General features: G+C 44.9%; 103 protein-coding genes, 2 pseudogenes and 1 riboswitch (1 of these 106 running past the window's edge). Of the genes and pseudogenes, 71 read left to right on the top strand and 34 right to left on the bottom strand.

What is annotated here, in order from left to right; genetic code table 11:
- Position 1, top strand: a 1-nt sliver of a protein-coding gene (locus tag J7I83_RS11795; RefSeq protein ID WP_215100968.1) for a lipopolysaccharide biosynthesis protein. It extends 1,463 nt beyond the left edge of the window; just 1 of its 1,464 coding nucleotides falls inside the window; its start codon lies off the left edge, out of view; its stop codon straddles the left edge of the window (only 1 of its three bases is visible, at position 1).
- Between the two features lie 56 nt (positions 2–57).
- On the opposite strand, the gene J7I83_RS11790 is transcribed toward J7I83_RS11795, so the two are convergent.
- Complete coding sequence (locus tag J7I83_RS11790; protein WP_215100966.1) at positions 58–1,044, bottom strand: GNAT family N-acetyltransferase; 987 nt, start codon at positions 1,042–1,044, stop codon at positions 58–60.
- 365 nt (positions 1,045–1,409) lie between these two features.
- Between J7I83_RS11790 and J7I83_RS11785 the strand changes: the two genes are divergently transcribed.
- The 21 genes from J7I83_RS11785 (at position 1,410) to J7I83_RS11685 (ending at position 27,749) form a co-directional block, all read left to right on the top strand.
- Positions 1,410–2,534 (top strand): right-handed parallel beta-helix repeat-containing protein, encoded by a 1,125-nt coding sequence (locus J7I83_RS11785; protein WP_215100964.1) that lies wholly within the window; start codon positions 1,410–1,412, stop codon positions 2,532–2,534.
- 199 nt (positions 2,535–2,733) lie between these two features.
- Complete coding sequence (locus J7I83_RS11780) at positions 2,734–3,645, top strand: glycosyltransferase family 2 protein (RefSeq protein ID WP_215100962.1); 912 nt, start codon at positions 2,734–2,736, stop codon at positions 3,643–3,645.
- A gap of 644 nt (positions 3,646–4,289) precedes the next feature.
- On the top strand, positions 4,290–5,768 hold the full coding sequence (locus J7I83_RS11775) for a lipopolysaccharide biosynthesis protein (protein WP_215100960.1): 1,479 nt from the start codon (positions 4,290–4,292) through the stop codon (positions 5,766–5,768).
- Between the two features lie 39 nt (positions 5,769–5,807).
- A complete protein-coding gene (locus tag J7I83_RS11770) occupies positions 5,808–6,959 on the top strand; it encodes a DegT/DnrJ/EryC1/StrS family aminotransferase (protein WP_215100958.1) in 1,152 nt (383 codons plus the stop codon).
- A 17-nt stretch (positions 6,960–6,976) separates the two neighbouring features.
- A complete protein-coding gene (gene rfbA / locus J7I83_RS11765; RefSeq protein WP_215101081.1) occupies positions 6,977–7,885 on the top strand; it encodes a glucose-1-phosphate thymidylyltransferase RfbA in 909 nt (302 codons plus the stop codon).
- A gap of 13 nt (positions 7,886–7,898) precedes the next feature.
- Positions 7,899–8,915: a dTDP-glucose 4,6-dehydratase gene (gene rfbB / locus J7I83_RS11760; RefSeq protein WP_215100957.1), complete on the top strand. Its 1,017-nt coding sequence runs from the start codon at positions 7,899–7,901 to the stop codon at positions 8,913–8,915.
- 48 nt (positions 8,916–8,963) lie between these two features.
- Positions 8,964–11,078, top strand: a complete 2,115-nt coding sequence (locus J7I83_RS11755; protein ID WP_215100955.1) for a hypothetical protein — start codon at positions 8,964–8,966, stop codon at positions 11,076–11,078.
- A 21-nt stretch (positions 11,079–11,099) separates the two neighbouring features.
- Positions 11,100–12,575, top strand: coding sequence for an MOP flippase family protein (locus tag J7I83_RS11750; protein WP_215100953.1), 1,476 nt, complete (start codon positions 11,100–11,102; stop codon positions 12,573–12,575).
- Positions 12,576–12,978: 403 nt separating this feature from the next.
- Positions 12,979–13,929: a GDP-L-fucose synthase gene (fcl, locus tag J7I83_RS11745; protein ID WP_215100951.1), complete on the top strand. Its 951-nt coding sequence runs from the start codon at positions 12,979–12,981 to the stop codon at positions 13,927–13,929.
- A gap of 11 nt (positions 13,930–13,940) precedes the next feature.
- Positions 13,941–15,005 carry a GDP-mannose 4,6-dehydratase gene (gene gmd, locus J7I83_RS11740; RefSeq protein ID WP_215100948.1) on the top strand — a complete coding sequence of 355 codons (1,065 nt, stop codon included), beginning with the start codon at positions 13,941–13,943 and terminating at the stop codon, positions 15,003–15,005.
- Between the two features lie 37 nt (positions 15,006–15,042).
- Entirely contained in the window at positions 15,043–16,014 is a 972-nt protein-coding gene (locus J7I83_RS11735; RefSeq protein ID WP_215100946.1) for a glycosyltransferase family 2 protein, read from the top strand.
- Positions 16,015–16,082: 68 nt separating this feature from the next.
- Positions 16,083–17,459, top strand: coding sequence for a hypothetical protein (locus J7I83_RS11730; RefSeq protein WP_215100944.1), 1,377 nt, complete (start codon positions 16,083–16,085; stop codon positions 17,457–17,459).
- Positions 17,460–17,541: 82 nt separating this feature from the next.
- Positions 17,542–18,651 (top strand): glycosyltransferase family 4 protein, encoded by a 1,110-nt coding sequence (locus J7I83_RS11725; RefSeq protein ID WP_215100942.1) that lies wholly within the window; start codon positions 17,542–17,544, stop codon positions 18,649–18,651.
- 49 nt (positions 18,652–18,700) lie between these two features.
- Positions 18,701–20,008, top strand: a complete 1,308-nt coding sequence (locus J7I83_RS11720) for a glycosyltransferase family 4 protein (RefSeq protein WP_215100940.1) — start codon at positions 18,701–18,703, stop codon at positions 20,006–20,008.
- Positions 20,009–20,450: 442 nt separating this feature from the next.
- A complete protein-coding gene (locus J7I83_RS11715; protein ID WP_215100937.1) occupies positions 20,451–21,836 on the top strand; it encodes a sugar phosphate nucleotidyltransferase in 1,386 nt (461 codons plus the stop codon).
- Between the two features lie 65 nt (positions 21,837–21,901).
- Complete coding sequence (gene manA, locus J7I83_RS11710; RefSeq protein ID WP_215101079.1) at positions 21,902–22,855, top strand: mannose-6-phosphate isomerase, class I; 954 nt, start codon at positions 21,902–21,904, stop codon at positions 22,853–22,855.
- A 272-nt stretch (positions 22,856–23,127) separates the two neighbouring features.
- Positions 23,128–24,018: a UTP--glucose-1-phosphate uridylyltransferase GalU gene (galU, locus tag J7I83_RS11705; RefSeq protein ID WP_215100935.1), complete on the top strand. Its 891-nt coding sequence runs from the start codon at positions 23,128–23,130 to the stop codon at positions 24,016–24,018.
- A gap of 15 nt (positions 24,019–24,033) precedes the next feature.
- Positions 24,034–25,359, top strand: coding sequence for a UDP-glucose dehydrogenase family protein (locus tag J7I83_RS11700; RefSeq protein ID WP_215100933.1), 1,326 nt, complete (start codon positions 24,034–24,036; stop codon positions 25,357–25,359).
- Between the two features lie 19 nt (positions 25,360–25,378).
- A complete protein-coding gene (locus J7I83_RS11695; RefSeq protein WP_215100931.1) occupies positions 25,379–26,092 on the top strand; it encodes a sugar transferase in 714 nt (237 codons plus the stop codon).
- 222 nt (positions 26,093–26,314) lie between these two features.
- Complete coding sequence (locus tag J7I83_RS11690) at positions 26,315–27,040, top strand: YveK family protein (protein ID WP_215100929.1); 726 nt, start codon at positions 26,315–26,317, stop codon at positions 27,038–27,040.
- A 4-nt stretch (positions 27,041–27,044) separates the two neighbouring features.
- On the top strand, positions 27,045–27,749 hold the full coding sequence (locus tag J7I83_RS11685; RefSeq protein WP_215100927.1) for a CpsD/CapB family tyrosine-protein kinase: 705 nt from the start codon (positions 27,045–27,047) through the stop codon (positions 27,747–27,749).
- 54 nt (positions 27,750–27,803) lie between these two features.
- On the opposite strand, the gene J7I83_RS11680 is transcribed toward J7I83_RS11685, so the two are convergent.
- From J7I83_RS11680 to J7I83_RS11670, 3 genes are all read right to left on the bottom strand, one after another.
- Complete coding sequence (locus tag J7I83_RS11680) at positions 27,804–28,250, bottom strand: GDYXXLXY domain-containing protein (protein ID WP_215100924.1); 447 nt, start codon at positions 28,248–28,250, stop codon at positions 27,804–27,806.
- Positions 28,247–29,422: a DUF2157 domain-containing protein gene (locus J7I83_RS11675; protein WP_215100922.1), complete on the bottom strand. Its 1,176-nt coding sequence runs from the start codon at positions 29,420–29,422 to the stop codon at positions 28,247–28,249. The genes J7I83_RS11680 and J7I83_RS11675 overlap by 4 nt, the downstream gene beginning before the upstream one ends.
- Before the next feature lie 123 nt (positions 29,423–29,545).
- Entirely contained in the window at positions 29,546–31,081 is a 1,536-nt protein-coding gene (locus J7I83_RS11670) for a glucosyltransferase domain-containing protein (RefSeq protein ID WP_215100920.1), read from the bottom strand.
- A gap of 414 nt (positions 31,082–31,495) precedes the next feature.
- Here J7I83_RS11670 and J7I83_RS11665 point away from each other — a divergent pair, with 414 nt between their 5' ends.
- From J7I83_RS11665 to J7I83_RS11655, 3 genes are all read left to right on the top strand, one after another.
- Positions 31,496–32,479 carry a glycosyltransferase gene (locus J7I83_RS11665; protein WP_215100918.1) on the top strand — a complete coding sequence of 328 codons (984 nt, stop codon included), beginning with the start codon at positions 31,496–31,498 and terminating at the stop codon, positions 32,477–32,479.
- 245 nt (positions 32,480–32,724) lie between these two features.
- Positions 32,725–33,369: a flavin reductase family protein gene (locus J7I83_RS11660; RefSeq protein ID WP_215100916.1), complete on the top strand. Its 645-nt coding sequence runs from the start codon at positions 32,725–32,727 to the stop codon at positions 33,367–33,369.
- An 87-nt stretch (positions 33,370–33,456) separates the two neighbouring features.
- Positions 33,457–34,002, top strand: a complete 546-nt coding sequence (locus J7I83_RS11655; RefSeq protein WP_215100914.1) for a GNAT family N-acetyltransferase — start codon at positions 33,457–33,459, stop codon at positions 34,000–34,002.
- Between the two features lie 73 nt (positions 34,003–34,075).
- Here J7I83_RS11655 and J7I83_RS11650 read toward each other — a convergent pair whose 3' ends face one another.
- Positions 34,076–34,783: an MBL fold metallo-hydrolase gene (locus tag J7I83_RS11650; protein ID WP_215100912.1), complete on the bottom strand. Its 708-nt coding sequence runs from the start codon at positions 34,781–34,783 to the stop codon at positions 34,076–34,078.
- Positions 34,784–35,010: 227 nt separating this feature from the next.
- Between J7I83_RS11650 and J7I83_RS11645 the strand changes: the two genes are divergently transcribed.
- From J7I83_RS11645 to J7I83_RS11615, 7 genes are all read left to right on the top strand, one after another.
- A complete protein-coding gene (locus J7I83_RS11645; RefSeq protein WP_215100910.1) occupies positions 35,011–35,286 on the top strand; it encodes a YciI family protein in 276 nt (91 codons plus the stop codon).
- Positions 35,287–35,316: 30 nt separating this feature from the next.
- A complete protein-coding gene (locus tag J7I83_RS11640) occupies positions 35,317–35,862 on the top strand; it encodes a glycerol-3-phosphate responsive antiterminator (protein ID WP_215100908.1) in 546 nt (181 codons plus the stop codon).
- Positions 35,863–36,042: 180 nt separating this feature from the next.
- Positions 36,043–36,876: an MIP/aquaporin family protein gene (locus J7I83_RS11635; protein ID WP_215100906.1), complete on the top strand. Its 834-nt coding sequence runs from the start codon at positions 36,043–36,045 to the stop codon at positions 36,874–36,876.
- Between the two features lie 19 nt (positions 36,877–36,895).
- Positions 36,896–38,398: a glycerol kinase GlpK gene (gene glpK / locus J7I83_RS11630; RefSeq protein WP_215100904.1), complete on the top strand. Its 1,503-nt coding sequence runs from the start codon at positions 36,896–36,898 to the stop codon at positions 38,396–38,398.
- Positions 38,399–38,660: 262 nt separating this feature from the next.
- The gene (locus tag J7I83_RS11625; protein WP_215100902.1) at positions 38,661–40,343 is read left to right on the top strand and encodes a glycerol-3-phosphate dehydrogenase/oxidase; all 1,683 of its coding nucleotides are present in this window, start codon (positions 38,661–38,663) and stop codon (positions 40,341–40,343) included.
- 149 nt (positions 40,344–40,492) lie between these two features.
- On the top strand, positions 40,493–41,635 hold the full coding sequence (locus J7I83_RS11620; RefSeq protein WP_215100900.1) for a S8 family peptidase: 1,143 nt from the start codon (positions 40,493–40,495) through the stop codon (positions 41,633–41,635).
- A gap of 107 nt (positions 41,636–41,742) precedes the next feature.
- Complete coding sequence (locus J7I83_RS11615) at positions 41,743–42,402, top strand: DUF998 domain-containing protein (RefSeq protein WP_215100898.1); 660 nt, start codon at positions 41,743–41,745, stop codon at positions 42,400–42,402.
- Between the two features lie 80 nt (positions 42,403–42,482).
- On the opposite strand, the gene J7I83_RS11610 is transcribed toward J7I83_RS11615, so the two are convergent.
- Entirely contained in the window at positions 42,483–42,917 is a 435-nt protein-coding gene (locus J7I83_RS11610; protein ID WP_215100896.1) for a GtrA family protein, read from the bottom strand.
- A gap of 517 nt (positions 42,918–43,434) precedes the next feature.
- Between J7I83_RS11610 and J7I83_RS11605 the strand changes: the two genes are divergently transcribed.
- Positions 43,435–43,986 carry a divergent PAP2 family protein gene (locus tag J7I83_RS11605; RefSeq protein WP_215100894.1) on the top strand — a complete coding sequence of 184 codons (552 nt, stop codon included), beginning with the start codon at positions 43,435–43,437 and terminating at the stop codon, positions 43,984–43,986.
- 184 nt (positions 43,987–44,170) lie between these two features.
- Here J7I83_RS11605 and nadA read toward each other — a convergent pair whose 3' ends face one another.
- From nadA to nadB, 3 genes are read right to left on the bottom strand one after another with little or no spacing between them, the layout of a single operon-like run.
- Positions 44,171–45,265: a quinolinate synthase NadA gene (gene nadA, locus J7I83_RS11600; protein WP_215100892.1), complete on the bottom strand. Its 1,095-nt coding sequence runs from the start codon at positions 45,263–45,265 to the stop codon at positions 44,171–44,173.
- Positions 45,262–46,116, bottom strand: a complete 855-nt coding sequence (gene nadC / locus J7I83_RS11595; protein ID WP_215100890.1) for a carboxylating nicotinate-nucleotide diphosphorylase — start codon at positions 46,114–46,116, stop codon at positions 45,262–45,264. The genes nadA and nadC overlap by 4 nt, the downstream gene beginning before the upstream one ends.
- Positions 46,113–47,651: an L-aspartate oxidase gene (gene nadB / locus J7I83_RS11590; RefSeq protein ID WP_215100888.1), complete on the bottom strand. Its 1,539-nt coding sequence runs from the start codon at positions 47,649–47,651 to the stop codon at positions 46,113–46,115. The genes nadC and nadB overlap by 4 nt, the downstream gene beginning before the upstream one ends.
- Before the next feature lie 99 nt (positions 47,652–47,750).
- On the opposite strand from nadB, the gene J7I83_RS11585 reads away from it, so the two are divergent.
- Both J7I83_RS11585 and J7I83_RS11580 read left to right on the top strand, forming a co-directional pair.
- Positions 47,751–48,878, top strand: a complete 1,128-nt coding sequence (locus J7I83_RS11585; RefSeq protein WP_353048267.1) for an IscS subfamily cysteine desulfurase — start codon at positions 47,751–47,753, stop codon at positions 48,876–48,878.
- A gap of 119 nt (positions 48,879–48,997) precedes the next feature.
- Positions 48,998–49,399: a hypothetical protein gene (locus tag J7I83_RS11580; RefSeq protein WP_215100886.1), complete on the top strand. Its 402-nt coding sequence runs from the start codon at positions 48,998–49,000 to the stop codon at positions 49,397–49,399.
- A gap of 67 nt (positions 49,400–49,466) precedes the next feature.
- On the opposite strand, the gene J7I83_RS11575 is transcribed toward J7I83_RS11580, so the two are convergent.
- Entirely contained in the window at positions 49,467–49,856 is a 390-nt protein-coding gene (locus tag J7I83_RS11575; protein ID WP_215100884.1) for a DUF805 domain-containing protein, read from the bottom strand.
- 273 nt (positions 49,857–50,129) lie between these two features.
- Here J7I83_RS11575 and J7I83_RS11570 point away from each other — a divergent pair, with 273 nt between their 5' ends.
- The 3 genes and pseudogenes from J7I83_RS11570 (at position 50,130) to J7I83_RS11560 (ending at position 53,401) form a co-directional block, all read left to right on the top strand.
- Entirely contained in the window at positions 50,130–51,578 is a 1,449-nt protein-coding gene (locus J7I83_RS11570; protein ID WP_215100882.1) for a trypsin-like peptidase domain-containing protein, read from the top strand.
- 176 nt (positions 51,579–51,754) lie between these two features.
- Positions 51,755–52,757, top strand: a pseudogene (gene galE / locus J7I83_RS11565) (UDP-glucose 4-epimerase GalE).
- Positions 52,758–52,837: 80 nt separating this feature from the next.
- Positions 52,838–53,401 (top strand): CDP-glycerol glycerophosphotransferase family protein, encoded by a 564-nt coding sequence (locus tag J7I83_RS11560; protein ID WP_215100880.1) that lies wholly within the window; start codon positions 52,838–52,840, stop codon positions 53,399–53,401.
- Between the two features lie 95 nt (positions 53,402–53,496).
- Here J7I83_RS11560 and J7I83_RS11555 read toward each other — a convergent pair whose 3' ends face one another.
- Entirely contained in the window at positions 53,497–54,594 is a 1,098-nt protein-coding gene (locus J7I83_RS11555; protein ID WP_215100878.1) for an acyltransferase family protein, read from the bottom strand.
- 205 nt (positions 54,595–54,799) lie between these two features.
- Here J7I83_RS11555 and J7I83_RS11550 point away from each other — a divergent pair, with 205 nt between their 5' ends.
- A complete protein-coding gene (locus tag J7I83_RS11550; RefSeq protein ID WP_215100876.1) occupies positions 54,800–57,472 on the top strand; it encodes a CDP-glycerol glycerophosphotransferase family protein in 2,673 nt (890 codons plus the stop codon).
- 108 nt (positions 57,473–57,580) lie between these two features.
- On the opposite strand, the gene J7I83_RS11545 is transcribed toward J7I83_RS11550, so the two are convergent.
- Complete coding sequence (locus tag J7I83_RS11545; RefSeq protein ID WP_215100875.1) at positions 57,581–58,273, bottom strand: class D sortase; 693 nt, start codon at positions 58,271–58,273, stop codon at positions 57,581–57,583.
- Positions 58,273–59,469 carry a processed acidic surface protein gene (locus tag J7I83_RS11540; RefSeq protein WP_215100874.1) on the bottom strand — a complete coding sequence of 399 codons (1,197 nt, stop codon included), beginning with the start codon at positions 59,467–59,469 and terminating at the stop codon, positions 58,273–58,275. Before J7I83_RS11540 ends, J7I83_RS11545 begins: the two co-directional genes overlap by 1 nt.
- A gap of 231 nt (positions 59,470–59,700) precedes the next feature.
- Between J7I83_RS11540 and galU (J7I83_RS11535) the strand changes: the two genes are divergently transcribed.
- On the top strand, positions 59,701–60,615 hold the full coding sequence (gene galU, locus J7I83_RS11535; RefSeq protein WP_215100873.1) for a UTP--glucose-1-phosphate uridylyltransferase GalU: 915 nt from the start codon (positions 59,701–59,703) through the stop codon (positions 60,613–60,615).
- Positions 60,616–60,717: 102 nt separating this feature from the next.
- Positions 60,718–61,275, top strand: coding sequence for a DUF4126 domain-containing protein (locus tag J7I83_RS11530; protein WP_215100872.1), 558 nt, complete (start codon positions 60,718–60,720; stop codon positions 61,273–61,275).
- Between the two features lie 78 nt (positions 61,276–61,353).
- On the opposite strand, the gene J7I83_RS11525 is transcribed toward J7I83_RS11530, so the two are convergent.
- The 3 genes from J7I83_RS11525 to tagD form a co-directional block, all read right to left on the bottom strand.
- The gene (locus tag J7I83_RS11525; RefSeq protein WP_215100871.1) at positions 61,354–62,538 is read right to left on the bottom strand and encodes a LysM peptidoglycan-binding domain-containing protein; all 1,185 of its coding nucleotides are present in this window, start codon (positions 62,536–62,538) and stop codon (positions 61,354–61,356) included.
- 267 nt (positions 62,539–62,805) lie between these two features.
- Complete coding sequence (locus tag J7I83_RS11520) at positions 62,806–63,900, bottom strand: CDP-glycerol glycerophosphotransferase family protein (RefSeq protein WP_251047612.1); 1,095 nt, start codon at positions 63,898–63,900, stop codon at positions 62,806–62,808.
- A 71-nt stretch (positions 63,901–63,971) separates the two neighbouring features.
- On the bottom strand, positions 63,972–64,364 hold the full coding sequence (tagD, locus tag J7I83_RS11515; RefSeq protein ID WP_215100869.1) for a glycerol-3-phosphate cytidylyltransferase: 393 nt from the start codon (positions 64,362–64,364) through the stop codon (positions 63,972–63,974).
- Positions 64,365–64,689: 325 nt separating this feature from the next.
- Between tagD and J7I83_RS11510 the strand changes: the two genes are divergently transcribed.
- From J7I83_RS11510 to J7I83_RS11495, 4 genes are all read left to right on the top strand, one after another.
- Positions 64,690–65,817 (top strand): CDP-glycerol glycerophosphotransferase family protein, encoded by a 1,128-nt coding sequence (locus J7I83_RS11510; protein ID WP_353048266.1) that lies wholly within the window; start codon positions 64,690–64,692, stop codon positions 65,815–65,817.
- Positions 65,818–65,895: 78 nt separating this feature from the next.
- Complete coding sequence (locus tag J7I83_RS11505) at positions 65,896–66,702, top strand: ABC transporter permease (RefSeq protein ID WP_215100868.1); 807 nt, start codon at positions 65,896–65,898, stop codon at positions 66,700–66,702.
- A gap of 18 nt (positions 66,703–66,720) precedes the next feature.
- The gene (gene tagH, locus J7I83_RS11500) at positions 66,721–67,539 is read left to right on the top strand and encodes a teichoic acids export ABC transporter ATP-binding subunit TagH (RefSeq protein ID WP_215100867.1); all 819 of its coding nucleotides are present in this window, start codon (positions 66,721–66,723) and stop codon (positions 67,537–67,539) included.
- Positions 67,540–67,627: 88 nt separating this feature from the next.
- The gene (locus J7I83_RS11495; protein ID WP_215100866.1) at positions 67,628–68,503 is read left to right on the top strand and encodes a DUF1028 domain-containing protein; all 876 of its coding nucleotides are present in this window, start codon (positions 67,628–67,630) and stop codon (positions 68,501–68,503) included.
- A gap of 218 nt (positions 68,504–68,721) precedes the next feature.
- Here J7I83_RS11495 and J7I83_RS11490 read toward each other — a convergent pair whose 3' ends face one another.
- Both J7I83_RS11490 and J7I83_RS11485 read right to left on the bottom strand, forming a co-directional pair.
- Positions 68,722–71,901: an efflux RND transporter permease subunit gene (locus J7I83_RS11490; RefSeq protein ID WP_215100865.1), complete on the bottom strand. Its 3,180-nt coding sequence runs from the start codon at positions 71,899–71,901 to the stop codon at positions 68,722–68,724.
- An 18-nt stretch (positions 71,902–71,919) separates the two neighbouring features.
- Positions 71,920–72,738, bottom strand: a complete 819-nt coding sequence (locus J7I83_RS11485; RefSeq protein WP_215100864.1) for a TetR/AcrR family transcriptional regulator — start codon at positions 72,736–72,738, stop codon at positions 71,920–71,922.
- A 280-nt stretch (positions 72,739–73,018) separates the two neighbouring features.
- On the opposite strand from J7I83_RS11485, the gene J7I83_RS11480 reads away from it, so the two are divergent.
- Positions 73,019–73,540 (top strand): GyrI-like domain-containing protein, encoded by a 522-nt coding sequence (locus tag J7I83_RS11480; RefSeq protein ID WP_215100863.1) that lies wholly within the window; start codon positions 73,019–73,021, stop codon positions 73,538–73,540.
- Between the two features lie 532 nt (positions 73,541–74,072).
- Here J7I83_RS11480 and J7I83_RS11475 read toward each other — a convergent pair.
- Positions 74,073–74,543: a competence protein ComK gene (locus tag J7I83_RS11475; RefSeq protein ID WP_215100862.1), complete on the bottom strand. Its 471-nt coding sequence runs from the start codon at positions 74,541–74,543 to the stop codon at positions 74,073–74,075.
- Between the two features lie 241 nt (positions 74,544–74,784).
- Between J7I83_RS11475 and J7I83_RS11470 the strand changes: the two genes are divergently transcribed.
- Both J7I83_RS11470 and J7I83_RS11465 read left to right on the top strand, forming a co-directional pair.
- Entirely contained in the window at positions 74,785–75,264 is a 480-nt protein-coding gene (locus J7I83_RS11470; protein WP_215100860.1) for a sigma-70 family RNA polymerase sigma factor, read from the top strand.
- Positions 75,265–75,358: 94 nt separating this feature from the next.
- Positions 75,359–76,636, top strand: coding sequence for an ATP-binding protein (locus tag J7I83_RS11465; RefSeq protein ID WP_215100858.1), 1,278 nt, complete (start codon positions 75,359–75,361; stop codon positions 76,634–76,636).
- 28 nt (positions 76,637–76,664) lie between these two features.
- Here the strand turns inward: J7I83_RS11465 and uvsE are convergent, their stop codons facing one another.
- On the bottom strand, positions 76,665–77,537 hold the full coding sequence (gene uvsE, locus J7I83_RS11460) for a UV DNA damage repair endonuclease UvsE (protein WP_215100856.1): 873 nt from the start codon (positions 77,535–77,537) through the stop codon (positions 76,665–76,667).
- Between the two features lie 104 nt (positions 77,538–77,641).
- Here uvsE and J7I83_RS11455 point away from each other — a divergent pair, with 104 nt between their 5' ends.
- Positions 77,642–78,127, top strand: a complete 486-nt coding sequence (locus J7I83_RS11455) for an SRPBCC family protein (protein ID WP_215100854.1) — start codon at positions 77,642–77,644, stop codon at positions 78,125–78,127.
- 232 nt (positions 78,128–78,359) lie between these two features.
- A complete protein-coding gene (locus J7I83_RS11450) occupies positions 78,360–78,710 on the top strand; it encodes a hypothetical protein (protein WP_215100852.1) in 351 nt (116 codons plus the stop codon).
- A gap of 278 nt (positions 78,711–78,988) precedes the next feature.
- Here J7I83_RS11450 and J7I83_RS11445 read toward each other — a convergent pair whose 3' ends face one another.
- From J7I83_RS11445 to J7I83_RS11435, 3 genes are all read right to left on the bottom strand, one after another.
- A complete protein-coding gene (locus J7I83_RS11445; protein WP_251047609.1) occupies positions 78,989–79,249 on the bottom strand; it encodes a hypothetical protein in 261 nt (86 codons plus the stop codon).
- An 80-nt stretch (positions 79,250–79,329) separates the two neighbouring features.
- Positions 79,330–79,638: a hypothetical protein gene (locus tag J7I83_RS11440; RefSeq protein ID WP_215100849.1), complete on the bottom strand. Its 309-nt coding sequence runs from the start codon at positions 79,636–79,638 to the stop codon at positions 79,330–79,332.
- A 121-nt stretch (positions 79,639–79,759) separates the two neighbouring features.
- Complete coding sequence (locus J7I83_RS11435) at positions 79,760–80,518, bottom strand: NRDE family protein (RefSeq protein WP_215100848.1); 759 nt, start codon at positions 80,516–80,518, stop codon at positions 79,760–79,762.
- A 326-nt stretch (positions 80,519–80,844) separates the two neighbouring features.
- Here J7I83_RS11435 and J7I83_RS11430 point away from each other — a divergent pair, with 326 nt between their 5' ends.
- The 11 genes from J7I83_RS11430 to ystJ all read left to right on the top strand — a co-directional run bounded on the left by J7I83_RS11430 (position 80,845) and on the right by ystJ (position 94,775).
- Entirely contained in the window at positions 80,845–82,515 is a 1,671-nt protein-coding gene (locus J7I83_RS11430) for a sensor domain-containing protein (protein WP_251047608.1), read from the top strand.
- A gap of 456 nt (positions 82,516–82,971) precedes the next feature.
- Positions 82,972–86,262, top strand: coding sequence for an ATP-binding protein (locus J7I83_RS11425; protein WP_215100846.1), 3,291 nt, complete (start codon positions 82,972–82,974; stop codon positions 86,260–86,262).
- Positions 86,263–86,280: 18 nt separating this feature from the next.
- Positions 86,281–86,976 carry a response regulator gene (locus J7I83_RS11420; protein ID WP_215100844.1) on the top strand — a complete coding sequence of 232 codons (696 nt, stop codon included), beginning with the start codon at positions 86,281–86,283 and terminating at the stop codon, positions 86,974–86,976.
- Between the two features lie 224 nt (positions 86,977–87,200).
- Positions 87,201–87,989, top strand: coding sequence for a YveK family protein (locus tag J7I83_RS11415; protein ID WP_215100842.1), 789 nt, complete (start codon positions 87,201–87,203; stop codon positions 87,987–87,989).
- Complete coding sequence (locus J7I83_RS11410) at positions 87,931–88,626, top strand: CpsD/CapB family tyrosine-protein kinase (RefSeq protein WP_215100839.1); 696 nt, start codon at positions 87,931–87,933, stop codon at positions 88,624–88,626. The genes J7I83_RS11415 and J7I83_RS11410 overlap by 59 nt, the downstream gene beginning before the upstream one ends.
- Before the next feature lie 33 nt (positions 88,627–88,659).
- The gene (locus J7I83_RS11405) at positions 88,660–89,595 is read left to right on the top strand and encodes an SDR family NAD(P)-dependent oxidoreductase (RefSeq protein WP_215100837.1); all 936 of its coding nucleotides are present in this window, start codon (positions 88,660–88,662) and stop codon (positions 89,593–89,595) included.
- Positions 89,596–89,616: 21 nt separating this feature from the next.
- On the top strand, positions 89,617–90,129 hold the full coding sequence (locus J7I83_RS11400) for a sugar-transfer associated ATP-grasp domain-containing protein (protein WP_215100835.1): 513 nt from the start codon (positions 89,617–89,619) through the stop codon (positions 90,127–90,129).
- 120 nt (positions 90,130–90,249) lie between these two features.
- On the top strand, positions 90,250–91,536 hold the full coding sequence (locus tag J7I83_RS11395; RefSeq protein ID WP_215100834.1) for a nucleotide sugar dehydrogenase: 1,287 nt from the start codon (positions 90,250–90,252) through the stop codon (positions 91,534–91,536).
- 254 nt (positions 91,537–91,790) lie between these two features.
- Entirely contained in the window at positions 91,791–92,123 is a 333-nt protein-coding gene (locus J7I83_RS11390; protein WP_215100832.1) for a hypothetical protein, read from the top strand.
- A 167-nt stretch (positions 92,124–92,290) separates the two neighbouring features.
- The gene (locus J7I83_RS11385) at positions 92,291–93,238 is read left to right on the top strand and encodes a 3-hydroxyacyl-CoA dehydrogenase family protein (RefSeq protein WP_353048265.1); all 948 of its coding nucleotides are present in this window, start codon (positions 92,291–92,293) and stop codon (positions 93,236–93,238) included.
- Positions 93,239–93,536: 298 nt separating this feature from the next.
- Positions 93,537–94,775 (top strand): NADP-dependent malic enzyme, encoded by a 1,239-nt coding sequence (ystJ, locus tag J7I83_RS11380; protein WP_215100830.1) that lies wholly within the window; start codon positions 93,537–93,539, stop codon positions 94,773–94,775.
- Positions 94,776–95,128: 353 nt separating this feature from the next.
- On the opposite strand, the gene J7I83_RS11375 is transcribed toward ystJ, so the two are convergent.
- From J7I83_RS11375 to J7I83_RS11355, 5 genes are all read right to left on the bottom strand, one after another.
- The gene (locus J7I83_RS11375) at positions 95,129–95,872 is read right to left on the bottom strand and encodes an ABC transporter ATP-binding protein (protein WP_215100828.1); all 744 of its coding nucleotides are present in this window, start codon (positions 95,870–95,872) and stop codon (positions 95,129–95,131) included.
- A 1-nt stretch (position 95,873) separates the two neighbouring features.
- A complete protein-coding gene (locus tag J7I83_RS11370) occupies positions 95,874–97,505 on the bottom strand; it encodes an ABC transporter permease (protein WP_215100826.1) in 1,632 nt (543 codons plus the stop codon).
- A 72-nt stretch (positions 97,506–97,577) separates the two neighbouring features.
- Positions 97,578–98,645 carry a Fe(3+) ABC transporter substrate-binding protein gene (locus J7I83_RS11365; RefSeq protein WP_215100824.1) on the bottom strand — a complete coding sequence of 356 codons (1,068 nt, stop codon included), beginning with the start codon at positions 98,643–98,645 and terminating at the stop codon, positions 97,578–97,580.
- 458 nt (positions 98,646–99,103) lie between these two features.
- Entirely contained in the window at positions 99,104–100,276 is a 1,173-nt protein-coding gene (metC, locus tag J7I83_RS11360) for a cystathionine beta-lyase (protein ID WP_215100822.1), read from the bottom strand.
- Positions 100,269–101,393, bottom strand: a complete 1,125-nt coding sequence (locus J7I83_RS11355; protein ID WP_215100820.1) for a methionine biosynthesis PLP-dependent protein — start codon at positions 101,391–101,393, stop codon at positions 100,269–100,271. Before J7I83_RS11355 ends, metC begins: the two co-directional genes overlap by 8 nt.
- A 76-nt stretch (positions 101,394–101,469) precedes the next feature.
- Positions 101,470–101,574: riboswitch (SAM riboswitch) on the bottom strand.
- A gap of 272 nt (positions 101,575–101,846) precedes the next feature.
- On the opposite strand from J7I83_RS11355, the pseudogene J7I83_RS11350 reads away from it, so the two are divergent.
- The 5 genes and pseudogenes from J7I83_RS11350 to J7I83_RS11330 all read left to right on the top strand — a co-directional run bounded on the left by J7I83_RS11350 (position 101,847) and on the right by J7I83_RS11330 (position 105,476).
- Positions 101,847–102,151 (top strand): annotated as a pseudogene (locus J7I83_RS11350) (antibiotic biosynthesis monooxygenase family protein).
- Positions 102,148–102,501: a hypothetical protein gene (locus tag J7I83_RS11345; RefSeq protein WP_215100818.1), complete on the top strand. Its 354-nt coding sequence runs from the start codon at positions 102,148–102,150 to the stop codon at positions 102,499–102,501. Before J7I83_RS11350 ends, J7I83_RS11345 begins: the two are co-directional and overlap by 4 nt.
- A gap of 16 nt (positions 102,502–102,517) precedes the next feature.
- Positions 102,518–103,177 carry a cobalamin B12-binding domain-containing protein gene (locus tag J7I83_RS11340; protein WP_215100816.1) on the top strand — a complete coding sequence of 220 codons (660 nt, stop codon included), beginning with the start codon at positions 102,518–102,520 and terminating at the stop codon, positions 103,175–103,177.
- On the top strand, positions 103,152–103,919 hold the full coding sequence (locus tag J7I83_RS11335) for an STAS domain-containing protein (protein WP_215100814.1): 768 nt from the start codon (positions 103,152–103,154) through the stop codon (positions 103,917–103,919). Before J7I83_RS11340 ends, J7I83_RS11335 begins: the two co-directional genes overlap by 26 nt.
- Positions 103,920–104,468: 549 nt before the next feature.
- Complete coding sequence (locus J7I83_RS11330; RefSeq protein ID WP_215100812.1) at positions 104,469–105,476, top strand: LLM class flavin-dependent oxidoreductase; 1,008 nt, start codon at positions 104,469–104,471, stop codon at positions 105,474–105,476.
- A gap of 77 nt (positions 105,477–105,553) precedes the next feature.
- On the opposite strand, the gene J7I83_RS11325 is transcribed toward J7I83_RS11330, so the two are convergent.
- The 5 genes from J7I83_RS11325 to J7I83_RS11305 form a co-directional block, all read right to left on the bottom strand.
- Positions 105,554–105,724, bottom strand: a complete 171-nt coding sequence (locus J7I83_RS11325) for a hypothetical protein (RefSeq protein ID WP_215100810.1) — start codon at positions 105,722–105,724, stop codon at positions 105,554–105,556.
- Positions 105,725–105,916: 192 nt separating this feature from the next.
- The gene (locus J7I83_RS11320) at positions 105,917–106,801 is read right to left on the bottom strand and encodes a hypothetical protein (RefSeq protein ID WP_353048264.1); all 885 of its coding nucleotides are present in this window, start codon (positions 106,799–106,801) and stop codon (positions 105,917–105,919) included.
- 152 nt (positions 106,802–106,953) lie between these two features.
- On the bottom strand, positions 106,954–107,676 hold the full coding sequence (locus J7I83_RS11315) for an amino acid ABC transporter ATP-binding protein (RefSeq protein ID WP_215100808.1): 723 nt from the start codon (positions 107,674–107,676) through the stop codon (positions 106,954–106,956).
- A complete protein-coding gene (locus J7I83_RS11310) occupies positions 107,669–108,328 on the bottom strand; it encodes an amino acid ABC transporter permease (RefSeq protein ID WP_215100806.1) in 660 nt (219 codons plus the stop codon). Before J7I83_RS11310 ends, J7I83_RS11315 begins: the two co-directional genes overlap by 8 nt.
- A gap of 28 nt (positions 108,329–108,356) precedes the next feature.
- Positions 108,357–109,142, bottom strand: a complete 786-nt coding sequence (locus J7I83_RS11305; protein WP_215100805.1) for an ABC transporter substrate-binding protein — start codon at positions 109,140–109,142, stop codon at positions 108,357–108,359.
- Positions 109,143–109,314: 172 nt separating this feature from the next.
- On the opposite strand from J7I83_RS11305, the gene pcp reads away from it, so the two are divergent.
- Positions 109,315–109,923: a pyroglutamyl-peptidase I gene (gene pcp / locus J7I83_RS11300; protein WP_215100803.1), complete on the top strand. Its 609-nt coding sequence runs from the start codon at positions 109,315–109,317 to the stop codon at positions 109,921–109,923.
- A gap of 72 nt (positions 109,924–109,995) precedes the next feature.
- On the opposite strand, the gene J7I83_RS11295 is transcribed toward pcp, so the two are convergent.
- A complete protein-coding gene (locus J7I83_RS11295) occupies positions 109,996–110,700 on the bottom strand; it encodes an HAD family hydrolase (RefSeq protein WP_251047607.1) in 705 nt (234 codons plus the stop codon).
- 108 nt (positions 110,701–110,808) lie between these two features.
- Between J7I83_RS11295 and J7I83_RS11290 the strand changes: the two genes are divergently transcribed.
- From J7I83_RS11290 to J7I83_RS11275, 4 genes are all read left to right on the top strand, one after another.
- Complete coding sequence (locus J7I83_RS11290; protein ID WP_215100801.1) at positions 110,809–111,102, top strand: hypothetical protein; 294 nt, start codon at positions 110,809–110,811, stop codon at positions 111,100–111,102.
- A gap of 227 nt (positions 111,103–111,329) precedes the next feature.
- Positions 111,330–111,713 (top strand): MerR family transcriptional regulator, encoded by a 384-nt coding sequence (locus J7I83_RS11285; protein ID WP_215100800.1) that lies wholly within the window; start codon positions 111,330–111,332, stop codon positions 111,711–111,713.
- Positions 111,710–113,209, top strand: coding sequence for a class I adenylate-forming enzyme family protein (locus J7I83_RS11280; RefSeq protein WP_215100799.1), 1,500 nt, complete (start codon positions 111,710–111,712; stop codon positions 113,207–113,209). Before J7I83_RS11285 ends, J7I83_RS11280 begins: the two co-directional genes overlap by 4 nt.
- A 1-nt stretch (position 113,210) precedes the next feature.
- Positions 113,211–114,884 carry an acyl-CoA dehydrogenase family protein gene (locus tag J7I83_RS11275; protein ID WP_215100798.1) on the top strand — a complete coding sequence of 558 codons (1,674 nt, stop codon included), beginning with the start codon at positions 113,211–113,213 and terminating at the stop codon, positions 114,882–114,884.
- The last annotated feature ends 459 nt before the right edge of the window (positions 114,885–115,343 follow it).

Here is a 115,343-nt window from a genome sequence, read left to right as displayed (position 1 = left end):
AACGGTAAGCAGGATTATCTGCTTACCGTTTATTTCGTTGTTTATTCATTTTTGCTTTTATGTCCACCGATATGCTGGGAAAAGTCCACTTTCTGAATTGGAATTTGTCGCCTGAACCAATTGCTGATAGATTTTTTCGTTCCAGATTTTATTGCCAACATAATAGTCGAATTCAGTATTCTTGCCAAATCTCTTTTTGAATAAATACAGCGAGTCATCGTGACCAGGGTTAACACCGCCGCCGGAATGGATGTATTCCACTTCATGTTCTTTGGCCCATAGCACGATGGCGTAGGTCATGACATAAACAGGCGACAAGTGGTTGAAGCCATCCACGGTGCCTGATAGGTGAGTATGGATAACTGGACCAGAGTGGAAATGAAGCTCTGCGCCAATCACTTGGGAGTCTGAGAGAGCCTCGACTAATATCAGCTGATCACCCAAATTATCTAGAATTTTTGAAAAGTATACATCGTCGAATAAATAGAAGTCCTCAGCACCGACTCGTTCCATCGTTTTGATGTAGATGTCCTGAAACTGATCTAAGTCAGGTGGATTTATTGTAATCCGATAAGTTACACCGTCCTTTAACGCTTTCCGAATTCTCTTGCGGGTCGAGCCTGAAAATTCTTCCTGCACCGGATCTTCAAAGCCTTTCAAAGTGACGCCTGTAGTATGGCGCCTGAAAAGGACGTTATAGCAGGAACTGAAATCCTCGGCATTGCTGGTAAGCGGATGAAAGCGGACGAATTCACTGACGATTTTGTGCTCCTGGCAATAAGCCTGAAAAGCCTGGGAGAATTGAGTGACCAGTTCATCCTTGCGCGTCTTGTCCATTAACTCAGTAATGATGGGACCTCCGTAGCCATAAGGCGTGAGAAGGTCGAAATAAGGCCCTCCCTCCAGTAGGATAGGAATCTCTCTTTTGATAAATTGATGATAGACCGATCCAATGGGATGTTCAAATTCGAAAACCTCACAGCTTCCTCCTTCAATCTCTTCATAAAGCTTGGCATAATCTTTTGCAAAAAATAAATCTCTCAAAATAAAACCTCATTTCTTCATATTTTTTAAGCGAATATAAAAGTTCATCTTTTCTACAACAGTTCAGCTATAAAGAATTCAATTCCCTATGTAATATAACTAAATTTTCAATTAAATAGGCTGTTGTGTCGATTATAGCGAATATTATAGGTAAATGCGAGGGGGAAAGTCATTTCTTTATCCAACTATATAGGGGATATTTTAGGCTATAGGATAGAGTAACGAAGTAAATGGCTATTTTTTTAAGAAAAACAGTATTCAGAAATATGTGCATTTAAAGAAAGGTTGTCTTATACTAGAATTATTCAGTAGTTAACAATGTCATAATCTATCGATATAGCGGTTAGGTTGAAGGAGAGATGTTAATGACCAACAAGAAAACCATTCGCTGGCTCTTTTGCATACTGGGGATTTATGGATTGGCGGCTGTTTTTATCATGGGGCAAAGTTCTTTCTTTGCGGAAGAGAAGGTTGATGTAAAAACACAATTTGAAGCAGAAGGTGATGGGGTGGCGGACGACACACAAGCAATACAACGGGCTATTGATGAAACTCCGATAGGTGGGGAGTTGCACATTCCGTCTGGTATTTATAAATTGACCAAAAATCCTGATCTAAAGGCCAGTACCGGATACGGAGACAGTTATTTTGCCTTGAAAATTTCCAAGCCGATCACCATCATTATGGACCAGGCGATTTTCAAGACAGAGTCAGCGGGCGAATATGGCGTATTTTGGATTATGGCTACGGCGGATGTCCATTTGAAGGGCGGTTTTTTAATGGGGGACAAATTGCCTGAGAGCGGATCGCTGGTTTCCAATATTGCCGTTTTGCTTCAGGACAGCCAGAAAAGTTCGATTGAAAATGTTTACACGAAAAACTATTCCCAAGGCATTCACTTGCATCACGCCAATGATAATGTCATCCGAAATGTGACAAGTGAATTTAACTATGGTTCCGGCATCATCAATTTTGCGTCGGATTACAATACGATTGAATCTTGTGTTGTCAGAAATTCGGGAGACGGCCATCTTTCCCTATTCGGTGGCGGTAAACAAAATCTGGTCAAAGGCTGCGTTGTAATGGAAGATCGCAAAGGCTTTACCGATCAGCAAGGAATTACGGTCGAAAGTGAAAAAAACAGCACTATTGAAAAGAATACGGTCAGCGGCTTCTATTATGGAATCGATATTAAAAACGGTGCAGAATCCAATGTGATTAAGGGGAATCTCACCTATAATAATGAATTTAATATTGCGGTGCGCCCCGGCGATGGAGGAAAGAACTTGATGACGCCAAGCCACAATATCAGCATCCTTAATAATCTGGCTATCAGTCCCCGGGAAAACTCGGAACGGGGGATTTATATCAATGTCGGAAGCGGGCATATAGTCCGAGGGAACACTGTTGAGGAAAATAATCTGATTCTGCGCGATAAAGGGCTGAGAGTAAAATATAAGCAAGAGAATTTTATTGTCACTGATGAATAATAGATAGAATTTTGTATTATTGTAAATTTTTTATTAATTTATCTGAATAATCCGATTTTATTTATTTTCTATGCTAAGATACGAATTGTATAGGAGATTTATTGGGATTCTGTTCAGCTAAACTGGGTGGTGGAGGTTTGGGCCAATTTATTGGAGCGGCTAACGGAAATTTACTTAACTGTAGAGGAGTCTGTAATGTATGGCAAACGAGATAATGGTGAGCATTGAGTGTAACAGTTATAACCATGAAAATTTTATAGCCGAGGCATTGGACAGCATGCTGATGCAGAAAACGGATTTCGCCTATGAAATTTTAATTCATGACGATGCATCCACTGACCGAACAGCTGAAATCATCAGAAGCTATGAACGAAAGTATCCGGATATCGTCAAACCGATCTACCAGACAGAAAATCAGTATTCAAAAAATATCCCTTTTGAGTTGTTTAACGGTGAACGCGCATTAGGAAAGTACACTGCGGTTTGTGAAGGTGACGATTACTGGACTGATCCGGAAAAACTGCAAAAGCAAGTGGACTATATGGAGGCGCATCCCGAATGCAGCATGTGCGTACATGCTGCAGAAAAGGTCTCTGCAGTAACTAAGAAAACCGTCGCTGCTATTCGGCCAAGCCATAAAGACAAAATCTATTCTGTAGAAGAAGTGATCGAAGGTGGAGGGGAGCTGTTCGCCACCAATTCGATCATGTATTCCCGCCATAAAATTCCCGAGATGCCGGAGTATTACCTGAACGCCACAATCGGTGACTATCCGTTGGTCATCTGTGGGGCGTTAAACGGGACGGTCCATTACATGGATCGGAATATGGCTGCATACCGGGTGGAAGTCAAAGGCTCCTGGACGGATGTGCAGCTCTCTGACAGCTCCGCGAAGCAAAAACACCTTCAGGATGTCGCAAGCTTGCTCGATGAAGTAAATGCCTTCACTAATTTCAAATACGATAAGGTCATTAGCTGCACCAAAAAACGTGATCGCTTCTATGTTCTGTTGAAGCAGCTGGAAATTAAAGAGACTTTGAAAAAAGGTTACCGGCAGTTCTATGTGAAACCTGAATTCTTTAAGCGGATCTTCAAACGGATCACCGTCTGAAAAAAATTCTCTTCATAACCACAAAATACAGAAAAGGCAGTTTCCGAAAGCTGGCAACAACGGCTATTCGAAACTGCCTTTTCATATGTCATCCTGATATGCCAACATCCTGGGGCAAGGGGGTGTCCGAAAGTGTTTGAAAGGTGTTAAGGGTAAATTTTTGGATTTAGAATATCAATCGAATATAAGGGAGTTGGAATAAGTTGAAATCCATCTCCTCTTTTTTGTGTGTCTGTGAGTCAGCAAAATTGATCTGTAAACGCTTAAATAGTATCCCCCATATGATGCTTCCAAAAAACAGGAAGGATATAACAGTTAAGTGAAGAATCTTGCTCAGAATTGTCGCTTGATACGGGTTGGATTTTCGATTTGATGAAAAAGAGTGGAATAATTTGCATAATAAAAATAAAAAAATAATCTAAATTATCTGTTATTTATGACTTATGGTATGTTAGAATGAAATTCAAGAGATATAAATAAGCACAAAGTAGTGTATCCGGAATGGAGGTTAATAGAATCAGGATGAAACGGATGTCATTTACCTACTTTATATGATTAAATAATAATAGAATTGAAATTTCTGAACATTAAGGCACTTTGTCTAATCGATGTGCATAAAAGTTTTCTTCGTTAGGAGCCGGCAGATGAAACAGGAAAATTCATTGAAGAAAAAAACAATCAGCGGTCTGCTGTGGAGCTTCGGGGATCTGATGGGCAATCAAGGTGTTCAGTTTATTATCCAGATTATCCTGGCGCGATTATTGACGCCTGCAGATTTCGGGCTGATCGGGATGATCCTGGTGTTCGTCGCCCTTTCAAATTCGCTCGTCGACAGTGGCTTTACACAAGCACTGATCCGGGATCAAAAAGCCAATCAAACCGATTATTCGACGGTTTTCTATTTTAACCTGGCTGTATCCATTTTTATTTATGGGGTGCTGTTCTTGTCGGCACCGTTAATCAGCAATTTCTTTGAGCAAGATCAATTGACGGCTCTTGTTAGGGTATTGGCATTGGGCGTCATCATCAATGCATTCTCGATTATCCCGAGGGCGATGTTCACCAAGGAAGTGGACTTCAAAGTTCAGGCGAAAGTCAACATGGCGGCAAGTGTGGTGTCGGGGATTGTTGCAGTTGCGATGGCGCTATTAGGCTTTGGTGTATGGAGCCTGGTCGTCCGTATGCTGGCACTGAATGGGATTCAGGCGATGTTATTGGCTTTCTATAGAAGATGGCTGCCTTCACTGGTTTTCAGTATGGCATCGTTCAAGCGTTTGTTTGGATTTGGCTGGAAGCTGCTCGTCTCGGGATTGATTGATACGGCCTATGACAATATTTATTACCTGATCATTGGAAAGCAATATTCGGCGACCTCCCTGGGTTATTACACGAATGCCGCAAAATTCAGCGATGTGGCAACACAGACATTGACGGCGACAATCCAGCGGGTGACTTACCCGGTGTTGAGTGGGATCCAGGATCAGGAAGAAAGGCTGAAACAAAGCTTCAAGAAAGTCATCAAGCTCTCCGGGTTTCTGATTTTTCCAATCATGATCGGTGTAGCGGCAGTGGCAGAACCGTTGATTCTCCTGATCTTCGGTGAGAAATGGGCGACCATGATTCCTTATTTCCAGCTCCTGTGCATAGCGGGCATGCTGTATCCGATCCACGCATTGAATTTGAACATTCTACAGGTGAAGGGGCGTTCGGATCTGTTTCTTTATCTGGAAATCATCAAAACCATCGTGCCGACGATATTGATCTTCATTGTCATCTGGATGGACTGGGGAATCACCATTTTAGTGATCACGATTGTTCTTGATTCGTATATTTCCCTGTTCATCAATATTTACTTTTCAGGACGGGAAATTTCTTACGGCACCAAGGAACAGATAGGGGATCTGCTGCCGATTTATGCAATTTCACTAGGGATGGGAGCGGCCGTTTACGGCATCGGCAAACTCCTTCCGTTTTCGGATCTTTTGACGCTGGTTCTGCAGATCGGAATCGGTGTGGTGCTTTATATCGTGATTTGCAGGCTGCTGAAAATTAAGGAGTTCGATATTGTCTACGAATTGCTGGTACCGGTAATAAAAAAGATAATACCCGCTAAGACGGGCTGAATTGTGGGAATACAGATTCGTACCCTGGGAGGGAATAGAATGGCTAAAGCTTTTGAACAACCGATTTATGTTACACGTCCCTTATTGCCGGATATCACTGATGTCACGGAACGTATAAAAAAGGTATGGGACAGCAAGCAATTGACGAATTTCGGCGCGCAGCATGCCGAATTGAGCCGCCAACTCAAAGAATACCTGGGGGTTGGCCACATCTCGATGTTCTCCAATGGAACTATGGCTTTGCTGCTGGGCTTGAAAGCCTTGAAGCTGACAGGTGAAGTCATCACGACGCCGTTTACATTTCCTGCAACGGTGCAGGCGCTTGACTGGAACAACCTGACACCTGTTTTTTGCGACATCGACCCGGTGACCTTCAACATCGATGCCGATAAGATCGAAGCATTGATCACCGAAAAAACCAGCGCCATTCTGGGAGTCCATGTATTCGGCAACCCATGCGATGTGGAAAAGATCCAGGCGATAGCCGATAAGCACGGGCTGAAAGTGATTTACGATGGGGCCCATGCCTTCGGATCCAAGATAAACGGCGTACCCGTCAGCCGCTTCGGGGATATGACGATGTTCAGTTTCCATGCGACAAAGCTGTTCAATACCATTGAAGGTGGGGCTTTGACCTATAGCGATCCGGCGCTCGACAAACAGCTGGAACTGCTGAGAAACTTCGGGCTCGCCAATGCCGAGGAAGTGGTGCTGTCCGGTCTGAACGCCAAAATGAATGAAGTCCAGGCGGGAGTTGGTCTTGAAGTGCTGAAGGTACTGCCGGAAGAGCGAAGTAAGCGCCACGCCATCAAAAAAGCCTACGAAGAGAACCTGGCGGATATTGACGGCATCCGGGTTTTGACGACTCTTGAAGATGAATCCAGCAGCTACCAGTATTTTGTTATTGGAATCGATGAAGCGGCATTTGGCCAATCGAGAGATGCGGTGCACCAGGAACTCCAGAAATACAATGTATTTGCGAGAAAGTATTTTTCTCCTTTATGCAGCGACTTTGAATGGTACAGCGAACTGCCGTCTGCAAGGCCGGAAAATCTTCCGCATGCCCAACAGGCGGTTCAGCAGGTGCTGGCGATGCCCTATTATGGGGACTTGCCGATTGAATCCGTCGAGGCCATCTGCGGCATCATCCGGGAACTGCACGTAACTCAGAGGAGTTTATCTCAAATCTAAGAAATGAGGGATCTATGATGAAAGGGATAATTTTAGCTGGTGGGACGGGAACGCGCCTTTATCCGTTGACCAAATCGATTTCAAAGCAAATGCTGCCTGTATACGATAAACCGATGATTTATTACCCGCTGTCTGTTTTGATGCTTGCGGGAATCAAGGAAGTCTTGATCATTTCAACGCCACGGGACATCTCCGGATTTTTGAGCCTGCTCGGCAACGGCCAAAAATTGGGCATCAAGCTCGAATATGCGATACAGGAAGAACCGAACGGGTTGGCTGAAGCGTTTACGATCGGCGAGAGCTTTATCGGTGATTCACCTGTTGCACTGGTGCTCGGCGACAATGTCTTTTACGGATCGGATTTCGGGAGCCGGCTGCAGGAATCGGCTGAGCTGACAAAAGGCAGCATCATTTTCGGCTGCCATGTAGCAGATCCGAGAGCCTATGGTGTGGTGGAAGTGGATGATGAAATGAACGTCATCTCCATTGAAGAAAAACCAGAGCAGCCCAAATCCTCCTATGCGATTCCGGGTCTCTATTTCTTTGATAATGAAGTCGTCGAAATCGCTAAAGGTGTCGCTCCTTCGGCACGCGGGGAAAAAGAGATCACCTCTGTCGTTGATGAGTACATGAAACGGGGCGAATTGCAGGTCAATATCATGGGCCGGGGGCTGGCATGGCTGGATACAGGAACACACGAAGCTCTCTTGGAAGCTTCCAATTTCGTGGAAGCCATCCAGAAACGGCAGGGGCTGTATGTTGCCTGCCTGGAAGAAATCGCCTATCGAAAAGGGTATATCAGCCAATCGCAGTTGATTGAACTGGCACAGCCTTTGAAAAAGACGGATTATGGCCAGTATCTGCTGGATATTGCTTCTGAAAAATCGCTGTTGCCTAATAAATCGCTGTTACCTAATAAATCGTAAAAGGGGCGTCCGTATGGAAAATCTACTTGTGACTGGCGGAGCAGGTTTTATTGGAGGGAATTTTGTCCAATACATGATCGATAAATATCCGCAGTACCATATTTATAATTTGGATTTGCTGACTTATGCAGGAGATCTGACCAAGCACCAAAAAATTGAAAATGAGGAGAACTACAGCTTTGTCCATATTGACATTGCCGATCGCCAGGCGGTCAGCGAATTGTTCGAACAGGTGGATTTCAGCTATATTGTCCATTTTGCAGCAGAAAGCCACGTCGACCGGTCAATTACGGATCCGGAGATTTTTATCCGGACGAATGTTTTGGGGACACAGGTATTGCTTGATGCTGCCAAACGGTCAAACATCAAGAAGTTCGTCCATGTGTCGACCGATGAAGTGTACGGGGAGTTGGAGTTTGATCCGACGACTTTCTTTACGGAAAGTACGCCGCTGCAGCCAAACAGCCCCTACAGTGCCAGCAAAGCATCCTCGGATCTTTTGGTCAGGGCTTATTATGAAACTTACGGACTGCCGGTCAATATTACGCGCTGCTCCAATAACTACGGGCCTTACCATTTTCCGGAGAAGCTGATTCCGCTGACGATTTCGCGGGTGTTGAATGACCAGAAAGTTCCGGTTTACGGCGATGGCAAAAATGTCCGAGACTGGCTGCATGTACTGGACCATTGTTCGGCGATCGATTTGGTGATGCACGACGGAAAAATTGGTGAAGTGTATAATATCGGCGGCCATAACGAGCAGACAAATCTGGATGTGGTGCGCGCCATCATTCAGGCTTTAGGCAAATCGGAAGACCTGATCGAATTTGTCAAAGATCGGCTGGGCCATGACAAACGGTATGCAATTGATCCGACTAAAATCGAAGGGCTGGGCTGGAGTCCGGTCTACGATTTCGAAGCAGGAATCGCCCAAACAGTCGATTGGTTTCTGGAAAACAAGGACTGGTGGGAACAAATCATCAGCGGCGAATACCAGCAGTATTTCGACAGGCAATACGCGCCTAAATGATAGGATGCGGACTGCCGCAGGTGCCGGTGGACAAGGGGGAATAGGGGAATGGCAATAGGGACGACAATCAGTGAATTTATAAGGGCTTCATACCCGCAAACACAAACAGTGAAAGTATTGGAGTACAATGCTGAAACCAGCAATCTGAAAAAACAGCTGGCCGCTTCCGGCTATGGCAATTATCTTGGAATCTGCACAGGGAATCCAGGCAGCCAAAGGGATCCAGACCTGTATTACGCAAAGGAAAAAACCTTGACCTATAAAAATAACGCAGAAGTGCTGATCATTAATAGGGCTGATTTTATGGATTTGAAAAATGCTTTTCATTCTTCAGCCGATCTGATCCTTTTTATTCCTTCCAAAATAATTGATCGGGCCAGCTTTCTGCCGCTTTGGGCTTACAAGCTGGCTCGTAAGAAAAAATGGGATTTCCGTTTTGAGGATTTTTGCGACAGTTCGGGGGTAACCCGGACGGGCATCATCTTCAAGCGAGATCACCAAAAAGAAAAGGCAGCGCGGCAATACCTGTCACCTGAACTCGGGCTTGAGAACTTCTTTGAGCTTCTCAATGAACGAGAGCTCGATTATGTGATTTTGCGCTGGTTTGATGAACTGCCTTTTCTGGACCTGAATGAAGACGTGGATCTATTGATTTCAGATGAACATATCGAAAAGGTCCGGGACCTATTGAACGAAAGGATCGGCATTTTGCCGTTTGATATTTACAGCGTGGGCGGTCTGCCGGGAAGCAACTTCAAGAACATCGCCTACTATCCTCCTTATATCGCTGAAACGATATTGGACCAACGGGAATTGTGGAACGGCAAGTATTCCGTTCCGTCTAAGCGACATTATTTCCTCAGCCTGATGTACCATGCGGTTTATCACAAAGGCGAGAAGTCGGGAATTCCCGCCAAGCCGGGAGGCGCTGTCAAAAAAATTCCGCAGGACCACGATTATCCTGGGGTTCTTCGGCAGCTGGCGCAAGAGACGGGCAACGAACTGAACGAAATTAGCCTGGAGTCTTTCCATCATTTCCTGGAAGAAGAAGGCTGGGCGCCATCGACAGACACCATCCGGAAACTAATCGGTGTCAGCGGCAACTGGCTGGAGTCCATCATCAAATCAAATGAGCATAATTTCGAAAAAGATGGAGAATTGATGGTGTTTGTCGTTCGGGAATGGGCGGAGGAACGGCAGTTGACCCCTAAAATCATTGACTGGTTCGAGCGGAACGGCCTATGCCTCATCCGTGCAGTCGAACTGGATGAAGAGCAGAAAAGAAACGCTGCCCAGAGCATGAGAGGCGGCAATTGGGGGCAGGGCCCATGGCCGGTGAGCGGCGGCAAGCCTGCCACTTTGCTGATCATGTATGATTATCATCCCAAACCGCTAGGTGCAAAAATGAAGAAAAAATATCCGCATGTTTCGAACGAGCATTATTTGCTGAAAGAGCAGCTGCGGTCGGAGATCAATTTCTCCTTATCGAAAGAAGAACGAGCCAATCCGCTTCACAGCGCAGATGATGAAATTGAGGCTTTGGATTACATCGCTGCTGTCACTCCAGATCTTCTCCAAGAAATCAAAACCATTGTCACGGACTGGGACAGAGCTTACCGGACTCAGGAAAAAGTGATTGCGGATGTGTCCGAAAAAAAGCGGCGCGCCAAGGTGGAGGTCATTGAATACCACGGAAAGCGAGCGGTGAAAAAAACCTATAAAGCCGGCAAGGAACGGTTTTTGGAACGTGAAAAATTCGTTTACGGGGAATTGAGCAAGGAATGCGAATTTATTCCGAAGCTGATCGAAAGCGGAGAGAATTACATCATTGTTCCTTATCTGAAGACTCGTAAAGTGACAGAAAGCTGGCACATCAAAAAGCAGATTCTGAAACGCAAGCATAAACAGGAAATTTTCAGCATCAACGAATTTTTCTATAACAAAGGCTATGCGCTGATCGATTTCCACCCGGGGAATATTCTGCTGACGTCTGAAGGATTGAAGGTCATTGATTTCGAGTTTCTATATCAATACGAAGAGCGGCCGCCGAATGTCCGAGATTCATTTGACTTGAACGGATTTCCGGAAGATTTTGCGGAAGACCGGCCGTATGGAATATTTCCGAAGCAACGCCGGAATATGTGGAAAAAGATTTTATATTAAACGCGATTAGAGGAATGGCCTATGGCATCTTTAAAAAATCAAGCAGTGAACAGCGTGAAACTTACTTCAATCGCGATGCTCGTGACCAGTGTCCTGCAAATTGCCCAACTGCTGATTTTGGGAAGAGTGCTGGGCCCGGAAATTTTCGGGCTGATCGCCATGGTGCAGATTGTCATTCAGTTTTCGCAATTATTCCTGGAAATGGGCATCACAGACGCTATTATCCAAAAAGAGAAAATCTCCAAAGTCGAGCTGTCGAGCCTGTACTGGTTTTCGATTTTTGTCGGGCTGGTGCTGTTTATCGTCTTATTGCTGGCGGCTCCGGTAATTGCGCTGCTGTTCGGTGAACCCAGTTTGATGGCGATGGTCCAGGTAGTGGGCATCAGCTTTCTGATTTTGCCATTCGGCCTGCAGTTTCAAACGCTTGCTACGAAAAAACTGGAGTTTGCGCAAATTACTAAAAATGAAATTTTGGCGACAGCCATCGGCGTGTTGCTGACCATTTATTTGGCGGCTTTCACCAGTCTTGGTGCCTGGTCGCTCGTGTACGGGCATATCGTTACGTCACTGTTCAGAAGTGTACCCTGGATGATCGGCGGTTACCGCAACCCGGAAACCAGACCGCAGCTCGTTTTTTCCTGGGCAGCCATCAAAGGCTTCGTATCATTCGGCATGTACCGCCTTGGCTCGACCAGCATCAATTATTTCACCACAAAAATCGATCAGGTGATTATCGGCATCACCTTGGGATCCGTGGCACTCGGCTATTACAGCATGGCCATGAACCTGATTATGCAGCCGGTCCAGAAACTAAACTCCATGATCAATCGTGTGGCTTTTCCGGTGTTCTCGAAAATCCAGCTGGACAGCAGCAAATTGCGCAAAGCTTATCTGCTGATCACCAATATGCTGACCAGTTTTAATGCACCATTATTGGCCGGCGTCATTGTAGTGGCTCCATACGCTGTCCCGGTTTTGCTGGGAGCAGAATGGACGGACAGCATCATCATCATCCAGATTCTCTGTCTGTACGGATTATTCAAAGCATTGGGCAATCCGAGCGGCAGCCTCTTTATTGCCGTAGGAAAAGTGAGATGGAGTTTTTATTGGCAATTGGTCCAGCTGATCATCGTTCCGATTGTTGTATTCTTTGCCAGTTTATCCGGTGAAATTGTCGTTGTGGCATTAGCGGTCGGCCTGTTGCGGATGGTGCTGTTCTATGTCAGTTATTTTGTGCGGATCCGGCATATCATCGGCGACAGTTTAGGTGAATTGAGCATGTCGATCGCCAAGCCGATGATCCACTCAGCCATCATGCTGGCTCCTTTGTATCTCATTAATGCCCAGTTAACAGGTGTTGGGCCAATCGGCATCATTGCCATTGATGCAATCATTGGAGGGCTGATCTACGGGTTGCTGATGATCCTGAACCAACGCGAACTGGTAGCGGAAGTAAAAGGTTTTTTTCAAAAACGGACGGCGATTAAAGAGGGGTGAAGGGTGAAGAATTCGCTGCAGGTGGACGCTTTCCTGCAGGCATCTCCACTGTTTTGCTCTATATCTGCTAATAAGTTGATGATAAAACAGAAGCTCGCATTTAGGTGAGTAAACCTCTCGGCGGCAGAGCTGTAGATGAAACGATCATTCTCAAGTCTAACGCATATAGAAATCATTAAATTAATGCAGCTAGACAATATAAAATATCAAATAATCAAAATAATCTGTAATATTTAGACTATTGTATGGTAGAATGGAAAAACAAAATCGATTAGTAAGTATATAGTCTTGGGTATAAGGTCGTTTTTAGTTTTCAGGTTATTTAATCCGGAGATAAGCACAAATCAGATACCGGCATCCGTGTACTTGTACATGGCAGACGCTGAAAAAAGGTGGGATATTTATGGAGAAAGATTCAAAAATTTATGTGGCTGGCCATCGGGGCCTGGTGGGTTCTGCAATTATGCGGAATTTGCAGGACAATGGCTATTCCAATCTTGTGTTTCGGACCAGCGAGCAATTGGATCTGACCAAGCGTGATCAGGTGGATAAATTCTTTAAAGAAGAACAGCCGGAGTATGTTTTTCTGGCAGCTGCGAAAGTGGGTGGCATTGTAGCGAATAACGACTATCCCGCAGAGTTTATCCGTGACAATTTGATGATTCAAACAAATGTTATTGATGCTGCATATCAAAATGGTGTCAAAAAACTGCTGTTCCTCGGCAGTACATGCATCTACCCAAAACTGGCGGCACAGCCGATGAGAGAGGATTCGCTCCTGACCGGGGAACTCGAGCCGACCAACGAACCTTATGCCATTGCCAAGATAGCCGGCATCAAAATGTGCCAATCTTATAATCGGCAATACGGTACGAATTTCATTTCCATCATGCCGACTAATTTGTATGGTCCTCATGACAATTTCGATTTAAACAGTTCGCATGTTCTGCCGGCGCTGATCCGGAAATTCCACGAGGCTAAATTGCACAACACGCCGACGGTGGAGGTATGGGGAACCGGGACGCCGAAACGTGAATTCCTGTATTCCGATGATTTGGCCGATGCCGCGATTTATTTGATGAATACTTACAGTGGCAGCGACTTGGTCAATATCGGCATGGGAAAAGATATCACCATTAAAGAGCTGGCAGAGAAAATCGGGAAAACAGTCGGATATGAGGGGGAAATCCTCTTTAATACCTCAAAGCCAGATGGCGCTCCCCGAAAACTGGTGGATGTCAGCCGGCTGACGAGTCTTGGGTGGGAAGCGAAAATCCCTTTGGACGAAGGCCTGGAGATGGCTTATAAATGGTTTTTGGAACATATAGAAAAAAATACAATGTTGACGAATTAAGGGGGAAGATTATGAAAAAGGCATTGATTACAGGAGTTAACGGGCAGGATGGTTCGTTTCTATCGGATTTTTTATTGGAGAAAGGCTATGAAGTCCATGGCATCATTCGCAGAAGTTCAAGCTTTAATACGGGCCGTATCGAACATTTATATATTGAAGAACTGAAATCGAGCGAGAACTTTTATATTCATTATGGGGATATGACCGATACCTCCAATATTATCCGTCTGATCAGTGAAATCAAACCGGATGAAATCTATAATTTAGCGGCAATGTCCCATGTGAAGGTGTCATTTGAAACACCTGAATATACAGCGGATGTTGATGGCATTGGCACTTTGCGCATTCTGGAAGCTGTCCGTATTTTGGGGCTGGAAAAAAAGACGCGTATTTACCAGGCATCCACATCTGAACTTTACGGCAAAGTGCAGGAAGTTCCGCAAAAGGAGACAACGCCGTTTTATCCGCGTTCTCCGTATGGCGTGGCGAAATTATACGGCTACTGGATCACAAAAAACTACCGGGAGTCGTACGATATGTTCGCGGTGAACGGCATCCTGTTCAACCATGAATCAGAACGCCGGGGTGAAACTTTCGTCACGCGCAAAATCACCATGGCGGTTGCACGAATCGCCAATGGCAAGCAGGGGAAAATCTTATTGGGCAACCTCGATGCCAAGCGAGACTGGGGCTATGCCAAGGATTATGTGGAATGCATGTGGCTGATTCTGCAGCATGATACGCCTGAGGATTTTGTCATTGCGACAGGGGAAATGCACACGGTCCGCGAATTTGCGACACTGGCCTTCAAACATGCCGGAATCGAAGTGGAATGGCAAGGAGAAGGAATTGACGAGAAAGGCATCAATGCAAAAACGGGTGAAGTTGTGGTTGAAGTGAATCCGGAGTATTTCCGTTTGTCAGAGGTCGAGCAGTTATTGGGCGATCCTTCGAAAGCGAAAAAGCTGCTTGGATGGAATCCGACCTCCACATCGTTTGAGGAACTCGTTGAAATCATGGTTACGCATGACTGCAATTTATTAAAGGAAGAAAAGAGCGCTATCACTGAGTATTAATGGGGGCAGGTTCCTTATCGGGTAGGGGGGAGAATTAATGGTGACCTTAAATGATAAAGTCAGCGTCATTATTCCGACGCATAATCGTTCGGAACTGTTGAAAAAAGCGGTGAAAAGCCTGGAAAGCCAAAGTCATCAAAACTTTGAAATCATCATTATCGATGATTTCTCGACGGATGATACGGCAGAAGTCGTGAAAGAGATGAAGAATGACCGGATCATCTACCTTAAACACGATATCAATAAAGGCGGAGCGGAAGCCAGAAATACCGGCATCAAAAGAGCCACGGGGAGATTTATCGGCTTTTTGGATTCGGATGATCAATGGCTTCCGGATAAACTGGAAAAGCAGCTGGCGCTATTTGCAGATCAGCCGGATGTGGGTGTGATCTATACGGGTGTCCAGGTGGTCAATGAAAACAATCACCCCACCCGTAAAATAGTTCCTGAATACCGGGGAGACATATTGCCGAAGTTGTTCGAATCTAATTGCATCGACACGACATCATCGGTATTGGTAAAAAAAGAAGTGTTGGATCAGGTGCAGGGTTTTGATGCCGGTTTGCCAAGTTGCCAGGATTGGGATTTGTACATAAGGCTGGCGCAAGTGACAAAATTCGATTTTGTCAAAGAAAGCATGGTGCTGTTTTATCACCACAGCGGTGAGCGCATCACCACCAACAAAAAATCGGTGCTCAATGGCCATTTGAGCATTTTAGAAAAATACAAGAATTTGGCGAAGAAACAGCGGAATTCGACTTTTCGCAGTTTCATTTTGACTATTTGGAAAGTCATTTTCCGTACGGGAATTGTCGACCAGAACAAAGAAACTGTTCTGTTGTCCAGAAAGATACTGGCGGAAGGTTTTAAGGATGACCGGATATCCTTGAAGTTTCTGTTTTATTATCCAGCCACTTTTTTACCTTTGAAAGTTTTATCCTATCTCTACACACAATCCAAAAAAAACAATAGGAAATCCCGTGTGTTATCTGCAACTACACCTTCTTGAAATAGAAGGCAGCATACAGCGGGCGTTTTGTTGTAGGAGAAGGGAATTATAAATAAAGGAATGAGACGATGGAAAAGCATATTGAGGCCGATGATCGATTTGAAAAAGTCCTGTTTATCATCGTCAATCTACTAACTGGGATTTCAGTGATCTATTACCTGCTTCGTGCAGGGCAGGTTTTCAATACCGATGATCCATGGAACCTATTCATTTTAATTATTTTTTCCTTTAAGTTCATAATGGATATTTATGTCTTTAAAGTGGGTTTTGCCAGTTTTTCGCTGGTGCTGCTTTTTTTGCCGATCATCAGCATATTGGGCTTTGGTCCGATTGGCGAGGTGCAGCCGTTATTCAATGACCAGACCCGCCTTATCGAAAAGCATTTCTACACCTTGGCATTTGGTGCGTTGTTTTTCTATTACATCTGGTCGATCCTGCTTTGGATGACCAATAAAACCTACCGCAATTACGATGCCAAGATTTTGGCTTTTTATTCAGGGACGGTCCAAAGTTTGCTGGCAACTTGGTTTTTCAGCATACTGACCATCGTCTCTTCCATCATTTATTTGCCGGATCTGCCGGGCAAAGCTTATAATGCTCTCTCGCCCAGCCTGTTGCCGGGAAATGCCTGGAACTCTGTTGTCGTCGTTTCGTATTTCTTTGTCCTAATGGGTGTCAAAGGCAGTGCCCTCCGGAAATTTGCGATTCTTTTTGTACCTTTTTGGCTCCTATCCCATTATGCCAGGGTCGATATTTTAGGGTTGCTATTGATCCTATACCTGCTTTTGACAGCTACCAAAAGAGCGGGGGTCATCAAGTCCAAATTTTCATTTAAAAAAGCAGCATTGATTGCCGGAGGGTTACTGGTCTTTTCTTATCTGGGTTTGGTTCGGCATTCGGGATTGATATTCGATGTAGAAGCAATCCTTGACTCGCTTGTCATTCTCATCAATTACCCGACTGTTCAGGATCTTGTTTATTCTACAGCCGCCGCAATTGAAGTGACCCATTCTTACGGCAACTATTACACGCTCATCGATTATATTCCGCAGCTGATTCCGTCCTTCTTTGGAATTGAGGCGCAGAGTCCGCAAGCGGCCCATCTTGTTGCTTCGCTTATCCATACCAATTACGGGTTGTTTGTCTACGGGGAATACTACTTGAACTACGGGATGGTCGGACTGATTTTGGCTCCGTTCGTGACGTACGCGGTCATTTTCGTGCCAGCTTATCTAATGAAGAAATTTCTTGGCAACTTCGGAGTGGCCTTGGGCTATTATTGGATCGTTCTGACCGTCGCCCGGGTGTTCTGGTATGGCTATATTTATTACATCAAACCGCTGGTCATCATTCTACCGGTTTTTGTCATCATCTACCTGGTCATTGCATCATTCGAGAAAGATTTGGTGGATAAGCCGGCTTTGAAATCCACTGACCCGCATTAGTAATCGGTTTGTATCAGCTATTTGAAACTTGCTTCTGATAATGCGGGGCAAGCAGATGTCAATTAATGAGAGGTGATCTAGCGTGACTGGAACAAAAAAAGGGAATTTGATATTTGTTGGGCCCTTGCCTCCTCCCATACTGGGAGAAAGCATCGCCCTGCAATCCTTATACAAGTCCGAAAAACTCCATCAGCAGTACAAGGTGAAAAAAATCAATTTGAGCCGGAAGGATTTCGAACATCCAGGGGCTCTTTCTTTTGATAAATTATGGACGGATTCTTTTGCCATCCTTTATTCCGGATTTTTGTCGCTTGTCATGAAAAATCCGATTCTGTACATCTCCATTTCCCAGACGAAAATGGGGCTGCTCCGGGATTGTATGATGATTCAGGCGTGCAAGCTGCTCGGGCGCGGAAAAGTGGTTACTCACCTGCATGGCAACAATCTGGGTGGCACCATTGATGCCACTTCCGGAATGACGCAGAAGTTTATCGTCAATTCCTTGCAGAAAATCGATGTCGGCATTGTGCTGGGCGGGAAGCTATCCCCTAATTACCGTGGTTATGTCAAACGGGTGGAAGTGGTATCCAATGGCATACCGGCAGATTTCATTTTAAAAAGTGAAGTAGGCCAGGGCAAGAAAAAGGGACCTATTTCTCTTTTGTATTTAAGCAACCTAATGTTCGAAAAAGGCTATATTGAGCTGATCAAGGCCACGACAGCATTGGTCAAAGAAGGGCATAATCTCCGGCTGGACCTGGTTGGCGGCATCCAGAATGAAACTGAATTCCTGGAAGTAAAGCAATATATCGCAGAGAACGATATGGATCAGCGCATCCAATACCACGGCCTCAAGCAGGGCGAAGAGAAAAAACGCTTTTTCCTTGAGTCGGACATGATGGCCCTTCCAACGAAATACAAAGTAGAAGGCCAGCCGATGTCCATTATTGAAGGTATGGCCGCAGGGCTGCCGATCATTTCTTCGGATCGGGGTATTATTGCGGAATTGATCAAAGATTGCGGTGTTATTATTGAACCGACTGTGGATGGCGTCAAATCCGCCATCAAGGGCTTGGTGACTGATGACGCAGAACGTATGCGCCTCGGGAGAATGAGCAGGGAGACGTTTGAAGCGTTTTATACCGAAGACAAATATACCGATGCTTTGATTGCCATTTTTGACGAACTTTAAATGGAGAATGCACATGTGACTGTGTGCTCTCCGGGAAAGGAAGGTCCATATGCTACGCAAAAAAAAGATTACCTTTGTCATCAATTATTTTTACCCCGATCTTGCGGCCACCAGCCAGTTGATGACGGAACTGACGGGGCGCCTTCAGCATGATTTCGATATTACAGTCATTGCAGCGCAGCCGGGATATGCCGGTGAAAACCATGGCAGCAAGAAGCTTTTTGAAGAGGATTATTTGGAAAGCATCAAAGTGGTTCGGATCAAATTGCCCGAGGTGGATAAAAACTCCAAAGTCAGCCGGTTAAAGTACATCTCTTCTTATTTTCTACTGGCGAATCTTGCTTTGCTGAAGGAAAAAGAGACCGATGTCATTTTTACGATTTCCCAGCCGCCGGTATTGGGCGGGTTGATCGGGACCATCGGCAAGTTGCTGAAACGTTCGCGCCACATATACAGCATCCATGATTTTAATCCCGAACAGGCGCAGGCTGTAGCATATACGAACAACCAGACCGTGTTTAAAATCGCCAAAGCTGTCGATAAATTGAATTGCAGCTATGCGGATCAAGTATTATTGGTGGGCGAAGATATGGCTGAAACCTTAAGAGGGCGTTTTGAGGATGAAAAAGTGCCAAGCCATACCGTCATCAGCAATTGGACGGATGAACACGCCATCGTTCCGCTCGAAAAAGACGAACCGGCCATCCGTGAATTCCTGGAAATGCATGGCTTGCAGGATAAGTTTATTGTCATGTATTCGGGAAACCTGGGTCTCTATTACGATCTGGAAAACCTGATTCAAGTTTCCAAGCAATTTACGGAACAGCCCGACATCGTCTTCCTGTTTATCGGAGAAGGAGCTGTCAAACAGCGAATACAGGACTATGCAACCGAAAACAATCTTGAAAACGTTAAATTCCTTCCCTATCAGCCAAAAGAATTTCTCAAGTATTCGTTGAATGCGGCGGACGTTCACTTAGTGGTTAATCAAAAAGGGATTAAAGGGGTTTCTGTGCCGAGCAAAATCTACGGCGTCATGGCAGCAGGAAAACCCGTATTGGGCGTATTGGAGCAGGACAGCGAAGTGCAGCGCCTGATTTTTGAAAGCGGTGCAGGAGTTGTCATTGAACCCCAAAATTATCAAGGCGTCGCTTATGCGATCAATTACCTGCGAAACTTGGATCCCGCTGAATTGAAGGCGATGGGGCTCAAAGGGCGCGCTTATCTCGAAGAAAATCTGACACGGGACACGTCCATCAATAAATACCGCGATGTGCTGCATGCGATTGCAGGTACTCCACAGTTGGAAACTTCTTATCAAACCGAAGGCTATGAAGAAGCCGTCCATAAAAAATAAGTCCATTTAACCAAACCACTTCCGCGAAATCTGTCGATTTCATGGAAGTGGTTTTTCTACGTCCAAATTTATAGATGATGGCGGCAGGTTTTTTCAGTAATAGTTGTTAATCGACGCCGATAACAAAAAAATGTCTTTAATTTCTAAAAAATAAGAAAAATAAAATAATTCTTAAAACCTTGCCTTGAAGGAGTTCGGGATATAAAATAGGTCAATATATCTGATATTTCTAATTAATTAGAAAATTATATTGAATTATTAGGTATTTATATATATAATACGGTTATAGCTTCTTAAAACATACGTAAATAGAATTACTTATTTTCAGAAGCAGATTAATATTACCTATACAGGAATTTTGGATTTATATTTTTATTGCATCTAATAAGTATAAAGAACTGGCATCTAGTAAAAAATGCAGATGGAGAAGGAGGGCATAATTATGAGATTGGTATTGTTATCAGGGGGATCTGGAAAACGCCTGTGGCCACTTTCCAACGATGCGCGTTCAAAGCAGTTTCTTAAAGTGTTGAGTGATGAGGATGGCAATAAAGTTTCTATGGTGCAGCGGGTCTGGAAGCAGATTGAGGAAACGGGCATGGCTGACAATTCCATCATTGCGACCAGCAGCTCACAGGTGGATATGATAAAAGCGCAATTGGGCCAAGATGTCCATGTGGTCACGGAACCGGAGAGAAGAGACACATTCCCGGCGATTGCTCTGGCAGCCGTTTATCTCTATTCTGTACAGAAATGCAGTCTCGAGGAAGTGGTCGGCATGCTGCCGGTAGATCCATACGTTGAGAACCGATTTTTCGGACGCGTCCAGGATTTGGAGAAAGCCTTGAACGATTCAGGTGCGGACTTGGCGTTGATGGGAGTTAAGCCGACTTATCCTTCCGCAAAATACGGTTACATTATTCCAGATAATAAATCGGGTGATTCCTATTTGACGGTTGATTACTTTAAAGAGAAACCTACGGAACAACAGGCGGAAGAGTTGATAGAACAGAACGCCTTATGGAATTGTGGGGTCTTTGCCTTCAGATTGGGCTACATCATCAATCTGTTGAAAGAAAGAGGAATGCCGACCGAGTATTCTCAATTGCTGAGAAATTACCATCGCCTTCCGAAAAACAGTTTTGACTATGAAGTAGTTGAACGGGCTGCTCATATTGTTTCATTGCCATATGATGGATATTGGAAAGATTTGGGTACCTGGAATACGCTGACAGATGAAATGGCGGTTCAGGTAACGGGCAAAGGCATTATTGGTAAAGGGGTGGAAAATTCCCATATCGTCAATGAACTTGACATCCCGATTACTTTGCTTGGTTTGGATAATGTAGTGGTGGCGGCAAGTCCGGATGGGATATTGGTGACGGACAAAGATGCCAGTACGAAAGTGAAGGAATATGTGGAAGGCTTTAATAGCCGGCCAATGTATGAAGAACGTCGCTGGGGCTGGTATCGTGTGCTGGAATATACAAGATATGCAGAAGGCAATGAAGTGTTGATCAAGCGCTTGGGCATAAATGCAGGGAAAAACCTCAGCTACCAGATGCATTATAAACGCAGTGAGGTATGGACCATCGTCAAAGGTGAAGGTATTTTTGTTTTCAACGACAAGCTGAGCCATGTCCGGACAGGAGATGTCATCCATATCCCGCTGGGAGCTAAGCATACGCTGAAAGCGACGACCCACATGGAAATTATCGAAGTTCAAACTGGCAGTGAACTGATTGAAGAGGATATTTTCCGCACTTCGAATGAATGGGCCGAAATTGAAGAAATCTGCAAAGATAAATTAACAGCTCGCCACGGGTGATAGGCGGGAGGAGAAATTGCATAATGCATAAGTTGCTTGTCATTTCCGTGGTGGGAGGAGAGTACATGTACAAGGAACCCGTTTTTTTAAAGCCTGTTTTTCAAGAACGAATTTGGGGTGGAGAAAAGCTTCAAAAACTATTCAATTACGATATTCCTTCACAAACAACAGGGGAAGCATGGGTCATTTCCGCGCATGAAAATGGGCCGTCGATTGTCATGAATGGCGAGCTGCAAGGAAAAAGCTTATTGGAAGTTTGGCGGAATTACCCTCAACTATTTGGCTCTGAAAAAACCGACAGCGATTTTCCGTTGTTGGTGAAAATTCTCGATGCGAATGATCAACTGTCTGTCCAGGTGCATCCGGACGATCGCTATGCCCAGGAGTTGGCACATAAGCCGTGCGGGAAAACAGAATGCTGGTATATTCTGGATTGTGATGAAGATGCTGAAATTATAATCGGGCACCAGGCGCAATCGCTTGAAGAATTTCAGCAGCTGGTGAACGAAAAGGAATGGCACAAGTTGTTTCAGAGCATCAAAGTGAAAAAAGGGGATTTTGTTTACGTGCCGAGTGGAACGTTGCACTCGATCGGTAAGGGGATTGTTATTCTGGAGACGCAACAAAGCTCTGATATTACATTCCGGCTTTACGATTATGATCGTCTCGATCCAGAAGGCAAAAAGCGCGAGTTGCATTTGGAGGAAGCGATGACGGTAACGACTTGTCCGCATCAGCAAGTCGTCCAAAGCAACCTGACTGAGCAATTGAACAACCTGGAGTCGACCCGTTTGATCGAAGGAGAGTATTTTACCGTATACCATTGGCAACTGGGTGGAAAAGTTGAAGTTCCGGTAACGACCAGGTTCTTGTTGGTCAGCGTCATCAACGGCACGGGGCAGATTGTGACAGAAGAAAGTGTGTCGGTGGTGAAAAAAGGGGATAACTTCATTGTGCCGGCGACCATCGGCAATTATTTTATCGATGGAGATTTAGAACTGATTGTTTCTCATACCTAATTACGTCCTTAATTATCAGAATATTAAATTATGTAATGGAGTTAAAAAAGCTTAAATGAGTGAAAAAAGTAAGTCTATATAACTATTTATTTCATGAAAATTAAAAATTCTTAATAATAAAACTATTTTTAAGGGACTATCGATGTTACAATGGGACAATATTTAGACAACTAAGTACTAAAGAGCCTGATTTTTGATAAAAGAAAGGTTCGGTCCCATTGGAAAAGGTGGAAATCAATGATCCCGAAAAAATTAAAAGGCGGGTGGGTTTTATGGGGAAAAAAGTAACGAAGGCAATTATTCCGGCAGCTGGGTTGGGTACCCGGTTTCTTCCGGTAACGAAGGCTATGCCCAAAGAAATGCTGCCGATCGTAGACAAACCGACGATTCAATACATTGTTGAAGAAGCCATTGCTTCAGGCATCGAAGACATCATCATTGTTACCGGAAAAGGAAAGCGTGCCATCGAAGATCATTTCGATAAGAATTTCGAGCTGGAAGACAATTTGTTCAAAAAAGGAAAATTCGAACTTCTGGAAAAGGTTCAGCATACCTCCAACGTAGAAATTCACTATATTCGCCAAAAAGAGCCTAAAGGATTGGGGCATGCAGTTTGGAGCGCGCGCAAATTTATCGGAAACGAGCCTTTTGCGGTCCTGTTGGGAGATGACATTGTAAAAGCAGAAAAACCTTGCTTAAAACAATTGATCGACCAATACGACAAAATGCAGTCATCCATTATCGGAGTCCAGCAAGTGGCGGATCATGAAACGCATCGATACGGAATTATCGATCCAAGCGGAGTAGATGGACGCTGCTACCAGGTCAGCAATTATGTAGAGAAACCGAAACCGGGAACAGCTCCTTCCAACCTGGCCATTATGGGACGCTACATTTTGGATCCTGAAATTTTTCATTTCCTGGGTTCCCAAAGTGCTGGTGCAGGAGGAGAAATTCAATTGACAGACGCTATCCAAAAGCTCAATGAGGTACAAAACGTCTATGCTTACGACTTTGAGGGGAAACGCTATGATGTTGGTGAGATGCTCGGTTTCCTGCGGACGACCATTGAATTCGCTTTGGATAGCCCTGAATTCGGAAAAGATGTCGAAAGTATTATCAAACAATTGATGGCTGAAAAATCAGCTACACCATTATTCTAATTTGGGGGCATCCTTATGAAGATAGCTGTAATCGGAACTGGATATGTGGGCTTGGTAACGGGTGTGAGCTTGTCTGAAATTGGCCATCATGTGATCTGCATCGACGTCAACGAAGACAAGGTTACAAAAATGAAGAAGGGGATTTCTCCCATCTACGAACCTGGACTTAGTGAATTAATGACCAAAAACATCGAGGGAAAACGTTTGAGCTTTACGACTGATCATCAGGCGGGACTCCACCAGGCAGACGTTGTTTATATTGCTGTAGGAACACCGGAAAACAAAGACGGTTCAGCTGATTTGTCTTTCGTGGCTCAAGCTGCTCAAGACATTGCTGAAAATGTTTTGAACGATGTCATTGTCGTCACGAAAAGCACCGTTCCTGTAGGCACAAATGCCATGATCAAAGAAATCATTCAAACGCATTTGCCCAAAGAACTGCAGGTTGAAGTCGTCTCAAATCCAGAGTTTTTAAAAGAAGGCTCTGCTATTCATGATTCGTTCTATGGAGATCGGATCGTCATCGGTGCAGACAGTGAACATGCATTCAGCATAATTGAACAGATTAATCAGCCATTCAAGGTTCCTATATTTAAAACGGATATCAAAAGTGCAGAAATGATCAAGTATGCGTCGAATGCATTTTTAGCAACGAAAATCAGCTTTATCAACGAAATCTCCAATATTTGTGAATTGTTGGGGGCCAATATAGAGAATGTATCGACAGGCATGGGCTTGGATCAACGAATCGGCAGCCAATTTCTAAAAGCAGGAATCGGCTACGGTGGATCCTGTTTTCCAAAAGACACAAAAGCCTTGATACAAATTGCGGGGAATGTCGAATATGAGTTTGAATTGCTGAAAGGCGTGGTCAATGTCAACAAAAAGCAACAAGGGATATTGATCGGCAAGTTGAACGACTGTCTCCCTAACGTTGCCGGCAAAAAAATTGCTGTGCTGGGGCTGGCTTTCAAGCCAAATACAGACGATATGCGGGAGTCTGCATCTCTCCTGATTACCGAGGAATTGATAAAGCAAGGCGCAGAGGTTGTGGCTTATGATCCGATTGCAATGGATAATGCCAAATCCATACTGAATCCGCTGGTTCAATATGCTGAATCCATTCAAGAGGCGGTTGAGAACAGTGATGCTGCATTGATTTTGACCGATTGGGATGAAATCAAGAATGTCGACTTGGCAGTATTCAACAGAATGAAAAAGCCGCTCGTTATTGATGGAAGAAATTGTTTTCCGTTAAAAGCTATGGAGACAAATGGGATTGAATATCATTCGATCGGTCGACCGGCTTCAGCCAAACTGATTGAAGTAGCGCCCATCTGATTGATAAGCGCAATTTAAGATGAAAGTGGTGATTCAAATGTCAGTGTCCGCTCCTGAAAAAGAAAAAATGGATGTAAATACAAGATACCGCGAAATGGTGTTTGAAAGCGTGAAAACAAATACCAGCAATGGGTATTTGTATACGAAACGCTTTCTGGATATTGCCGGCTCTCTAGTGGGTCTGATCATATTGATTCCCTTATTTCTGATTATCAGTTTGCTGATTAAAATGGAAGACCCTCATGGGCCGGTATTCTTCAAGCAGAAAAGGGTTGGGAAGCATGGCAAAACCTTTAATATGTATAAGTTCCGATCCATGGTCTGCAATGCGGAAGATCTGAAAGCCTCTTTGCTCAAACAGAATGAAGCATCGGGGCCGGTATTCAAAATCAAAAGCGACCCGAGAATTACACGGATCGGAAAATTCATCAGAAAAACAAGCATTGATGAGCTGCCACAGTTGGTCAATGTGCTGAATGGCGATATGAGCATCGTGGGACCAAGGCCCGCTTTGCCTGATGAAGTGGCACAGTACACAAACTACGAAAAACAGCGCATTAGTGTAACGCCAGGTTTGACTTGTTTTTGGCAGGTTAATGGAAGAAGCAATATCAGCTTCCAGGAATGGGTCGAAATGGATTTGGATTACATCCGCAAGCGAAATACGATGATGGATATCAAATTGATCTTAAAGACCATTTTGGTGTTGTTCGGCTCCAAGGATGCGTATTAACAAAAATTGGGGAATTTATTGTATGCATAGCTTTTGCTGAAGGCAGTCATTATTTGCACCATGGATAATCGGTTGGAGGCTCGAAAAACAGGAGACGTCAATTGTGCTAATTGATGTCTCCTCGCCGATTGCCGAGAGAACAAAAGGCCGGAAATCTTATTGATGCCCGAAGCTGTAGCTTTCGGGCTCTTACATTTTATTAGCTGAAAAGAGGGATGGCGAATGATAGAAACTATCAGCCTGCGTGATATTTATGGGATTTTGAAAAATCGAATTCGACTGATTCTGGCTATTACCATCGCGTTTATGATTGTTACGGCATTGATATCGTATTACATGCTTACACCGATCTACCAGACATCTACTCAACTTCTGATCAGCCAGCAACAAAGCGAAGTTGGTTTGGACAGCCAAAGTATCGAAGCAGATTTGCAGTTGGTCGGTACATACAGTGAAATCATTAAAAGTCCGGTCATACTTGAGCAGGTAATCAGCCAGTTGGGATTGGAAATGTCTTATGAAGAGCTGCAGGGAAAAGTGAACGTAGAAATTGCGGAAAGCTCTCAGCTGCTCAATATAGTAGTGGCGGATCCAGATCTTACGGCCGCTGTTGAAATCGCAAATAAGACCGCTGAAGTTTTTGAAGTGGAAATCATGGAATTAATGAATGTAGACAATGTTTCAATCTTGTCGCCGGCTGTGGTTCTGGAGAATCAAACACCGGTATCGCCAAATCCTCCGCTCAATATTTTGCTGAGCGCAGTTGCCGGTCTTTTGATTGGTGGAACTATCGCCATGATATTGCGCTATTTGGACACGACACTTAGAGGTGAAAAGGACATACAGGACGTGCTGGGAATTCCCGTACTTGGAGCAATCTCACCGATAAGCGAAGAAGAAGACATTCCGGCTAATGAGCCGATTGCCTTTAAACGCAGGGAGGCATAACTAAATGGTGAAAAAGAAGAACAAGCCGGAAGTGAAAAACAGGAAATTGATAGCATTTACCAATCCGAAGTCAAGAGTGTCAGAGCAGTTCAGAACCTTACGGACGAATATCCATTTTTCTTCTCCTGATGGAGATATGCGGTCGTTGGTCATTACTTCCGCTTCTCATTCAGAAGGAAAGTCGACCACCGCTTCGAATTTGGCGATTGTTTTTGCTCAGGAAGGCAAGCGTGTGCTGTTCATTGATGCAGACATGAGAAAACCAACGATGCATGAAACGTTCAAAATTACGAATACACGAGGGTTATCAAACGTACTGGCCCGACAGATTGCATTGAAAGTGGCAATTCAGTCGGCTGAAATTGAAAATCTCGATCTTTTGCCGTCTGGGCCAATACCACCTAATCCAGCAGAGTTGCTGAGCTCTCATAATATGGACCTGCTTTTTGAACAGGCATTGGATATTTATGACTTGCTGATTTTTGATACACCGCCTGTTTTATCCGTTACGGATAGTGTGATTTTGGCAAATAAATGTGAAGGCACCGTCCTGGTAGTGAATTCGGGGAAAACCGAGAAAGAGCATGCGATTAGAGCGAAGGAAGCCATTACGGCCTCGCCTAAAACCCGCTTGCTGGGTGTGGTGATCAATAACGTCCAAATCCAAAAGGATGCTGCCGATGCGCAGTATTATGGCGCAGAAGGATAATGAAGCCAATAAAAAAAGTTCAATCAGAAAACTGATTGAACTTTTTTTATTGGCTTATTCCGAGCGTTCCTGCAGATCAACTGGCCGAATGGTTCCCCAGCTGGAGACATCAATGGTCACCTGCAGATCGCGGGCTAACTCGAGTTCCGGCCCGAGTCCTTGCTCTACATAGAATTGCTCTAATTGGGGAGCAGTGACTCTGCCGTCATAAATGGAACCTTCAATGGCACCGAAAAAGGATTTGCCTTCAATGCGGTCGATAACAGCGTAGCCATCATCGGCTTCTTTTAAAGTGAAATAAACAGGACCGTTATCCGTGATGGAAGACGTTTGCAGGTCGGGATATTGCAGCATGACATATTCTCCGTAGAATGGATCGAACGGATCAAAGGGTTCGGCTCTTAAAACATATTGTTCGCCGAACCAGGAAGCTGCGTAATAACTTATGAGCAGGATGACGACAACGGCTGTTTGGATGGTCGGGAAGAGCCAGGACTTCATGGCTTGACACCTTCTTTCCTGCGATTAATCCACCAGGCGACAGCTGACAGTAGGAACAACAGCAATGCACCGATCAGGAAGAACAGTGACATGTCGAGCCGTTCCCAAGCGTAAATGATGTAAATGACAAATTGCACAACAATGAAATAGACAAAGCCCAATCCCAAAGCTTCATTTTGCCGCTGGGCAATGATCAGGTAAGCGAGTGCAGACAATTCAGCAACCACTGCCAGGCCGATTGCGGTTTCATCAAAGAGCAGCAACCCGATAGATCCTGCAACAGCAATCCACATGATGGAGCGGAATTTGAAAAAGCTTAGAATGAGCACACCAATGCCGGTGATGGCTAAAGCGATAGCTTCTGGCATATGGCTGGCGTCAATTATGCTGATGAACGTTTGTCCCCGAACCGCTAAATATGCCACAAGCAGCATTCCTGCTGCCAGCAGATACAGCGGCCGAATCATTTGGTATTTTTTTTCGGGTACGATAAGCAGTAGCGGCACAAGCGCAAACAATGTCCAAATCGGCCATAACGAGCTGTTGTAATCCACCAGTCCCCATAACATGAACCCGGAAGCGAACAGCAGTATCCAACTGAATGCCACCGGTGCAAAGCTTTTGCTGAAGTAGAACCACGCTAGGGTAATAACGATGAAAATGCCCCATTCCAGCCATCCGATGTCAGGCAGGAACGACATCAGAACAGATGCGCCAAAGAAAAATCCGATGATGCTGTAAATGAGGTCCCGCCAGTAAAAGTGATGGGCGAGCGCTGCAAGGAACATTGCCCATGGCAAAACAGAATTTGCCAATGGAAAATGGAAAGTCTGTGCAGCGACCAGTAATGTGGCACCAAACATCGCAAGGCCAACGACCCTGAAGAGAAGTGGAGAACCAAAATCCTTTTTCTCTGAGAAATAAGCGATGCTGTAGAAAATCCACATCAATGCCAGCATCAGCAGTACTTTGGCCAGATCCGGTATTGCCTGCCAATTGGCTGCAATAAAACTGAAAATCGCCAGAGAAAAGAAAATCAAGCCGATTATCAACAGCAGCGGCAGCTTTTTAGGGGCGGGCTGACGCTTTTCGAACGCTAGAATCTGTTCGGCTGTGTCCTGATCCAACAAGCCTTCCTGCTGCCATCGTTTCAGTTTTTCCTCCGTGTTCATGCTAATCCCCCCAGTCTATTTACCCTCATTATAGACCTAAATCACAGTATGAGATAGGTAAATGTAAAGGGGGATAAACAAAAACATCAGACAGCGGATAAACCATCCATGTCTGATGTTTTTTCATTCCTGGAGCTTTACTACGACCACATCGTCGATTACGCGGACAGAGTCGAGAGATGGCCAGGCTTCCATTTCTTCAAACCAATCGGCAGCCGCGATTTCCTGGCGCTCCTGCTCAGAAACAAAATTGTAACTAACGCCAAAATAGTTTTTCATCAAGGCACTGTAATGATAAGGCAGTGGAATGATGCTTTGTCCTAAAGGACCTGTCATTCTTGGTATATTCTCCGGAATGGTGTTCGAGCTTAGTGTTGAATCCAATTGCACCCGTCCGATAAACGCTAATTTTGATTCGGGCGTTACGCCCTCAGTCTGTTCTACTCGGCTGATCAGCCGGTTAACGAAGGCTGTTGATTTTTCGTACTTCAATTCCATGTTCAGATAGGAAATATTTGAGATGAGTGCAAAGTTGAAGACTGTAACGAACACAACCATTAAAGATAGCCATGAAAATGATTTGGCAGCTATAGTCGGTACGGACAGGTGCTCATAGAAGAGCACCGGAAGTATATAAAAACTGACAAGTGAGAGCACCATCAGCATATGATAAGTCACATCGGATGATACGAAATACAGAATATAGGCAGACAGCGGCATAAGCAGCAACAAGGCCAAAGCAGTCAATGTCATTGGGATATTGGTAAATATACGATTTTGAATCAGCAAAAGGACGAAGCCGACGGCAATCAGCAGGAAAATACCGACATTCAGCCATTCGAATAAATTGATTGGCAAATCCGTGTTGAACCCTTCGAAAAAGAATGTGGAAAAAGAATCGCTCACCTGCTTGAAACGATCAAAGATGGAACCGTTGCTGTCGCCCACTGAGTCCAGCCCCTGATAGCTTGAGATATCGCCGGCAAAAAAACTGGTATAAAGCTTAAAGTTGACGGCATACAGCGCCATCCCGATGGTTCCCAGCCCAAAAAAGCGCAGAACATAGCTCTTCAATTGCGGGAAAGTAATTTTTCTGCCGAGGATCTCACTGATTAAAAAGATGATCATCAAGGTCGAAAGGAACGGCAGATTGGCCTGGTATACACCGACGCCTAAGTAGAAAATGATGGAACCCGGAACAAATCCATATTTGTATGTTTTGGTGATGAGCAGGGCCAGAACGGTCAGCAAAGAGCCGAACATATAGCCATCTGCCGTAAACATATAAGAGAAGGTGGATGCGATAGTAGGGAATGTAACGAGCAGTCCGCTGATGGCGACAATCGAAAAAGTTTTCTTCAATTGGAACAGTTCAGTCAGGATGACGGCTGCCAATGCCAGGTAAAGAATGGATAAGGTTCCGTTGATCCAAGGCAAGTCAAAATAGGAGCTGATCCCGCTGAATGGAGACAGGAAAAAGCGTCCAAGATTCGCTTTGAGTTGAGGACTGTGCACATTGACTAGGCTATCGTGATTGGGAAGGGTATTGGTGAACACGAACATATGGCATAAAAATCCGATGATGGCAGCTGATAGAAATGCCGTTTTCCATTGCGGCCGGATTGCCGTTTTCCATTTGAGTAAAAATTCTTCAGGCATTTTCGATTGGCTCCTCATCTATTTAAAGTGGGCTGAAGAATTAACTTTCCAAACTATTTATCAGTACAGGCATTGCTCCGGAGCGATGCAGAAGTAGGTGATTTTTCGCTGTTTGACGTGTTTTCTGCTAAGATTTTTATAAAAAATCCTGATGAGCAGCGTCTGAAGAAAATCAGTGAAAAGCTCCGGGATACTGGGCTGGTTTACGAAAAATCCACAGTAATAGCTACTTGTTGTATATAAGCTATGAGACTCATTGATTTCAGTTGGATTTGGTTAGTGAATTCCATTTCTAATGATAGCAAACTTTGTTTTGGGAAAATAGGGTGCTTTTGTAAAAAACAATGAGATTCAGACCGGTTTATGATATAATTTTGGCAAATCAGTCTTTCAGGAAAGGACGGTGAATCGTGCATGAAATTACTAACAATCCTCATCCCTGCCTATAATGAAGAGGAAGTCCTGGAGACGCTGCTGGAGCGTTTGCTGCTGGTAACCACGCAAATCTCAAATTACGAATTTGAGTTTCTGTTTGTCAACGATGGCAGCAGGGATCGGACCCTGGAAATGCTGAAAGAAATGGCCAGGACTCATCCGCAGATCGCTTATATTAATCTTTCGCGCAATTTTGGCAAAGAAGTCGCGATGCTGGCTGGAATCGATCATGTTAATGGAGATGCTGTGATCATCCTTGATGCAGACCTGCAGGATCCACCTGAATTGATTCCTGAGATGATTTCCTATTGGGAGCAGGGATATGACGATGTGTTTGCAAAACGGAACAGCCGTGCCGGAGAAACCTGGTTCAAGAAATGGTCGTCCAATTCGTATTACAATATTCTGGACAAGGTATCGAATATTCCCATTCAGAACAACACTGGAGATTTCCGTCTACTTGACCGGAAATGCATTGAGGCCTTGAAGAAAATTCGGGAGTCTCAGCGCTATACCAAGGGGATGTTCAGCTGGATTGGCTTTAATAAGATGGAGATCCTGTTTGACCGGGATCCGCGGGCAGCAGGAACGACTAAGTGGAATTACCCGAAATTGGTAAATCTGGCGATTGACGGCATTACTTCATCTACCGTACTGCCACTCAGAATTTCTTCGTTTCTCGGTATTTCGGTATCGTTCTTAGCTTTATTGTACATGTTGTACCTGTTCTTCCGGACTTTAATTTTCAATGATTCGATTCCAGGATATCCATCCATGATGTCCGTCATTTTGTTTCTCGGCGGGGTTCAATTGATTTCGTTGGGGGTTATTGGCGAATATCTGGGCAAAATCTTTATTGAAACCAAAGGGCGGCCAGTTTATTTGATCGAAGAATATTATTCCAACTATCGGCAGTATGAAACGCAGAAAGCTCAAGAAGAAAAGACCTTCCAACTAAAATAAAACCAAAAACCTGTCAACATAAGCTTTTCGCTTATACTTGACAGGTTTTTTATTGATTGTTTTGAGATGCGAAGGGATATGCAGCGCCAGTGCCGAATTATAGTGAAAGATGCAGGATGCAAAAAATCAGCAGCCATCAAAATAATGGATAATCGTTTCGGGAATTTGATTTATATCGAATCAAAAAGGGAAAAGAGAAGGAAGAGCATTTAGGGAATAGAAGAGTGAAGGGGTGGCTGGGGAAAATGATCATCGATCCACTGAACATGACGACAAAGCAAAAGTATAAATTATTGATCGGAAGTGTAGTCCCGCGGCCGATTGCCTGGGTATCTACGATGTCTTTAGATGGCATCGCCAATTTGGCGCCTTTCAGTTTTTTCACAGTGGTATCGCGCAATCCGCCGATGTTGGCGTTTTCTGTTGGCGAAGGTGTGGAAGAACGTGCAGGTACGATCAAAGACACGTTGCAGAACGTCCGGGAAAACAAGGAATTTGTCATTAACATCGTAACAGCACCATTAGCTAATGAAATGGCAAAAAGCGGCGAACACGTGCCAAGTGAAGTTGATGAATTCGATTACGTCGGCTTGACGGCTGCCGAATCGATTGAAGTTTCTGTTCCGCGTGTTCTGGAAGCGCCCATCAATATGGAATGCAAACTGCATGACATCATCCAACTGGGAGACGATCATCTGGTGATTGGCAGGCTCGTTAAATTTCATGTTAAAGATGAGCTCTATCAAAATGGCCGCATCAATTTGGAAAAACTGGCACCAATCGGCCGTTTAGCTGGAAACTACGCACCAGTGGAAACCATTTTTTCCCTGCCGATTGAACATTTGGGCAGCATCCTGAAACCACCTGTCGATAAATCGGAAAAACAATAGCCTCTCGTCAATGCCGCTCGTGTTTATTCAATGGAATAACGGATAGCGGTTTTCTTTTTCACCGAAAGATCAGGAGGGAGTGTTTTGATGGGCTTGAATATAGGAAAAGTCAGCTTTCGGCGACTGCGGCGGGAACATTTGCCGCAGCTTTACGAATGGATTACAAAAGAGCCGCCTGCTACCCGGTTTTGGGGCTATGTGCAAGGCCCCACATACGGCCAGTTTGTCCAAGAGTTCACAGATAGCATCAAGGGCAAGGATCCAACAAGGGCGTACATCATTTATTATGAAGAAACACCGATTGGTTATATCCAGACATACGAATGGAGCGATTATCCGGGCTGTGAAATATACGAGGAGCTTCAAAAAGCAGCCGGAATGGATGTGTTGATTGGCGCCAAGGCCTATCGCAACAAAGGGCTGGGTTCGAAGGTGCTTCAAAAATTCCTGAAAGAAATCATCTTTGCGGACGCGAAAATTCAATCTTGTGTCACTGACCCCGATGTCCGGAATACAGTCGCAATCCGGGCCTATGAAAAAACGGGCTTCCAAAAGACGCGGCAAGTGGATGAAGTGCTAGATGAGCCAAGACCGGTCATGCTGATGCGGGTTAGGCGCACAGAAGTGAAATAAGAAAACCGTTTGCCGGGAAACTTTCCTTGGCAAACGGTTTTTTTCTGAGGGCGATAGAGGCAGTGCCGACAGCTTACTGAAGTCTTTTTTCGCTTTCGAGAATGGCTAAATCGATGGCATCCAGCGGTTTTTCAATCATTCGGCCATGCCCGACTGCCAAGAGCTGAGGATTTAACTGGCGTATTTTCCGTGCGCTTTCAAGCGCTGTCCGCTTGTTCCAGGTCGCAAAAGCTGGAAAAGGAAACAATGCTTTGAATGTTCCGGAGACCGCGATGCCCCCGTGCGTTTGGAAAGCATCTCCCACTATAAGAAACTGATTGCGGGAATCCAATAGCGAAATAGAGCCAGGCGTATGGCCGGGCGTATGGACCACTCTCAGAGAGCCGATATGGTCCCCTTCCTTGAGCAAACGGTCCGGCTGGGTTTTAACGTTCTTGGGAACACCGCCTTTGATCGGCGATTCAGGTTCGCCAGGCAGCAGGCCCGCATCACCGGCAAGCAGACGCGCATCACGCGACGATATGCTGACAACGGCTTCCGGCCATTCGCGTTTGATGGCGTCGAGTGCACCGATATGGTCGACATGGGCATGAGTGAGAATGATCTGGGTCAGCGGTTTATTCATGACCTTGATCGACAATAAGATTTGTTTGGCGTTAAATCCCAGAGCGGCATCGACCAAAGTCAATTCCGTTTCTTCATCGATTATATAACAGTTTACCGGGAAAAATCGGGGCATGAACATCAATTGATAAACAGGTCCTTTTTTGGTCATCTGCATAGCCAATCAGCTCCTTAAGGAGGATGTAAGTCAGTACCAGTTTACCCTGTTTGGAAAGTTTGAAAAGCTGCTTGGACAGTATTTCTTTGAATTTGGACAGTATTTACCTGAGTTTGGACAGTATATCCAAATAACTGGGAAATAACAATCTAGTTCCAGAAGAATTCATGGCAATAAAAGACTTTTTGGAGCCTGCTCACTATAATAAAGGAAAAGGGGGCAGATTCATGAAATATTTCGCGGTATTGTTGCCGATGAAAGACGCTGATAAGAGCCAAGAGTTTCGGCCGCAGCATTTGGCGTTTCTGGAAGACAAGCGCAGCAGCGGACAGGTGGCCGCCAATGGCAAGTTTGCAGATGGTTCCGGCGGCTTGGTCATTTACCGTGCTGAATCGTACATAGCCTGCGAAGCATTGGTGAAGACGGATCCGTATGTTGTGGAAGGTGCCAGGAAATACGAAATTTTTGAATGGGAAGCGGTTTGGGCGGATAATGCTCTATAGAGGCATGGAACAACTGGAGGAGGAAACCGGGTGCATGAGTTAACAGGAGTTTTGCCAGTTTTGCGCAATATGAAAGAATTTGAACGCTTGCTCAACAGCGACCATGAATACATCATCTTTTTGGAAATTCGGCTGGCGCAGCTAAAGCAGTTGGTTCAGGCAGCGAAAAAAGCCAAAAAGAAAGTCATCCTGCATGTGGATTTAATTCAGGGACTGAAAACGGACGCCTATGGATTTGAGTATTTGGTGAGGGAAGTCAAACCGGATGGCATTGTTTCGACGCGCAGCAATGTTATCGCTTTGGCGAAGAAAAACAATCTGCTGACGATCCAGCGTTTATTCTTATTGGACAGCCAGGCGCTGGAACACAATATCAAGCTGATCAATCAGGTCTCGCCGGATTACATTGAAATCCTGCCGGGAATCATTCCGTCAGTCATCAAGGAAGTTTTTGATAAGACGGGCATTCCGGTGATTGCAGGCGGGTTGATCCGCACAAAAGAAGATATTCAATTGGCCTATGACGGCGGGGCAAAAGCGATTTCGACATCCCAGCCTGAACTTTGGGAATTATAAAACGTTGACAGCGTTTTCATAAACTGTTAACTTAGTATTTACAAGTTAAGAACTGTGTTGGAGAAATGGAGACCCACACTGGAATGAGCGCTTCTCGTAGAGAAGTGGCTCGGTTCAGCGTGGGTCTTTTTGCGTTTTCTGAAAGCGGTTCAAAGACGAAAAACAAAGGGGTGCAGTACAATGACGGAATTTTTAGCAGAAGTGATTGGTACAATGATTTTGATTATTTTCGGAGCCGGCGTCGTAGCGGGTGTAGTGTTAAAAGATTCTAAAGCTGAAAACAGCGGCTGGATAGTTATCACCTTTGGTTGGGGATTGGCCGTCACAATGGGTGTTTATGCAGTAGGAAGTTTTTCCGGGGCACATTTAAATCCGGCTGTAACACTTGGTTTTGCCGCAGTGGGCGATTTTCCTTGGGCTAAAGTGCCGGTTTATATTGCGGCACAGATTATTGGTGGCGTCATCGGGGCGGCCATCGTTTTCTTCAACTATTTGCCGCATTGGAAGCGGACCGAGAATGCAGAATCAAAACTGGCAGTATTCGCAACAATTCCTGCAATCCGCCGCCCGCTCTCCAATTTAGTCAGTGAAATCATCGGAACCGCGGTATTGGTTATGGGCTTGCTGTTCATTGGTGCCAATGACTTTACAGAAGGTTTGAATCCACTGATTGTCGGTGCATTGATCATTGCCATCGGGATGTCGCTTGGCGGCACGACCGGCTACGCCATCAACCCTGCGCGTGACCTCGGCCCCCGCATCGCGCACGCTTTGCTGCCGATTCCGGGCAAAGGCAGCTCGGACTGGTCATATGCCTGGGTGCCGATTGTCGGACCGATTTTCGGCGGTGTTTACGGCGCCTTATTTTATAAAGCGTTGTTTACTGGCGCATACGATTTGCCGTTTTGGATCATGAGCGCTGCCTTGTTCCTGGTTTTATTCCGTGCAGCAAGTGTAGAATTGAGAAAAGAGCGGACAACCGCTGATAGATTAGAAGAAAAAATCGTTTCATAACCCATTGGAGGAGATCGTTTTGAACAAAGATTATATTTTATCCATAGACCAGGGCACAACCAGTTCACGTGCCGTATTACTGAACCATAAAGGCGAAATCTTCGAAACCGCTCAGCAGGAGTTTCAACAGTTTTTCCCGAAACCGGGCTGGGTAGAACATGATGCCAATGAAATCTGGACTTCTGTTTTAGCGTGTATCGCAGAAGTGCTGCGCAAATCGGATGTCGACCCGAGCCAGATTGCGGGCATCGGCATCACCAATCAACGTGAAACGACAGTCGTTTGGGACCGCAACACAGGCAAGCCGATCTACAAAGCCATCGTCTGGCAGTCGCGCCAAACAGACGGCATCTGCAACGACTTGAAAGAGCAAGGCTTGAACGAATTGTTCCGCAAGAAAACAGGTTTGCTGATTGATGCCTATTTCTCCGGAACCAAAGTGAAATGGATCTTGGATAATGTCGAAGGCGCACGCGAAAAAGCGGACAATGGCGACTTGATGTTCGGAACAATCGATTCGTGGCTGGTCTACAAATTGTCAGGCGGCGCAGTGCATGTGACGGATTACAGCAACGCATCGCGCACGTTGATGTACAATATCTATGACCTGGAGTGGGATCAGGAGCTATTGGATATTTTGACAGTGCCGAAGAGCATGCTGCCTGAAGTACGGCAGTCATCCGAAGTCTACGCCAACACCATCGACTATCATTTCTTCGGCCACGAAGTGCCGATTGCCGGCATCGCCGGTGACCAGCAGGCTGCATTATTCGGCCAGGCTTGCTTTGAAAAAGGCATGGCGAAGAACACTTATGGCACAGGCTGCTTTATGCTGATGAACACTGGCGAAGAAGGTGTAGTGTCGGAGCACGGTTTATTGACAACCTTGGCTTGGGGCGTTGACGGCAAAGTCGAATACGCGCTTGAAGGCAGCATCTTCGTAGCCGGTTCAGCAATCCAATGGCTGCGCGACGGTCTGCAGATCATTGAAAATGCACCGGAAAGCGAAGACTACGCGATGCAAGTCGAATCAACCGAAGGCGTTTACATGGTGCCGGCATTTGTTGGGCTGGGAACTCCTTACTGGGATACCGATGCACGCGGTGCCGTTTTCGGCCTGACACGCGGCACAACAAAAGCGCATTTCATCCGTGCGACACTTGAGGCGCTCGCATACCAGACAAAAGATGTCGTAGATGTTATGATAGAAGATGCAGGGATCGAATTGAAAACCTTGCGCGTTGATGGAGGAGCGGTCGGCAATGATTTGCTGATGCAGTTCCAAAGCGATATTTTGGATGTTCCAGTGGAACGCCCGATGATCCAGGAAACAACGGCACTGGGCGCAGCTTACTTAGCGGGCCTCGCAGTCGGATTCTGGAAAGACAAAGAAGAAATCGCCCAGCAATGGAAGATCGACAAAACCTTTACACGCGAAATGCCGGCTGAAAAAAGCGAAAAGCTTTACGAAGGCTGGAAAAACGCGGTAACCGCAACACGTTCATTTAAACCAGTGAAGTAACCTACAAGTTAATAAAGAGAGATATACGGCCGGAGACGATGAGAGACCAAGCCAGATTTGCAGACAAAATTCTGCAGCTGTGCCTGGATCTCTCTTTTTATATGGGAAAAAGGCTATACAGATTGAACGAGAACATATTTTTTACACCGCTTTGGGTGAAGCAAAGCAACTTAATGCCCTGCAGGAAAGGGTAGTTATGAAGGAGCAGAATAGTTTTCTCCATGCATTTCTTCAACCCACACAAAAAGGAGCAGATGGACTTATGAAATTCTCAAGCTTAAACAGAAACGAACGCTATGAACAAATGAAACAAACGCAATTGGATGTCCTTGTTATTGGGGGCGGGATTACAGGTGCTGGCATCGCGCTTGATGGAGCCGTGCGCGGCATGAATGTTGCAGTTGTGGAAATGCAGGATTTTGCAGCAGGTACGAGCAGCCGTTCAACCAAATTGGTTCACGGCGGTTTGCGCTACTTGAAGCAATTTGAAGTGAAAATGGTCGCTGAAGTCGGCAAAGAACGCGAAATCGTCTATGAAAATGGGCCCCATGTGACGACTCCGGAATGGATGTTGCTGCCGTTTTATAAAGGCGGAACGTTCGGTCCCTTGAGCACCAATGTTGGCCTGCGCGTCTACGACTTTTTGGCTGGCGTCAAAAAAGGTGAACGCCGCAAAATGTTTAGCAAAGAAGAAACTTTGCGCCATGAGCCTTTACTGAAGAAAAAAGACATCAGAGGCGGCGGTTATTACGTGGAATACAAAACCGACGATGCACGCCTGACCATGGAAGTCATGAAAAAAGCTGTTGAAAAAGGCGCTTTGGCGATGAACTATGCGAAAGTAAAAAGCTTTATTTACGACAACGGCAAGACCGTCGGCATTCAGGTGGAAGACCAAATTGATGGAACCATCCACGAACTGTATGCAAAAAAAATCGTCAACGCAGCAGGACCTTGGGTTGATACATTGCGCGACAAGGACCACTCGAAATTCGGCAAGACGCTTCAACTGACAAAAGGCATTCACTTGGTCTTTGATGGCCTTCGCTTTCCACTAAAACAAGCGATCTATTTTGATATGCCGGACGGCCGGATGGCATTTGCCATTCCGCGCGAAGGCAAAGTCTATGTAGGCACGACAGATACTGTTTATAAGCAGGACATTGCACATCCGACGATGACGCTGGAGGATCGCAACTATGTCTTGAAAGCAATCGACTTTATGTTCCCTGATGTGGCAATCACAGAGTCGGACATCGAATCCAGCTGGGCTGGTTTGCGTCCACTGATTCACGAAGAAGGCAAAGATCCATCCGAGATTTCACGGAAAGACGAAATCTTTGTATCGGATTCCGGTTTGATTTCAATTGCTGGCGGCAAATTGACCGGCTACCGTAAAATGGGCGAACACATCATCAATCTGGTAGCAGAGCAATTGAAAAAAGAAGAAGGCGTTAACTATCCGAAAAGCTCGACCAAGCGTTTGCCGATTTCCGGCGGCGAAGTGGGCGGGTCGAAAGGCTTTGAAACGTTCATGGCTGACCGTATACACCAAGCTGGCAGCATGGGGCTGACACCTGATACCATGCGCATGCTTGTCAACCGCTATGGGGCAAACGTGGACAAAGTTCTTCATTTCTACACATCCGGACTGGAAGAAGCTGCACGTGCCGGGCTTAATCAACTGGTCTACGCGATGCTGCGTTATTCAATGGAATACGAAGCATCATACAAGCCGATCGATTTCTTTATTCGCCGTACCGGTGCTTTGTATTTCGATATCCACTGGGTGTATGCACATAAAGAATCAACCATCGTTTATATGGGCAAGATGCTCGGCTGGACTGATGGACAGGCTGCGGATTACCGTGCTGAATTAGAAGGCTTGCTGTACGAAGCCGTTCATCCTGTGGAGATATCTTCTCAAAGCATAAGCAAAATCTAGTACAATCCCGTCTGCAATCATTCAATTGATTGCAGGCGGGATTTTTTTGGAATGGACTGGAAAAAATACTCATTTGGGTTTATAATTAATTAAAATATCTGATTAATCACAAAATTGTGATATTAATCAACTGAGATAGGAGCCTTGCCATGAATAAAACGATGGGTCTTTTTCTTGTTTTGACGATGGTATTCGTGACCTTCACAGCCAATGGAAATGAAGTTTTTGCGGAATCCGGTCCGCAGCAGGTGATTGTAAAGTATAAAGAAGGTTCACAGCTGGGAGTCACTGCGGCTGCGACGATCAACCAAAGTGGGAACGCAAAAATGGCTGCGCTGGATGTGCCGGCAGGCGAAACCACTGCTGCTTTCATGGAAGAGCTGAGAGCAAGAGGAGATGTGGAATTTGTCGAACCGGATTATCCCATAGAGCTGGCCTATACACCGAATGACCCGGAGTTTGCTGGACTCCAATACCATCATCAAAGGATTGAAACATCCGCTGCCTGGAAACAGACACGGGGATCAGCTGGTGTGGTGGTGGCGGTGATTGATAATGGCATGGATGTGCTGCATGCCGAATTGGCAGGCCAGTTTGTTGCGCCATACGATGCGCTTAAAAAAAAGGTGGGAACCATCAGTCCCGGTTTCCACGGTACGCACGTTGCAGGCCTGATCGCAGGATCAGCTGACAACGGCATTTGGGGTGCGGGGGTAGCGCCGCGTACGAAGATTATGCCAATCGATGTGTTTGACGATGGAGGATTGGGCTATACTTCTGATTTGATTCATGGCATTGAATATGCCGTGGCTGCCAACGTTGACATCATCAATTTGAGCTTGGGATCCTACTATTATAGCGAGGCACTAAATCAGTCGATACAGCAAGCACATAAGCAGGGGATCGTCATCGTCGCTGCCGCAGGAAATGACGGAACGCGCAATTCACATTACCCGTCTTCTCTGGCCAATGTCATTTCCGTGGGTGCTGTAACCAGCAATGACATCAATTCTTTATTTTCCAATAAAGGGCCGACCATCGACGTCACAGCCCCGGGAACGGATATCTATTCCTCTTTGCCGAACAATCTTTTTGGTCCATTGAGTGGGACATCCATGGCAGCGCCGATTGTTTCGGGAGTAGCTGCCTTGATCAAAGCCGATAAGCCAGCCCTCAGCAATAAAGAAATCGAAAAACTGATCTTTTCGTCAGCGGATGATTTAGGAAAGGTTGGACGGGACGATGTGTACGGGCATGGTCGCGTCAACGCCAGAAAAGCGCTGGAAAATTAGAAGAAGCTCTATATAAATAAAATGAAAGGATGCCTCGAACATGCAGATGCCTTTAGCGTAAAATCCGCAATTGTGGAATAGATAGAAAGAAAAGGGCGGGTGAAAGTATGAAACTCGGGCTGAAGGATAGTTACTGGCAGACGGCAGCATTAAGTGGGGTGGTCAGTGCTCTCATTTACATACTGCACGTTGCTACAGGCGGAATATTGTGGGATGGATATAGCCATGTGAGGCAAACAATCAGCGAACTGACAGGAAATGGTGCACCGAATGCTGGGATGCTGCGAATCTTTACGCTCCTTTATGGGATATTCGGGGTCATTTTTGCAGCGGTTGTCTACGTGCTTTTCCGTAAGCACAAGACTCATAAAGTGGCCCAGTGGGGGGCTATGCTGCTATTTCTCATGCATGCCGTATCGCTGATCGGTTTTAGTCTTTTTCCGTTGGAACAGGGAGGCGAAGTGCTGACTTTCGGCAACTTTATGCATTTAGGGATAACCGCGATTGTCGTAGTTGCAACAATCGGTGCGTTGTTTGCGATTGGTTATGGCCTGTGGTTGACCAAAAACTTCAGGAGCATCGGTATGTTCACGCTTGTTTGTGCCATCGTTATCGTGCTGGCGGGAGTGGCGGTTCCGATTGTCTTAAGTGGCGGGCTGCCATACGCTGGACTGGTCGAACGCATCCTCATTTACACGTTACAGCTATGGACGATTGTGCTGTCAGTTTATCTCTACAGGCTGCCCAAATCCACAGGCAGCATATAGCGCCACTTGAGCTGCCAGAAGTTTGAGGAAAGCAAAAAAATGCCGGACAAGGAGAAAATCCTGTCCGGCATTTTTGCGTATTACTGAATTTTTTCCGCAATTGGAACATTGCGGTCCTTGAAGATGAACTTCTTGCTGAAGATGTAATTGGCGACCAAAACGATGACATTAGCCAGGATTTTGGAGACTGTGCCGTTGATGCTCAATAAACCCACCAATACCATCATGGTGCCTAAATCCATGAAAAAGGACAGCACACGGAAGCCGAAAAAGGAGCCCATCTCCGCAAAGCGGTCACGCCAATTGGTGGTGATACTTTTAAAGACATAGCGTTTGTTGACGATAAAAGCAAAGATGACGGCGAAAAGCCAAGCAATTGTTGTTGAAATGCGGTAATCCAGATGGAAAAGCTCTTCGCAGACCCAGTAGACCACAATGTTGACGACAGTGGTCCAACCGCCCATGATCAAGTACATGAGTATGCTGCGCCAGTCTTTAGCTAATAATTTCTTCATGGAATTCCCCATTCTCTCTTATAAGATGATTAATGTTTAATGATCAATAGAAGTTCATTGCTGCACAGTGGAGTTTTTATTTGATAAGCTGCGGTGGCGGATATACAGGAAGGTTGCTACTAGAAAACTCAAAAGAGAAATTAATAAACCGGCTGTGAATCCTTCCAGTCTATATTTTAGCGCAACCGCGTGTGCACCGGAAGGGAAAAGGATGTCGGCTTAGGCTGGGTAGAGCGAGAAAGTGTCGACTGTCTGTCCGTCAATGCTTGCTTTTCAGCTTGATGGGAACTGGATGTTTCATTGGATTAGCTATAAATATACATGAATGCAGAGGATTTATCAGCAGTAAGTGGCAGGAGAGGCAGAATTTATTGCAGAGCGGGCAGAGGATTTTGAAATAATATGATCCTGGAGAAATAAATTAGTATATCCTTACATATTCATCTGCAATAATGGGTAAAGAAGTATATTGAACAGTAACTGTATAGTTGCCAAGTTGAAACTGGAGGATGAGCAGATGAGAAAGATGAACCGGGGAATGATTACCTCATTAGGTGCAATCGGAGTGGCGCAGGCATTGAAAATTGTCACTCATAAAAAAGTGACTGGGGAATGGGATTGGAAAAAGGCCTTTACGACAGGCGGTATGCCAAGTTCCCACTCAGCAGGGGTGTCTGCACTCGCTGCATACGTTGCTGCCAATAAAGGGGCACGCCACACAGAGACGGCTTTGGCCATCGTATTCGGCGTCATCGTCATGTACGATGCACAAGGTATACGCCGGCATACTGGAGAGATTGCACGTCTGGTCAATGACCTGGAAGACAGCTTTGTGAAATTCTCCGGAGAATTTCCAAGTTTTGAATTTATCGAACGTGAAAAGCAATTAAAGGAATTGCTTGGCCATCAGCCAGTTGAAGTGGTTGCCGGAGCAGCTTTCGGTACAATTCTCGGATTGGTTTCAGCAGCGATTGAAAATCGTGTGCGTGAGATTGAAGAAAAAGAAAAGCGCTCAAAAGCTCGCTTGCCATATGATAACCGCAGCAGCCGTTTAACACGATCCCATTAAAAAATACAGCCATCCCTTTGGGAATGGCTGTATTTTTCTGTCCAAATCGGGTGACCGCACCTCAACCGGCAAAGACCGCACCTCAAAGTGTGATAACCGCACCCCAACCGGCAAAGACCGCACCTCAACCATCCAACACCGCACCTCACCAACTAAAAAAGGAAGGCGCGAAGCCTTCCTCCTGTCACATCATCTTTTCCAATGCCATTTTTGCTTCGGTAGAAGTTTGGGGATCGACCTGGATGCGGTTAATGATGCGTCCTTCAACCAATTCTTCGAGCACCCATGTCAAATGCGGCAAATCGATGCGGTTCATCGTCAGGCACGGACACATATACGGGTTGAGCGATACAATATCAAGATCGGGATGATCGGCAATCAGCCGGTTGACCAGATTCATCTCTGTGCCGATCGCCCATTTGGATCCGGGTTCTGCCGCCTCGATCATATCGATGATGTATTTGGTCGAGCCGGCAAAATCCGACTGGCTGACCACTTCATACGTGCATTCTGGATGGACCAGAATGTGGCGATTCGGTTCATTGGTCCGCAGGTTGTCGATGTGCTTGGGTAAAAAGTTCATGTGGACGGAACAGTGGCCCTTCCACAGGATCACCCGGACATCCTCTACCGGACATTGCGCTTCAAGCTTTTGCTTGATCGGATCCCATATGGCCATCTGCTCGAGCGGAATGCCAAGTTTGACCGCCGTGTTCCGGCCAAGATGCTGATCCGGCAGAAACAGCATACGCTCTTTTTGTGCTAATGCCCAGCGCACCATCGGCTCGGCATTTGATGAAGTCACGGTGGCGCCGCTGTTGCGTCCGACAAAAGCTTTGATGGCCGCCGTCGAATTGACGTAAGTCAGCGGAACGATAGTATCGCCGAACATTTCCTGCAGCTGGATCCAGGCGCGTTCGGTCTGATCGATATTGGCCATGTCCGCCATGGAACAGCCGGCGCGCATATCAGGCAGAATGACCGCCTGCTCGGCATTTGTCAGGATGTCTGCAGTTTCCGCCATGAAATGAACGCCGCAGAAGACGATATAATCCGCCGTCTGCTTACCGGCAATCTGCGATAATTGCAGCGAATCGCCGGTAACGTCGGCATACTTGATGACTTCGTCTTTCTGGTAATGGTGGCCGAGGATATACAAACGATCGCCGAGTTCGGCACGTGCACGTTTCGCACGTTCATGCAGCTCTTCCGTTGTGGCTTCCAAATAAGACTGTGGCATGGCATCTGTTTGTTGTAATTCGTTTAGGAATGAAGTCATTGATAGATGGCCTCCTTATGTGAAATGGCTAAATTCATGCTGATGTCCAGGTTGTGTACGCTATGGGTCAAGGCGCCGATGGAAATCACATCGACTCCCGAATGGCGATAAGCAGCAAGGTTGTTCAGGTCGATGCCGCCGGAAGCTTCTGTACGGATCGGTTCCGGAACCAGCTGCACCCAAGTTGCTATGGTTTCAGGTGTTTGATTGTCGAACATGATGGCGTCCGGCCGTGCAGCAATCGCTTCCTGCAATTGAGCCAGGCTCTCGACTTCGACTTCGATCATGGTCATATGCCCCAACGAGGAGCGGACCCTTTGGACTGCCTCAGTGATGGAACCGGCTGCTGCGATATGATTGTCCTTCAGCATGACTGCGTCGTAGAGGCCGTTTCGGTGGTTAAATCCGCCGCCGGTCCGAACTGCATATTTTTCGAACATCCGCAATCCGGGCGTGGTCTTGCGGGTGTCGACGATGCGGGTGTGGGTGGAGCCTAAAGCCTCAACGCATCGGGCGGTCAAAGTCGCAATGGCGCTCATGCGCTGGACCAGATTCAATAACACACGCTCTCCTGCCAATAAAGCCGCGACTGGTCCCTGAATGCGGACGATTGCTTCACCCGCTTTGACGAAATCCCCGTCTTTTTTGATGGATTCCACGGTGATTTCAGGATCAAGCAAGTGATAGCCCCACTGAAAACAGTCCAGCCCCGCAATGACGCCATCCTGTTTCACGCGGACCACAGCTTCGCCTCGATCTTTCTGGCTGAATAAAACAGAAGACACGTCACGGTCTCCAATATCCTCCAGTAAAAAACTTCTGATAGCCTCTTCGGCTTTTAAGCGATTCATGAAACCGTCTCCTTTTGCTGTAATTTTCGTTTTCCAATCGCCATGCCGGTTATAGACAGCTGAATGGTTTTTCCGGTCCACTCTTCTGAAGCCTGCGGTGCGTCAATCCGGTAATGGGCGCCGCGGCTTTCATCGCGGAACAGTGCGGCTTGGGCAATCAGGCTGCTGGCCGTATAGCGGTGAATTTCTTTGATCTGCTTTCCGGAATATTGCTGCAAATCAAATCGCAATAACGGGAAATCGGCGATAAACTGTTTTAATTCGTCGGCTTCTCTTAAAATGCCGACCTGCTCGGTCATGCGCAGTTGCAGATTCCATGGGAGAGAGAATTTCTTCACCGGTTCAATTAATTCAACAGACTCTTTTTTATGGCTAAAACCATAAGTTTGTATTTTGGTTGCCAGGCGTTTAGCGAACACCAAGCTTTCCAGCAATGAATTGCTGGCGAGCCGGTTGGCGCCGTGAACACCGGTTGAAGCGATTTCTCCGATGGCATAGAGACGGGGGATGGTGGTTTCTCCCCATTCGTTCGTCTGGACGCCGCCCATATGAAAATGGGCTCCAGGCCGTACAGGGATCATCTGCTTTTCAGGATGTATATGGTGGTCCCTGCAATTCCTATAGATGGAAGGGAATTTCACCTTGAAATCCTGAAGGTGGCGGGCATCAAGAAACACGGACCCTTTTTGCTGCCAATGCCATTCAATGGTACGCGCGACGATATCCCGAGGTGCCAGCTCCAGCAACGGATGGACATCTTCCATGATGCGTCGCCCTGCTGCATCGACGAGCCAGGCGCCTTCCCCACGAACGGCCTCGGAAATCAGTCCACACGATTTGCCCTTGACAGTAAAAACAGTAGGATGGAACTGGACAAACTCCAAATCTTCCAGAACGGCGCCTGCGTGAAAGGCCAGTGATAAGCCATCTCCCGTAGCAACAATGGAATTAGAGGTTTGGCTGTACAGCTGGCCGATGCCGCCAGTCGCCAATACAATATGCTGAGCATGGATGATTGAGCGTTTGCCGAAGGCGTCTTCTACGCATACGCCTGTGCATTGGCCCTCGGTTATAATAAGTTCCAATACAGAGCTGTATGGCAAGCGCTTGACGCGGTTTTCGGTCTTACTCAATAAATGATGCTGCAGCATTTTGCCGGTCTGGTCGCCGCCGGCATGAATAATCCTGCGGGCGGCATGTGCCGCTTCCTGCCCAAGCATCGGCAGGCCTTCTTCATCGGCATCAAAAGGCAGTCCTTGTGACAACAGCATTTCGATGAGAGCTTGTCCTTCCTGGACCAAAACTTCTACCCGCTCGGGATTGGCATGGTTAGCAGCAGCAGACAATGTATCAGCGGCATGGGACGCAGGATGATCGCCGGGACCGATACTGGCGGCAATGCCGCCTTGTGCAAGGGCGGTATTGCCTGAAAAAGCATCTTCTTTCGTGAGGACAACGACGGAAAGGGAAGGGGAAAGGGAATGAGCCAGCATTAAGCCGGCTGCACCTCCACCGATGATACAAATATCAATCATAAGTTTACACCAACTTTACAAGTGTCTTGACACTATTAATGACATAAAGATAGAGTGATTACAAGGTTAACATCCTATTCGAAAAGGAATGAGGTAGAAATGATGATTTATTTGGACTATGCGGCAACCGCACCGATGCGGCAAACTGCCATCGATGCCTATGCAGAAACAGCCAAACAGGTTTTTGGCAATACCCAAAGCCTTCACGATGCGGGTTCGGCTGCTTCCAACTTGCTGGAGGCGTGCCGGAGAATATGGGGAGGCTTTCTCAATGCCCGTAGCGAAGGAGTCTATTTTACAGGCAATGCATCTGAAGGCAATCAATTGGCCATCCGTTCGCTGCTGAGGGGAAGAGCTGGTGGATATCGTGAAATTGTCACAACAAAACTCGAACATGCTTCTGTTTTGACGGCTCTGCATGAACTGGAGAAAGAAGGATACCGAATCCGTTATGTGCCGGTCGATGCGGATGGCATCCTGGATTTTGAACAGTTTCATAGTCTGGTCACCAGCCAAACGGCGTTAATCGTCATTCAGCTCATCAATTCGGAAATGGGGGCCATACAGCCTGTAGCAAAATGTGCTGCCTATGCAAAAGAAAAAGCAGTGCCCATCCATTGCGATATCGTTCAGGCCTTCGGAAAAATCCCAGTGGATCTGTCGCAACTGGGCGTCACTTCAGCTGTCTGTTCGGGCCATAAAATCGGCGGCCCGAAAGGTGTGGGCATTGTTTGGGTAGACCCGGGCACCCACTGGGAGTCGGTTTATGAAGGAACTGTCCATCAAGGGGGATTTCGTGCGGGAACGGTGGACGTGCCGGGAATCGCAGCGGCAACAATTGCTGGAAAAGAAGCAACTGCCGAGCAGCAGCAAGCGAAAACACATGCTGAAAATCTGCAGCGTTATTTGATGGAGCAGCTTCCAGACGAAGTTTTATTGACCGGCGACCCAGCGGGGAAATCGCCCTTTATCCAAGGATTGCTGCTGCCGCATGTTGAAGGGCAGTGGATGATGCTTGAATGCAACCGCCGGCAGATTGCGATTTCCACAGGCACCGCCTGCAAGATTGGTGCGGGTGAGGCGATGTCTGCCATGAGCGCTATGGGAATAGAGCAGGATGCTGCACGGAAATTTATCCGGATTTCATATTCAGGAAGTACGACCAAGGCGGATATCGATGCTTTTCTGGATGTAATCCACGCATCGATAATAAAATTTTCGCTTTAATGGTCCGATTGTAAAGCGCAGATTAAGAAATTCTAAAGACTCCTGAAAAAGGATTGCGGTGTTTAGCGGATGGTATAAGCTGAGCATAACGCCTAATCATTTTGAAGGAGGAAGATCATTTGAAAACTTTGTTTTTGAAAATGTCTGTCCCCGTTATCGCCCTTGGATTTGTTTTGACGCCGTACGTGGATACACAGGCTTATATGGCAATAAAAAATCCGGCATCTGAAGAACAAAAACTATCCTATGAACCTGGAGCGGGAGTTTTGGAAAGGTTAGGCCCCTACGAGAAACAATTCGACGCACTTGAAGAAGACCTCCAGGCACTGATCACAGAACTGGATGGCGAAGAAACCATTAGCTTCGAGCAATATCAGCAGTACCAGTCTACGCTCGATGGGTTGCTCCAGGAATTGAACACACTGTCCCAGGAAATCGAATCAGAATCCCCAGCAATAAATCAGAACTTCAAAGAACTGCTGCTCGTTCAGGAGAAGATGCATGGGATTGACGTGAAATAGGCAGCAGTTGAAATTAATACAAAAGAAACCGCAGCTGTCGAAGTGACAGCTGCGGTTTCTTTTGACACTAGTTATTGGCAGGTGCGAAATCATGTGAAGATTGTTTTGGATTAGGCCCGTATTTATTGCTGCCGGATTGGCTGTCCAATAAAGTAAATACAAATAAAGCGATCCATCCAAGGACAGGAATAAAGCTCAGCAGCAGCCACCAGCCTGATCGGCCGATATCGTGAAGCCGTCTGACAGTGACGGACAAGCTTGGAATAAATATGATGAGTGAGAAAATAGTAGTTAAAAGTCCAACGTCCGGTGCAATTTCCAAACCGGCTGCAAGTTCCACGATTGTTAAGGCAAACGAGATGATCATTACCCCTAATATAAAAGTCCAGTATTCTTTGCGCCGCGATCTGCCACTAAAAACAAAAGCCTTTCTGAATGCATTTAAAAATTCTTCCATAATCCCATCTCCTAAATTATAGTATTTTACTGATCTAATCATATCAATTTAAAATAAGAAATAATACTGCGAATTTAATATTTTTTTACATTTATTTTATTTTATTAACTGTAAATTTGCTATCTATGATAAAATCATCTTTTGAATAGATAGATTTATTACAAATAGGAAGACTTCGTGACAACTTGCAACCCTGAGTAGTTGTTTGACGTTATAAGGTTTATAATGGAAGAAATTAATGGGATTTATGCTAGTCCATCAGGAGGTACCGCCATGACATGTAATAAATGTGGGAGAGAAAATGAGGAAGGTGCAAAGTTCTGTAAAGAATGTGGCCATTCGCTCATGCAAAGAAGAAGCAAAAAGCAGAAAAAACGTAATTTAATGTATGCAATCGTATTGGTTTTAACTTTATTGGGCGTAGGAATTGGTTCTGCGCAATTAATGCAAGATGAAGCAGAGCCAGTAGAGCCGCCCAAAGAAGAACAGACGGCTGAAATAGAACCGGAGCCAGAAGCGCCGAAAGTTGAAGAAGAACCTGAAGAAGAGCCGGCAATTGAACCGGGGATTGTGGAAAAGGTCGAGGAACCTGAAGAAACGGTTCCAGCTGAAGAGGACACAGCAGGTACTGTAACCAAAGTGGAAAACGTTGTACCACCTTCCGAACAGACAGAAAAAGTAGAGCCTAAGAAAAAAGAAAAACCAGCGATCATCAAGGAAGCACAACAAAAAGTTTATACCATTCTGACTGAAGGCGGACAAGGCTCAGGATTCCTGTTCTCCGATACCGGAATGGTTGTAACAAACGCCCACGCTGTAGCTGGCTTCACTGATGTAGTGGTCCGCAACATCAATGGCCAGGACCATCCAGGCACAGTTATCGGCATTTCCGATGAATCCGATATTGCGTTGATCCATGTAGAAGCATTCCAAGGCATTACGCCATTGGAAGTTGAAATGGAAGCAACAGATGTCGGAACCGAAGTCATTGCGCTGGGCAGCCCTGCAGGTATGGAAAACACTGCAACAATCGGCTATTTGACAGGGATTGACCGTGATTTCTATCAGGAATTTACGTATGAAGACATTTATCAGATCGACGCGAAAATTGCACCGGGAAGCAGTGGGGGCCCGTTAGTGGATGCAACAACCGGTAAAGTGATCGGCATCAATTCACTGGTGATTGAAGAAGGCGATTCGATCGGCTTTTCGATTCCGATGTACTCTGTGTATGAACAATTATCGCAATGGGTTACGGCTCCAATGTCAGCAGAAGAAGTCGCAGCCTTATTCAAAGTCTACGACGACTATAGCGGCTATGAAGATGAAGATTACGAATACGACATCGACTTGGAAATGAAGTTTGATGAAACCAATTTGAGTGAATTTATCGGAGATTTCCGTTATTATTATGAAACATCGCTGAAAGAAGAGGACTTTTTCTACGTCCAGAATCTTCTGGTCTACCAAAGCGATATCTATAATGGCATTTCCGAGTACATTACAGACATCGCAGACAAGGGCATGGAATTCAACTTTACGAAGCTGGAGATTTCCGGCATTGAAATCTTCGACGACCATGCAATCGTCCACACGGAAGAAGCCTTCGACCTTAAAGATGAAGCCGGGGAATGGTCCGTTCAAGAACGCAATAAAACCTACACCATCGTAATGGACGAATACGGTTTTTACTATGTTTCCGACATTATTAATAAAGAATAGGAAACGGCTGATACGAAAGCTATCCATCAGAATCTTTTGATTCTGATGGATGGCTTTTTTGCTGCTGAAAAGAATAAAATATTGCTTGTTTTTGTGGCAAAAGCTGTTCTATGCAGTATAATAAAATTGAATTAAATTATCTGAATATTGAAATTTGTGTAAAAAGAGGGATGCATATGGTGGTGCTAGTAACTGGGGGGAAGCCGGATTTATCGGTAGCCACGCAATGGTCAAGCTGCTTGAAAATGATTATAAAGTAGTGGTGGTGGACAATCTATCAAATAGCCAATTGGCTCCAATAGACCGAATAAAAGAAATGACCGGAAAGGACTTTGCATTCCATCAAGTGGATTTATTGGATTACGAAGCTTTGGATGCTGTGTTTTCTTGGTATGACTAATGCATTTTGCTGGCTATAAGGCAGTCGGGCAATCGGTCCAAATGCCGCTCAGCTACTACAACAACAATATCAACGGCACGTTGACATTATGTGAAGTTATGCTGAAACACAAGCTGGAGAAACTGGTATTCAGTTTATCAGCAACGGTTTACGGCCATCCAGAACGGGTGCCGATTGAAGAATCATTTTCCTTATTAGCCACCAATCCCTATGGCCGGACCAAATTGATGATTGAAGAAATTTTACGGGATCTGGCTGTTTCAAACCCGTCTTTCCGAATTGCGATTTTGCGCTATTACAATCCCATCGGTGCGCATCCTAGCGGTCGATTAGGCGAAGATCCGAGGGGAGTGCCGAATAATCTGATTCCGTACGTCATACAAGTTGCGATCGGCAAACGGCAGGAGCTGCAGGTGTTTGGGGGAAACTACAATACCAGTGATGGGACCGGTGTCCGTGATTACATACATATCATGGATTTAGTGAAAGGCCATATCAAGGCACTTGAGTATCTGGAAAAGCATGAAGGCATCGAAACCTTCAATCTTGGAACAGGCACCGGCTACAGTGTGTTGGAAATCGTCCACAACTTCAATGAAGTGACAGGCAAAAAAATTCCTTATCAAATCACAGACAGAAGGCCCGGCGATATCGGAGTCTGTTACGCCAATCCGGAAAAAGTGAAAACCCTGCTTGGATGGCAGGCGGAGAAAAGCCTAAAAGAGATGTGCAGGGATTCATGGAATTGGCAGGTTCAAAATCCCGGTGGGTTCCATTAGCAATCCCATCGTTTTCACGCAGGATGCAGAAGGGGATAGCTATGTTCGATATCTATTAGGAAATGTGAAAGCGCTGGAAAATGATCCCGTCACTTTCCATTCAGGAAATAAGCGATGAGGACAAGGTTTTCGTCCTTAGGCTCCATTATTTACTGATGGATAAGATAGCGCAATTTGAATTGCCTGCGAATAGTGTGGATGCGTCCACTTATCAGGACATCCAGGAGCTTTACCTGCTGACAAATACTGAAACGTCTTCGCTTGTGAAGCAGGAAAACAGCCGATTTTTCTTTCAAGGTATTGCTGCGCAGTATGATATCACGAAATTCAATAAGCCGAAGGTGATTGTGGAAACCATCGCCAAGCGCGAAAATAAGTGGCAGCTATCTGAGAAGCTGTGGGTTCCAAAGGCCACCCGACCTCTCGCCGGAAACTTCAATACCAGAGATAGAAAGGGAAATAAGGATCTGCCTGCAGTGATGCTCGAACTGGATAAAGCGGATAAAGGAAAAATTTATCCATACGAAGAACAATCTTTTTTGATAGAGCTGGATGCGGATCCGATGATGGGGGCTGGGAAAGAACCAACCTATGATTTTTCTTTCAAGTTGGCTCCGTTGCTTCACTCGCAGAAGGCTGGGTAAAGGGGAACATAAAAAGCACTTTCGCAAAGAAAGTGCTTTTGAACGGCTGGCGAATTTTTTTGTCAGACTTTTTCAGTTGTTTTCAGTAGCTGTTTTCATTGTCCGTAGTTAACATTTTGTGGTTCTTTGTTGGACGTAACTGAGTTTTTTATGGAAGTTGGCTCCAGGTATTTGATCTTGCCTGTAAATGGCCGTGTAAAGCTATTTTGGTACAATAAGAAGGCAACTCCGATACAGGATGCAATCGTGAGGAACGTCATAGTGGCTACATAAGTGAAGAAATTTTCACCAAATGTCAGAGAAAGCTTAACGAAATAGGGAAGAAAAATCATATGTGTCAAATAAATGAAGAATGAAAAATTACTGATCATAACTAAGGTTTGGTTGTTGAAATTAAACTTCCGAATCAACGCTACTAAAAGAAAGAACATGCTGACGGAATACAGCAGCATATCATATCGTTCACTTGAAATTCTTGTATAGTCCATTTCCAGATAATTGTACATGATGATGCCAAAACTGATGGTGGTCATTAAAATCGGTATCCATATTTTAGCGGTTAAAAATGTGATCAGTTGTTCATAGTATTGGCCAATATAAAATGCGACAATAAAATAAAACAGCCACATGAAAATATGGGTCTTATACCAAAGCGGATATTGCGTCAATACAAATTCCTGATAGGAGCCAATGTGCACAAAGCAGTACACATGTGCAAAAGAGATGGCAAACGAAATGAGGATTGGTCCAAGAGGATTGATGCGTGCCAGGTATTTTCCGATCAGCCAATGAAGAATATAGAATTGGAAGATTACAATGACGAAAAATCCATACCATTGACCGAATATAACCTTTTGGAAGGCGACTTCCAAGAAAGAAGATAAGTCTCTCTCAGATCCTCTGTAACTGACGATTAACCCGATTAATATGTAAGGCATTAAAATATACTTTATCCGCTTTGGAAAAAAGCCTTTTTTAAAACCGTTGGGGTAATTTTTGGACAGCAGAGTTTCAGATAATAAAATGAATATAGGGGTAGAGCAAAGCAAAGCGAACCTTATCCAAATGATATATTGATCATAGGCAGCTTGGTCAACTTCGATGTTCTTTAAGTAATTTGATATTGAATGTGTCACTACGATGGAAAGACACATGATGGCTCTTATAATATTGATTTCATTTAAATTTTTCACGTAAATTCTCCAATGGGCAAACGATACTGGAAGCAGTAAGGTTATTTCTGTATTTGAAAAAGCAAGTAAGTGTATTACCTGTTTACATTATTATAGTATAAATATTCTTTTTCCACCTGTCTATCCTTTATTTTAATTGACAGAAATTACAAGAATGATAACATAAGATATTGCAATAATAAAACTGTTTGGGAGATTAGCAGCTATGATTTTTAAAAATTTTTCGAAGCAATTAAAAAAAAGATTAGTAAAAAGAGTAGAAGTAGAAAAATATTACTTTAAAGAGCAGACTCTGCTCTTTGAATTCAAATTATTTAATTTCTTTACGTTAAAAAAGAGTGTCAAAGCAGAATTTTTGATTAATGAAGAGGTCCACCAATTAAGCCATGAGCTATTGAACAACAACCGCCTGATTGTAAAAATACCGCAGTCTCTTCTTGCGCTGGTTACTTCAAGCTCAATTATGCAGTTGACCATCAATAACAAAAAAATATGGATTACAGAACATGATACATACAAAGCAGGGGATTTTCAGGAAGCTCTGTTGATCGGCAACAAGTTCTTATCGACGAAAGTGAAAAAGAATATTATTATCAACAACCGATTTGCAGATTTTTACTTTATGGACAGCCCAATCGACTCGCGGGTCAAATCAGTGCAATACGATGTGCTCACCTTGTCTTTGGATGTACCGGAAGTGGCTGAAAAAGCTGATGCAGAAGTTGAACTTTATGCGTTTAATAACTTTCAATTTCGCATATTGACAGGCACGAAAGATGGAAAAAATAACACCGTTGTGGTCAATGATTTTTCAGAGATGGCAGCTGGATTATGGCGGATGTTTCTCCATATCAACAATAAACTATACCCATTGAACTTAGTGGAACCTTTTGCTGTGCCGTTCAGTTCCTACCATCATCAGCTCCAGATTCTCAGCCGGAAATCCGTGTTTTATTTGGAATTGATTCCGCACTCTATGAAAATCGAGGCACTTTCAATTGAGGAAAAACAAAATTATGAGTATCTTTTGTCATTTTCTCTTTCCCGGGAAGACAGCGGGGTTGCTTGTTCGCTCCAAGTAGATGAACCAAAAAGTGGGATGCTTAAAACGTATCCGTTAGAGCGTAAAGGCAGCCAGCTTCAAACATCTTTGCCGATGAAGGAATTGCTTGAAAACTTTTTTGTGAAGCGTTTTTTTCTTGTTGAGCATAGTGAAGAACCTAGAGTTTACAGATTCAATTTAGATAAGCAATTGCTGCACAACACTACTACGCATTATAAAGTCATCTCGAATTCACAATTCGTTAAGTTGAGATTCTATCGCCGCAAAGATTTGTCTCTTGGCCTGGCAATGACCCAAGCTAAGTTGAAGAAATCAGTCCGTGAAGTAAAAGATTTTCAGATAGAAGGCGTGATAGGGTCGATTGAAGAGTTTATAGGTTCAAAAGCTTACTTGATGATTGAAGACCGTTTGTCTCAAGGGTCGCTTCAAGTCCCTATTACCGGAGAGTTTTCAGTTGATCTCAATAGTTTGGATTTGATTGGAATCAAGAGTAAAGAAAAAACGGTGCTTGACCTTTTCGTCGTTATTGAAAACGGGTCCGGAGAGATTATCCGAAAAGAAAAAATCAGATACAATACGGCACGTTATAAGAAAGACAACTACTATAGCTATAAAAAACAACATGATGACCAAGGCAATGAACATCACTTTATGGTTACCACAACCCCGTTCAATAATGTGAAGATCGAGTCATTCACCATACCTAGTCATGTGAAGATTCCGGCGGATGTGCAAACAAAAGATGAAAATGTCTGGTTGCTGGGAGAACGCACGAATACGGCCCAGGACAATGGAATCATCTTTTTCAAGTGGCTGCAGGAAAACACAACGATCGAATCTTATTATGTGATAGAAGAAGACAGTTCTGATTATGAACACATCAAACACCTCCAGAACGTCTTGATTTTTGGCTCCGACAAACATTTTGAAATTGCTTTCAAAGCCAAAGTTTTGCTTGGGACTCATGATTTGGAGAATATTTTGCCTTACAAGCCGGCAAAAGGCTTTTTCGGCTATGAAGAAACCGTGAAAATCTTTCTCCAGCATGGCGTGCTGGGCCGGAAAAACGTTGAGTACCATAAAAAGAATTACGAGATGCCATTTGATTTGTTCATTGTCAGTTCGGACCCTGAAAAGCAGGTCATTGTCATGGATGAGATGGGTTATGAGGATCACGAGGTAGCAGCAACCGGTCTGGCGCGTTTTGATAATCTGATCCAGGTTAATCCTCCAAAAGACATTTTGTTAATGCCAACATGGCGTGATTGGATCAATACGGATGAACAATTTTTGAAGAGCGAATACTTTCTTGCTTATTCCAACTTAATCCAAAATGAGAAACTGCTCCGCTTGCTTGAAGAGTATAAGGTCAATATCAACTTTTATCCGCATTACCGGGCTCAGGATTATTTCCAGAGTGAGATAGAAAATATGCACGAACGCATAAAATTCATTCCGCTCGGGTCTCAGACAGTTCAGCAGCTATTGATTGACCATGCTTTGCTGATTACGGATTACAGCAGTGTCAGCTTTGATTTTACATTACTCAACAAACCCGTCGTCTACTATCATTTCGACGTAGACCGCTTTTTCCGTAAAGGCATCCTGCGGCCAATCGAAGAAACGTTTATTGGTGGCATCGGTTCCTACGAAGAAGAGCTTGTAACGATCATTGAAGATAGAATTAAAAGCAATTTTGCAAATTTCGAATATGAAATCACTGGCATCATTAAACATCAGGATCAGCACAATAGCCGACGGATTTATGACGAAGTCCAAAAACTGATCGAGGCGAAAAAAACTACAACAGTTTGAATTCCTTAACGTGATTTCAGCTGTCGTAATCAAATGTATGCATAAGAAAAAGAGCGGTGAGATTTATCTCGCCGCTCTTTTTCTAATTGAATTTAATAATGATGAACTTTACTCGCTGGAAACCAAGTCAGCTACCAAAATATAACGATCCGGAGCATATCCGACATAGTCGAATGGGTAGCAGGTCGAGACGGTTAAAGTGGCTCTTGGTTTCGGAACAATGACAGTCCGGTCATCTTCGTCTACGATTCGCACTTGGCGAACTTTATAGGTGAAGGTGCCAGAATGGGTTTTGACAATCAACAGATCCCCTTTGCCGACCTCGCCAAGCTCGCGAAACACCGTATCGCGGTGGCCCGACAATACGGAATTGTCATTTTCGCCAGGCATGACACTTTGAGCAAAATGTCCGACGCCTTTTTCCAGCTCGTCTTCATCCGTACCGTGTATAATCGGCAGGCTGGCTTCAAGCTTCGGGATAATCAGTTCGCCCATCAAGTCACCGATTTGCGGTGTTTCCGGATACTTGGAACTGATGGCTAATTCCGCGGCCTCCTGCTCTGCAGGTGTAACAGATTTCTCGGATTCTTTTGACTCCCCGGCAATTTTGATAGACTGTGATTCGGGTTTGTTGCCGAAATCTTGTGCTTCGACGTTCCCAGTTTTATAAAGCATATAGCCTTTTACAAAAGTTGCGGTGCTGGTGGTGCTGAACCATAGACCGAGAACGATAAGGACGATGGACAGAGAAAGAAGAAGCGGTTTCCTGCTTCTTCTTTTTTTGTGCTGTTCCTTCGCCATTAGGCTTCTTCAGCTCTAATGCGGCGGAATAAGGCAAAACTGGCTAAAAGCAACGCTAGGCCGAAAACGGTATTTGCGACAAAATCAGAAGCCGTAGCAGGCAATTTCCCGCCTGTCACAGTTTGGGATGTAGCTGGTGCTGTTGGAGCAGTTACAACTGGTTTTTGTATCACAGTTGGTGCTGAAATCACTTTTTCGACTGTGTCCAAGTCTTTTCCAGTATCGACGATCAAGTCAGATCCGAACATTTCAGCAGTCAAAAGGATGTCTGCCAGGAATACATCTTTCAGGTTATAAATTTCAATCAATAGATCAGCGCCTTCAGTTGATTCAAGCGTCATCAAAGTAGCTAATGACACAGCTGTTTTCTGGCCGTCTTTGACAAAGTAATAAGCTGTTTTCACTTCAAACAAGTCGATCAACTCATTGTAGATCGCCATCATTTCAGCAATCTGCTCTGCTGTCAGTTCGTCAGCAGTTTCAAAATCGCCGATCGCCATCATGCGATCGCTTAATTGTGTCAGCTGTTGTTCGAAAGCAGGATTTTCGTAATTCAGTGTTTCCAGATGAGCGACCAATCTTTCCACTTCTTCTTCAGTCATACCCAGTTCAGTGAAAAGGCCGTCGATATCGATTACATATTCACCCATGTCTTGATAGAAAAGAACCGTGGATTCTAAATCCTCAATATATTCATAATTTGAAAGGGAATCATCATAACCTTGCAAAAACGCTTCCAGCTCTTTTTCAGAAGCGAATCCATATGCTTCCATGAGCTCCTGCAAGTTAGTGGCATCGATTGGAGTTGCTGCATAGTCTTCCAGATAAAACTCAATATAGTATTCAACATCTTCCATAAAAATCAGGTAGACGCCGTCAAGCACGTCCTGGCCATACTCGAGGTCGCCGTATTCATAAAGCAATTGATTTATTTCTGTGCGGGACAGCCCCAAATTACCTGTTAAAGTTTGAACGCCTTTTTCAGTCAATGGTGTACCCAATTCGGTAACACTATCAAAATCATCCAAAGACCAGTTTTTACTTTCCAGATAGTCCAAGTAATCCGGTTTCTCCCAATTGATTTCTGTTAAAAATTGGTCGAATTTAGCATCATCCGATTTGATGGCGAATGCCGAGAGCGGCATCATGCTAAATGCAAACCCTAAAACTAATAAAAATACAGTTAAACGTTTCATTTTCTTCCTCCTGTGTATAAAAAATGGAATATCTAGATTATTATAGTCTTGGGTTTAATGAATTGACATAGGTATAAATATTCATATAAATTGAATTTTAAAGGTAATTGGAATAGGTTTAAAAACGATCCCAATTCGCTCAGTTTGCAAAAGATAGGTAATGTATTCAGAAAGTTCTGAAAAATGTTATGATAGATAATAAATGAGCGTTGCAAAAAGGAGGAGCTACCGATGTCCATCAGAAAAGCCGTCATTCCAGCTGCTGGTCTTGGAACACGATTTCTTCCTGCCACTAAAGCCATGCCAAAAGAGATGCTGCCAATCGTAGACAAACCTACTATCCAATACATTGTTGAGGAAGCTATTGCATCGGGAATTGAAAGCATCATTATTGTAACCGGTAAAGGAAAGCGGGCAATCGAAGATCATTTTGACCATGCGCATGAACTGGAGGCAATGTTGTTGGCAAAAGGGAAACTGGAGATGCTGGAAACCATTCTTGAAACGTCGAAGCTGGAAATTCACTATATTCGCCAAAAGCATCCACTTGGTCTGGGGCATGCAGTTTGGTCAGCCCGCAACTTTATCGGTGATGAGGCATTTGCTGTATTGCTGGGTGATGATATTGTGGAAAATGAAGAGCCCTGCCTTGCTCAGCTGATGAAGCAATTTGACAAAACCGGAAACTCAATCGTTGGCGTTCAGCAGGTTCCAATAGAAGAAACGGATCGATATGGAATTATCGATCCGCTGTCAATGGATGGCCAGTTGATAAGAGTAAGAAATTTTGTGGAAAAACCGGTACTGGGGACAGCTCCTTCCAATTATGCGATTATGGGGCGCTATATTTTAACTCCAGAAATATTCGGTTTTTTGGGTGAACACCAGTTTGGAGCAGGAGGAGAAATCCAGCTTACAGATGCCATCCAAAAATTAAATGAAATTCAAAGGGTTTATGCCTTTGAGTTTGAAGGGCGCAGGTATGATGTGGGAGAGAAGTATGGATTTATCGAAACGACGATAGATTTTGCCTTAAAGCGTCCCGAGCTGAAAGAGCCGCTATTAAAGCTGTTCGAACAGATTTTGCGTGAGGAAAAAGTCAAGGCCGCTTATGAAGATACGAATGGGATAATAGGTGGGAAATAGCCGGAGGTTTCGTATCCAGTGCCGATAAGCTGCTGCGTGAGCAACAGGCAAGATTCGGCTCATGTATAATGATAGAAAACAAAGGCAGGGGAGGTCAACGCGATGGAAACCATTCTTGCAATATGTATCGGACTGGCATTAAGTGCAACTGTGGGTTTTAGAATTTTTACCCCACTGTTGATAACGGGAATATTCGTTCATGTAGACTGGTTGACGCTTTCAGAAGGTTTCAGTTGGATCGGCAGTACCCCGGCGATTATCGCCTTTGCTATAGCCACACTTTTTGAAATTGCGGTCAATTATATTCCTGGTTTAGGCTCGTTCATGAAAATGATTTCGACGCCGATCGCCGCTTTGGCAGGCATCCTGCTGACTGCTTCTTTTATCGGAGATATAAGTCCTTTTCTGGAATGGAGTATCGCCATCATCGGCGGAGGGGGAGTAGCTACAGCTTCGCATGCGACCATCACAGCAGTAAAGGGAGTGAGTGAAACTGCTATGATGAGTCCGGGCGTTTCTGCAGCAGAAGACGCCACAGCAACAATAGCGCCGATACTGATATTTATTGCACCCGTTTTGTCGATTTTCTTTCTGCTTGGCATGGCATTTATAATCTTCAAGCTATACCGCAGGTTTTTGTACAAGCCAAAAGCCATATAGAAAAGGAGCTGGAAATAGATTCCGGCTCCTTTTTTGGTTGGTTTTGGTCAATGGCATTTCATGAAGTAAGTTCGCCTGCTATCTTGGAATCACCAGCACTTGACCTACGCTAATCACATTGACATTGGTGATTTTATTGGCGGCGGCTATTATGGAAACGGTCGTATTGTAGGTGCGCGCAATGCTATACAACGTATCTCCAGCCTTGACAGTGTATGTGACAGAAGTGACGGGCGGCGCAGTGGTTTGGCCAGGAATCGTCAATACCTGCCCGACAAAAATCAGATTATAATTGGTGATGTTGTTGGCTTTAGCCAATGCTGCAACAGTTACATTGTATTTTTTTGCAATACTGTAAAGTGTATCTCCGGCCTTAACTGTATATTTGACAGTAACAGCAGGGGGAGGAGCCACTTTGCTCGGAATCGTCAATACCTGCCCGACAAAAATCAGATTATAATTGGTGATGTTGTTGGCTTTAGCCAGTGCTGCAACAGTTACATTGTATTTTTTTGCAATGCTGTAAAGTGTATCTCCGGCTTTGACTGTGTACTTGGTGCCGGCAGCCGGCAATTTTAATAACTCAGAGACAGTGACGAATTTATATCCCTTAGCTTTCAATTTGCTGATCATACTTGGCAAAGCACCTGGAGTTCCGGATGCTCCTGCGCCAGTATGCATCAAAACAATGGATCCTGGCACAATATTATTCAGGACTTTGTCGGTGATTTGTGTGGATGAAACGCCTTTCCAGTCAACGGTGTCGATATTCCACTGAATCGTATGGGTATATCCGGCATCACCGACCGCCTTCAAGACGGCTGCATTAGATGCACCGAATGGGGCTCTAAAAATCGGTTTGGTCGTTTTTCCGGTTAATCCTTTGATTGTGGCTTCAGTGGTATCAAGTTCACTCTTGATTTTTGCGGCAGTCAGTTTTGTGAAGTCAGGATGCGAATAAGAATGGTTGCCAAGCTGATGGCCTTTTGCTGATATGTTCTTGATCCAGGTAGGGTGGTTTTTGGCACCGGAACCTGTTAAAAAAAACGTTGCTTTTACATTATTGGCAGACAGGATATCCAGAATCTTGTTGATGTTTGTACCGTCTGAACCATCATCGAAAGTCAAGGCGACCACTTTACTGGTCGTATTTCCTTTTGTAACAAAAGTGGAACTTGCTGCTTGCGACTGGCCAGAGAAGGACAATACCGTAAACAGGATCAGTAATACGGCTGCTGAGACTTTAATCCATTTAGAAAGCACATTTCTCACCCCTTTGTTTAGTTCGCTGGGCCAAGCCCGCGTATGTATATAGGCAATCGGGGAATAGATGAGGTATCCGTGAGAAGAGCAAAGGTAACCGCAAGTTTTGTACTCCTATTATACCACGGGTATAAGCAATTTTCACTACTGTAAACTGAATATTAAGAATATTGTGGTGAGCTTTTAACGAGATAAAGTGAAAGGTGAAGATTTCATTAACAAAAGTGAAAAGCCAGCACCCCGAGTTATCCGGACGCTGGCTTTTTTCTATAGATCTTTTGGATCGTAAATGACTGTAATGAGCTGGCGTGTGCTTTGGCCCGTTGAATATGTATTCCAATGATTACGGAATTGAACGATTTTTTCGTGGTCAATCGCAGGATCCAGAATATGTTGAATCACTCTGCTGGTGGTCTTTACAATCGGACCAGGAAAATACAGACTGGTCTTTGCCCAAATTCCTTGAGTTTTACCGTAATCTGTAAGGTCGTAAGTGAAGAAAATCATCTTTTTTCCCAGCAATGAAAACTCTACCGGGATAGATGAATAATCAGTGATTAAAATATCGCTGACGATCAGCAATTCGTTGAGATGCGGGTAGTCGTTGACCAACAAGACGCGCGGATGCGCCTTGAAATTAGTGACCTCCTGGACAGAAGGATGAAGCCTGATCAACAAAACATACTGATCATCCAATTTATCCAGGAACTCTTCAACGTCCAGCTGCACTTGCATGCTTTGCAGTGAATTTTTGCGGAAAGTGGGTGCGTACAAGACCACTTTTTTTCCGGAAATGACCGGGTATAAGTCCATCAGCGCAGTATAGGCCTTCTGTTTAGCGGGCGGATCAAAGTAAAAATCAGTTTGCGGAACGCCTGTATAAATAAAATGGCTTTGATCGACATGAAAGGATTCAGAAAAGATATCCGCCATTTGTTGTGAACCCACAGGGATGTATTGAAAACGATCATATACCTGTTGAAACCGTAACTTTGCCCGTTCGCTTCTTGCCGAAGTTTCCGGATCGCTCCAGCCGAATTTTTTTATGGCTCCGGCTGCATGCCATAATTGAATGCACTTTACTTCTTTTCGGAATTTAATGACTGAAAGAACTCCCGCGTAATTGTCGACAAAAACATATTTGGAAGTAGCCAAATGATAAATCGATAAAAAGGTGTCTGCAATATTGGATGTTTCAAAGCTGTAAATCTTTTTATTGTCAGTGGAAATCGCAGTAAAATCAATTTTGCATTTGGCTTGGTTGACGAAAATGATTTGGTGTTTTTCCGCCTTTGATAATTCTTTTGCGATAAAAAATGCATTATCGCCAAAAGAGGAAAGAAAGACGGTTTTGTTACTCATAGGGAAAAGCTTAAACAGGGCAAATAAGATTTTAAACAGGAATAGATAGATGGAAATTCCAAGTTCTTTAATCATTGGTGATTGTAAAGGTCTGTTTTAATTTTTGTAGTCGAAATGCCTTCTGTACGCGGCAAGTAAATAACTTTACAGAAGTCCTTCAGTTCATCAAATTTGCCTTCCCAGTCAGAACCCATTACAAACAAATCCACATCGTTGTTTTTGATGTCCTTTACTTTTTGGCCCCAAGTGTTTTCAGGAATCACTTCATCAACGTATTTTATAGCTTCAAGTATCAATTTGCGTTCTTCATAAGAGTGATAGGCAGCTTTGCCTTTAGTCGCATTAAACTCATCGGACGATAAGCCTACTATTAAATAATCGCCGTTCTCTTTTGCACGTTTTAAAATGTTTATATGGCCATGATGAATCAAGTCAAAGGTTCCGTAGGTTATTACTTTTTTCATATATTTCACTCCAAAAATGCTTATTTTCGATTTATTTCACAATATGCTATGATATTATCTTATATGTTATCATGTGTAATAGCTATTGGAAATGAAGGGGATGTATGGGGTATTAGACGCATTGACAAAGAAAAAGATGCATTTTTTAAAAGATACTGGGTCTATTCTTCGTTTCAGTATAAAGTAAAAAGAAAAAGGATACCACAATTTTCAGTAAATTTATTCCAAATCCGTTTTTCAAGAAAGAAGTAAGGTGAATAATTTGAAAGTTGTCCAAAAAATCAAAGGTCTTAAAGATAGCAGCTATACAAGAAGGCTTTTTCGGGTGGTATTTGTGATACTTGGAAAACTTCCGAAAAAGAAAAAACTGGTCGTGTTTGAAAGTTTTCACGCGAAGCAATTCAGTGACAACCCGCGTGCCATTTATGAGTATATGAAAGAACATTACCCGGAATTCAAGCTTCTTTGGAGCGTCGATAAAAGCGCAATCAAACTGTTTGAGGAATTCAAGGTGCCTTATATCCGCAGATTCACCATCCCGTGGTTCTGGACATTTCCGAGGGCTGAATATTGGGTCAATAATGTCCGGCTGCCCCGGTGGATGCCAAAGCCTGAAGGCACTGTCTATCTTCAAACGTGGCACGGGACTCCCTTGAAAAAACTTGGCTTGGATATCGATGAGATCCACATGCCCAACACAGAAACAGAATCGTATAAAAAGAATTTCATATTGGAATCCGAAAAATGGGATTACCTGATTTCTCCAAATCCCTATTCAACTGAGATATTTAGGCGTGCTTTCCACTATAATGGAAAGGTCATTGAATCCGGATATCCCCGAAACGATGTATTAACCAGCCATTCAGATAAGTTGATCGGCAATCTGAAAAGGGATCTGGGTATTGCTGAAGACAAGAAAGTAATGCTTTATGCCCCTACCTGGAGAGACAATGAATTTTATCAAAAAGGGAAATACAAGTTTAAGTTCCAATTTGATCTGGACAATTGGAAGAAAGAATTTGGTGACGAGTGGGTGCTGCTATCCCGCATGCACTACCTGGTTGCTGAAAACTTTGATTTTTCTTCATATGAAGGTATGGTATATGATGTATCGCTTTATCCGGACATCCGTGATCTTTACTTAGCTTCCGATTTGCTGATAACGGATTATTCTTCGGTCTTTTTCGATTATGCAATTTTAAACCGTCCGATTATTTTCTTTATGTATGACCTGGAGAACTATCGTGACCAGCTGCGCGGTTTCTATATCGATATTGAAACAGATGCTCCTGGACCGATCGTGCAGACAGAAAAGGACCTTTTCCAGGCAATCCGGGAAATGGCAGATGAAAATGTGCAGTTGAGCCCGACTTTCTCAGAATTTAAAGACCGTTTTGCTTCCCTTGAAGATGGATTGGCGACGGAGCGTGCAGTAAAAGCCTTTTTAAAGTAATTACACAAGTTAAATTTCGAACAGCAGAACTATTGCTCGCGGTTTAACATGATAAAAAGTGATTAAGTGAGGATACCTATGAAATCAGCTATAAAAGTCATTAAAGAGCAAGTTCAATTCTTTTATTTAGTTAAACGATTGTCTGTTTACGAGTTGCGCAGCTTAACAAGAGGCAATTACCTGGGCGCAGCTTGGGAAATCATCAATCCGGCTATCCAGATTCTCATCTACTGGTTTGTTTTCGGTTTCGGGATCCGCCAGCGGGAAGATGTCGGCGACATTCCGTATTTCCAATGGATGTTTGCCGGAATTCTGGTTTGGTTCTTTATCAATAATAGTGTAATGAAATCATCCAAGTCCATTTACAGCAAAATTAGGATGCTGTCGAAGATGAATTTTCCGATGAGTGTCATTCCGAATTATACAATCTTTGCACAGTTTTACCCTCATCTGGTATTATTAGCTATCGGAATGGTGATACTGCAGTTTATCGGATTCCCGATTTCCATCTACTACTTGCAGTTGCCGATCTATATCATCGGTCTGCTGGTGTTCCTGTTCAGTTTTGCCTTGATTACCTCTACTTTATCGACCATCATCAGAGATGTTCAGATGCTGTTGCAATCGGTTATGCGCATGCTGCTGTATCTGTCTCCAATATTATGGCCGCCGACTTTGCTGCCGGAATCATGGCAGCCCTTCATGAAGCTTAATCCCTTCTACTATGTGATAGAGGGATACCGTTACTCGCTGCTTGGGGAAGGCTGGTATTTTCTTGAAAACCCTGTCTACACCCTTTACTTTGTTGGAGTGGTCGCGCTCACGTTCCTGGTAGGTGCTTATCTTCATGTGAAATTTAGAAGTCAATTCATTGACTTTTTATAAAAATTGGAAGTGAAACTCTTGGTTAATTCAGTGGAAGTCAAAAATGTCTCTAAACGCTATAAACTATATAAGAAGCAGTCTGAACGGATTCTTGATTTGCTGGTTCCCTATAAAGATTACGGAGAAGACTTTTACGCTTTGCAGAATGTTTCCTTCAAAGTGGAAAAAGGCTCGATTGTCGGGCTCGTCGGCATCAATGGATCTGGAAAGTCGACCTTGGCGAATATCATCGCAGGCGTTATTCCGACGACAAACGGCCAAGTGACCAGTGATGGGAACGTCGCCTTGATTGCGGTGAATGCCGGACTCGATGGCAAGCTGTCGGGGCGCGAGAACATCGAACTCAAATTACTGATGCTTGGATTTTCCAAAAAAGAAATTGCGGCTATGGAAAACGAAATCATTGAGTTTGCTGAGCTGGAAAAGTTTATCGACCAGCCAGTGAAAACCTATTCGAGCGGCATGAAATCGCGTTTGGGCTTTTCCATTTCGGTTCGCGTAAATCCCGATATCCTGATAGTGGATGAAGCCTTGTCCGTAGGGGATAAGGCATTCTCAGAAAAAAGCCTGGACAAGATGATGGAGTTCAAGGAAAAAGGGAAAACGATGTTCTTTGTAAGCCATTCGATTTCGCAGATGAAAAGATTCTGTGATAAAATCTTGTGGCTAGAGTTTGGTGTGGTCAAAGAGTACGGCTCTACAAAAGAAGTCCTGACCAAATACGAATCTTTTCTGGAAGAATACAAGGCTTTATCAAAAACTGACAAAAAAAAATACCGGACCCGTGCACTCGATCGGCAATCCAAGAAAAACGAAAAACCTGCAGAAGCCCTTTAAGGAGCTGCAGGTTTTTTTATTGCAAATAATCAGTCAGACAAGAAATTTTTGGGGGATTGAATTACAGTAGAGAAAAGGGGGCAATCACATGAACAGTAAAATGGACAAAGATAAATTGGTTGCGACATTTTCAATTGTTGCTGCAAATCCGGAAACGGGAGAAGTGGGCGTAGCGGTTCAATCGAAGTTTTTGGCAGTCGGATCGGTCGTTCCATGGGCAAAAGCCAATGTAGGAGCAGTTGCAACTCAATCCTGGGCCAATACTGCATATGGACCAGAAGGACTGGAGCTTTTGGAGAAGGGCTTGTCGCCAGAGGAAGTAATCGACAAGCTGATTGCCGACGATCCAGACAGAAGTTTGCGCCAAGTGGCTGTCATCAATTCGGATGGTGAAGCGAGCGCATTCACGGGCCATGAATGCTACGACTGGGCAGGGCATAAAATAGGCAAGCATCATTCCTGTCAGGGCAATATCCTGGTCAGTGAAAAAACCGTCAGTGAAATGAGCAGAGCTTTTGAGGAGTCAGAAGGGCCGCTGGCTGAACGTTTGCTGACAGCCATTTCCGCCGCTCAGCATGCTGGAGGCGACAGCAGAGGCAAACAGTCGGCTGCAGTCTACGTCTTGCAGAAAGCTGCCGGATATGGCGGCTATAATGATGTAAAAGTCGATTTGCGCGTGGATGACCATCCGGAGCCGATTGAAGAGTTGCAGCGGCTGTATGAGCTGCATAAAATGTATGCCGCGCCATCAGAGGAAAAGTTGGCTATCGAAGAAGACGTGCTGGAAACGGTTGTGGAGCAATTGGTGAAGGCAGATCTATTAGAGACGGTCGACCACAGCAACTATGATGCGAAAGTGAAAGAGGCCTTGAAAACCTTTGTCCTGCGTGAGAATTTCGACGATCATTGGTCGGAAGAAGCACTTATCGATGAATCGGTATTGGAATACTTGAAGAAGCAATAGGATGGAAGCCTGTTCAGTTTATCTGAACCGGCTTTTTTTGTGCGAGGTGCGGTTATGCGGCGATGAGGTGCGGTCTTGGGCGTTTGGGGTGCGGTTCTGAGCCTGTGAGGTGCGGTTATGGGCAGTTGAGGTGCGGTTATCGTCAAACGAGGTGCGGTCAGTGAAAAATACGCACAAAAAAGGCAGCTCACGATGAGCTGCCTTTTTCAAATTAGCACTTAGTTTATTTCTTTCTTACGGAATTTCGACACGACTTCATAGACGATCGGCACAATGACCAATGTCAGTAAAGTAGAGCTGATTAATCCGCCGATAACCGTGATGCCAAGACCTTGGGAAATCAATCCGCCGCCTCCGCCTTCTACGCCAATGGCAAGTGGGATAAGTGCGCCGATTGTAGCTAAAGCGGTCATCAGGATCGGACGCAAGCGTGTAACGCCGCCTTCGAGAAGGGCTTCACGTGTCGTCAATCCGGCTTTCTCCATATGGATGACGCGGTCTATCAAGACGATGGCATTGGTGACAACAATGCCAATCAGCATCAAGACACCGATCAATGCGTTGACACTCAATGCTTCTCCGGTAATCCATAAGGCAACCAGTACACCAATTACGGTGAATGGCAGCGAGAACAGGATGGCGAACGGAGCGAGTGCACCGCCGAATGTTACAACCAGAACAAAGTAAACGATCGCAATGGCTGCAAGCATTGCCAGGCCAAGCTGTGTGAACGATTCATTGATCTGTTCGGTGACGCCGCCGTGGTCGGTCGTTACACCGGCGGGCAGGTCAAGCTCTGCGGTTTGTTCATCGATGTCCGCAGTTATTTCAGCGGCATTGTTGCCAAGGACATCTGCAGTCAGGGAAGCGAACATTTGGCCATCTCTGCGGTTGATGGTATCGGGTGATTGGCCTTCTTCCACTTCCATGACATCGCCGATTGTTACTGCCGTTCCAAGCGCTGTCGGGATTTCTATATCTGTTACATCATCAATGCCGGCATATTCGGTTTTTTCTGTTTCAATATAGACATTGATGTCTTTGTCTTCATGAGTGACTGTAGTCAAGGCGGGTGCTTCGCCGGCTCCGCTTAACGCCATACCGACTTGCGCGGCAGTCAGGCCATTTTCGCTCAAGCTTTGCTGATTGGCCACTAAGGTGAATTGGTCATAAGCTTCAGTCAGGCTGGATTCTGTGTTTTCCAGTCCATCATTATCTTCCATGAATGGTTGGATTTGATCGATGGCCGTTTGGATATCTTCCACAGTGTCGCCGTAGACGAACATTTCCAGTCCGCTTCCTCCGGTGGCCGCAAAGTCCATGCTTGCCCATTCTCCGGATTCAGTAGCGCTATTCAAGTCTTCGATCAGTTTTGCACTTTCATCACTGAATGCTTCAAAGTCGTCATCATACTCAATATAGAACAACGCCGAATTATCTCCGCCGCCGCCCATTGCTGCCATCGGATTGCCACCGCCGAGCGAGTATTGGTAGGATGTAACGCCGTCACGTCCGTCGATGGCGCTTTCTGCCTCAAGTGCAACAGCTTCCACATCTTCCCGTGTCTGGCCAGGTTCCGGGCTGTAAGTAGCCATGACTGTTTTTTGTTCTTCTTCAGGCAGGAAGCTGACGCCGATAACCGGAATCAGGAATAAACTTGCCGCAAGGACTACGGAAGCTCCTCCAAAAGTGATGATCTTATGATTTAAAGACCATTCCAAAATACCTTTGTAGCTGTCCGCCATTTTGCCTGGCTTGTGCGCTTTTTTTGAGGATTTATTGGTATCCAGATTTTGCAATTGCTTACGGTACATCAAATGCGCCATCATCGGAACGATGGTGACAGCAACCAATAGGGATGCCGACAACGCAAAGACAACTGCCAAAGCAAAAGGCAGGAATAATTCGCCGATTTGTCCGCTGACTAATGCAAGCGGCAAGAATACCGCGATGGTGACAACGGTTGACGAGAAAATTGGCACGAACATTTCGCGTGTAGCTTCACGGATCAATGCTTTGCCGCGCAACTTCTCGCCGGGCAAGGCCATCCGGCGATAGATGTTTTCGATGACGACGATCGAGTCATCGATAACCCGTCCGATGGCAACGGTCAATGCCCCGAGTGTCATGATATTCAAGGTGATATCCATTTGGTTTAACAGGAAAATCGCCATCAATAACGACAGGGGAATAGAGATAATCGAAATCAGGGTTGTCTTAAAGCTGCGAAGGAACAGCAAAATGATCACTACGGCGAATAAAATACCGAATAGGGCTTTGCTGAGCATCGTTTCAACCGATTTCTCGATAGGTTCACCTTGGTCAAATGTAGAAGCAACGGTCAAGCCGTATTCTTGTTCAACATCTGCAACGATGTCTTTGACGCCATTGACCACATCAACGGTATTGGCATCCGGTGATTTGACGATTGAAATGCCGATCGATTCTTCACCGTTGGTGCGTGAAATCGATTCTGCTTCGCTAACCACTTCTATCTCAGCCAGTTCGCTTAACGCGACTGTTGGAATTGAAGTCGGTGCAGCAGCAGGAGTTTCGGCAGCGGGTGCTTCAGTAACTGGCGCTTGAGCAGCAGGAGCCCCAGTACCAGCTTCTTCTGCACCAGATGCGGCTGGTATTTCGCTTGGTGCAGCTTGAGGAACAGCCGGAATCTGCAGGTTTCTTAAATCGTCGACGCTCGTAATGTCGCCGTCAATAACCAGGTTTTTCAACTCGCCATCAAAATCGGTCAATCCTAACGGGAATGTCAGGATTGATCCTTGGATCAATTGTTGAATCGTTTCTTCAGTCAAGCCGTATTGTGCTAGAGCTTGCTGATCAAAAGACATAGTGACTTTTTGTACGCGTTGTCCCGAAACTTGAGCATCGGACAAACCGGGTACGCCTTCAAGGGCTGGCAGCACATTTTCTTCGACACTTGCGGTCAATTCTTCAAGTGAACGTCCGGAATCGCTGATGCTCAATGTCAGAACAGGGAAGGCATCCAAGCTGATGCGTGAAACCTGGGGCTCATTGGCTGCCTCGGGAATCGAGATTTGCGACAAAGCATCTTCCAATTCACGGGTCGCTTCGTCCATATCAACTTCAAAGTCGTATTGGACTTGGATGGTTGAGGCATTTGCCATAGAAGTGGATGTCGTCAGCTCGACGCCGTTCATGTTCTGGATCCGCTGCTCCATCGGAATGGTGACTTCTTCCATGATTTCATCCGGTGCGGCGCCCGGGTATGTAGTAACTACGGTAACAGCAGGAAGGGTGATGCTTGGAATGGATTCCTGTTTCATCGTCAAGCCTGCATAAAGCCCGGCGACAACGATCATAAGGGTCAAAATCCAAATCGCAAATTTGTTGTTCAAGGAAAAATTAATGATTTTCTTCAAGTTGTTGGCTCCTTTTTCTTAAATGAAATTTTCCAGATACGCTACTTCGTTCTTAATGGAAGAGTACTGCTTTAAATAAACCAATAGGGCTTCGATTAAAAACACCTCTTGCTCTTGTTTGCCGACTTGCTCTTTCAATAAATCGAGTGAGGCCAGCAACTTGTCGGGATTGGGTACAGAAGCCTTGATTTTTTCAGCCAGCAGCTCGAAGCTTTCCGCCATTGTGGCCGCCGGAGAACGTGCCTCGGTTAAGACAGGTTCCATTGTCTCCAGGTTGTCGACAATCGCGTCGATGGTGGCTGTGATGAAATTGACAAGCCTGGAAATCGGCACATGTTTTTTTTCGATTACCGATGTAATGATGTATTGCTGCATGAGACCTTCGAGAACCATCACCAAATCAGGCAAAAACGGCTTGATCTGTGTTCCATATGTGTCCAATAAGATTGTCTTGTGCAGCGTAATGGTCGACTGGCGCAGCTCCATGAACAATGATTTTAGCTTTTCGCTGTCACTGAGCGGAAAATCCTTGAATACCATCATGAAAAAATCCTGATTGGAGAGGGTACGTTCAATCTCAATCGCCAACTTTTCCTTGAAGACATCCTTATGATCGGACCCTGGCGGATGCTGGGAGTTGGAGATTGCCATCGTGATTTCTTCATGGTATTGCTTTAGGATTTCAATGAATAAATTCTCCTTCGAATCGAAATGCTTGTAGAAAGCGCCTTTGGAAATACCAACGGCTTGTGCCACTTCCTGTACCGATGTTTGATGAAAGCCTTTCAAAGAAAACAAATGCACAGCCTGCTTCATTAATTCGGTTCTTTTATCCATTAGAGCCCTCCTAAACCGATTGGTCACTATTCATGACCAATTGGTCACTCGTTTCACATTATCGTTTAAAGAGAGTAAAGTCAATTTGATGAGCTTTGGATTATGTGACAATTTCATGGCTGGTCTCAGGTTTTCATATACTTTAATCAGAAATGTAGCTTAAGCCCTTCCAGAGCGGATTTTCTTGAAATTCCAATAGCCGATTAAAGGGACTGTGCCTGCGGGTATAGAATAATAAACAGTAAGCAGTGGCTTGAGTTTTTGCAAAGGAGATGGTTGGATGGTGCAGAAGTATATCAGTGAGCCTTTTGTTGAGGAACGAAGGGAACAACCTTATGTCGGCATTCCCATTCTGGCTGGTTTATCGGAATGGGACGAGGTCAATGGCTTGGTGGGTGAGCTCTTTAACTGGCTGAATATAAAGGGGATCAAACCGGCGGGAGCTCCATTTTTCCGTTACTGGTGCCTGGGAGATTCAGGAAGTAAATACAAAATGGAAGTGGGTGTACCCGTCAAACGGATGGTGACGGGAGACGAACGGGTGATTGCCAGCTACATCCCGGGCGGCTCTTATTTGTCAGCTATGCACAAAGGCCATCCGGGAAGTCTTCAGAAATCGATTGATCTCTTGGAACAATGGGCTGTACAGGAGGGGCTCGATATCGATAAACGGTGGGAAGGGGAAGATGAAATTTGGAACGGCCGCTTTGAGTTTTATGTGACCGATCCGGAAACAGAACCTGATCTGAACAAATGGGCAATCGAAATCGCATTTTTGCTCATGAGAGACGACGCAGCTTAAAAGAAAAGCGGAAGCGCCCGTGTAGATTCGACGGGCATAAGACGATCTGGCGAAGCGGCGCTCTTTGCCGCACAGCCAGAGTGGCTTATGACCCTAGAATCTGGGCGCTGGAGTCTAGACAAAGAAAAGCGCAAGCGCCCAAAAGCAGAAGCTAACCTAAGAGCGCGACTTCCTGTCGCAACGGTTAGCTGACCTGCATTCTGCAGGCCCTCGACAGGCATAAGACGCTCCGGCGAAGCGGCGTTTCTTCAGCCGCACAGTCTAGAAAAGTAGAAGTGCCTGTTCAGCTCTGACAGGCATAAGACAGGTCAGCGAAGTGGCGCTTTTTGCCACGCAGCTGAGATGGCTTATGACCCGAAGAGCTAGGCACTGAACTAGACGCCAGAGATGGCTTATGACCCTGGAATCTGGGCGCTGGAGTCTGGACAAAGAAAAGCGCAAGCGCCCGTCTAGATTTGATGGGCATAAGAAAGACACCTCTCTCTGCACTGGCATCCTGGCCAGTGCAGAGAGAGGTGTCTTAGTTTTGTAGTCAGGATTTGTTTCGTTCACGAATGTTGGAGTAATAATAGATCATCTCATACATGCGGCTTCGCTGTTTTTGCAGGATGCCAATCGATACATTGACCTCTGCCGATACGTTGAACTCGTCAAATAGGATGCGGGTCCTGTTTGGGGCTATGCTTTCCAGGCGGTAATGGTGGTTGAAAATCCATACACAGTCAGGATTGCTGGGAGACTTAGTGGGATAGGCGGCCAAACCATCTTCCGAGATGAGAAGTGTTGTTTTTTTATGCTGTTTGAGATTATGCCGTGTGGCTTTTACGCGGCCTTCGTATGTTGATGCGAACATCATACACGCCTTATCGATCAATGTCAGAACCGAATCACGGGAATAAAAAACGCCGTCTTTCGTCACGATCTTGGACTTTCTCTCTGTTTCAAAATAACTTTCAATAAACAGCACCGATCGATCAATTAAATGTTCATCCTGCTTCTTCACTGTCACAAGCTCCCCTTTCTCAACACATGAAAATTCTACCATTCGCTAGTTTACGAGGCAATCTATTTTTTCTGAAAATAGATACTGTTTCGATAATTAGGTGAGTCGAACTTCCTGTTTCTGGTGACAAACAGGTTGTTTTATAAGGTCAAATGGCACAGCACACAACTGGCTGATGCTATTTTTACAGCTTATTCTGAACCTACCCGGGAATCAACGAACGTTCAGAAGGATAAAGCGAATGAAGGATTTTGAAGAAGTAGCTGAACAGTATGCACCAATGATATCTGCCATAATCCGCAAGCTTCACATTTATCGGGATTACGGTACTTTTCGCCAAATCGGCAATATTGCGCTGTGGCAGGCTTGGTGCCGTTTCGAAGACTCGAAAGGAAATTTCACGCCTTTTGCCTATCGCAGCATACAGGGAGCAATGCTCGATGAACTAAAGCGGGAAACCAGAAGAAATGATCAGGCAAGTCATATAAGCAGCATAATAGAGGAAGATGGAGAAGCAATAGCGGAAGGCCTTCCCGAGTGGCTCGAGGTGAACAAGCTGAATGAGCATGAAAAATGGCTGCTTGAAGCTCTCTATGTAAAAGGCTGCAGGCTTGCCGATTTGGCTGTCAGTGAAAAAATTTCACTGGCCGGCATGAAAAAGAGGCGTGAGCGGCTGTTGAAGAAGCTGAAAGCAACGACGCCTCATCCATTCAAACAGTAGGAGGGGCTGCCTAGAACATGCAGAAAAAGGTGGTAGGGAACAAGATCGAATTGTATAATAAATGACGCAGCAGAAAGAAATGGGGATGGCTTATATGGAAGCAATGATGACTGGCATGATCAATAATATTTTCTTCATCATATTTCCAATCATCGTCTATCAGATGCTGGCGACAGCCGGCCAACGAAATTTTTTCGTCAGCCATCGCGTTACAATGACGGTTCTTTTTTCAATTTCCATCATACTGTGTATGTTGTTTCCCTATCAATTTTTAACAGACCAATACATTTTTGACTTGCGCCAGGTTCCGATGATTGTCGGAGCTTTATACGGAGGGCCATTAGTTTCGGCCATGCTGTTTCTGGTCTCCTCTGTTGGGCGTTTTTTCATCGGTGGAGATGGAATGTACATCGCCATCCTTAATCAATTTGTCATTGCGGCAGGAGTTCCTTTCCTTCGCCCTTTGTACATGCGGATAAAAAGGTTTGGGAAAATCGTTCTGGTATTTTGTATTTCCATTGCCTCGCTGTTGTTCAATATGTTTGCGGGTGCTTACTTTTTTGGAGATCCGCTCCACGATATCATCGGCATTTGGCTGATGTTGATGATCAACCAGGGGACGATCATCGTTTTAACGGCTTTGTTGATTGAGCATATCCAGCGGCAGGAATACATGTACAACTCGCTGTTGAAGCATGAAAAAATGGAGACGGTCAGCCATTTTGCTGCGGCTGTTTCGCACGAGTTGCGAAACCCCCTGCAAAGCATCAAAGGGTTTATTCAACTGATGAAGGAATATGAATACAGCCGTGAAAAACAAATAGAGTTCCACAACCTGATTTTAAAAGAAATCAATGCTGCAGAAGATTTGATCGATGACTACCTGGTATATGCCAAACCGACCTTTGGCCAGCTCGAACCAATTACTGTTTCGGCTGAGATCAGCCATATTCTGAAAATCATGGCCCCTTATGCCAACGGCAAAGACGTAGACATGCATATTAGTGAAGTGGACGAAAAGGCCGAAATTCTCGTCGATCGCCAAAAATTCCAGCAGGCGTTGGTCAATATCATCCGCAATGGCATTGAAGCAATGCCGGAGGGAGGGACGCTGGTAATTGCAGTGAAATCATCCCCCGCCAAAGTATGGATCGAAGTAACCGATGAAGGCGTCGGCATGACAAAAGAAGAAGTGAATCGATTGGGAGAACCTTATTTTTCAAATAAAATCAAAGGAACCGGTCTTGGGATGATGGTTACGTACAGCATCGTCAGCCAAATGAACGGCCATATCATGGTTGATTCCGAAAAAGGGCGAGGCACCGAATTTACACTGGAATTTCCGAATCTCGCTGCATCAGAAAAAAAATAAACCAGCGGTCTCCAAGGAGACTGCTGGTTTATTTATGCATCAATTGACGGACAAAAGGAAGGACCGATTGTTCCTTCAATTTTGCTTCGAACATGATATCGGCATCTATGCCACCCAATAATTTCAACAGTTCCTGAAAATCCGTTTCAGAAACCAATCCATGGTGGCGAAGATCGGTAAATCCTTCTTTACCTGTACTAATATGGATTTTAGGTGTGCCATATCCTTCCCAGGTCTTCAGGATTTCAGCATAATCGACGGATTCGCCATCATTATTGCAGTTATGGTGATGGATATCAAAGCAAATAGGCACTTTGCAAATGTAATGGACGTCCAGAACGTCTCTGACGGTAAAGGTCTTATCGTCATTTTCCAGGCGCAGCCGCTGGCGTATGCTTGGAGACAATGCCAGATAGGCTTCCGCAAAGCGTTGTTTGGCCGCATCTTTGTCCCCGTAGGCTCCACCGGTATGGAGGATGATATCTGAGCCGCCAAGCAATTGAATCAGCTTGTCATGATACTCGAGGTCTTCAATCGATTTCCGGACCACTTCCGGTTTAGGAGAATTGAGGACGGTGTATTGGCCCGGATGTACAGAAACCCTCATCCCATGTGTTTCAACAAGTGCTCGGATTTCATTTGTGACGGCCAGCACGTCCGGATCTTCCCACCAGATCCAATCGTTTATCGGATGAGTGGAAAGTGGAACAATCGAGCTTGAAGCCCGGTAAAAATAAATGTCATTTTCCAGATTCCAGTTGATGATTTGGAGTGTGGTCTCGAAATTTTTCATGGTCAGTTCTTTTATCTTTCCTGTGCCTTCCGCTTCTGCAGTAGCGACACGCAAGGTTCTAAATATGGTTTTTAACTCAGTGTTCATGCAAGCATATCCTAATTTCATATTGTTTCAGCTCCTCGCTCCTATTATACCCTTTCTATAGCGGGTTGCATTCCTCTTTGTTTGGGTATAATAATAGTAACAAGCCAATTTGAGGAGGAATTCTAATGATTGCAGAAGTGACTCGAAACCAGCAAGGATACGTGGCGGAATTTGACCGGAAACTGGTCCATGAACCGGAAAAGGTTTGGCAGATGCTGACGGATAATCAAAAAATTCACCGATGGTTCGCAGGATTGCAAATAGAGCAGCCGGGAAAAGACGGTTACTTAACATTTGATCTGGGCCATGGAAAATTTGAAAAAATGGCAATCACGGATTATGAAGAGAAGCAGCAATTAGGATTTGAATGGGGGAAAGACCATGTCCTGTTCGAACTTATGCCCGAAGAAGGGGGAACCCGGCTGCGGATGGTGGAAACGATACATGCGCTGACAGACCAAACACCGAAAGACGTGGCGGGGTGGCATGTGTGCCTGGACGTCCTGGAAGCCCTTCTCGATAAGAGAGGAATCGAACGGACATTGGAATGGGAGCATTGGTACCCGGAATACAAGCGCCTGTTTGAAAGCATGCGTGTTTCGTCTGAATAAAAGAACGCTGTAAAGATCTTATTCGTTTAGTTTTTGTTTCAGAAAATAGCTTCAGTGACAAATGTGCAGGCAAATCAGTAGACGTTCATAAGGAAACTTCTAGTTTGTCTGTTACACCCACTAAGACAGTACGATCTAAAAAAGATGATCCCATTTTTCGTATTGGGATCATCTTTTTTTGTAACTATTCAATTGTCCATTACGTCTCAAGCAAATAAAGGGAGAGGTAAAGGTGAAATGTTATTTTATATGTCTGTTATCATTTTTGGTGATATTGAGTGGCTGTTCATCAGAGGCCCAAGATGCAAATGATGTATCGATTGAAGAAGTTTCGTATGTGGCGTTGTTAAATATAGAAGGTGATAATTATTACTCTTACGACCTTGCTGAGAAGGGGGAGTATACCATCGTCGAGGAACTTGGAGAAGTGCAAAAAAAAATTAAAGGAGGCGTAATGCCAAAAGAAAATTTGACCTCTAATTACTTGTTGGAAGGAACTAAAATTTTTACTGTAAAAGAAGATCCTGAAGTTTTTTTAGCTAAAGTTCAGGATAAATACGAAGTTTATAAAAAGTATCCTTGATTCCTTTTTCTGTTCTAAGGTCTGAGATTCGACTAACAAACGCTTTATAGAGTAGAGCTGCGCCGCGCCGATTCAATCAAAAAAAGAAACACAGTTCATTTATTCATACATGTGAAAGGAAAAAGATATTGTATAAGTTGAGCTAATGATCTTTGCCTGCTGATATTCCGCGGGAGCCAGGCTCAAAGCGGCCAAAACGATGGGGAAAAGCTGGTTTCTTTAGTTCAACTTATAGAGTTCCCTTTTAGGAACCAAAAAAATTCTCGGTCATAAGACTTTTATTCGTTAGCTTTATAGTTTTTACTGAATACAGCCAAAACACCGTAAATCACGGCTATCGAGATTAAAATGATTCCGAACACATAGGTAATTAAATCAAAGTCAAGTTCATTTACTGTATTGGCAGTTTCACCATCTACTCCAATTGAAACCAAGGTCCATCCCTCATAGTCCAGTACAAAATAAGAAATCACTACTCCTAAAATCAAACCGCCTACAATTGAAATTCTCCCTTTTTTAATGGTTAATTCCCCTTTCAAATAAAGACAGAAACCCGTAAGAAGTCTCTGCCTTTTTAAAATATGCGATTCAGTAAAAACAATATTTATGAACTTTTAGCTTATACAAGGTTTTGGCTGTCATTTTCAAACCGTTTCTCCAGAGCATTGTTGATTTTTCGCATGACCTCAATTTGAGTATCCTTGGTATTGACCTTGTGTACCCAAACGTAGGCTTGCATTTCCTTAGCAGGCGCATGTTCAAGCAGTAAAACCTCGCGGCAAAAATCAGGACTGTCTTTCCGGGAAATCAGTTTTACTGTATATAAAGAGGTGGTTTTGACGACTTTATCTATTTGGTGGGCCTCTTTGAATTTTTCAAGGTCCTGAATGTGCTTAAATTCATTTTCTGTTTCTTTTATTTGTGGCAATAAAAAAACTCCTTTTAAAAATAGGTGATCTTATTCATGTTCAAATCATATACCTAGCCGATGGCAGCTTATTTATCGGAGGAGCGGCATTGAAATTTTAGGTTGTGTTGCAATGCATATGCTACTCTATCTTAAATTCAAACCGGTTATCTTCCTTAAAGAGACCTTTTTCATAGTTTCTTTCGGCAAAGGTTAGGCTGCCGTCATGGGCAACGAGGATAACAGTTGCAGAACGCGTACCATAATCCGGTGTTTTGATGAACATCGGAGACAGCATACGCTCGAGATCCAACCCGACACCGGTGTCGGGCAGGTGAGTATCGGGTGCATGGTCACCGTCTGCCAGTATTGTGAAAATCTTTTCCAGGTCAACTCTGTCGGTTTGCGCCATATAGGAAGCAAGTTTTTCTTTGCCTTTTGTCACCTTTGGCCACGGTGTGTTGAGAAAATGGTTGCTGAGCCCATGGGTGCCTGGCGGAATTTCATAGGATTCTTCCTGGATATTGTTGTAGTAAAATAGCCTTTCGGCATCGCCTATGATGACATTGAAACCGGCGTACTGCTTTGCGTTAATAGATTGCAAATACTCTTTCGGAGAATGGGTACCTGCCAAAAAGTCTTTGACGACTGCCCCTCTGGACAGCCGGCCTGCTTCCAGATTGGTGGGATCCCGAAAGTTAGTCAACGCGGCTATGCGCCCCTGTTTCGTAACGCCCAACCATGTACCCATCCCAGTCAAGTCCCGGCCGGCTAAAATGTAAGGTTCGTCTTCCCAAAAATGGGCTGGCGCAGCAGGGCGCCCGTAAAACTCGTCCCGATTGGCAGCAACAATAAGTTTATATGTGGGATGATCCCTGAATTGCAGATTGATGAGGCACATGTTATTTCCCCTTTTTGATTTATTATATACAATGAAGCGTTCTGTTGACAGAAAGAGCTACCCTAATAATGAAAAATGGCTTATGTTAAGGTATGTGAATACAACTAGAAACTTAATAAAAAACCAGCCTGAACAGAAGCTTTTATTTTGATGATTAAAAAGTTAGGTTCCCTATGTTCCATTTATATTACGGGGAGAATCCAGTTTAGAAAATTTCGGATTTTTGATAGGTCAAAAGTTTCAAATCAAATTGTTTTCTGCTACACTATTAAAAGAGTTTTCTCGGAAAAAATTCAAGATTAAAGTGATCAGGAGGAAGGGCCATAATGAACGAAGCAGCTTCATTATCTTTTGCGCGCGTATTAATGGAAGGCATTAAAGAAATGGTGTTTGTTGTCAAAGTTGATGGAGCTTGTTCTTTCACTTATGAGTTTATTAACAAGGCAGTGATGGAAAAAGCCATATTAAGCCCTGCTTCAATCGGAAAAACCTTTGACGAAGTCCATTCTGCCATGATGGCGAAGTTTCTGAATGAAAAGTACGGGAAAGTCATTCAGACAAACCAAAGCACGAGCTACGAGGATTCATTTTACTCCATTGCCAATAAACTGTTTTATTCCAAAACCCTTCTGACTCCTCTCTTTGATGAGGTGGGTAAATGTACTCACATTGTTAGTCTGGTAAAAGACATCACCAATGAGAAAATAGCTAAGCTGGAAAGTAAAGAGATCCGTGAACGGCTGGAAGAAAGCAGTGCGCGTTACCGCTCTTTATTCGACAGTAATGTGGATGCCATTTTCACCGTTGACTTTGATGGCCGCATTACGGGAGGCAATTCTGCAGGTTACAAGCTCAGTGGATTTCTGATGAGGGAACTGGCAGGCAAAAACTTTATTGAGTGTGTGGTTCCCGAAGATAAAGAAAGGGCAAAAGAACATTTCCATTTTTCGATTTTGGGTACTATCAAAGATTGCCGCCTTCAGATCTTCAATAAATCAGGCGTATCTGTCGGCTGTCTGGTGAAATTCATTCCGATCAATGTGAACAGCAAAATCACCGGATTTTATATGATTGCTAAAGACATGACAGAAGTGGACAAAATCGCGAGCCTTTATGAGGCTGGAGAAAAAAACTTTCGGATCATTGCAGAAAATGTCCATGATGTCATCACATTGATGGACCATCATAAACAGTATCTCTATGTGTCTCCGTCATCTGAAAATATATTCGGTTTTAAGGCAGATCATATCATCGGCCAGAAGCCTTTTTACAACGTACATCCGGAGGACGCCGTAATTATCAATGATGCTTTTGAGCAGGCAGCAAAAAATGCCTCGACTTATTTGGTACAGGTTCGTCTGCTCCACAAGGAGAGGGGCTGGATCTGGTCAGAAATCAACGGCACACCCGTATTTGGAGAAGACAAAAGATTCAGCCATATGGTGATGGTGGAACGGGATATCTCGATTCAAAAAGACTACGAAAGCCAGCTCAAGCATTTTGCCTATTTTGATTCCCTGACAGAACTGCCGAACCGCCGCTATTTCCAGGAATATGCGACTGAGAGGCTGCGGCTGAACGAAAAAGGCCAAAAAAGTCTAGCGGTGCTCATTCTTGATATTGACGATTTCAAGGAAATCAATGACCAATGGGGACATGAAATCGGCGATGCGGTCATTCAGGAGTTCGGTTTTCGGTTGAATCGCTGCATAGATGGAGAAAATATGGCGGCCCGTTTAGGCGGAGATGAGTTTGTCATTCTGTTGGCAGATACCGAGACCGAAGAGCAAGTGGCAGAAGTTGCAGATACTATATACCAGGTGATGAAAGAGCCGATTGAAGTGCAGGGTTTATCCTTGAAAATTTCCATCAGTATGGGAATTGCCCTGGCACCTGCTGAGAAGGTTTCCATTTCTGTCATGATGAAGCGTGCAGACATGGCGATGTATAAAGCAAAACAGCAGGAAAAAAATTCATTTCAAGTAAGTCCGACATGAGCCGACAAGGCTCATGTTTTTTTGTGTGGAAAGAAGGGCTTCCAGAGGCTGGAGCGAGAGAATATCGAGCGCAATGGAAGAGGTTAACGAACAACAGGCCAAGGATGCAGAAGCAGGCGATTGTATAAATAGCCAAATCAAATTGCTCTCAACTTTTTGGTTGAGTTGGAAATATAGTTACGATTTGTAAAAGAAAATGGAAAATACAGTAGGTAATAGGTAGTATTTGAATTTTCAGAAATAAAATAAGTTTTCTTTTCGTATGAAAAATGTTATGATTTTGTTAAATCATACATACTATTAAATAACCATAAAATGTCTATTTATATAATTATATATACCTTGTTTTCTGTGTATTCACTGCAAAAGGCTTTGTGCAGGGTTTCTTCCTGAAGCTATTGAAAATCTTAAAATTGTCTTTAAATAACTGATTATTTGAATAATTGAGGTGATAAAATGAAAGAGTCCTATCGTGGAACTTCTATTATTGGTAGAATTTGTTGTGCTTTGTGGATTTCTTTCTTTTTTCTTGATTCCGAAAAAACAATTGCAAACACTGGTGATCCCACTGCCGCCATTTTAACAGCCGAGGTGGAGCAGATGCCTCTCGCAACGCACCTGCAGATCCTTGAGGACACAAAAGGGATATATGAAATACATGAACTGCTTCAGCCGCCATACAGCTGGAAATTCTCTCAAAATGAAAAGGGGATTCCAAATGGCGGCTTGGCCTCTGATGTGTATTGGGTCAGTTTTACTGTCATGGACCAGTCTGATGATCGGCAATGGCTGCTGGAATTGGCTAACCCGTCGATTGATAAAGCAACTCTTTATTCGCCGGAGCCTTCAGGAGGACTTTCCGCTGTTACGGTAGGAAATGCGATTTCAGATTGGGGAGGGATTTATTCCCATCGTGATCCAGTCTTCGAGCTGCTTCCGCTGAATGAAGAGGAAACCACATTCTTTTTGAGAGTTGAATCCGAGGGTGCCATGCATCTCCCTTTGACAATTTGGGAAAGTGAAGCATTTGGTGAACAGTTGCGGCAGACAACATCAATAATCGGATTATTGGGCGGACTGAGCTTGATGTTCATGGGATACTGCATCAAATGGCTTTTCAGCTATCGCCAAAAAAGCTTTCTTTATCTCCTGTTTCTGGCCCTATCAGTTTTGCTGGTTTCTTCGGCATGGGCCGGATTGAGTTTGTTCCCGCTATGGACAGAAATCAGGTGGTGGAACAGACAAACTGCAGGTGCGTTCCTTGGAATAGCCGGCATTGCGACTTTATTTATCACAAAAGGGCTTTTGGAAGAGGTTCTGCCGTTGCGGTGGCTTTCCAAAGCTGTTAAAACTATGGTTGTTTTGATGCTGTTTGCTATTGTGCTTTCTTTTTTCGCTTATCCAATTGCAAGTTTAATCCTATCTTCAGCTGTATTCTTATCAGTCGCTTTATCTTTTGGCATTGCCCTGCACACCTGGAAAACAGGCAACTCCCATGTGTTCCCTTATGCGGCTGCCTTGTTTTTATTCATAGCTGCATTTGTTGTTTCACTTCTCACTGTCGCCGCGATTTTGCCGTATGAAAAGACCATTCAATATGGAGTATATGGTGCAAGTGGAATTGGGCTCTTGTTAACAGCGAAAGCGCTGCTGGCAAAAGAGAAAATGAAAATCGAAAAGAACCAGCAGCTGGAGCACCAAGGAAAAGAACGGCAGCTGGCAGAAATTGAAGCGCTGAAAAACGCCAACAAGCGGAAAGATGAGTTGCTGGCATTTACCTCAAATGGCTTGCGGACTCCTCTTTACGGCATGATTGGCATTGCAGAATCACTTCAGGAATCGGCTGCTGGAAAAATGACTCCTTTAATGGCGAACCAATTAAATGATCTGGTGGCAAGCGGGAAAAATATGGCGCATCTGGTCAATGAAATTCTTGACTTTTCAAAATTGAAACAGTCCCCTCTGCAGCTGCATGTCGAAGCAGTTGCGGTCGATCAGCAGTGCGACGCCGTGTTATCGCTGTGCCGGCCGCTTATACAGACCGACTCCGTCAAGCTTTATCACACAATCCCTGCCTCTCTGCCAAAAGTGCTCGCCGATCCGGACCGCGTCCAACAGATTTTATACAATCTCGTCGATAATTCCATCCACCATACTCATGAGGGAGAGATTATCGTTTCAGCCCGAGTTCTGGGAAATCAACTGGAAATCTCAGTAAAGGACACAGGCATCGGCATACAGGATGAACGGATTCCATCCCTATTTGCATGGGATGTTTCACAGGGAAATCCTTCGGAAAATTCGGGCATTGGTTTGAGGATCACCAAAAACTTAGTCGAACTTCAAGGGGGTTCATTGAAGGTTGAGTCACAGGCCGGAACCGGCTCAATTTTCAGTTTTACATTGCCGATCCAAAGGGACAAAGAGACCGTCCAATTTCCGGATGGCTTTGATTCCGGCATCAAGGAATTGACCGCTTCCCAGCTAGCGGATTCGATATTGAAACAGCGGCCGTTCAAGCAAAATCTGCACGTTCTTGTGGTTGAATCGGAGGAAATCAATCGTTTGGTGCTGTTGCGCCAATTAATATCAGCTGGCTATAAGGCATTCGGAGCAGAGGATGGAAAAACAGCGATGCAGCTGCTGATACAAAAGCCGGTGGAGCTGATTGTGATGGACGGCTATTTGGCTGACATGTCTGGCGATGAATTGTGCCGATTTGTTCGATTGGACTATACGCTGACGGAACTGCCGATCCTTATGCTGTCAGATGTGGACAGCCTGCGGGAAAAAAAAGATGCCTTTACTGCAGGGGCAAATGATTTTTTGGTCAAGCCCTGCGATAAAGAAGAGTTTTTGCTGCGTATCGAGACCTTGGCGAATATGCGCAGCCTGACGCAGGAAATCACCAACCTGAATTACTTTCTTGAACGCAATGTCAACGAACGGACCATGGCACTTGAAATCACCAATATGAACCTGCTGACGGTCAATGATGAAATTCAGGAAATTGAGAAGTCCAGAAATGAAATGCTGTCAGCGATTTCGCACGAACTGGGAACACCGATTACGCTGATCCACAGCTATATTCAGGCCGTGAAAGAAAGCCTGATTGAAGAGAACAATCCAAGATATTTGGATATGATCCATAAAAAACTCCTGCTTTTGGAACGCCTCACAGAGGATCTTGTAGAGTTAACCAAATACAAGTCAGGAAATATGACTTTGCGTTTCGAAGAAAAGGAATTGCAGGGATGGCTGACAAGGCTTGTGGATTCAATGGCGTCTGATGCCACACAGAGTGGCCGGGCTTTCGAATTTTTGGGAACAGAAAATCCAGACGATCTGAACCAGCCATTTTTGGCTGTCGACCTGGATCGCCTTGATCAGGTCATCTCCAATATTTTATGGAATGCCGTTAAGCATACTTCTTCAGAAAGAGGAAGGATTACGCTATCCACAGAAATACTGGCCAAAAACAATGAAGATGCCTTGCTCGATGAAGATGCTGACGGAGAGTTGATCATTCGGATTGCGGACAATGGCTGCGGCATCAAAAAAGAAGCTTTGCCCCATATTTTCGACCGCTTCTACAAAATCGACAGCTCTGCGGGCTACAAAGGCAGTGGACTAGGATTGGCGATTGCCAAGGAAATCATTTTTGCGCATAAAGGACAAATATGGGCCAATAGCACAGAGGGGAAGGGAAGCGTCTTTATCATTGTATTGCCGCTGACTTTTCATTAACGGACAGGAGGAAACCAGATGAATGCTGCTACTGTAATGATCGTAGAGGATGATGAAGGGATCCGTGAATTGATGCGGTTGTTCCTGCTGAAGAAAGGCTACAGCGTCCTACTGGCTGAAGACGGCTTTCGGGCCCTGGAGCTGCTGGAAGAAGAAAAGCCGGATCTTATCCTGCTGGATGTCGAAATGCCTGGCATGAATGGCTTGGAAGTATGTGAGAAAATTCGGTTGAAGACAACATTGCCAATCCTGTTTGTCAGCTACCGGAAAGAGCTGGTCTATAAAATTCAAGGACTCGAAGCCGGTGGCGACGATTACATCACCAAGCCGTTTGATTTCAATGAACTGGAAGCCCGCATCCGTGCGATTCTTCGGAGAAATGGCTGGAAAAGCGGCGAGGAAGACCAGCTGGCCGTCCTGAAATACAAAGACCTTCACATCCATGTAGATTCATGCGAGCTTTATATTGCTGGAACCCCGGTAAAGCTTTATCATAAGGAATTTCAATTATTGCTGCTGCTCGCTCAGACACCTAACCGCGTTTGGACTGCTGAACAATTATACGATCAAGTATGGGGCTATTATTCCGAAGGGGACGTGCAGACGGTTAAGGTACACATCAGCAATTTGCGGAGAAAGATTGAAAAAGACCCGGCCAATCCGATCTTTATCCAGACGGTACGAGGGTTTGGCTATAAATTCATATGGGAGTGAAAAGCATTCGGCTGACTCGGGCCGGATGCTTTTTTTGCGTGGGGGGACAAGCGGGAAAAACTCCTTAACGTCCGAGCCCTAACCAAAGCAGAGAGCAAAAGGCGATTTTGTTGTTTAATTTATACATTATTTTATTTATTGAATTTTTAGATTATTTAACGTTCTTTTAACCTTCGCATTTTAAGATAAGGAGCATAGAGGATAAACATTAGGAGGATTTAATTATGGAGAGCACATTCAATCTGAATAAATTCCTGAAAGCGATGAAAAAGAGAAAGGCGTTAATCATCCTTGTCACTTTGGCTTTTATTGTCTTCAGTGCTGTAGCCAGCTATACCGTCATGAAACCGGTTTACAAGGCTACCACTCAAATTCTGATCAATCAAAATACCGCCAGCAGCGAAGAGTTCGACAGCCTGGATATCAACACCAACCTTCAATTAATCGGAACCTATAATGTCATCATTAAAAGTCCGGCAATTTTGGCCAATGTGATTGATGAGTTGCAGCTGAATGAAACGGTTCAGTCGTTGACGGAGCGGGTCACTGTCAACAATATTGAAAGTTCACAAGTCGTCAGCTTATCGGTTGAAGATTCCTCGATGGAACAGGCAGTATTGATCGCGAATACGACTGCAAAGGTTTTCCAGGAGGAAATTCAGCAAATGATGAAGGTGGACAATGTCAGTATATTGGCTGCAGCTGATGCAACTGGAAATCCGAAACCGATTCGTCCCGATCCAGTTTTCAACATGGCCATTGGAGCCATCGCTGGTTTGGTTTTCGGAATGGGTATCACCTTGATTCTGGAACAATTGAATACAACGGTCCGCACTGAAGAGGATATCGAAGAAATGGCGGGACTTCAGGTTTTAGGTGTCGTCAGTCCGGTGGACAGCAATTTAAAAATGGAAAAGCCATTAAATCTAACAGACAGATTGGAGAAGGATCTACATGCGGACAATGAAAAAGACGAAAAGGTTAATGCCGCGAAAATTGGTGGCTCGTACTAATCCACAGTCGATCGCAGCCGAACAATACCGCACAATCCGGACCAATATCAACTTTTCGACTCCCGGTGTGGATTCGAAAGTCATCTTGTTCACGTCTGCTTCAAAGGAAGAAGGAAAGTCGACGACTGCTGCGAACATGGCCATTGTTTTTGCCGAAACCGGCAAAAAAGTCCTGCTGATCGATGCAGACATGCGGCGCCCGACCTTATACCGGACTTTTCAGCTCGGCAACAATATTGGCCTGTCCAATTTATTGTTGAGAAAAGGCAAGCTGAAACAGTCGGTAAAAGCGAGCGGCATTCAAAACCTGGATTTGCTGATGAGTGGACAGATTCCCCCAAACCCAGCAGAACTGCTGGAGTCGGATGCATTGGATGAATTGATTGAGGATATGCGGGAACTGTATGATTACGTGCTCTTTGACTCGCCACCGATTCTGTCTGTAACCGATTCTAAAATCCTTGCAAATAAATGTGATGGCACGGTGCTGGTGGTCAATACCGGCAAATCGGAAAAGATAAGTGTTGAAAAATCGCGCGATTCCTTAGCCACTGCGAAAGCGTTTATTTTAGGGGTTGTTTTGAACAATTATCCGATGAATAAAGAAAATTATTATTATCATAACTATAACGAGTAATCGGTTTGATACGACAGGAAAGGGAGAAAAGGCATGAAGATGGACAAACAGCGATTACTCGAAATTCTTCATCGTTCCCTGGTGCCTTTTCTTATTGTATTTCGCCATTTTCGCACATTCGTGTTAGTTGGATTTGAAAATATCGAAGAAAAACTGGAGCATGCGGCTTTACCGCCAGCGCCCCATTTAACAGGGAAAATCGTCATGGTGACCGGTGCTGGTGGATTGATCGGTACAGAAATCAGCCGCCAGTTGATTCAGTTTCAACCTGCCCAAATTTTACTGCTCGGACATGGACCAAAATCCATCTGCGCAGCTGAGCATCATCTGCAAAAGTTATTGGAAAGGCATACAGAAATCATTTCTATTATCGTAGATGTCCAGGATAAAAAACGGATTTTTGAAATAGTCGGGCGGCATAAGCCGGATATTATCTATCATACAGCCGGCCAACAACAAGTTGATGTTACAGAAGAAAAGCCGGTCGAAGCGTTATACGGTAATGTCTTTGGGACAAACAATATCGCTGAAGCTGCAAACCGCCATCGGATCGGTGTATTTGTAATGGTTTCTTCTGAGAATGCATCAAAGCCGCGTAATCTCAGGGAAGCAGCGAAAAGGCTGGCGGAAATGACCGTTGAAAGTATCGCAATGACCAGTTTGACCCGGTACATGACGGTTCAATTACCTGGAAATCTTGACGACAAGCATCTATCCAAAAAACAACATTCTCTGTTGGAGCAGAAATCTCCAGTTGTTTATGCGGCGCAACATGTTCTTCAGGCTGGAAGACCAAATGCAAACTCCAGTAAAGGAAGCTTGTTTCAGCAAAGAGATGCAACCATACGAGCTGTACCCGGAAAACAGGTGGAACTCAGTCAAATAGAAATGGCGCGCCTTCTTAAACAGTTGAAAACAGCCTCAGAGGATGAGGCAAGAAAACTGGTTATTTCAATCATTAAGCAATAGAAAATGAAAGGATGGGAGTAAATGGGAGCAGAAAAGCACTGGAATGAATTTCGGTTTGAAGAGGAACTTCGCGACGTTGGAGGAGATTTGCCGTTTCAAAATGATGAATTGATTGTGCAACATCCTTTCTTGAACAAAATTTACCCATATGCGCTGAATACCATTCATCTGGTGACTTATTGCGAAAATAATACAGTTTCTTTGCTGTCGGGCAGTCTGGAGATAGGCACTGTCGAAAGCATGAATGGATTTGCGGATGAAATCGGGGGGATTTCATGCGGATTGGATCACCTGGGAAATTTGAAGTCGTATGCTTACAATTTAAATACACTTGAAAAAATCACCAAGCATCCACAGACACGATTTGTTTTTGCAGGTAGCAGAATCCCCGATTTCGACCGGCTCAAGTCCTTTGCGATCAACCTTCATATCAACGATAAAGCGGACGATGTGATTTCGTGGAAACTGGCATTAAACTCAAACAGCCAACCCATCTTGATCACTTCTTTAAGAGAAAAAGAGAATTTGCTTTGATCGCCTCTCAATTTCAACTTATTATCTTCACCCACGGAGAATAGAGCAACTTCAGAACAGCTACGTGGGAAATTGAAAAAGTTCACTGAGGAGAGCGGGAGAAGGGGGACATATGTCAACATGTTGCGAAATCTGAAAATAGCAGTAGTCGGCTTGGGGTATGTCGGGTTGCCCGTAGCGGTGGCCTTCAACCAAAAATATCCCGTCATTGGCTACGATGTAAATGCAGAAAGAATTCAGGCTTTAACATTGGGGCTGGATAAGACGAATGAGGTAAGCCCGGAGGAATTTGCAAAAGCAACCATCGTTTTTACGGACGATCCCTCGGATTTAAAAGAGGCAGGCTTTATCATCATTGCCGTTCCGTCAGCCATCGACGGAGATAAACTGCCTGACTTATCCGCCCTGCAGGAAGCTAGTAAGTGTGTGGGCAAACATATGAAAAAGGGTGCCGTAGTGGTCTACGAATCAATTGTGGCACCAGGAATGACTGAAGAAATCTGCATTCCGCTGCTGGAAAAATATTCGGGCTATGAGAGCGGCAAGGAGTTTTTTGTCGGCTATTCCCCTGCGAGAATGCTGCCGGGAGATAAAAAGAACAGCTTCACAAAAATGAAAAAAGTGGTTGCGGGACAAAACGAAGAAGTGACAGAGTTTCTGGCACTGGTATATGGCAGTATCGTTGGAGGCGGGATACATAAAGCACCATCCATCCGTGTCGCCGAAACCGCAAAATTGATTGAAAACATCCAGCGCGATGTCAACGTGGCACTGATAAATGAATTGGCGTTGATCTGCGAGCGCTTAAAAATCGATACACAGGAAGTGCTGGAAACAGCAGGGAGCAAACGTGATTTCGTGAAAGCGTCACCAGATTTGGTCGGCGGGCAGGGAATCGGGCTGGCCTCGTTTTATTTGGCGAACAAAGCGGAGATGGTCGGACACAGTTCCGAAGTGATTTTGTCGGGACGCGCTATCAATGATGGCATGGGGCGATTCATTGCACAGTCACTGATCAAAAAGATGATTCAAAACAATATCAGCCCAGCAGAGGGGTGTGTCACTATTTTAGGCCTGTCCTTTAAAGAGGATGTCCCTGATTTGCGCAATTCTAAAGTAATCGACATCGTACAGGAATTGAAAGAATATGGAATGAATGTCCAGTTGACCGATCCTTATGCTGCTGTGGGAGATGCAGAAAGCCATTATGGATCGGAAATTTTATCCTATCAGCAGTTAAAGCCGGCGCATGCAGTCATTCTGGCAGTTCCGCATAAGTTATACAAAGAGGGCGGCTGGAAGCAATTTGAGGGCTTATTGATCGAACAGCGGGGAATTGTCTTTGACATAAAAGGCGCTCTTGATGTGAAGAAAAAACCGGAAAAAATTCAATTATGGCGCTTATAGTTTTTAAGTGAAAGCAGGCAGCGTTATTTCCGTTTATTTAGATAAACAGCTGGACCCATCCGCTTCATGCAGATGGGTTTTCTGTGTGTAAGTTAAAGAGGCGTTTTTCCCTATCAAGGACTAATTCTAAGGGTGAAGAAAAAGTATTAGAAACCTTGAATCATCTAGAGCTGATAGAGCATATTTTTCCAGACTGTTTTTTTGGAGATGCGGAAGGGTATGGAACAGTAACGAAACTCAAGGAGGGCGAAGGTATGGAAATTGTGGCAAAGAGAGATTTGCTGAAGGACCGTTACGGGAATTACTATATGGTGTCCTATGCTTCCAAAAAGGCATTGACGATTGTCAATGCTGCGATGTATCAAGCATTTAACCAAACACTGAACGAAGAGCTGGTGGCTAAGGTGAAAGCGAAATACCCGAAAGACGTCGCTTGCGGAAAATATTTTGCCGATTTGGTTCATGAGCAGGTCGAACAAATGGGCAGTCCCGAACATCCTGGTGAAATCTACGACATTGAAGAAGTGAAAAAAGAATATATTTTGCATATGAAGCCGCTTTATGATGATTCATTTCATTTATCATAAAATCGCTCAGCCTGATGACAGCCTGCCGGAAAAACGGCGGGCTTTTTGTTGCAAGGCAGTGGATACTCATTGTGGCAGGGCAGCTATGCGGTAACCACGATTCATTCAATTGCAGGTTAAACTTGCCGGGGTCTTACGGCATGCAACCAAAAGATGGAGAGGTGCAGATGATGGAGAAGATTTCAATTCTTGGAGCAGGAACGATGGGCCATTCTATTGCCTTATCAGCAGCGTGGTCTGAGCAAACTGTAAATGTATACGGCATCAATGAGCAGGATCTTGAAAATGCGGACAGAGGTTTAAACAATAAACTCAAGGTAATGGCCGCCAATGAATTATTCACAGCTGTCGAAGCAAAAGAAATCAGAAAACGCATACGGTTGACCACGTCACTTGAAGAAGCGATTTCAGATTCGACTTTCATTATCGAAGTTGTGCCTGAAGTGCTGGAGTTGAAAAAAGAACTGTATAAGAGGTTGGAAAAACTGATCAGCGAGGATGTGGTCATTGCCAGCAATACTTCAGGGTTTAAGCCGAGTATATTGGCCGCGGAGATGGGCTGCCCCAATCGTTTTGTGGTAACGCATTTTTGGAATCCGGGACACCTCATTCCTTTAGTGGAAGTGGTCAAAGGTGAGCACACAGACGAAAAAACGGTTGAGCGGGCAATGGCTGTTCTCAACGCGATGAACAAGAAACCGATTTTGCTTCATAAGGAAATTCCAGGATTTATTGGAAATCGCCTGCAATATGCCCTGTTCCGGGAAGCCCAGGCCTTGCTGGATGCTGGAGCTGCTTCTAAGGAAGATATTGATGCAGCGGTGACTTACAGCATCGGCCGAAGGTTGCCGGTGACAGGGCCGCTCATGACTGCGGATATGGGAGGGCTCGATGTCTTCTCGGCAATCTCCAATTATTTGTTCGAGGAGTTAGCGACAGATCAGCATTCAGGTGAAACCCTATCCAGACTTGTAGCGGAAAACAAGCTGGGTGATAAAACAGGAGAAGGGTTTTACTCGTGGGAGCCGGATGTTTCAGCAAAATTGAATGAAGAGCGGGAACAGACTTTGATTCATTTCCTGAAAAATGATTTAAAGACAAGGGAACCGGGATAAGTGGTTATTTTCCGAACTGGAAAACAAGACCGTCGTTATCATAGGAGAGCGCGCAGGTGTTGGCAAAAAGATTGCCTTGCCTTTTGTGAAACGGAACACCAATGTGATGGTTTCCAGTAAAAACAGAACAGCGGCTTGATTTGGAACATTAGGAGGCAGAAAGCAGTTCGATAATACAAATGGATTTTACTGCTTTATCCGCCTAAAGTCTGAATAATTATTAAATTGAGTGAAAACTCTTTCAATTCAGCGGATACCCTTTATAATAAACAATTATAAACAAAGGGAGATGAGGCAAATGTCTAAGCTGAAAAACGATTCGTTGCAACTGCATAGAGCGCATCAGGGAAAATTGGAGATTCGGTCAAAAGTGGCGTTGGAAAACGAAAGGGACTTGAGCCTCGCATATTCTCCAGGAGTAGCTGAACCCTGCAGAGAAATCGCTGCAGATCCATCGAAGGTTCATGATTATACGATGAAGAGCAATATGGTAGCGGTAGTGACAGACGGTACCGCTGTTCTGGGACTTGGCAATATCGGTCCGCTTGCCGCATTGCCGGTCATGGAAGGAAAGGCCGTATTGTTCAAGGAATTTGCCGGAGTGGATGCCTTCCCAATCTGTTTGGATACAACAGATGCAGAAACCATCATCCAGACAGTGAAATTGCTTGAACCTGGATTTGGAGGCATCAATCTCGAGGATATTTCAGCCCCTACTTGTTTCGTAGTGGAAGAGCGTCTGAAAAAGGAAATGGGGATACCCGTATTTCATGATGATCAACACGGCACAGCCATTGTCACTTTGGCTGGCTTGATCAACGCATTGAAATTGGTCGGCAAGGACGTTCAGGAAACCAAGATTGTGGTGAACGGTGCAGGAGCTGCAGGAATCGCCATCGTTAAACTGCTGAGCAAATTCGGCTTTGGCCATCTGATCATGTGCGATACGAAAGGTGCTATTTTCAAAGGACGTAAAAACGGCATGAATCCATTTAAAGAAGAAGTGGCTGAAATGAGCAATTATGAACGCAAAGAAGGCTTATTGGCAGATGTCATCGGTGGAGCGGACGTCTTTATCGGCGTTTCGGCAGAAGGCGCGTTGACGCAAGAAATGGTCCGCACCATGAACAACGACGCCATCATCTTCGCTATGGCCAATCCGAATCCTGAAATCCTTCCGCATTTGGCGAAACAGGCTGGCGCAAGAGTTGTCGGCACAGGGCGTTCAGATTTCCCGAATCAGGTCAATAATGTGTTAGCTTTCCCAGGGCTCTTCAGAGGCGCTTTAGACGTCTTGGCTACAGATATCAACGATGCGATGAAGATTGCCGCCGTCGAAGCGATAGCCAGCTTGCTGGAGACCGATGAGTTGCATGAGGACTATGTTATCCCTAAACCATTTGATTTGCGCGTAGCATCAGCTGTTGCAGCAGCGGTCGCCAAGGCAGCAATCGAGACAGGCGTTGCCCGCAAAACAATCGAAACGGAAGATCTGCAGCAAAAAACGGCAAGCTTATCGGCAGCCGGAGAAAAGTAAACTATATTATAGAAGAAACCCATTCGCTATTTTTCAGGCGGATGGGTTTTTTGGTGGGATTTTGGCTGAACGACTGCAAATCCGGCTGAGCGACTGCAAATGTGGCTGAACGACTGAAATTTTGGCTGAGCGACTGCAAATGTTGCTGAGCGACTGCAAATCGGGCTAGAGCGACTGCAATTTTGGCTGAGCGACTGCAAATGTGGCTGAGCGACCGCAATTTTGGCTGAACGACCGCAAATCCGGCTGAGCGACCGCAAATGCTTCGAAAGTGAAATATACTGCAAAACAAAACGAAGAGGAATATAAAACAGCCAACACATCGCTTGTTGAAGAGCGGGTGTTGGCTGTTTTTAAGTATACGATAGTTCTTTTTCTTCTGATACTGCTGGTATATTTTGCTTTTCCTGCCGATACACATCGAGCAGGTCACACGGACGTCCGATAAAATCGGTTCGGCCGTTCTTGATTTTGACAATTCGGTCTGCCAGGATATGGGCATCTTTCTCATCGTGCGTTACAAAGATGGAGGTGATGTTTGCTTTTTTTAGAATATCCCGCAATTCTTTGCGAATTTTTTCCTGCAGTTCCGCGTCCAGATTGCTGAACGGCTCGTCAAGCAGCAGAAGATGGGGATTGGGGGCGAGTGCTCTGGCAATTGCAACACGCTGCTGCTGCCCACCGCTCAATTGATGAGGATAACGTTTCTCATACCCCTGTAATTCCACCAGTTCCAAAACTTCCTGGAGACGAATCCGCTTTGCTGCTCGTTTCATCCGGAAAAGCCCAAACAAAATATTATCAGCAACCGTCAAATGTGGGAACAATGCATAGTCCTGAAATACCATGCCAATGCCGCGTTTTTCAGGCTGCACAAAAGTCCGGTCATCGAAGAGGACTTGGTCTTGAATCACGACTTTTCCATTAGCCGGCTTTTCAAGCCCAGCCAATAGACGCAAAACGGTGCTTTTGCCGCTGCCGCTTCGCCCAAGAATTGAAATGACTTCGCCCTTTTTGATTTGCAGAGAAAAATTATCGAGTGCAGGGACTTTTGTGTTGGGGTAGGAAAAATTAAGATTTTCAATTGAAACAAACATATCAGTCCATCTCCTTTTCGAGAAACTTGTAAAAGATCACAATGGCCAGGGCGCTAATGCCGATTATCAGTAAAGAAGACTGGGAAGCCTCCATAATCTTTTCGTCACTTGCATACTGAAATGCTTTTGTGGAAAGTGTATCAAAATTAAAAGGCCGTAAAATCAGGGTTAACGGAATTTCTTTTAGTACATCGACAAAGACAAGGATGAATCCGCTGATGATTGCACCTTTCATCATGGGCATGTCCACTTTAAAGAAGGTTCTCGTAAGACCAGCGCCAAGAAGGCGGGAGGCATCCTGGAAGTCCGTCCCGATTTTGTCATACCCCGTCTCGATGGAGCTGTAGCCGATGGCGAAAAACCGGATGATGTAAGCTGTGATCAGCAGGATGATGCTGACGCTGAGGACGAGGGTCGTATTCATGCCTGCCATCCGATAAAGCGGCGCCAGGAATTCATCCAATGCGACAAAGGCGGTTACGACTGCGACCGCAATGACAGCGCCCGGAATTGAGTAGCCGAGAACGGTTAGTTTCGGCAGCAGTTTGGCCAGTCTTCCCTGGACCAGACGCGCGAAATTACCGACAATCAATGCGAAAACAATAATGGTTGCAGCGCTGAACCCTGCCACAAATACTGAATTTCTTATATAGGACATAAACTCTTCTAATGGAATGGTTCCGAAAGTCAGTATTGTCCAGTCGATCAATTGGGCAACTGGTATGAAAAATCCAACTGCCAGTATGCTTAGACAATAAGCAGCGGCAGCAAATGCTTTCCAACCGGTTAACGGAATCAGTGGCAATGGCCGAACTTTGGTGGAGGAATAGCTGTACTGGCGTCTGCCGCGCAGAATTTTTTCAATCAGCAGAATCAAAATGACAAAACCCATTAAGGAAGCTGCCAGCTTAATGGATGTCTCGATATCCCCCAAGCCGAACCAGGATTGAAAAATAGCCGTCGTGAATGTCTGGATGCCGTAGTATTTGACAACTCCATAATCATTCAGCACTTCCAAAATGACCAAGCTGGCACCAGCAATGATGGAGATTCGGGATATCGGCAAAACCACTTGGAAAAACGTACGCCATGGGCCTTTTCCGAGAAGGCGTGTGCTTTCAATCAACGAAGCGGATTGCTGCGACAGGAAAACTTGCGTGATGGTGTAGACATACGGATACAGAAAAACTGTATAGATAAAAACTGCACCAGGCAAATTCATGATGTCGAAGTAAACGGGATCTAGTTCCATACCGAACCGGTCGCGAAGTGTGTTCTGGATCACCCCTGTATAATTGAAAATCCCATGGTATGTATAGGCTCCAATAAAAGGTGGTATGGAAAGAGGCAGAATCAGTGCCCATTTGAAAAATCGCCGGAAAGGGAATTGATATTGTGCAATCAGCCAAGCCAGGCTCAAGCCAATGAAAATTGTAGCGCCGGCAGTTGCAACAACGAGAATCAAGGAATTTTTAACGAACGACCATAGGACAAATTCTTTCATATGCTCCCAGTTTTCATTAGAGGGGATGAACAGACCTGTCACAATCGTTATATTGGGCAAAAACAGAGCGGCGATAATAGCCATAGCTGAAACCGTCCAAATATTTACATTTGCCAATTTTCTTTGCATGGCTTTATCCACCTTTCCAATCACAAGAAATCCCTTGCTGCAAAAAACTGCAGCAAGGGTAGAGCATATTGATTATTTCCAGCCTACTTCATTAAAGATTAGAATTGACTTGGCGTTGTTGTCTCCAAGGACAGAAAGCGGGATATCCTGTTCCTTGAATTCGCCCCATGATTTCAGCAACTCAGAAGGTTCAACTTCTTCATTCACCGGATACTCGTAGTTTGCCTCTGCAAATGTTCCTTGAGCTTCAGGAGCAGAAAGGAATTCAAGCAGCTTGATTGCATTTTCTTGGTTTTCTGATCCTTTGACAACTCCCGCTCCACTAACATTGATATGTGTTCCAGTAGTTTCCTGGTTCGGGAAGAATAAGCTAAGGCTTTCGGCTATTTCCACTTCAGCCGGATCTTCAGAGTTCAGCATTTGTCCGAAATAATAACTGTTCATGATAGCGACATCGCCGACGCCTGCAGCAATGGCTTTGGCTTGATCACGATCTCCACCTTCAGGATCGCGGGCAAAGTTGTTCACCAATCCTGCTGCCCATTCTTTTGCCTGTTCTTCACCGTCTATTTCAATAAATGAAGCAAGCAAAGACTGATTGTAGATGTTTTCTGAACCGCGGATCAGTACGCGGCCTTTCCATGTATCCTCTGTCAAGGCTTCGTATGTTGATAATTCCTCAGGTTTCACTGTGTTTTTATCGTATACAAACACACGTGCACGTTTAGTTAAGCCATACCACATTTGGTCAGTGTCACGTAAGTTTTCTGGAATCTGTTCGTTCAGCAGGTCGCTTGAGGCTGCTTGCAGCAATCCATCCTCTTTTGCACGGAACAGGCGGCCAGCATCTGCAGTCAGGAACAAGTCTGCTTCGGTGCCATCTCCTTCACGCTTGATGCGCTCAAGCAATTCGTCCGCTTCTCCCTTGATAAGGTTTACTTTGATGCCTGTTTCTTCTTCGAATTTCTTGTATAATTCATCATCTACATCGTAATGTCTTGCAGTATATAAATTGATTTCCTTGCTTTCGGGTGTTTCTTCAGTAGCACCATCTGTTGCAGGTGCGGATGCATCATTGTTTCCGCATGCAGTTAAAACAAGAAGTACAAAAGCCAAAACAAGATAAATAAGTTTGTTCATGAATATCTCTCCCTTTATTATGATATTAAGAAGCTCAATTGAAAACCATTCTCATTTTCAATTATAGGTGGCTAAATGATAATGTCAACTGAATCTAGCGAAAAATCCTATTTTTTTTATATTTATGTCGAATATGTAACCACGAGATGGTTCGTTCATACTGATTTCTTGTTTTTCCAGTATGTAGAATCAGAGATAGGGATGTGGACAAAATTCGTGGAGTTTTGCTATCACACATCACTATTTTTAACACATTTTTCTCTATTTTCATAGGATCTGTTACCGACACCCATTGCGAAGTCTATCCGAAACCTTTTTCTGATTTATTGAAGCATTGCAGAATATGTCTTTATCTAAAATTCAAAAAACCCTTTGCCAGGTCAGCAAAGGGTTTTTTATTCCATAATCATTTAATGCTTCTTCTAAAAATTCAAGCTTTCACTTTATGATTTTTTTATTTAGTTGGCGATGCTCAAGCCGTTTCGGCGAGCCACCTGTGCTAATGCCTGTTTGAGATCCTGCAACAGGTCATCCGGATGTTCAAGGCCTACGGAGTAACGCAGCAAGCCATCGGTGATTCCACGCTTTTCACGCTCTTCGGCAGGCATAGAGCCATGGGACATAGTTGCCGGGTAGGACAGGATCGATTCGACAGCACCCAAACTGACAGCAAATACCGGGATTCTCAAATGATCCACAAAGACACGGGCTGACTTTTTATCAGCTAAGCGGAAAGAGAGGACTGCACCTGCGCTTCTAGCCTGGCGTTCGTGAATCGGATTGCCGGGATGAAATGAAAACCCTGGATAGTATACTTCTTCGATCAATGGGTGGTTATGAAGATACTCAGCGATGGTGCGGGCTGATTCGGATGACTGTCCCAAACGGGCACCTAAAGTCTTGATGCCCTGTATCAGCAGATAGGAATCCTGCGCGCCTAAAACCGAACCGAAAGTATTTTGAATAAAGCCCAAACGGTTTCCGAGTTCTTCGTCTTTTGTTACGGCAAGCCCTGCGATGACATCACTGTGCCCCGATAGGAATTTCGTCGCGCTGTGCAGGACGATGTCAGCACCAAGTGCCAATGGATTTTGGTAAAGTGGCGTCATGAAAGTATTGTCGACGAATGTCAGACAGCCATTGGCTTTCGCTAATTTTGCTGCGATTTCGATATCTGTAATGTTCATGACCGGATTGGATGGCGTTTCCAGGTAAACCACTTTTGTGTTGGGCTGGATTGCATTGGCCATTTCGTTTAGGTCGGTCATATTGACAAAGGTGTATTCGATATTGAATTTATCCAAAACCTCCGTGATGAAACGGTAAGTTCCGCCGTAGACATCTTCTGAAACCAGGACGTGATCGCCCGAAGACAGCAGCATGAAAGCGGAAGAGATAGCGGCCATTCCTGAAGAAAAGGCGAATCCGCGTTTGCCGCCTTCCAGGTTTGCAATGGTTTCTTCCAATGCGAGGCGAGTTGGGTTTCCAGAGCGGCTATAATCAAAAGGCCCAAACGAATCTATGCTTTTCTGATGAAATGTGGAAGATAAATAGATAGGTACGTTAACGGCGCCAGTTAGCGGGTCAACGCCGGTAGAGTGAATAAACTTGGTTTCAATGCGATCAGTCATATTCAACAACCTCCTTCTTCAATTTCGAAAATGCCTGTGTCAGGTCAGCGATTAAATCTTCAGCCAGTTCGACACCGACCGAGAAGCGCAATAGCCGGTTGCAGACACCGCGTTTGGTACGTTCTTCAAAAGGAATATCTGCATGTGTTTGGGTGGCCGGGTAGGTGATGAAGCTTTCAACGCCGCCTAAACTCTCGGCAAAGGTGATAAGCTTAATATTTTCCAGAAAAGGTCCGATCCATTCTTCTTCCTGCAGGCGGAATGACAGCATGCCGCCTCTTCCTGGATACAGCACATCTGAAATGACCGATTGCTGTGACAGGAATGCTGCGATGGCTTTAGCATTCGCTTCATGTTGCCGCATGCGCAAGGGAAGCGTCTTTAATCCACGGATCAGCAACCAGGAGTCGAAAGGTGACAGCACGGCACCGACGGAGTTGTGGAACATTGAGAGCTTTTCGCAGATAATTTCGCCTTTCGCAACTACCAGACCAGCAAGGACATCATTGTGGCCGCCTATGTATTTGGTGGCACTATGGATGACGATATCTGCGCCCAGTTCGATCGGCTGTTGGAAGTATGGCGTCAGGAACGTGTTATCGACAATCAATAGAAGGTTATGCTTTTTCGCTAATGCTGCATAAGCGGCAAGATCGATTTCCTGCATGAGCGGATTGGTCGGCGTTTCAATGAAGAGCGCCCGTGTATTCATGGTGATTTTCTCTTCTGTATCCTGTACATCTTTGAATTCGGCATATTTGGGATGGATATTATAAGCAGCTGCAAAATGGTCCAGCAGACGGTACGTTCCGCCATAAATGTCTTCTGGTACCAATAATTCGTCACCTGGACGGAAAAGAGACAAAACCAGTTGGATGGCTGCCATTCCGGAACTGCAGGCAAATCCGGCATCTGCGCCTTCGAGCTCTGCAAATCCTTCTTCAAGGACAGAACGCGTCGGATTTTTTGTTCGCGAATAGTCATAGCCGGTCGATTGTCCAAGTCCCTGGTGTTCAAAGGCTGTTGATAAGTAAATGGGCGGATTTACCGCTCCTGTTGCAGAGTCGCTGCGATTTCCTATTTGTACCAATAAAGTTTCCAAGCTGTGTTTTGTCATTCCACTCATCCTCTCAACAATAAAAAAACAGGGGCTCCTCTTCAAAAGAAGAAAGCCCCTGTCTGGGAACGCATTCTTCTCATCTGGTAGGCGGAGCCTATTGGAATTAGCACCGTAGTCTTCGTCAGACTGGTTGCTGAGACTTCACAGGGCCAAGTCCCTCCGTCTCTCTAGATAAGAAATATCTTATGAAGTTTAAGTTGTTTCTGTTTCGATGTTTTTAATCTTAAATCATTTGATGGGGGAAAGCAAGGAAGAAAATCAAATAGTTGAAATAAAAAGATAATAAGTAAGAAGAGTAGAGAGATTGCTTGATTCTGTATGGTGGCAGTAACTTTCGATGGTTTTAATGGGCGCTTCGGCCGCTTCTGTACTAAATCGCGTGATTCTTTTATTTCGTTTATCAAAATGATATGATGGTTGAATGAAATTTGTATGCAAAAGGAAAAACAAATGTATATTGTCACCTCAACGGTGGTTGTTCCGCCTGAAAAAACCGAGGAAGTTATTGGGATCTATTAAAAACGTTCACGTCGCGTAGACTTGGCGGAGGGCTTTCATTTATTCAGGCTCATCCAGAATACCAAGAAGAAAAACGAATTGACGGTCCACATGGAATGGCACACGAAAGCCGCTTATATGGCTTGGGTGCAAAGCCAGGAGTTCAAGGAAATTCACGATCTCGAAAAAAATATCCGGACCAGGAGTTGGCAAAAATCATTCCAACTGTTCGGCAGTACGAAGTGGTGGCCGAATGAAGATGGAGGCCAAAAATAAAATCGCCTCTGAAACAGCAAAAAGCATATACGCTGCTCACCAAACGCTTTGGGAACGTTTTGGAGAGCGAGGCTTCCAACATACTGAAAAAGACAATCATCACCACTTGGATCATTTAGAGACTGCGTATTCTCTTGATGATGCAAAGGTGTTCGTTGATTATGCCATATGGCTGGAAACAGTACTGACCAGCCGCAATGTGGAAACAGCATTGATTATCGATAATTTTGAACGCTTACAAAAGATTCTTCCAGGGAATACAGGTAAAGATGAAGAAGCCTTTATGCTGCGTTGTTTAACAAGTGCAATTTCGGTGTTAGGCCCTTCATAAGGTAAGGGAGGGTTACATGACTAGCAAATCACAAGAGCTGGCCAATTTATTTTTGGCTGGCAATGAAGAGCAGGCTTTGCAATTAGTCCAAACGTATTTGGAAAACCATACGAAAGATGAACTTTACCAATTATTATTGACTCCTGCGATGTATTGGATCGGAGAACTATGGGAAAAGAATATCATCACAGTGGCGGATGAACATTTAGCGACTGCCATTTGCGATTTTGTGGTGTCGGTGACGGAAGTTCGCCGGCCGGTACAAAATTCTCTTAAAAAGAAAGTAATGGTCCTTGGCCCTGAAGGAGAAGATCATTATATCGGATTGAAGATGGTGGCTTCTTTATTTAAGGAAAATGGCTGGGAAGTCCAATATTTAGGTCCGAATTTGCCGCTCGATGCCGCCATCGACTCTGCAAAACGATGGGAGCCGGATGTCGTTGCATTATCCGCGGCGTTGGCTTATCGGCTTCCTGTTTTGAAAAAATATGCGGAGGCATTCATCGCGCTTGATTTCAAACCGTCTGTCGTTTTAGGAGGGCGGGCTGTTTCTCTGGCGAATTGGTCAGCTTCCGATACCGAAGGCATCATCATCGTAAAAGAATTGGATCAGCTGAAAAGTTGGATCCATACTGGAAAGGAATCTGCCAATGACTTCAGCATCTCAATTGGATGAATGGCCGCTGCCAGCTTTTAAATTGAATAGCAAACTGGCAATCGTTGAGTGCTCTGAAAAAGCGAAAAAGTTAGTTGGCGACTGTTCTTCTTTCCTTGAAATTCTCGATGAAGCGAGCAGGGACAAGGCAAGCAAGTTTCTTTCAAGCGATCAACCAGTGATGCCTCTAGAATTGAATTTCATTTCAGTGACCAAGGAATTGTTTTTGGGAGACGTCTACAGCAAATGGGGCAGCGATCTTTTCCTGAACATCGTATTGGTGCCAAAGGGCAACCGGCTTCTCGAAATAACCAGCCAGTTGCTGAGTCTTCGCACACGCCTTCAGGAAACCAATTATGATTTGCTTCTTGAAAAAGAACGGACTGAAGAACTGTTGCAGCAAGTACGGCAATTATCGGCCCCTTGTATCCATCTCGGAAAAAGACATGTGCTGATTCCACTGTATGGCGATTTGGATCCCCGTAAAATTGAAGTGATCCGCTTTCATATTCTGAACCAGATTTATGAAACAGGTGCTGAAACTGTCATTATGGACCTGACTGCGATGGAACAGCTAGAGCAGGAGGGTGCCAATTACTTGAAATCGTTGATGCAGACCTTTAAGGTGATGGGCGTCCGTGGAATTGTCACAGGAATCAAGCCACAGCATGCGCAACAGCTTCATCATCTGAAGACAGGCCTCGACTTGCATTTTGTTTCTTCTCTGCAAACGGTGCTGGCTTCGCGAAAGCTTCTTCTATAAGATAGTTTGAAAAACCCGAAGTGAATGGCTTCGGGTTTTTGTGTTTTTACGGAAAGAAGAGACTAGAGCATATTGTTTTTTAACCTACACGGGCACCTCCGCTTTTCTGATTGTCCAGACTCCGGCGCCCAGGCCCTAGGGTCATAAGCCGCTCTGGCTGTGCGGCTGAAGAAGCGCCGCTTCGCCAGTGCGTCTTATGCCCGTCGGAGCTCTACGGGCACCTCCGCTTTTCTGATTGTCCAGACTCCAGCAGCCAGCCCCTCGAGTCGCTTCAGCCTTGCCAGCAATAGCTGCAGAACGCCATTACCGGCAAGGCTTCCAGCGCTTGTCGGGGCTATACGGCTGCTTGCGCTTTTCTTTGTCCAGACTCCGGTGCCCAGCTCTTCGGGTCATAAGCCATCCCGGCTGTGCGGCAAAGAACGCCGCTTCGCCGGTTTGTCTTATGCCCGTCAGAGCTCTACGGGCACCTCCGCTTTTCTTTGATGAGCAGGAGAAAGGATGTTTTTTGGAAATGTCGCTACAATGGAATAGATAGGAGTGGAAATAGACATGGACATTAAGAAATTCGAAAATATACCGTTGGGTGTGCTTGATTTGGCGCCGATCAACGAAGGTGCAGAAACGGCGCAGGCATTCAAGAATAGTGTGGAATTAGCGCAGCATGTTGAGAAGTTAGGATTTAACCGTTACTGGTTGGCTGAACATCATAATATGCCGGGCATCGGCAGTTCGGCTACATCGGTCCTCATCGGCCATATTGCAGGGGCTACAGAGTCGATCCGTGTGGGCTCTGGCGGCATTATGTTGCCGAACCATGCACCGCTTGTTATTGCGGAGCAATTTGGTACACTGGAAACAATTTATCCGGGACGCATCGATTTGGGTCTGGGCCGTGCACCGGGCAGTGATCAAGCAACTGCCCATGCGCTGCGCCGGACTTTGCAGAGCAGTGGAGATGATTTTCCGCAGCAGGTGGCAGAGCTGGAAAATTACTTTTCGGAAAATCCAGTTGGCCGTGTTCGGGCTTATCCTGGAACCAACCTGAAGATTCCACTTTGGCTGTTGGGGTCTAGTGGATTCAGTGCGCAGCTTGCGGCACTCAAAGGTTTGCCGTTTTCATTCGCCAGCCATTTTGCACCGGATTACATGATGCAGGCGCTGCAGCTGTACCACCAGAATTTCAAGCCTTCTGCGGCTTTGGCGTCGCCTTACGCAATGCTCGGCGTTAATATCATTGTTGCAGAGACGCAGGAACGTGCTGAATGGCTCGCGACTTCTTCCCAGCAGCAGATGTTCTCGTTGATGAGAGGGGAGCCGACGACGTTTCAGGCGCCTATCGACAACTTAGAAGAGGTTTGGACGGACCGTGAAATTGCGATTTTCCGTGACAAGCTGGATTCCGAATCGATGATTGTTGGAACACCGGATCTCGTTAAACAAAAGCTAAAAAACTTCATTCAAAAAACGAGAGCCAACGAAGTCATCGTCAACTCGCCGATCTTCCATCACGAAGATCGCCTGCGGTCGTATGATTACGTGGCAGAAATGATGGACTAAGCAAAAACCCCGTTCTCAGAACGGGGTTTTGTTGTATAAAAATCGCCTCTCCAGTAAGGAGAGGTGATGATCCGGCATCATTGCAGATCTTTCGTCTTGTCTTCTTCACGACGCCGTTCTTTTGGAATCTCGTCTTCTTCATAGGCTGCATAATCAGGTGCACCTTCGCCAATCATATTCAGAATCGCATTGAAATCGTCGTCTGAACGAAGTTCAGCTTCTCTTGGATCGAGTACTTTGCGTTCCATTATAACCAACCTCCTTGTATTATATTAAGCAGCCATATGGCAATGAAGGCGGAGTCCTATCTCACCTATAGTATACAGATTATTCTGTCAAATAGAAAGAGAAATTGCTCGGAATTCAGCTGGTCTATTCCGAAGAAAACCATAATGGAAAAACCCGTTGGAGCAAAAGCTCCAACGGGTTTTTTGGTTCTATTACTGCTGATTGATTTCTGCGTTCAAAATCATGGATTCGAAAAACAGGGAAGGCGAGCTTTCATTCCATTCCAGGGAAGCCAGGTCCGCTGTCCGTTTTTCAATATAGCCATAGGCGAGTTGAGTTCGTGGATCATCTGTCAATTCGAGCTTGACGTATGGGCCTTCCGGAGTCAGCCAATTTAATTGGGACAGCCGGTTTTCAAGTGAAAAGGCGATCCAGTCATCTTCTGCTTCGTCTGTTGCAAATAAGGGATCTTGAGCAGCTATCAGCCAGGTCTGGCTCGAATGTTTAGGGGGCAGCCACAGGTTTTTAGAAAGTACACCTTCTTCGGCGGTGAATTCAGAAATCTCATGGCGCAGCTCCCGTACCCATTCGCCATTGCCCAGCTGCAGGCTACGGGATACGTAGACATTCCCTACGAGGATTTCGCTATTGTCTTTCGTGAAGACCCCATAAGGATTGGTAGTGGGATCTGGCCCATAGAGAGCTTCGTCGAGCCTGACAGTTGGTTCGGGATTCCAGGATTTAAAGTCGGCCTCTTCCAGGCCATTGACATTCATCGAAAATGTATAAGGGATCCAGCCGGTGTTTTTGATTTCCTCAAAAATGAGGGACGTGCCATTTTGGAGCGACCGGTCGACTAGTGTATACGTGCCAACGTCAAATCCCAGCAAAGTCATGTTATATACTTGTGTCAGGTCTGAACCACTTTCACTGACTTCGGGTTCGCTCAATGTGATGAAAGTCGGTTTTTCAACCGTTAAAGACACATTGTTTTCCGAATAAAGTTCAACTTCATTTTTTAAAAACATGACGGCTGTAAAAACAATCAGCGACATGAAAAATACGACTCCCGCTAAAATAATGATTTTTCTAAACACATTTTCCACCTCTGTTTTCTGCATGGTTATCAATTTTCATTGTAACATGTGGAGAAGGCGAGAAGGCTGTCCATATTTGAGCATCAAATGAACAAATGCAAAGAACAAAAAAGTGGAGTTTCATAAAAAAAAGGCGTCCCATGGGACACCTGTTACAGTACCTTATCCAGAAAATCTTTGGCGCGTTCGGTTTTTGGATTGCTGAAAAACTCGATGGGCTGGCCTTCTTCCACCAGGACACCGTGGTCCAGAAAGAGGACGCGGTCTGCGACTTCACGGGCAAAGCCCATTTCGTGCGTCACGACGACCATTGTCATACCCGATTTCGCTAAGTCTTTCATGACGTCCAATACTTCTTTGACCATTTCCGGATCGAGTGCCGATGTCGGTTCATCAAACAGCATCAGTTCCGGCTCCATCGCCAAGGCGCGTGCAATCGCAACACGCTGTTTCTGTCCGCCTGACAGGCTGTTTGGATAAGCTTTTTCTTTTTCGGATAAGCCGACGCGTTCCAGCAGGAGGCGTGCTTTCATTTCCGCTTCTGCTTTTTTGACGCCTTTTGCTTTCATCGGTGCATAGGTCAGATTTTCAAGTACCGTCAAATGAGGAAATAAATGAAAATGCTGAAACACCATGCCAATTTGCTGGCGAATTTTATGGATATTGTTTTTTGAAGCCGTCAAGTTCTTGCCATTAATTTCGATTGTGCCGGAAGTCGGGATTTCCAGCAGATTCAAGCAACGCAGAAAAGTCGACTTGCCTGAACCGGAAGGGCCAATAATCGATACCACTTCACCTTTCGTCACGGCAGTGGAGATGTCACTGAGAACTTCATTGGTGCCGAATTTTTTATACAGATTCTGGACTTTAATCACTTTGTTTCAGCCTCCGTTCGAAAACTCTGCCGATCATCGTCAAGCCCATTACCATGCACCAATAAATGAGGCCGACAAATAACAGGGGTTCGAAGTTGCGGAACAAGTCCGAGCCAACGACTTGCGCACGTCTCATAAGATCGAGATAGCCGATGGTCGAGACGATGGCAGATTCTTTTGTTAAGGTGATGAATTCATTCATCAAAGCCGGCAGGATATTTTTCAGAGCCTGAGGCAAAATGATGTCTTTCATCATGGAACGGTAAGGAACGCCAAGAGCTTGCGCCGCTTCCGTCTGTCCTTTGTCGACCGCTTGGATGCCGGCACGGATGATTTCTGATATGTAGGCGGATGAATTCAGTCCAAAAGCCAGGATGGCGGACAGAAATGCTGATATGTCATATCCGGTCAGCTGGGGAGTGGAGTAGTAGATGATCATCAATTGCAAGATCAGCGGTGTTCCACGGAAGATGGACGTATAAGCATCGGCGAACCATCTTAATGGCTTGATGCTGCCAATTTTGAAAAGGGCCAGCAATGTGCCAAGAATCGATCCGAGAATGATGGCGAAAAACACGAATTTTAAGGTGGCCCATATCCCTTCCAACATGAAAGGGATATAGGGAACTATTTGTGAGAAATCCAGGTTCATAAGTTACAACTCTTTTCTAAAAGTAAGTTTACTCTTCGTCGGTCAGCCATTCTTCCTTCAGCGCATCCAGCTCGCCGTTTTCTTCCATTTCGGCAAGTACGCCATTAACGTCTTCGACTAGGTCACTGCCTTTCGGGAAAGCGACAGCCATGCCAGGTGAAGCTGTTGTAGGATCATCGAACGATCCAAGATCCTGTGCCTCGATATAACCGATAGCAACTTGCTTGTCCATGTATGCAGCATCGATGCGGCCAGAAAGGATTTCCTGAATCAATGCGCCAGAGTCGTCCAGCGCTTTCAATTCAAAATTGATACCTTCATCTGCAATAATGCTTTTCGCGCCTTCCTCCTGGATGGTCCCAAGCTGAACGCCGACGGATTTGCCTTCCAGTGATTCGAGTGTAGTAAGCTCTGAACCTTTAGCTGTCAGGAACATTTCGCCTGAATGGTTGTATTCTGTGGAGAAATCAACATTTTCTCTACGAGAGTCGGTTGCGGACATACCGGCAATGACCATATCGACACGGTCATTCTGCAAAGCACCAATCAGGCCATCGAATTTCATGTCAGTGATTTCAAGTTCATAGCCAAGCTCATCAGCAATATGATTGGCCAGGTCGATGTCGAAGCCAACAATCTCGCCTTCCGTATTACGTGATTCAAATGGAGGGAATTCAGCGGATGTGCCCATTTTCAACACTTCTTTTTCTTCTGAAGCTCCTGAGTCACTTTCATTCGAGCTGTCACTTCCACAAGCCCCGAGCAGTAGAGCAGATGATGCGAATAAAGCGATAAATGGTTTTTTCTTGATCATGTGTATTTCCCCCTATTAAGTGTATGTTTATTCATTAAAATGAATTTTAACACAGAGAAAGGGTTTTGGAAAGTTTTTTTCAGAATGAATAAAAAGTCGATGTATTCAGATTTTTTAGCTGTGGGAAAGAAGGAGTAGATTGCGTATAATAGCAGACTAGGAGGGGATAGTATTGAAAAAACTCTTATTGACCGGGTTCAAGCCGTTTTTGGATTATACGGTCAATCCGACGATGAAAATTGTGGAGGAGCTGGATGGCACAATGATCGGCAACTACCAGATTGTCGGGGAAATTATGCAGGTGGACTTTAATAGCTCAGGAGCAGCATTGCTCGACTTTATCAAGGAAGAAGACCCGGATGTGATCATTTCCCTTGGACTTGCAGCAGGGCGCTATAAAATTACGCCGGAACGGATTGCCATCAATATCAAAGACGGCGCTGCAGATAATGAGGGCAATAAACCCATCGATGAACCGATTCGGAAAGAAGGGGAGCCGGCATATTTGTCCACACTTCCTATCCGAAAAATGGTCGACAGCCTGCTTGCAAACGGATTGCCTGCAACTGTTTCGAATACAGCGGGTGCATATCTATGCAATAACCTTATGTACGAAGGATTGCATTACGCTAAAACAAACAAGCCAGACATGCTCACAGGATTTATCCACATACCAGCTTCGCACGAATTGGCGATTCAGCATGGGCGGATTCCAAGCTGGTCCCATGAGGATCTGCTAAAGGGTGTTCGGGTTTGCATTGAGGCATTGGACGAAACATGAAAAAAAGCGAATCGCAGCTGCGATTCGCTTTTTTATGCATAGGAATTTAAACCCAAACTGTTAACTTACCCTCTAAATAATTTCCCAGTTGCGCTTTGTGGCGACGTTACGCAGTCGGGGGTCAGGCTGAACGGCTACCGGATGGCCGACCAGTTCAAGCACGGGCAAGTCCGAGTGGCTGTCGCCATAAGCATAGCTATTGGCCCAGTCAATATCCTGGCCTTCGAGTGCTTCTTTGATTTTTATTATTTTCAACGGTCCCTGAATATGTGAAATGCTTGTCCGGTGATCCAAAATATTGTTTTTATAAAGAATTTCCGTTCCAATAATGGTCTTGAACGGAAATTGCTTAGTGACTGCGTGAAGAAGCGGAGTGAAAGCTCCGGATACGAGCATGACATAATCATTGTTGGCAACATGATTTTTAAGCCGTTCAACGACATTGGGATTCATATCGTCGTGCATCCGGTCGGCAATTTCACCGAAATATCGCTCAAGCTCAATCTGGGTAAAGGTTTCCAACGCAGATAAGTATGCCTGCACAGAACGTTCGCGCATTTTCCGTTCCGGGTAGATTTTCAGCTTATGGCCGACATAGAGCGGTATGATAGCCCGGTAAAATTGGCGATACCGTCGGCTGTGTTCGGGATGATTTTTTAAATGATCCATCATCAGTTGAAAAGTTTCCTTCGAATATAGGGTTCCATCAAAATCAAATATGGCTACGCGCAAAGCGATCAACTCCGGTTTCTCAATTTTTTCTGTTGCATCTATCATAACGGAAATCAGAGCCCTCTTCCAGCGAATGGCAGCTGCAGGTTTATGGGATTTCTCCTGAAGGGTATAGAAACTAAAATGACTCATGAAAACACAGGAGGTTTTACAATGGAAAAGCAGCGCATCACAGTTGGCTACGTCGAACTGACACTAGAAGAGTCGGACCGGCTGTTTGAAGAAGTGAAAAAAGATCATGATATTGAAACTTACAGTGAGCTGCAGGGCTTGATGGACGATTTCGATTCGGTGATCATTGAACCTGAAGCCCGTCCACTCGCCGACATCCTTGATGGCGATGAAGCACCTACTGAAACAGAACAGGGCGGCACCCGCTACATCGAAGTTTTCAATAAACTCGAGGAAGATTCCCGTTACCGTTTCAAATCATCCTATCAGGAATAAAGTCAGCCGCCCGGGTGTTCATTCGGGCGGTTTTTTGATGGACGGATATTTGTGGGCTTCTATATCACTCGAATATAGCCTGCGTGAGCAACAGCCATCCGGTGAGCTTTTCTTCAGGTTCTGTGAAGGGGCGACAGTTTTCTGAATATTACTCCTGAAAAGGCTTGCTCTTTACGTTAACGTCAATGCTAAACTAAAGCATATAGGAAGAACCTAGGAGGTGGGGGATGAAGACAATCAGGGAAGTGGCGAAAGAGTTTGGTATGACAACGCGCACAATCCGCTATTACGAGGAACTGGGCATGTTGCAGCCAGAACGGACAGAAAACAGGCAGCGCCTTTACTCAAGTGCTGAGTCTGCCAAACTGAAACTTATCAATCGGGGCAAGCAATATGGTTTTACACTCGATGAAATCAAAGAAATGATATTGCTGTTTGATATCGACCGTTCAGGGGAGAAGCAATTGGAACGGACGATTGAATATGGGCATAAACAGCTGGATACCATCAGCAGAAAAATTCACGAGCTAGAGACCATGAAACGGGAAATGGGCTCATTGCTCGAAAAATTCACAGAAAAGTTAGAAAATATAAAGGGGATGAAGAAATGAATGTGTCGGGATTATTAGAGAGAAATGCACGCAAGTTTCCAGAAGCTGAAGCCGTAGTAGGTATGGGGGAGCGGATGACATTCAAGCAATTGGACCAGTTGGCTAATGCGGTAGCCCATGGCTTGAAAGAACAAGGAATCGGTAGAGGTGACAAAGTGGTACTGTTCATGCCGAACGTTCCAGAATTCATCGTTTCTTATTTTGCTGTTCAACGTTTGAAAGCAGTCATCGTTCCGATCAATGCTAAATTAACGCGAAAAGAAGTAGAGTATATCCTTGATCATTCAGACGCGAAAGCGTTGATTGTACATGAGCTGTTGTTTGAAGCGGTGAAAGACCTGCATTCGGATCTGTTACTGATTAAAACGGGGCTAGCGGCAGATAGGTGGGAATCATTAAACGGTTTTATGAATTATTCAGCTGCAGAAAAGCTGTTTTCAGACGCTAAAGAAGATGATCCGTCTACAATCCTCTATACATCAGGTACCACAGGAAAGCCTAAAGGTGTCTTGTTCAGCCATCGCAATATTTTGTCGGTCGCACAGATGATTTGTGTTGAGATGGAAATGAAACCGGAAAGCCGCCTCCTACATATGATGCCATTGAGCCATTCGGCTCCTTTGCATTTATTTTTGGTGGCGGGGATGATTGTCGGCGCTAAACATATACTCGTACCAACGTTCACACCAGATCTGTTTTTGGATACGGTGGAAAAAGAGCAGACAACGCATTTCTTTGGTGCACCGGTTGCTTATCTCATGACTGCTAAACATCCGCAAGTTGGCGAACGTGACTTGTCTTCGATGAAATGGTGGATATATGGCAGCGCACCGTTATCAGCAGCTGAAGTGAGATTCGTCCAACAGGCGTTCCGAACAGATAACCTTGTCTGTGTCTATGGATTGACGGAAGCAGGGCCGAGCGGAACTTTAATGACCGGGGCGGAGCACGCTGAAAAAGCGGGGAGCATCGGCAAACGGGCAGCCCTTCATACAGAACTGCGCATTATCGATGAAGCGGGGAAAGACGTTGGAGTAGATGAAATAGGAGAAATTTTATTGCGCGGAGAAGGCAATATGCTGGGCTATTACAAAAATGACGAAGCGACAAAAGCGACCTTCCTCGGCGATTGGCTGAAAACTGGTGATTTGGCAAAGTTCGATGATGATGGATTTATCTGGGTGGTTGACCGCAAAAAGGATTTGATCATATCAGGCGGCGTCAATATTTATCCGAAGGAAATCGAAGAGATGTTGCTGAGCCATCCTGATATTAACGAAGTTGCTGTTATTGGAGTGCCGCATGTTGAGTGGGGGGAAACAGTGAAAGCTTATTTCGCGGGGGCACGTGAATTGGATGCCGAAGAAATAAAATCTTTTATTGGGGATGGGCTTGCCAGTTTTAAAATTCCACGCCTGTTTGAGCAAATGGAAGCTTTGCCGAGAAACGCATCCGGCAAAATCCTGAAACAGCCGCTGCGGGAAAGAGGTGTATAGGATGGTTGTATTAAAAGGAGAAGCACCCAAAGGTAAACGCAATTTTTTCACTGACGATCAGACCTTAAAATTGATTCTTGCAGAAAACTTGCCGAATGGATTCCTGGATTATGCAAACAAGGAGCTTAAGGAGTTCGGTGAATTGGCTGCGGGTGTAATTGACGAACGCGCGCGCCATACCGACCGGGAAGGAGCGCCAAAGCTGGAGAAATATGACCGGCTGGGTGAAGATATTTCGCATGTCTGGGTCAATGAGGGCTACAAGAAGACAGTGGAAGAAACTTACCGGACCGGCATTGTCGGCTTTGTCCACAAAGAGATTCCAGAGCTTGGGCACAAAGGAAATTATCTCTATAGCTTCGCGCAGGGTTATCTATTGTCGCAGTCAGAACCCGGCTTTTACTGCCCGGTGACCTTGACGATGGCGACCGCGTATCTTTTGGAACATTTTGCGGATGAAGAGCTGAAAAGGAAGTTCCTCCCGCATGTCGCTGCAACAGGGGATGTGGAACTATTCGAAGGGGCAACTTTCCTGACAGAACGGCAAGGGGGTTCTGATGTGGGGGCAAATACCGTGGAAGCCGTTTTGGAAGAGGGCGTTTATCGACTGTCTGGAGAAAAATATTTTGCATCCAATGCAGGGATGGCAGGAGTGGCGATGGTATTGGCTCGGCTAAAAGGAGCATCTGAAGGGTCAAAAGGACTGACATTATTCGCTGTGCCATGGCGCGTCGAAGGAGAACTGAATGGCATCAAGATTCGCCGCTTAAAGGATAAGTTAGGAGTGCGCGCGGTTCCTTCTGGGGAAGTGGAGTTTGACGGTGCAGAAGCCTACCTTGTAGGAGATCCTGCGAAAGGCTTGAAATACATGATGGAAGCTTTGAATTTGTCACGTATCTGTAATGCGGTAGCATCGATCGGCATTACAAAACGTGCCTTGTCGGAGGCGACGGAATACGCTGAGCGGCGCAACGCATTCGGTCACCAATTGATGGAGTTTCCAATGGTAAAGGACAGCCTGATGAAGCTTCGCGCCAAGCATGAAACGGAAACGGCAGCGATTTTCGACCTTATCGCCTTGTATGATCGAGTGACTGCTGGAACGGCAACACCGGAAGAAACAGTATTGAATCGTTTACTGATTGCCATTCTTAAAAAGGAATCGGCCGAACAAGCCATCCATTTTTCTCATGAAGCGATTGAAATGCATGGTGGCAACGGCTATATCGAAGATTTTGTAACTCCCCGTCTGCTGCGTGACGCGCAGGTATTGACAGTTTGGGAAGGCACCGCGAATATTCTGGGACTGGAATTGATCCGCCTTATCAATAAATTCGATGCTCATAAAATTTTTATTGTTCATATCACAGACAGGCTGAAAAAACTTCCGCCATCTCCTGAGTGGGAAACAGTCAGTGGCAAGCTGAAAGCACTTCATGAAGAATTGGATGCCTACGCTTCCTATGGATATGATATGCAGACATTTGAAGCGAAAGCATTGATGCAGCGTATGGCCTGGCTTTTTGAAAGTCTGATTGCTCTAGAATGGGCGCATAAATATGGCGGCATTTATCAGCTTTTGACGGAGGTGTTTCTCGAAACTACCTGGAACACACGCAGTACTGGAGGAGAGATGAAGACAGTAAAGTATTTCAGTGAAGTGTTTGAAGACTAAGAGAATCCGATTTTTTCTATTGTCCAAAAAGTGATGCGGAAGTTTCCGCATCACTTTTTACTTTTTCTATTGGACCACCTAATGGAAAAAAAGTCAGCTGCCCGATTTTAAGCTTGTATATGTTGAACTTAAGTGGTTATCATTTCATAGGTCGCTTCGGTCGCTTGGTGCTCGCCCTTGGCAGTTGGCACCACGACTTCCTGTCGCACCAACCACACACCCTGTGGACCCGAAAGCGGAACTGCTTTGCAAAATATCTGCAACCAAATAGAAGTTATTATAAAGGATTAGTCCAATATATTTAGCTCACGATAGCCTCTGCCCACTTACTTCACAACACATTCCCCAGACAAATAAAAAGAGGATGACCCATTAATGGGTCATCCTCTCAGGCTGTCGAGAAACCTCGGCAGCTTTTTTGCGTTTCGCTCCAGCCGGACGCTTTCCGCGGGCACGGCT

The sequence above is a fragment of the Planococcus sp. ISL-110 genome, assembly GCF_018613575.1.
Lineage (GTDB): Bacteria > Bacillota > Bacilli > Bacillales_A > Planococcaceae > Planococcus.
Note: the sequence above shows the minus strand (reverse complement) of the source record. Positions and strands in the feature narration are given on the sequence as shown.

Bases quoted from the DNA above. Each gene is read 5' to 3' on its own strand.
- J7I83_RS11335 (WP_215100814.1), top strand. From the start codon at position 103,152: ATGACTTCAGCATCTCAATTGGATGAATGGCCGCTGCCAGCTTTTAAA.
- J7I83_RS11355 (WP_215100820.1), bottom strand. From the start codon at position 101,393: ATGACAAAACACAGCTTGGAAACTTTATTGGTACAAATAGGAAATCGC.
- J7I83_RS11660 (WP_215100916.1), top strand. From the start codon at position 32,725: ATGATCATCGATCCACTGAACATGACGACAAAGCAAAAGTATAAATTA.
- J7I83_RS11505 (WP_215100868.1), top strand. From the start codon at position 65,896: ATGAAATCAGCTATAAAAGTCATTAAAGAGCAAGTTCAATTCTTTTAT.
- J7I83_RS11570 (WP_215100882.1), top strand. From the start codon at position 50,130: ATGACATGTAATAAATGTGGGAGAGAAAATGAGGAAGGTGCAAAGTTC.
- J7I83_RS11700 (WP_215100933.1), top strand. From the start codon at position 24,034: ATGAAGATAGCTGTAATCGGAACTGGATATGTGGGCTTGGTAACGGGT.
- J7I83_RS11310 (WP_215100806.1), bottom strand. From the start codon at position 108,328: ATGAACCTGGATTTCTCACAAATAGTTCCCTATATCCCTTTCATGTTG.
- J7I83_RS11485 (WP_215100864.1), bottom strand. From the start codon at position 72,738: ATGGATAAAAGAACCGAATTAATGAAGCAGGCTGTGCATTTGTTTTCT.
- J7I83_RS11470 (WP_215100860.1), top strand. From the start codon at position 74,785: ATGAAGGATTTTGAAGAAGTAGCTGAACAGTATGCACCAATGATATCT.
- J7I83_RS11560 (WP_215100880.1), top strand. From the start codon at position 52,838: ATGATCCCGTCACTTTCCATTCAGGAAATAAGCGATGAGGACAAGGTT.
- J7I83_RS11455 (WP_215100854.1), top strand. From the start codon at position 77,642: ATGATTGCAGAAGTGACTCGAAACCAGCAAGGATACGTGGCGGAATTT.
- J7I83_RS11390 (WP_215100832.1), top strand. From the start codon at position 91,791: ATGGAAATTGTGGCAAAGAGAGATTTGCTGAAGGACCGTTACGGGAAT.
- J7I83_RS11715 (WP_215100937.1), top strand. From the start codon at position 20,451: ATGAGATTGGTATTGTTATCAGGGGGATCTGGAAAACGCCTGTGGCCA.
- uvsE (WP_215100856.1), bottom strand. From the start codon at position 77,537: ATGAAATTAGGATATGCTTGCATGAACACTGAGTTAAAAACCATATTT.
- J7I83_RS11495 (WP_215100866.1), top strand. From the start codon at position 67,628: ATGAACAGTAAAATGGACAAAGATAAATTGGTTGCGACATTTTCAATT.
- J7I83_RS11345 (WP_215100818.1), top strand. From the start codon at position 102,148: ATGAAGATGGAGGCCAAAAATAAAATCGCCTCTGAAACAGCAAAAAGC.
- J7I83_RS11775 (WP_215100960.1), top strand. From the start codon at position 4,290: ATGAAACAGGAAAATTCATTGAAGAAAAAAACAATCAGCGGTCTGCTG.
- nadA (WP_215100892.1), bottom strand. From the start codon at position 45,265: ATGACTTCATTCCTAAACGAATTACAACAAACAGATGCCATGCCACAG.
- J7I83_RS11735 (WP_215100946.1), top strand. From the start codon at position 15,043: ATGGTGACCTTAAATGATAAAGTCAGCGTCATTATTCCGACGCATAAT.
- fcl (WP_215100951.1), top strand. From the start codon at position 12,979: ATGGAGAAAGATTCAAAAATTTATGTGGCTGGCCATCGGGGCCTGGTG.
- J7I83_RS11520 (WP_251047612.1), bottom strand. From the start codon at position 63,900: ATGAGTAACAAAACCGTCTTTCTTTCCTCTTTTGGCGATAATGCATTT.
- J7I83_RS11540 (WP_215100874.1), bottom strand. From the start codon at position 59,469: ATGAAACGTTTAACTGTATTTTTATTAGTTTTAGGGTTTGCATTTAGC.
- J7I83_RS11650 (WP_215100912.1), bottom strand. From the start codon at position 34,783: ATGCAGATGACCAAAAAAGGACCTGTTTATCAATTGATGTTCATGCCC.
- J7I83_RS11730 (WP_215100944.1), top strand. From the start codon at position 16,083: ATGGAAAAGCATATTGAGGCCGATGATCGATTTGAAAAAGTCCTGTTT.
- J7I83_RS11670 (WP_215100920.1), bottom strand. From the start codon at position 31,081: ATGCCTGAAGAATTTTTACTCAAATGGAAAACGGCAATCCGGCCGCAA.
- J7I83_RS11425 (WP_215100846.1), top strand. From the start codon at position 82,972: ATGAAAGAGTCCTATCGTGGAACTTCTATTATTGGTAGAATTTGTTGT.
- J7I83_RS11415 (WP_215100842.1), top strand. From the start codon at position 87,201: ATGGAGAGCACATTCAATCTGAATAAATTCCTGAAAGCGATGAAAAAG.
- J7I83_RS11305 (WP_215100805.1), bottom strand. From the start codon at position 109,142: ATGATCAAGAAAAAACCATTTATCGCTTTATTCGCATCATCTGCTCTA.
- J7I83_RS11430 (WP_251047608.1), top strand. From the start codon at position 80,845: ATGAACGAAGCAGCTTCATTATCTTTTGCGCGCGTATTAATGGAAGGC.
- J7I83_RS11655 (WP_215100914.1), top strand. From the start codon at position 33,457: ATGGGCTTGAATATAGGAAAAGTCAGCTTTCGGCGACTGCGGCGGGAA.
- J7I83_RS11410 (WP_215100839.1), top strand. From the start codon at position 87,931: ATGCGGACAATGAAAAAGACGAAAAGGTTAATGCCGCGAAAATTGGTG.
- J7I83_RS11585 (WP_353048267.1), top strand. From the start codon at position 47,751: ATGATGATTTATTTGGACTATGCGGCAACCGCACCGATGCGGCAAACT.
- J7I83_RS11365 (WP_215100824.1), bottom strand. From the start codon at position 98,645: ATGAACAAACTTATTTATCTTGTTTTGGCTTTTGTACTTCTTGTTTTA.
- J7I83_RS11615 (WP_215100898.1), top strand. From the start codon at position 41,743: ATGAAACTCGGGCTGAAGGATAGTTACTGGCAGACGGCAGCATTAAGT.
- J7I83_RS11400 (WP_215100835.1), top strand. From the start codon at position 89,617: ATGGGAGCAGAAAAGCACTGGAATGAATTTCGGTTTGAAGAGGAACTT.
- J7I83_RS11695 (WP_215100931.1), top strand. From the start codon at position 25,379: ATGAAAGTGGTGATTCAAATGTCAGTGTCCGCTCCTGAAAAAGAAAAA.
- J7I83_RS11675 (WP_215100922.1), bottom strand. From the start codon at position 29,422: ATGAACACGGAGGAAAAACTGAAACGATGGCAGCAGGAAGGCTTGTTG.
- J7I83_RS11605 (WP_215100894.1), top strand. From the start codon at position 43,435: ATGAGAAAGATGAACCGGGGAATGATTACCTCATTAGGTGCAATCGGA.
- J7I83_RS11295 (WP_251047607.1), bottom strand. From the start codon at position 110,700: ATGATAGATGCAACAGAAAAAATTGAGAAACCGGAGTTGATCGCTTTG.
- J7I83_RS11685 (WP_215100927.1), top strand. From the start codon at position 27,045: ATGGTGAAAAAGAAGAACAAGCCGGAAGTGAAAAACAGGAAATTGATA.
- rfbA (WP_215101081.1), top strand. From the start codon at position 6,977: ATGAAAGGGATAATTTTAGCTGGTGGGACGGGAACGCGCCTTTATCCG.
- J7I83_RS11465 (WP_215100858.1), top strand. From the start codon at position 75,359: ATGGAAGCAATGATGACTGGCATGATCAATAATATTTTCTTCATCATA.
- J7I83_RS11405 (WP_215100837.1), top strand. From the start codon at position 88,660: ATGAAGATGGACAAACAGCGATTACTCGAAATTCTTCATCGTTCCCTG.
- J7I83_RS11620 (WP_215100900.1), top strand. From the start codon at position 40,493: ATGAATAAAACGATGGGTCTTTTTCTTGTTTTGACGATGGTATTCGTG.
- J7I83_RS11690 (WP_215100929.1), top strand. From the start codon at position 26,315: ATGATAGAAACTATCAGCCTGCGTGATATTTATGGGATTTTGAAAAAT.
- J7I83_RS11280 (WP_215100799.1), top strand. From the start codon at position 111,710: ATGAATGTGTCGGGATTATTAGAGAGAAATGCACGCAAGTTTCCAGAA.
- tagD (WP_215100869.1), bottom strand. From the start codon at position 64,364: ATGAAAAAAGTAATAACCTACGGAACCTTTGACTTGATTCATCATGGC.
- J7I83_RS11625 (WP_215100902.1), top strand. From the start codon at position 38,661: ATGAAATTCTCAAGCTTAAACAGAAACGAACGCTATGAACAAATGAAA.
- J7I83_RS11340 (WP_215100816.1), top strand. From the start codon at position 102,518: ATGACTAGCAAATCACAAGAGCTGGCCAATTTATTTTTGGCTGGCAAT.
- J7I83_RS11395 (WP_215100834.1), top strand. From the start codon at position 90,250: ATGTTGCGAAATCTGAAAATAGCAGTAGTCGGCTTGGGGTATGTCGGG.
- J7I83_RS11680 (WP_215100924.1), bottom strand. From the start codon at position 28,250: ATGAAGTCCTGGCTCTTCCCGACCATCCAAACAGCCGTTGTCGTCATC.
- J7I83_RS11285 (WP_215100800.1), top strand. From the start codon at position 111,330: ATGAAGACAATCAGGGAAGTGGCGAAAGAGTTTGGTATGACAACGCGC.
- galU (WP_215100935.1), top strand. From the start codon at position 23,128: ATGGGGAAAAAAGTAACGAAGGCAATTATTCCGGCAGCTGGGTTGGGT.
- galU (WP_215100873.1), top strand. From the start codon at position 59,701: ATGTCCATCAGAAAAGCCGTCATTCCAGCTGCTGGTCTTGGAACACGA.
- J7I83_RS11480 (WP_215100863.1), top strand. From the start codon at position 73,019: ATGGTGCAGAAGTATATCAGTGAGCCTTTTGTTGAGGAACGAAGGGAA.
- J7I83_RS11420 (WP_215100844.1), top strand. From the start codon at position 86,281: ATGAATGCTGCTACTGTAATGATCGTAGAGGATGATGAAGGGATCCGT.
- gmd (WP_215100948.1), top strand. From the start codon at position 13,941: ATGAAAAAGGCATTGATTACAGGAGTTAACGGGCAGGATGGTTCGTTT.
- J7I83_RS11325 (WP_215100810.1), bottom strand. From the start codon at position 105,724: ATGGAACGCAAAGTACTCGATCCAAGAGAAGCTGAACTTCGTTCAGAC.
- J7I83_RS11665 (WP_215100918.1), top strand. From the start codon at position 31,496: ATGAAATTACTAACAATCCTCATCCCTGCCTATAATGAAGAGGAAGTC.
- J7I83_RS11330 (WP_215100812.1), top strand. From the start codon at position 104,469: ATGGACATTAAGAAATTCGAAAATATACCGTTGGGTGTGCTTGATTTG.
- nadB (WP_215100888.1), bottom strand. From the start codon at position 47,651: ATGATTGATATTTGTATCATCGGTGGAGGTGCAGCCGGCTTAATGCTG.
- J7I83_RS11750 (WP_215100953.1), top strand. From the start codon at position 11,100: ATGGCATCTTTAAAAAATCAAGCAGTGAACAGCGTGAAACTTACTTCA.
- manA (WP_215101079.1), top strand. From the start codon at position 21,902: ATGTACAAGGAACCCGTTTTTTTAAAGCCTGTTTTTCAAGAACGAATT.
- J7I83_RS11645 (WP_215100910.1), top strand. From the start codon at position 35,011: ATGAAATATTTCGCGGTATTGTTGCCGATGAAAGACGCTGATAAGAGC.
- metC (WP_215100822.1), bottom strand. From the start codon at position 100,276: ATGACTGATCGCATTGAAACCAAGTTTATTCACTCTACCGGCGTTGAC.
- J7I83_RS11530 (WP_215100872.1), top strand. From the start codon at position 60,718: ATGGAAACCATTCTTGCAATATGTATCGGACTGGCATTAAGTGCAACT.
- J7I83_RS11610 (WP_215100896.1), bottom strand. From the start codon at position 42,917: ATGAAGAAATTATTAGCTAAAGACTGGCGCAGCATACTCATGTACTTG.
- J7I83_RS11545 (WP_215100875.1), bottom strand. From the start codon at position 58,273: ATGGCGAAGGAACAGCACAAAAAAAGAAGAAGCAGGAAACCGCTTCTT.
- J7I83_RS11770 (WP_215100958.1), top strand. From the start codon at position 5,808: ATGGCTAAAGCTTTTGAACAACCGATTTATGTTACACGTCCCTTATTG.
- J7I83_RS11435 (WP_215100848.1), bottom strand. From the start codon at position 80,518: ATGTGCCTCATCAATCTGCAATTCAGGGATCATCCCACATATAAACTT.
- J7I83_RS11275 (WP_215100798.1), top strand. From the start codon at position 113,211: ATGGTTGTATTAAAAGGAGAAGCACCCAAAGGTAAACGCAATTTTTTC.
- ystJ (WP_215100830.1), top strand. From the start codon at position 93,537: ATGTCTAAGCTGAAAAACGATTCGTTGCAACTGCATAGAGCGCATCAG.
- J7I83_RS11780 (WP_215100962.1), top strand. From the start codon at position 2,734: ATGGCAAACGAGATAATGGTGAGCATTGAGTGTAACAGTTATAACCAT.
- J7I83_RS11785 (WP_215100964.1), top strand. From the start codon at position 1,410: ATGACCAACAAGAAAACCATTCGCTGGCTCTTTTGCATACTGGGGATT.
- rfbB (WP_215100957.1), top strand. From the start codon at position 7,899: ATGGAAAATCTACTTGTGACTGGCGGAGCAGGTTTTATTGGAGGGAAT.
- J7I83_RS11635 (WP_215100906.1), top strand. From the start codon at position 36,043: ATGACGGAATTTTTAGCAGAAGTGATTGGTACAATGATTTTGATTATT.
- nadC (WP_215100890.1), bottom strand. From the start codon at position 46,116: ATGAATCGCTTAAAAGCCGAAGAGGCTATCAGAAGTTTTTTACTGGAG.
- J7I83_RS11385 (WP_353048265.1), top strand. From the start codon at position 92,291: ATGATGGAGAAGATTTCAATTCTTGGAGCAGGAACGATGGGCCATTCT.
- J7I83_RS11575 (WP_215100884.1), bottom strand. From the start codon at position 49,856: ATGGAAGAATTTTTAAATGCATTCAGAAAGGCTTTTGTTTTTAGTGGC.
- J7I83_RS11755 (WP_215100955.1), top strand. From the start codon at position 8,964: ATGGCAATAGGGACGACAATCAGTGAATTTATAAGGGCTTCATACCCG.
- J7I83_RS11370 (WP_215100826.1), bottom strand. From the start codon at position 97,505: ATGCAAAGAAAATTGGCAAATGTAAATATTTGGACGGTTTCAGCTATG.
- J7I83_RS11375 (WP_215100828.1), bottom strand. From the start codon at position 95,872: ATGTTTGTTTCAATTGAAAATCTTAATTTTTCCTACCCCAACACAAAA.
- J7I83_RS11720 (WP_215100940.1), top strand. From the start codon at position 18,701: ATGCTACGCAAAAAAAAGATTACCTTTGTCATCAATTATTTTTACCCC.
- J7I83_RS11290 (WP_215100801.1), top strand. From the start codon at position 110,809: ATGGAAAAGCAGCGCATCACAGTTGGCTACGTCGAACTGACACTAGAA.
- J7I83_RS11550 (WP_215100876.1), top strand. From the start codon at position 54,800: ATGATTTTTAAAAATTTTTCGAAGCAATTAAAAAAAAGATTAGTAAAA.